The following is a 115343-nucleotide window of genomic DNA, read 5'->3' as shown; positions in this document are numbered from 1 at the left end:
TTGCCCGATTCCATACCCTGACCGTGCTTTTCCCAGAAATCCGCCGGTAGCTCACGCACGCCGGTGTACAGCAGGTCGGTGTCTTCCAGAACCTTGTCGTTGAAGTAATCCTCGGCCGCCAGACCCAGGGTGCGGGCCTTGATGCGCATGTTGATGTCTTTCGACACCAGGATCACCGAGCGCTTGGGATGGCGCCGCTGCAGGTGGAAGACGACAGCCAGGATCTGGTTGTCGTACTTGGCGGTGGGCAGGGCCTGGGGCAGTTCGGAACTGATGGCCTCGGTCTGCAGGAAGAGGTGGCCGGTGGCCAGCTTGCTTGACGGCGTTTCCAGGGCAATACCGGACTCGATCTCGTCGCCGGCATGGGCCAGGATGTCGTCCAGGGTGCGGCTCGCCTGGCGGGCGTTGCGGGCGATTTCCGACATGCCCTTCTTGTTGTTGTCCAGTTCCTCCAGCACCATCATGGGCAGGAAGACGTCGTGCTCCTCGAAACGGAACAGGCTGGTGGGGTCGTGCATGAGCACGTTGGTGTCGAGGACAAAAATCTTGCAGCGGGACGATGCGGAGGTGGAGGAAGCTACCGTTTTACTGCTCGCGGCGGGTTTGCGGGCCATGGGGGCGTCCTGTCTGGTTGAACGTCGTTTTAAAGGGACTGCACGAACTCGAGCACTTCCTGGGCATGGCCGGGGACCTTGATGCCGCGCCATTCCTTGCGCAGCACGCCGGCACTGTCGATGACAAAAGTACTGCGTTCGATACCACGCACTTCTTTGCCATACATTTTCTTCAGCTTCATGACAGCGAACATCTGGCACAGCACTTCCTCGCCATCGGAAATGAGGTCAAACGGGAGGTTCTGCTTGGTGCGGAAATTGTCGTGGGAGCGCAAGGAATCCCGGGAAACCCCCAGCACCCGCGTGCCAGCGGCCTGGAAAGACGGGTAGAGGTCGCGGAACTGCTGGGCCTCGGTGGTGCAGCCGGGCGTGCTGTCCTTGGGGTAGAAATACAGGACGATGTGCTGGCCACGTTGGGCCGAGAGGGTGAAGGGGGAGTCGCCGGTGGCCGGCAGGGTGAAATCGGCGACGGGGGTATCAAGAATGGCTTGGGGAAGGGGGCTGGGGCTCATGTTGTTCTCCATGATTGATGCCCCATTGTTGGGGGAAAGGCCGGCGGCGGTCAACAATCCGCCGGGCTTTCCGCGCCTGCCAGGTTGTGCCCGGGCGGCTCAGGCGGCGAGGAACTCCGGCCCCTGGATCATCTGTCCGGCCTGCTCCGGCAGATCGCTGCGCAGGACCTGGCAGCGGGGCAGGGCATCCTGGTCCAGGCCGGCGGCCAGCTGGCGGCAGGCCACCAGGGCATAGCCCTGTTCCTTCCATCCTTCCAGCAGTTTTTCGAAAACCGGCAGAAACTTCATGCCTTCCAGTTCCGCATGCAGGGTGAAGACGTGGCCGGCGGCCGGCGGGTTGCGGGTCTCCAGGAGCAGGCGGTCTGCCACGTTATCGGCGGTAATGTCGCCCTGGCCGATGAGTTCATCCAGGGGGGGCAGGGTGGTGGGCAACTGCGGGCAGGCCACCAGTTCGCCTTCCACTACCGGCAGGAAGGGGCCGGTGCCCCGGGTGTCGCTGCCGTAAGCCAGGCCGAGGCGTTGGGTCAGGCGCAGGGCGTGGCGGTTCATCAGCCAGCCGGTGGCGCCATGTACGGTGGGGCGCTGGCCGAGGATGTCTTCGTAGCGTTTGGCTGCCTTGGCCATTTCCACTTCCACCCAGGCATTGGCGGCGTCGCCGATGCGCAACTGCCAGTCGGCCCGGTCCCAGCTCTGGATGCCGGTTTCGAATCCGGCCTCATGAACGGCCTTGAGGATGTGGGCGCAGCGCCGGCCGATGTCCGGGGCCGGCAGGAAGGTGCCGTAGAGCAGGCTGGTAAAACCATAGCGCTCCCGCCGGGAGATGGGCTTGCTGGCGGATTTCCCTTTCTTCCGACTACCGGCCGGGCGCGGCTGCCGCGGCGTCTTGCCGGTATTGTCAGGGCCGAGGGAGAACAGGAAGGTGGCCTGGGCGCCGTGCTTTTGCAGCAGTTCCACCAGGCGGGGCACGCCGCTGCGGGTGCCGCGCAGGGTGTCGACGTTGATTTTCAGGGCGAGTTGAGGGCTGGACATGGCGAAAAGATGCCTGGATAGAGCGGAGAGGTGCGGATTGTAAAAGCAATCCGGCGTCTTGCGGGGGCCGTCTGGGGCTGGCCGGCAGGAATGGGAGAGAAGGGGAGTGCGGAGGGCGCGGGGAGGGGAAACGGGAGGGCGGGAGCAAAGCCGCGGGAAAAATAACGCGCTCCGACATTCGACCGGGCGAACACCCCCGAAAAACGCCGGCGCGCGTTCAAGGTACAACTGTCCTGCTTGGAGGAGAGGACAGCCTTCATTGTAAGGGATTCTCCTGACGCGCTACTGACTTGCAGGAGATCAGGCGGTACGGGTGATGACGTAAACGCCCAGGACGATCAGGCCGATGCCCGCCAGCTTCTCCAGGGAGAGGGCCTCGCCGAACCAGTGCCAGGCGATGAAGGCGTTGATGACGTAGCCAATGGAAAGCATGGGGTAGGCGATGGAGACCGGTACCCGGGAGAGGGCCATGATCCACACCACCAGGCTGACGCCATAGGCGGCCATGCCGCTGAGAATGTAGGGATTGAAGGCCAGCTTGAGGCCGATGGGCAGGACATTGTCCAGGTGGAATTCGAAATGGCCCACGGCATTGGTGCCGGCCTTGAGCAGCAACTGGCCGGCGGCGTTGAGAATGACCCCGGTGAGGATCAGGGCAAAGGCGATCGGGCTCACAGAGGGCTCACGGGGTGACCGAATCCTGCAACAGGGCGCAGCCGACACTGCGGCCTTCGGCGGCGAGGATATTGTAGGTGCGGCAGGCAGCCTGGGTATTCATCACCTCCAGGCCGATACCAGCCCGCATCAGGCCTTGCAGCAGTTGGGGATGAGGGAAGCGCTGCCTGGCGCCGGTGCCGAGAATCATGATCTCCACCCCCAACTCCGCCAGGGCATCGAAATCGGCCTGGCTCAGGGTTTCGAAGGTGGCCTGGGTCCAATCCCGGATCAGCCGCCGGGGCAGCACCACCAGATTGCCCTGCAGGCGGTTGCCGTTGATGGCCACGTAGTCGTCGCCATAGCCGGAAAAGGCGTAATGGCCGTCAGTATTGTCGCGATGGAGCTTCATGGTCGGCTGCGGTGCACAAACCGGGGAAGAAAGGGTAGGATTATAGCCTTTTTACGCGCCCGTCCGGCCCGGCCGGCGCGTTGCCGACAGCCGGATTTACCTGCCCCCATGAAAGACTTTCCCCGCATCAAGCGCCTGCCGCCTTACGTATTCAACATCACTGCTGAGTTGAAGATGGCCGCGCGTCGCCGCGGTGAAGACATCATCGACATGTCCATGGGCAACCCGGACGGCGCCACGCCGAAACACATTGTGGACAAGATGGTGGACGCCACCCAGCGCGGCGACACCCACGGCTATTCCGTTTCCAAGGGTATCCCCCGCCTGCGCAAGGCCATCTGCGACTGGTACCTGCGCCGCTACAACGTGGCCTTCGACCCGGACAGCGAAGCCGTGGTCACCATCGGCTCCAAGGAGGGCCTGGCCCACCTCATGCTGGCCACTCTGGACCGGGGCGACACGGTGCTGGTGCCCAATCCCAGCTACCCCATCCACATCTACGGCGCCATCATCGCCGGGGCCAACACCCGCTCGGTGCGCATGACCGACGATGTGGATTTCTTCGAAGAATTGCAGCGGGCCATCCGGGAATGCACGCCCAAGCCAAAAATGATGATCCTGGGCTTTCCCAGCAACCCCACGGCGCGCTGCGTCGAACTCGACTTCTTCGAGCGGGTGGTGGCCCTGGCCAAGGAACACGACATCCTGGTGGTGCATGACTTGGCCTACGCCGACATCGTCTTCGACGGCTACCGCGCCCCCTCCATCATGGAAGTGCCCGGCGCCCGGGACGTGGCGGTGGAATTCTTCACCATGTCCAAGAGCTACAACATGGCCGGCTGGCGCGTCGGCTACATGGTGGGCAACAAGGACCTGTGCGCCGCCCTGGCCCGCATCAAGAGCTACCACGACTACGGCACCTTCACGCCGATCCAGGTGGCCTCGGTGATCGCCCTGGACGGCCCCCAGGACTGTGTGGAAGAAGTGCGCCAGACCTACGAACTGCGCCGCAACGTGCTGGCCAAGGGGCTGCACGAGGCGGGCTGGATGGTGGAGGTGCCCAAGGCCTCCATGTACATCTGGGCCAAGATTCCCGAGCCCTACGCCCACCTGGGCTCCCTGGAATTCGCCAAGAAGCTACTGGCGGAGGCCAAGGTAGCCGTCTCCCCGGGCATCGGCTTCGGCGATTACGGCGACGACCATGTGCGTTTCGCCCTGATCGAGAACGAGGCCCGTACCCGCCAGGCTGTGCGCGGCATCAAGGACATGTTCCGTAAGGACGGCCTGCTCAAGTAAGAAGCCGGCGGCACAATAAAACTGAATTGATCTTCGTCCGGCTCCGCCGGCAACCCCGCAGGAAAACAAAGTGCGACCCATCAAGAAATCCGCCAAGCTCGACAACGTCTGCTACGACATCCGCGGCCCCGTGCTGGAAAAGGCCAAGCAGATGGAAGAGGACGGCCACAAGATCATCAAGCTCAACATCGGCAACCTGGCCTCCTTCGGCTTCGACGCGCCGGAAGAAATCCAGCAGGACATGATCCGCAACCTGCCCAATTCGGCGGGCTATTCCGACTCCAAGGGCATCTTCGCGGCACGCAAGGCCATCATGCACTACGCCCAGCAGAAGAAGGTCAAGGGCGTGGGCCTGGAAGACATCTACGTGGGCAACGGCGTTTCCGAACTGATCGTCATGGCCATGAACGCCCTGCTCAACCCGGGCGACGAAGTGCTGGTGCCGGCTCCCGACTACCCCCTGTGGACCGCCGCCGTCAGCCTTTCCGGTGGCACGCCGCGGCACTATATCTGCGACGAAGGTGCCGGCTGGCTGCCTGACCTGGACGACATCCGGGCCAAGATCACCGAGAACACCCGGGCCATCGTCATCATCAACCCCAACAACCCCACCGGCGCCCTCTACCCCGACGACCTGCTCAAGGAAATCGTCGAGATCGCCCGTCAGAACAATCTGATCATTTACGCCGACGAGGTGTACGACAAGGTGCTTTACGATGGCGTTGAACACACCGCCATCGGCTCCCTCTCGGAAGACGTGCTGACCATCAGCTTCAACGGCCTCTCCAAGAACTATCGCTCCTGTGGCTACCGGGCCGGCTGGATGATGGTTTCCGGCGACCGTCGCCCCGCCGCCGACTACATCGAAGGCCTCAACATGCTGGCCTCCATGCGTCTGTGCGCAAACGTGCCCGGCCAGTGGGCCATCCAGACCGCTCTGGGCGGCTACCAGAGCATCAATGACCTGGTTTCTGAAGGCGGTCGCATGCGCCGCCAGCGGGACATCGCCCACGAGCTGATCACCTCCATTCCCGGGGTCTCCTGCGTCAAGCCCAAGGCCACCCTGTACATGTTCCCCCGCCTGGATCCCAAGGTTTACCCGATCCAGGACGACCAGCAGTTCATTGCCGAACTGCTGCAAGAAGAAAAGGTGCTGCTGGTCCAGGGCACCGGCTTCAACTGGCCCGATCCGGATCACTTCCGCCTGGTCTTCCTGCCCCATGTGGACGACCTCAAGGATGCCGTCGGGCGTATCGACCGTTTCCTGGCCGGTTACCGCAAGCGCCATGGCACTTGATGGCAACTGACCACCCCCGATTTTTCCAACCACGATAATTAACTCAGCAACTAGGGATCTTGCATATGAAAGCGATCAACGTCGGCCTGCTCGGCATCGGTACCGTCGGTGGCGGCACCTTCACCGTCCTCAAACGTAATGCGGAAGAAATTACCCGCCGGGCCGGCCGTCCCATCGAAATTACCATGGTGGCCGATCGTAATCTGGACCTGGCCCGCCAGGTCACCGGCGGCGCCTGCAAGGTCACCGACGACGCCTTCGCCGTGGTCACCGATCCCAATGTGGACATCGTCGTCGAACTGATCGGCGGCTACGGCGTGGCCAAGGACCTGGTCATGAAGGCCATCGAGAATGGCAAGCACGTGGTCACCGCCAACAAGGCCCTGCTGGCCACCCACGGCAACGAAATCTTCGCCGCTGCCCAGAAGAAGGGCGTCATCGTCGCCTTCGAAGCCGCCGTGGCCGGTGGTATCCCCATCATCAAGGCCCTGCGCGAAGGCCTCTCCGCCAACCGCATCGAGTGGGTCGCCGGCATCATCAACGGCACCACCAACTTCATCCTCTCCGAGATGCGCGACAAGGGCCTGTCCTTTGCCGACGTGCTGAAGGAAGCCCAGCGTCTGGGCTATGCCGAAGCCGACCCCACCTTCGACGTGGAAGGCGTGGACGCAGCCCACAAGCTGACCATCATGTCCGCCATCGCCTTCGGCATCCCCATGAGCTTCGACAAGGCCCACGTGGAAGGCATCACCAAGCTGGATGCCATCGACATCAAGTACGCCGAGCAGCTGGGCTACCGCATCAAGTTGTTGGGCGTGACCAAGCGCACCCCAGAAGGAGTGGAACTGCGCGTGCATCCCACTCTGATCCCGGAAAAGCGCCTCATCGCCAACGTGGAAGGCGCCATGAACGCAGTGCTGGTGAAGGGCGACGCCGTCGGCGCCACCCTCTACTACGGCAAGGGTGCCGGTGCCGAGCCCACCGCTTCCGCCGTCATCGCCGACCTGGTGGATGTCACCCGCCTGCACACCTCCGATCCGGAACACCGGGTGCCCCACCTGGCCTTCCAGCCGGACGCCGTGGTGGACCTGCCGATCCTGCCCCTGGCCGAAGTGCAGACCGCCTACTACCTGCGCCTGCGGGTGGAAGACAAGCCCGGCGTGCTGGCCGACATCACCCGCATCCTGGCCGACCAGTCCATCTCCATCGACGCCATGATCCAGAAGGAGCCGGGCGAGGGCGAAGTGCAGACCGACATCATCCTGCTGACCCATGTCACCCGGGAAAAGAACGTCGACGCCGCCATCGCCAAGATTGAGGCCCTGGCTGCCGTGCAAGGCCAGGTCACCCGCCTGCGTCTGGAAGAGCTGCAGTAAGCCTGCCGCTATTTGCCCAGGTAGTCGTCTGCTACCCCTGCGAAACCCCTGCCCGGTGCAGGGGTTTCGCCTATCTGGATCAAAGACTTGCCTGCCTCGCAGGGTCAGAATCGCAACCTCGATTCACCCCACACGAGGACAAAAACCATGCATGCCTGCGACCACCCCACTCCCGAAGCCATCTATCCCTTTGACGCCCGCGGCGTCGCCAAGCGTTTCCGCCATGCCGCCATTTTCGGCGCCTTTGATTCCCTGATTCCTGGCGAAACCATGCGTTTCTGCAACGACCACGATCCCCTGCCGCTCCTCAACCAGCTGCTGACCCGCTACGGCGACGGCATTGCCATCGCCTATGTGCAGCGCGAACCGGGCGCCATCGTTATCGACTTCACCAAGCAGGGCTGAACGGCGGACGTCGAGCTTACCGTAGTAGGCGCAGCACGCCGGCGGCCGAGGCATTGGCCTGGCTAAGGGCGGCGATGCCGGCCTGCTGGATGATCTGGTTGCGGGTTCGGATGGCGAACTCGTTGGCGAAGTCCGTATCGGTAATGCGGCTGCGGGAAGCTCCGACGTTTTCCATGAAACTCTGCAGGCCCGCCACCACGCTGGTAAAGCGGTTTTGTACCGCTCCAAAGGTGGCGCGGACATTGGCTACCTTGGCAATGTCCATATCCACATCGCCAATGGCCGCGGCGGCAAAGGCCTGATTGGTGATATTGACGGTACCGGTCGCCGTAATGTCCTGGTAGTAGGCGTAGAGGCCGGAGCCGCTGCTGATCCAGCCATAGCCCGAAGCTGCACTGGCCGTGGCGCTGTTCATGGCCGCATAAGTGCCGGCCACGTTGCCGCCGTTGCCGTTGTAGGCATCCTCCGCTGCTTTGTAGATGGCCCAGGCCGCATCCTGGGCTGGTGTTCCGGAAGCGAAGCCGGTCACCGAGTAGGTATTGGGTCCCACATTTGTGACTAGGCCGTTGGGAATGAACTGGCGCAATGCCTGGTCGGCCGCCATCATGGCAGCCAGAGCGCTGCCGCCGCTCTGCACTGCACTTTGTACTGCGCCGGCAGCTTTGGCCCCAGGGCTTGGACTGCCCAGGGACTGGGCGAGATCGGTCGTCAGCAGGCCCACCTGATGGCCTGGGCCGCCGCTGTAGCCGATCTGATAGGTGAGGGTGGCGGTGCCGGAAAGCAGACGGGCACCGTTGTATTCCGTGGTCTGAACGGTACGGCTGATTTCCTGAGTGAGCTGGTCTACTTCCTTTTGCAGCTGGGAACGGTTGTTGTCCGTGATGGAGCCGTTGGCAGCTTGTACGGCAATTTCCCGGATGCGTTGCAAGTTGCCGCTGATCTGGCCAAGGGCCGTTTCGGCAATCTGGCCCATGGAGATACCGTCGTTGGCGTTGCGTATGGCCTGATCGGTCCCTTTCATCACTGAATTCAGACGTTCCGCCACGGCCATGCCGGCACTGTCGTCCCGGGCGCTGTTGATGCCCAGACCCGACGACAGCCGTTGTAGGGAAAGCCCCAGGGCCGACGACGAGCGCGCCAAGTTTCGCAGCACCTGGTGTGCGAGAACGTTGGTGTTGACGGTCAAAGGCATGGGGCGCTCGGTTCAGGGGCGGCGAGATGGTGAACAGAAAAAGGGCTTACCTTTAACGGATACGTACGGCGAAACTTGAATGACACGTACGGCCTATGCTGTCGCCACAGCTGGCGATAGGTGCCCTGGGGCAGCTACGGCAGGGGCCGGCCGTGGTATCCTCTCGCCCTTCCTTAAGTCCTTGAACCTCCCGGATTTTCCATGCGCTATCTGTCTACCCGCGGCGATGCTGCATCCTCCCCGAGCCAATCCTTCTGCGACATCCTCCTCGGCGGCCTGGCCCCCGATGGCGGCCTCTACCTGCCGGAGACCTATCCCCAGGTGAGCCGGGCCGAACTGGATGCCTGGCGTCAGCTGTCCTACGCCGAACTGGCTTTTGCCGTGTTGTCCAAGTTCATCACCGACATTCCGGCAGATGACCTCAAGGCCATCTGCGACAAGACCTATACCGCCGAGGTCTATTGCCATGCCCGTCCCGGCGACAACGCTGCCGACGTGACTCCCATCCACTGGCTGGAGAAGGGCAAGCTGGCCCTGCAGGAACTGTCCAATGGCCCCACCCTGGCCTTCAAGGACATGGCCATGCAACTCCTGGGCAACCTCTTCGAATACGTGCTGAAGCAGCGCGGCGAAGAGATCAACATCCTTGGCGCCACCTCTGGCGACACTGGCTCCGCCGCCGAATACGCCATGCGCGGCAAGCAGGGCGTGCGCGTCTTCATGCTCTCCCCGGACGGCAAGATGAGTGCCTTCCAGCGCGCCCAGATGTATTCCCTGCAGGATGAGAACATCCACAACATCGCCGTGCGCGGCATGTTCGACGACGCCCAGGACATCGTGAAGGCCGTCTCCAACGACGCCGCCTTCAAGGCCCAGTATAAGATCGGCGCCGTCAATTCCATCAACTGGGCCCGGGTCGCCGCCCAGATCGTCTATTACTTCAAGGGCTACTTCGGCGCCACCGAGAATAACGACCAGCAGGTGGCTTTCTGCGTACCTTCCGGCAACTTCGGCAATATCTGCGCCGGCCACATCGCCCGCATGATGGGGCTGCCCATCGGCAAGCTGATCCTGGCCACCAACGAAAACAACGTGCTGGACGAGTTCTTCAAGACCGGCGTCTATCGTCCCCGCAAGACCGCCGAGACCTTCGTCACCTCCAGCCCCTCCATGGACATTTCCAAGGCCTCCAATTTCGAGCGTTTCGTCTTCGATCTGGTGGGCCGTGATCCGGCCAAGGTGCGGGAGCTGTGGGCTAAGGTGGATGCGGGCCAGGCTTTCGATCTGCGCGGCACCCCCTACATGGACAAGCTGGCCGGCTTCGCCTTCGTTTCCGGCGCCAGCAGCCATGCCGACCGCCTGGCCACCATCCAGTCTTGTTGGCAGACCTACGGCGTGATGATCGACACCCACACCGCCGACGGCCTCAAGGTGGCCAAGGAAAATCCCGTTGCCGGCATGCCTACCGTGGTGCTGGAAACGGCCCTGCCGGCTAAGTTCGCCGAAACTATCCGCGAAGCCCTGGGCCGGGAGCCGGAAGTGCCCACCGACCTGCAAGGTCTGGAAAAGCTGCCCCAGCGCGTCGAGGTCATGGACCCCGATGTCAATGCGGTGAAGGCCTTCATCCAGGCCCGGGTGTAAGCCGGGCTGGAATCCCTCTCGGGGCGCCTGCGGGCGCCCCTTGTCTTTTCAGGAGCATGCCATGAGCCAGCACGAACAATTCTGGAGTGAACGCTTTCGCAATGCCGGTGACGATTATCTGTTCGGCACGGCGCCTTCCCGTTTCCTGGCCCTCCACGCTTTCCTCCTTGGGGAGGGCAGTACCGCCCTCTCGGTGGCGGATGGGGAGGGGCGTAACAGTGTCTGGCTGGCGGAACAGGGCCTGCAGGTCAGCGCGCTGGAAATTTCCCCGGTGGCGGTGGAAAAGGCCCGCAAGCTGGCGGCCGGCCGGGGGGTCTTCGTGGATTTTCAGGTGGCTGATCTGCTCACCTGGGATTGGCCAGCGTCTGCCTACGACCTTGTGCTGGGCGTGTTCATCCAGTTCACCGGTCCGGTGGAACGGGCGCACATCTTTGCCGGCATGGCCCGGGCTCTTAAGCCCGGCGGCCGCCTGTTGTTGCATGGCTACACGCCAAAACAACTGGAATACGGTACTGGTGGTCCCAAGGAAGTGGAAAACCTCTATACGCAGGAGCTGTTACGGCAGGCCTTTTCCGGGTTGGGGCTGGAGATCGAGGAGTTGCGGGAGTACGAGGTGGAACTGCAGGAGGGGGTGGCCCACCGCGGGCCGTCGGCCCTGATTGATCTGGTGGCGCGTAAGCCTCGTTGAGCGGGCGCCGGGCGCCCGCCGGGATTCGAGGGGGTCAGAGATAGATGACGGCCGGGAAGACGGCAACAGCCAGGGCCAGTACCAGCCATTCCAGATTGTGCCGGGCGAGAAAGCCCGTGAAGTGCAGCACCAGCACCGCAATCGCGATGACGTAGAAGAGCGCGAACAGCATGTTATTCCCCCGGGGTGACGGCCTGCTCGGGAGGGCCGCCCGTGCGGGCGGTCCGCAGGTCCTGCAATGATTATAGAGGCCTGCTTTGGCACTGCCGTGACATAGTTGGCAGCTGTACGGGCAAGGGGCGCCGGCTCGGGAAGCCGCCCTGGCGCGGCGGCACCCCTTGGGGAGACTCAGCCGGCCTTGAAGCGCATCGAGAGGTCCAGGGCCTGAACATCCTTGGTCAGGCCACCGATGGAGATGCGGTCCACTCCAGTTTCGGCGATGGCCCGGACGGTTTCCAGATTGACGCCGCCGGAGGCTTCCAGCACCGCTTTTCCGGCGCCGGACTGGGGCCCACGCTGGGCGGCAATGCGCGCAGCCTCCGTCATGTCGGCCAGGCTCATGTTGTCCAGTAGGACCATGGAGGCGCCAGCGTCCAGGGCCTGGCGCAGCTCGTCCAGATTTTCCACCTCCACCTGGATGAACTTGCAGGGCACGCTGGCGGTGGTAGCCACGGCCTGGGCGGCGGCCACGGCCTGGGCGATGCCGCCGGCCGCCAGGATGTGGTTTTCCTTGATGAGGATGGCGTCGTAGAGGCCGATGCGATGGTTGGCGCCGCCGCCGCAGGTGACGGCGTATTTCTGGGCCAGACGCAGGCCGGGCAGGGTTTTGCGGGTATCGACGATCTGGGCCCGGGTGCCGGCCACGGTGTCCACGAAGCGGCGGGTGCGGGTGGCGACGCCGGAAAGCAGCTGCAGGAAGTTGAGGCCGGTACGCTCGGCGGTGAGCAGGGCCCGGGCCGGGCCGGCGATTTCGCAGAGCAGCTGGTCGGGGCGCACTCGCTCGCCGTCCTGGGCATGCCAAGTGATGCGGCAGGCCGCATCCACCTTGCGGAAGGCAGCATCGAACCAGGCGGTGCCGCAGAGGGTGGCCTCTTCCCGAGAGATGACGGTGGCGGTGCCGGGCTGGCCGGCGGGAATCAGCTGGGCCGTCAGGTCGCCGGTGGCCACATCTTCGGCCAGGGCGGCATCCACATTGCGTTCAATTTCGGCGGCGGGGGGCAATTGCAGGGAAAGGCGGGACTCCACGGCGGGCTTTCGGGTTCGTGTTAGATTGAATGTCAGCAATTCTAACATCCGCAAGGAGAGCGCCATGGGCGGCGAAGCGTTGGGAATCCTGCACATCAGTCTGGGGGTGCTGCTGGCCCTGTTCCTGGCGGCCTGGCTGGTGTACTGGTACGTGCAGGACATCACCCAGAAGCGCCACACGGTGTTGCGCAATTACCCCATCGTTGGCCACCTGCGCTATTTCTTCGAGAAACTGGGGGAGTACTTCCGCCAGTACTTCTTCCTCAATGACCGGGAAGAGCGCCCCTTCGACCGGGCCACCCGGGGCTGGATCTACCGCCTGGCCAAGAACGAGGGCGGCATCCTGGGCTTTGGCTCCACCTACGACCTGCACCAGACCGGCGCCATCCTCTTCGTCAATGCGCCATTCCCCGTGCTCGACGAGGAGCGCCTGCCAACGCCGCCCCTGGTCATCGGCGAGGGGTGGTGCGAGCAGCCCTTCACCGGCCGCTCCCTCATCAACATCAGCGGCATGAGCTTTGGCGCCATCTCCAAGCCGGCGGTGCAGGCCCTTTCCCGGGGCGCCCATATGGCCGGCTGCTGGATGGATACCGGAGAGGGCGGACTGTCGCCCTACCACCTGGAAGGCGAGTGCGACGTCATTTTCCAGATCGGCACCGCCAAATACGGTTGTCGTGACGCCCAGGGCCAGCTATCCGACCAGAAACTGAGGGAGCTGGCGGCCCACGACAACGTCCGTGCCTTCGAAATCAAGCTGGCCCAGGGGGCCAAGCCGGGCAAGGGCGGGGTGCTGCTGGCGGCCAAGGTGACGCCGGAAATCGCCGCTATCCGCGGCATTCCGGTGGGCCAGGATTCCCTCTCGCCCAACCGTCACCGGGACATCGCCGACATGAACCAGCTGCTGGACATGGTGGAGCGGGTGCGGGATGTCACGGGTAAGCCGGTAGGCATCAAGACCGCCATCGGCGGCTGGGAATTCATGCACCTGCTCAACGAGGCCGTGTTGCGCCGTGGCTTGCACAGCGCCCCGGATTTTCTCGCCATCGATGGCGGGGAAGGGGGCTCCGGCGCAGCGCCCCAGGCCCTGGCCGACCATATGGCCCTGTCCATCAGCGAGGCCCTGCCCCGGGTGGTGGATGCCCTGCTGGAGGCCGATCTGAAGGGCCGGGTGCGGGTCATCGCCGCCGGCAAGCTGGTGACCCCGGCCAAGGCCGCCTGGGCCCTGGCCTGCGGTGCCGACTTCATCAACACCGCCCGGGGCTTCATGTTCTCCCTGGGCTGCATCCAGGCCCTGCGTTGCCACACCAACACCTGCCCCACCGGCATCACCACCCACAACGAGCGCCTGCAGCGGGGTCTGGATGTGGGGGACAAGGGGGAGCGGGTTGCCGCCTACTGCCGCAACATGGGCAAGGAGATGGACATGATTGCCCACTCCTGCGGCCTGCGCCACGCCCGGGAATTCCGCCGCGAGCATGTGCGCATCGTCCAGCCCAATGGCGACAGCGTCGCTCTCAACATGCTCTACCCCTACCCGCGGCGCACCTGAACGGGCATCAGGCCCTGCGACTTTCCCGCCGCTGGATCAGGGCCAGACCCAGGCCGCTGGCGGCGATGACGGCCATGCCCAGGGCCGCCATGGCATCCGGCAGATGGCCGAAGACCAGCCAGCCCAACAAGGTGGCCCAGAGTAGCTGCACATAAAGGAAGGGCGACAGGGTGGAGGCCGGCGCATGGCGGAAGGCGGCGATGAGCAGGAAATGGCCGGTGCCGCCGAACAGCCCCATGGCGCAGATGCGCAGCCAGTCCCAGCCCTGAATGGCAGGAATGGTGCCGAACCAGGGCGTCGCCAGGGTCATGCTCAGGGTGCCTACCAGGGCGGTGTAGAAGAGCATGGTCAGGGTGTTTTCCGTTGGCGAAAGCTGCCGGGTGAGCAGCTGGTACACCGTGTAGCAGGCGGCACAGGCCAGGGCCCAGGCAATACCTTCGCCGCTCAAACCGCCGCCGGGCCGGGCCACCAGCAGCACGCCGATGAAGCCGACGCCCACCGCCAGCCAGCGATTGAGACCGATCTTTTCCTTCAGCCAGGGGCCGGCCAGGATGGCCACCAGCAGCGGGGTGATGAAGACCACCGCTGTGGTTTCTGCCAGGGGCATGGCGCGCAGGGCTGCCATCATGCAGGCCGTGACGCCCACCAGGAGCAGGGCGCGCAGTATCTGCAGCCCCGGGCGACGGGTGGCGACCAGGCCCCGACCCAGGCGCGGGCCAAGAAACACCACCATCAGCAGGCAATGCACCAGATAGCGGGACCAGGCGAGAAAGGGCACCGGGTAGGTGGCCGCCAGCCCCTTCGAGGTGGCATCGAGCAGGGCGAAGAAGAAGACCGCGGCGAGCATCAGCAGAATGCCGCGCAACGGGTGATGGGCTGAAGTCATGGCGCTTTCAAGGACCGGGCCATCTGGCCCGGAAAAGTGTCGAGGGTGCTGAATGGGCGGTCGAGCCCTGTTCAGGTGGCAAGTTGGGCGCGTTCCGCGGTGGTTCGGCTGCGAAGTGATATCCGTGAGATGGCGGCATACCGGGCCGCTGCCCGCAGGCATCCGGCAATCAACCGGCGTGGTGCTGGGCAAGAACCGCAATCCTTGTCGGCAGCCGACAGCTCTCAAGCCGATAGGGCAGGGGGCTGGCTCCAGGCATTGAAAACGGTTCGGGCGGCTACGGCCGTTTCCGAGGCTGTCAGACCGGCGGGGCCGATGCCGGTTCCCGCCAGGTAATCAGCGGCGGTGCCATGCAGGTGGACGGCCCCGAGCAGGGCGGTGCCGGCCTCCCAACCCTGGGCCAGCAGGGCAGCGGTGATGCCGGTGAGGATGTCGCCCTGGCCGGCGGCGGCCTGGCCCGGGTTGCCGCTGGTGTTGATCCACCAGCGTCCATCCGGGGCGGCCACGACGGTGCCGGCCCCCTTCAGGGCAACCCAGGCGGCAAATTGCTGGGAGAGGGCCTGGGCCGCAGCGATGCGGTCGGCCTGCACAGCCGCTACCTCACAGCCCAGCAGGCGGGCAGCCTCGGCCGGGTGGGGGGTGAGCAGGGACGCCGCCTCCCGGGTGGCCAGGGCCTGGGCCAGGGTAGGGTCGGCGGCCAGCAGGTTGAGGGCGTCCGCATCCAGCACCAGGGGCAGGTCAGTGGCCAGGCTCCGGGCCAGCCAGAGGCGGGCCTGGGGGGATTGGCCGAGGCCAGGCCCGATGGCCAGGGCGGTGAGGGGGGCTTCGCACAGGCTGTCGGCAGGGCGCAGCATCAGTTCGGCTTGCAGCGGATCGAAAGTCGGGGCTCCCAGGCTGTCGTCGGCCAGGCCGACGAAGACCCGGCCGGTTCCCAGCAGCAGGGCTGCGCGGCCCGCCAGCAGGGCGGCACCGGTCATGCCCCGGGCGCCACCGAGAATGCCGGCGCTGCCGAAACTGCCCTTGTGGCTGTTGCGCAGGCGCGGAAGCAGATGGGCGGCCAGGGCTTCCCGGCCGATGCTGTGGCCCTCCGGCGGCACCAGCCGGGGGGCATCCAGCTCCAGGGGCGCCAGGTGCAGAATGCCGCTGTGGTCCGGGCCGTCCAGGGTCAGCAGGCCGGGCTTGTGGGCGATGAAGGCTAGGGTATGGCTGGCCTGGATAGCTGGCCCCAGCACACGGCCGGTATCGCCATCGAGGCCTGAGGGGCAGTCCAGGGCCAGCAGGGGGCAGCCCTGGGTTTTGGCCAGATGGTTGGCGGCTACGACCGCGCTGGCGTAAGCGCCTGTCAGCGGGCGTTGCAGGCCGATACCAAAAAGGCCGTCGATGATCAGGGCCCAGTGGGTCTGTGGGGCATGCTCGGGGATGGCGGTCAGTTCGCTGCCGCCGGCATCCAGAAAGGCTTGCCGCGCGGCACGGGCATCGGCCGGGGCCTGGCTCGGGTCCCCCAAGGCCACCAGATGCACCGGAAAAAAACGGGCTTGCAGGTGGCGGGCGGCGACATAAGCATCGCCCCCGTTATTGCCCGGCCCGGCCAGGATGAGGATGGGGCCTTCGCTGCGGGGGCCGGTGATGAGGTCGGCGGCCAGGTCGGCGGCGGCCAGACCGGCCCGCTCCATGAGGGGCTGGCCCCGGGCGGCTGCTTCCAATGCACGCAGGCCCGCCGCCCGGTAGAGGGGAAAGCCGGGAAGAAGGGGCGGGCAGGGCGGTAGCGGGGCAGGGGCGAGGGGGCTCATGGGCTGATTCTAACCGTGAACGGCAGGTGGAAAAGGGGATGAAATGGGCGGAAAAGGAATTCTGGATGGCAGGATTTCGGTAGATCAGGGCGTGCCCTCAAAAAGTCGGCGGGCGCAGGCCACCGTGGCTGCGTGGATGGCGACGGTGTCCTCGATCTGCCGCGCATAGCCGCCGGCCATGGCGATGGCTACGGGAATGCCCCGCTGGCGGCAGCTGTGCAGCACCTTCTCATCCCGGGCCTGCAGGCCGGCCATGGAGAGGCCGAGGCGCCCCAGACGGTCATCAATGTAGGGGTCGGCACCGGCCAGATAGATGGCCAGCTCGGGCGAGGTGCGGGCAAAGGCCGTGGCCAGGCCCTCCTCCAGGGCGGCCAGGTAGGCCGCATCACCAGTGCTGTCCTCCAGTTCGATGTCCAGGTCGCTGACCGCCTTGTCGAAGGGAAAGTTGCGGGCACCGTGGATGGAAAAGGTGAATACGCTGTCGTCCCCCGCCAGGATGCGGGCCGTGCCGTCGCCTTGGTGCACGTCGCAGTCGATGATCAACACCTGGCCGATGCCCTGTTCCACCTGCATCGCCCGGGCGGCGATGGCGGCATCGTTGAAGACGCAAAAGCCCGAACCCGAATCATAGCCGGCATGGTGGGTGCCGCCGGCAAGATTGATGCTGCAACCATATGTCAGAGCGCTGCGACAGGCGCCCAGGGTGGCCCCGGCGGAACGACGGGAGCGTTCCACCATCTGGGGCGACCAGGGAAAGCCGATACGGCGGATTTCCGCTTCTGTCAGCCGCCCTTCAATGACCCGATCCACGTACGTGGGGTCGTGGGCCCGAAGGAGTTCTTCCCGGGTGGCTGCATCGGGCAGCCGCAGGCGATCCGGCGATACGCCCTGGGCCAGGATGGCCTGGCGCAAGCCTGAATATTTCTCCATGGGAAAGCGGTGGCCGGGGGGCAGCGGCAGGACAAATGTGTCGGCGTAATAAAACTGCATGATTTATGCTCGATAACCTTGTTTCATGGCCTACATAAACGATAATGTACGGGCTTATAAAAACACTACATGTCGCTGTCTTCCGTGCCCTGCATTTCCCTGATAACTGAAAAGAACCTGCGGGTTCGTGCCATCTCCCTGTTGCTCTCCTGCGCCTTGGCCCAGGGGGCGGCAGCGTCTGTGGACGCCGACCTTTCCGAAAGTGACTTTTTGGCCGACGTGCCGGTGGTGCTGACGGCTTCCCGCCTGCGCCAGAACGTCTCCGACGCGCCGGCTGCCGTCACCATCATCGACCGCCAGATGATCCGGGATTCCGGCGCCTGGAGCATTCCTGATCTCTTCCGCCTGGTGCCGGGCATGTACGTCGGCGAGAGCGCCGACCGGGGCTTCCTGGTGCCGAATACGGCGGTCAGCTACCACGGCATGACCGATGGCTTCTCCCGCCGCATGCAGGTGCTGGTGGATGGTCGCTCCATCTACACCCCTCTGTTCGGTGGCGCCTTCTGGAGCACCCTGCCCCTGACCCTGGACGAGATCGAGCGCATCGAGGTCATCCGCGGCCCCAATTCGGCCGCCTATGGCGCCAACTCCTTCCTCGGCGTCATCAACATCATCAGCCGCCACGCGGCGGAAACCCAGGGCGGCCTGCTCTCCGTCACCGAGAGCCGGCGTGGCTCCGACGGTACGATGCGCTGGGGTGGTCGTAACGGTTCCTTCGACTACCGCGTCACCGCCAACCTGCGCCAGGATAACGGAATCATGGAGCAGGCCAAGCCGGAAGGGCAGAACATCTCCGTCGCCCGCCGCTTCGACAACAAGACCCTGCGCAATTTTTCCTTCCGCGGTGACTTGCAGATCGACCACCGGGATGTCCTCGAAGTGCAGGCCGGCCTGTCGGACAGCGATCAGCAATCCGGCCACATGCAGGCCAATACCTTCAGCCCCGAGCATGTGCGGCAGATGGAAAGCTACTACGGCATGTTGCGCTGGCAGCGCAGCCTCAGTGCCGATGAACAGGTGTCGGTCAAGGCTTACGCCAATCGGGATGTGCAGAACTTTGATCTCTCCGACCTGATCACCTTGCGGCCACCCCTGGTGGTGCCTTATCCCTATACCAAGCCCCTGCAGTTGGTGGGGGAGCGATACGACCTGGAAGCCCAGCACATCTTCGCCCCTAGCGCCACGACCCGGGTGGTTTGGGGGGGGGCTATGCGCCTTGATCGTTTCACCAGTCGCCTCTATTTCAACACCGATAATCCTGTTTCCTTCCGCCAGACCAATCTCTTCGGCAACCTGGAGTGGCGTCCTAGCAGCCGCTGGGTGGTCAATGGCGGTTTGATGATCGAGAACAACAGCTACACCGGTACCTACACCTCGCCCCGCCTGGCAGTGAACTACCATGTGGCGCCGGGGCATACCCTGCGCTTCTCCAGCAGCCGTGCCGTGCACACGCCGGTGATGCTGGAGGCCCGCGCTGATTCCCGCTGGACCTTCCCCCTCAACAAAGCCCTCTGCCTGCCCAGTTGTGTCTACCGTTACGCCTACCATCGTAATGATCTGCAGTCCGAGGTGATTCGCTCCCGGGAAATCGGTTATGTGATTGCCTTACCGGGTGGCAACCTGGATTTCAAGTATTCCGATGACAGCCTGACCCAACTCCTGGAAGCCCGACAGGTGATTTATCCCGGTAGCCTCTTCAACACGGCCGGCACCGAGTTCTTCAATGCCGGAGAGGCCCGGGTGAAGGCCCTGGAGGGCCAGTGGCAGCAGAAATTCGGCACTGCCACCCGCCTGCATTTGGGCTGGGCCATGACCCAAATCAGCGGTACTAGCCCCAATAGGAGTGCTAACTATGCTGCCGCTGCACCATTGCATAGCCGCAACATGCTGCTGGCCCATGACTTCAGCGCCGCCTGGACCGGCAGCGTCGCCTACTACCAGGTGGGCCGTCTGACCGTCCAGGGCGATGGGGATTACCAGAAACCCTATGAGCGCCTGGATGGCCGCCTGGCCTGGCGTTTCCGCGATGGCCGCTACCAGGGTGAAGTGGCGGTGGTGGTGCAGAACCTCCTGGATCGGCCCTACAAGGAGGTTTACTTCGAAAACCTCATCGGCCGCCGCTCCTACGTCAACCTGCGCCTGGAATTCTGATTTTCCATGGCCTATTTCCTCTCCACAGGACGCGCTTGCCTGGCAATTTTTTGTCATATTGTGATGGCATGGTCGCTGCTGGCTGCCTCGCCCGTGCAGGCCGGCGACGGCATTGCCGTGGTCCTGAGCGAGCGGGGCGGGGCTTATTCGGAATTTTTTGACGCCCTCAATACCAGCCTAGCCCAGATGCCGGGGCGCCGCTCCGTGCGTTTGGCCGGTGTGACGGCGCCGGGAGAAAAACTCGACGAGTCGGAAGTGGCGGACGCCGCCCTGGTCGTGGCCGTGGGCGCCGGGGCCACCCGGGCCATGGCCCGCCTGGACAATGGGCCGCCGGTGCTTAGTGTGCTGGTGCCGCGCCTGACCTTCGAGCGCATCGTCGGCGACAGTGGGCGGCGTCTGCGGCCTCCCAGTTTCTCGGCTCTCTATCTGGATCAACCCCTTTCCCGCCAGTTCAACCTGCTGCGCCATGCCCTGCCGGGCCGCAAGCGGGTGGCGGCCCTGCTGGGGCCCGAGTCGGCGGCGCTGCTGCCTCGGCTGCGCAGTGCCGGCAATAAGGGGGGCTTTGATCTGCAGGTGGAGCATGTTTCGGAGGAAGGGGAAATCGTCCCCGCCCTCAACCGCCTGCTGCCGGAAACTGACGTGCTGCTGGCCCTGCCCGACAGTCTGGCCTTCAACCGCAACACCGCCCGCCCCATTCTGCTCACCACCTACCGCCATCAGCGGCCCCTGGTGGGCTTTCCCCAAGCTTATGTCACCGCCGGGGCCCTGGTGGCCGTGTTCTCCACCCCGGCCCAGATGGCTCGCCAGGCGGCGGAATACCTGCGTGCCCTGCCGGCCGGCAAGGTCAGCCTGGGGGCGCCCCAGTACCCCAACCATTTCAGCGTGGTGGTCAATCGCAACGTGGCCCGTTCCCTCGGGCTCGACGTGCCGGACGAGAATTCCCTGCGGGAAGCCCTGGAGCGGGCCGGGGAGGCGGAATGATGCGGCCGATGATGAAACGCTTCTTCGCCTACTCCGGCAGCATCCGGCAGATCGCCATGCTCCTGGCTTTGCTGCCGGTGGCCCTCATCGCCTCCGTCCAGGCCCTGCATTATTCCCTTACCGGCATGGATTACCTGGATGCGGAACTGCGCCAGCAGGGCGGCACCATTGTTCTTTACCTGGCGCCGGCCAGCGAATACGGGGTCATTTCCGGCAACCGGGGCAGCCTGCAGTCGGTGGCCCAGGCCGCCATGCAACAGCCGGACATGCGGGCCGTCGTCATCACCGACGCCCAACGGCGGGTGCTGGCCATCAGCGGCCGCACCTCCCGTTACGAGAAGGTGCTGGCCGACGCCAAAGGGGAGGCCGGCTCCCAGCCCGTGGGTAAGGGCATTCTCGGCTTCTATGCCCCCATCTACCGCAGCCAGCTGGAAATCGACGACTTCCAGGGCATGGGCCTGGAGCCTTCGGCCATGACCCATACGCCGAATGCCCCCATCGGCTGGGTGTATGTCGAGCTTTCCAGCGAGGATTTCCAGGCCCGGAAGATGGATCTGCTGCTGCATACCGCCCTGATCCTGGCGGCCGGCCTGTTCCTTGGCGCCCTGGCTGCACGGCGCATTGCCGGCGCCTTGTCCCGCCGGGTCGGGCGGCTGGTGGAGGCGGTAGGGCGCATGGCCACCGGAGAACTGGGGGCCCGGGTGACGGAGAATTCCACCGGCGAACTGGGGGAGCTGGAGCGAGGCTTCAACCATATGGCCGGCCGCCTGCAAGACATGCACAACACCATGCAGGAGCGCATCGCCAGTGCCACCGCCCAGCTGGTGCACCAGGCCAGCCACGATGCCCTGACGGGCCTCATCAACCGCCGGGAATTCGAGCAGTGCCTGGAGCGGACCCTGGCCGGCCGTAGCGGTGAGGCGCCCCACCATATCCTCTGCTATATCGACCTGGACCGCTTCAAGATCGTCAACGACACCTGCGGTCACGCCGCCGGCGATGAACTGCTGCGCCAGATCACCCAGCTGCTGCGGCACCGGGTGCGGGGCCAGGATCTGCTGGCCCGCCTGGGCGGTGACGAGTTTGGCCTGCTGTTGGAACGCTGCCGCCTGGAAGACGGCCAGCGGGTCGTCGAATCCCTGCGCAAGCTGGTGGAAGACTTCCGCTTCGTCTGGAACGACCGGGCCTTCAGTGTCGGCGCCAGCATCGGCCTGGTGGAGCTGGACGAGCGCATCCGTACCCTGGAGGAAGCCATGTCCGCCGCCGACCAGGCCTGCTATGCGGCCAAGGATCTGGGGCGCAACCGCCTGCACGTCTTCCAGGCTGACGACCGGGCCGTGGTGCGGCACCAGGGGGAAATGGACTGGGCCGCTCGCCTCGGCCGTGCCCTGGAGGAAAACCGCCTGCTGCTCTATGCCCAGCCGGCGGTGCCGCTGGTGGCGGGCGCTTCGTCCGGCCTGCATTTCGAGGTCTTCCTGCGCCTGCTGGACGAGCAGGGCGACATCATCTTCCCCGAGGTCTTCCTGCCGGCGGCCGAGCGCTTCGACCTGATGTCCAGCCTGGACCGCTGGGTCATCGATGCGGCCTGCGCCGGGGTGCGTCGGCTGCAGGAACGCAGCGGCCAACCCACCGTGCTGTGCGGCATCAATCTTTCCATCCAGACCGTTGGCCGGGCGGACACCCTGGATTACATCCGCCAGTGCCTGGAAAAATATGGGGTGGCACCGGCCAGCCTCTGCTTCGAAGTTTCCGAAGCCGCCGCCAGCCGACAGTTCAGCGAGGTCCACGATTTCGTCGAAGGCCTGCGCAGCCTGGGTTGCGGCTTTGCCTTCGACAATTTCGGCCAGGGCCTCTCTTCCATCGCTTATCTGCGGGCCCTGCCGCCGGACTACGTGAAGATCGACGGCACCCTGATCCGGGAAATGACCGACGACCGGGTTTCCCAGATGCTGGTACGGGCCATTCATGACATCGCTTCCCAGCTGGGGGTGGTGGCGGTGGCAGAGCGGGTGGACGATGCCGCCATCTTTGCCCGGGTGCGGGAAGTGGGGATCGAAATGGGCCAGGGCAACTGGTTCGACCCGCCCCGCCTCTTCGAGGACTGGCTTGGCGGCTGCGAAGCCCGACTGGCCGGCGGGGACGCCGGTATCTATGCCCTGGGGGCCGCCCTCGGCGACTGAGGCGGCTTCCATCGCAGTGCCGAGCCGAAGGCCCCAAGGCAGGTATAATCCTGCCTTTAGCCGTACCCCTTTCGTTTCCTTTCAGCCTCTCCTTCCCGAATTCCCATGGCCGACATCCTCTTCCTGCGTGGCGCTTCCGCCTTTTCCGCTTTCCGTCTGCAACGTCTCCAGGCCCAGCTGACCGCTGCCGTGCCCGCGGTGGCGGGCGTGGCCGCCGACTACTGGCATTTCGTGCGTCTGGCCAAGCCCCTGACGGACGAAGCCCGTCGCCAGCTGGGCCGTCTCCTGGAAGAGCAGGCCGGCGCAGTGCCGACTGGCACCGACCTGTTCCTGGTGACGCCCCGCGTCGGCACCATTTCTCCCTGGTCTTCCAAGGCGACGGATATCGCCATCAATGCAGGCCTGGATGGGGTCGAGCGCATCGAGCGCGGCATCGCCTACCGGGTCAGCGCCCCGGCCGGCCGACAGTTCACCGCCGAGGAGCGGACTGCCGTGGCGGCCCTGCTGCATGACCGCATGACCGAATCGGTCATGGGCGATTTTGCCGAGACTGCCGAACTGTTCCGCCACTTCGAGGCCAAGCGCCTTAATCGCGTGGATCTCCTGGCCGGCGGCCGGCCCGCCCTGGTGGCCGCCAACACCGATCTGGGCCTGGCCCTGTCGGAGGACGAAATCGACTACCTGCTGGACATCTACCAGAAGGCGGGGCGCAACCCCACCGACGTGGAACTGATGATGTTCGCCCAGGCCAACTCCGAACACTGTCGCCACAAGATCTTCAACGCCGCCTGGGTGGTGGATGGGGAAGCCCGCGACGAGACCCTGTTCGGCATGATCAAGGCCACCCACAAGGCCAATCCCCAGGGCACGGTGATGGCCTATGCGGACAACGCCTCCATCATCGAGGGCGCCAAGGTGCCCCGTTTCTATCCCCAGGCAGACGGCTCCTACGCCTACAAGGAAGAGCTGACCCATATCCTGACCAAGGTGGAAACCCACAATCACCCCACCGCCATTTCTCCCTTCCCCGGCGCCTCCACCGGCTCCGGCGGCGAGATCCGTGACGAGGGCGCCACCGGCCGCGGCTCCAAGCCCAAGGCCGGCCTCTGCGGCTTCTCCGTTTCCAACCTGTTCGTGCCCGGTGCCGAACGGCCCTGGGAAACCACCATCGGCAAGCCTTCCCGCATCGCCTCGGCCCTTTCCATCATGCTGGAAGGCCCCATCGGTGCCGCTGCCTTCAATAACGAATTCGGCCGCCCCAACCTGACCGGCTACTTCCGCACCTATGAAGAGAACGTGGGTCCGGAAGTGCGCGGCTACCACAAGCCCATCATGATCGCCGGCGGCCTGGGCAACATTGAGGACGGCCAGTCCTTCAAGGCCGAAGTCTTCCCCGCCGGCACCCTGCTGGTGCAGCTGGGCGGCCCCGGCATGCTCATCGGCTTGGGCGGCGGCGCCGCTTCCTCCATGGCCACCGGCGCCAACAACGAGGACCTGGACTTCGCCTCCGTGCAGCGGGGCAACCCGGAAATCCAGCGTCGCGCCCAGGAAGTGATCGACCGCTGCTGGCAGATGGGTGTGCCCAAGAACGACATCGCCGCTCCTGGCGACGGCAACCCCATCCTCTCCATCCACGACGTGGGCGCCGGCGGCCTTTCCAACGCCTTCCCCGAACTGGCCCATTCCGGCCAGTGCGGCGCCAGCTTCGACCTGCGCGCCGTGCCCATCGAGGAACCGGGCATGAGCCCGGCGGAAATCTGGAGCAACGAATCCCAGGAACGCTACGTCCTGGCCCTGCCGCCTTCCCGCCTGGAAGAGTTCAAGGCCCTGTGCGAGCGGGAGCGCTGCCCCTTCGCCGTGGTCGGTGTCACCACCGCCGACGGCCGCCTCAAGGTGACCGATGCCAAGCTGGGCGAAGACCCGGTGGACATGGACATGGAAGCCCTGCTCGGCAAGCCGCCCCGCATGACCCGGGACGCCGTGCACCAGGCCCCTGCCGCCGTACCCTTCGCCGCCGACAGCGTGGACCTCAAGGATGCGGGCTATCGCGTGCTGCAGCTGCCTGCCGTGGCCGACAAAACCTTCCTCATCACCATCGGCGACCGTTCCGTCGGCGGCATGACTGCCCGGGACCAGATGGTTGGCCCCTGGCAGGTGCCCGTGGCCGACGTAGCCGTGACTCTGATGGGTTACCAAGGCTACGAGGGCGAAGCCTTTGCCATGGGCGAGCGCACCCCCCTGGCCGTGCTCGACGCCCCCGCCTCCGGCCGCATGGCCGTGGGCGAAGCGGTGACCAACCTGGCTGCTGCCCCCATCGCCAAGCTCTCCGACATCAAGCTCTCTGCCAACTGGATGGCCGCTGCCGGCTACCCGGGTGAGGACGCCCGCCTCTTCGATACCGTCAAGGCCACCTCCGAGGTGTGCCAGGCCCTGGGCCTGTCCATCCCCGTGGGCAAGGATTCCCTCTCCATGCGCACCGCCTGGGAAGAGGGCGGTGCAAAGAAGCAGGTGGTCTCCCCCCTGTCCCTCATCGTCACCGGCTTCGCCCACAGCCCCGACGTGCGCCGCACCCTGACCCCGGTGCTGCAACTGGACCAGGGCGAAACCGAACTGCTGCTGCTGGACCTCTCCGCCGGCCAGAACCGCCTGGGCGGCTCCGCCCTGGCCCAGGTCTACAACGCCACCGGTGAACAGGTACCCGACCTGGAAGAGCCCCAGCGCCTGGCCGCCTTCTTTGCCGTAGTGCAACAACTCAACCAGGACGGCCTGCTGCTGGCCTACCACGACCGTTCCGATGGTGGCCTCTTTGCTGCCGCCTGTGAAATGGCCTTTGCCTCCCGCTGCGGTATCACCCTCAACACCGACATCCTGGCCTACGACCCCCTGCAGGGCGACGTGGACGGCGCCGAGAAGCGCCCCGACCTGCTGCAAGGCCGTTCCATGGAGCTGCTGGTCAAGGCCCTGTTCAACGAGGAACTGGGCGCCCTGGTGCAGATCCGCCGGGCTGACCGGGAAAAGATTACCGCCGCCCTGCGCGCCGCCGGCCTGGGCCAGTGCTACGCCCTGGTGGGCTACCCCAACGACCGGGATCAGGTGCGCATCTTCCGCAACGCCAAGGCCCTGTTCTCCGAAAGCCGTGTTGACCTGCAACGAGCCTGGTCTGAGACCTCCTTCAAGCTGCAGGCCCTGCGCGACAACCCGGACTGCGCCCAGCAGGAATTCGACCGTATTCTGGACACCCAGGACCCGGGCCTCTCCGCCAGCCTCACTTTCGATATTGCCGAAGACGTGGCAGCCCCCTTCATCAACAGCGGCGCCAAGCCGAAGATGGCCATCCTCCGGGAGCAGGGCGTGAACAGCCATTACGAGATGGCCGCCGCCTTCGACCGGGCCGGCTTCCATTCCGTTGATGTGCATATGAGCGACATCCTGGCGGGTCGGGTTTCCCTCCAGGACTTCAAGGGCGCCGTGGCCTGCGGCGGCTTCTCCTACGGCGACGTGCTGGGCGCCGGCCAGGGCTGGGCCAAGAGCATTCTCTTCAACGGCAAGGCCCGGGATGAGTTCTCCGCCTTCTTCCAGCGCCCCGATACTTTTGCCCTGGGCGTCTGCAACGGCTGCCAGATGATGAGCGCCCTGAAGGAACTGGTCCCCGGTGCCGAGCACTGGCCCGCCCTAGTGCGCAACACCGTGGAGCAGTTCGAGGCCCGTTTCGTCATGGCCGAGGTAGCCGAGTCTCCCTCCCTGTTCTTCCAGGGTATGGCCGGTTCCCGCATGCCCATCGTGGTCTCCCACGGTGAAGGCCGGGCCCTCTTTGCCAACGGCGAAGACCAGGCCAAGGCCTTGGTGGCCCTGCGTTATGTGGACAACAAGGGGGGGGCCACCGAGGTCTATCCCTACAATCCGAACGGCTCTCCGGCTGGCGTTACCGGCTTCACCACCGCCGACGGCCGCTTCACCATCATGATGCCGCACCCCGAACGGGTCTTCCGTTCTGTGCAAATGTCATGGCATCCTAGCACCTGGGGCGAAGATAGCCCCTGGATGCGCATGTTCCGCAACGCCCGCCTCTGGGTGGGGTAGGACATCTCCGGGCCGGGAACGGCAGTCGGGCGCAAAGACCCGGCGCCGTTCCGATAAGACGGCTCCATAGACACGTTAGGGAGGAATGTATGGCGTTCATGCCATGGACCAGCGAGCTGGAGTTGGGGCTCGCAGAAATCGATAACCAGCACCGCTGGCTGGTGGATCAGACCAATGCCCTGCACGATGAACTTTCCCGCCCGGAACCGCGGCGGGAAGTGATCGGCCAGATTTTCGAGGGGCTGGTGGATTACACCCACAATCACTTCATCGTTGAGGAAGTGATGTTCCAGCAATACGAATACCCCGAAACGCCCGGCCACAAGGGCGAGCACGACAATTTCACCGGCAAGGCCATGGATTTGCTGATGCGCTTCGAAGACGGCGAGGAAGTGAACCTGGAAGCCCTGGAATTCCTCAAGGAATGGCTGGTGCACCACATCTGCAAGGTGGACCGGGCCTACGTTCCCTTCTTCAAGACCAAGGGGCTGGTCTAGACACCGCTCCGCCGCTTTCCCGCCGCCCCACCACAGGGGCGCACCCTGTGCCTATAATCATCGGGCACACCATAAGAAACTATGGGGGGAATAATGGAAGCAGCCGTCTCTACTGCGGATTCCGTTCTTGGGTCCGTGCTTGAACCCATCCTGGCCCGGCATCGCCGGGACCCGGTCCGGCTTCTGCAGATCCTGCGGGAAGTCCAGGAAACCATGGGGCATATCTCTCCGGCAGCCCTCACTGCCATCGCCCGGGCCTTGCAGCTTCCCCGGGCCCGGGTGGAAGGGGTGGCGGGGTTCTATTCCTTCCTCTATCTCGAACCGGTGGGCCAGTACCGGGTGCTCTTCTCGGACAACGCCACGGACCGCCTGCTGGGCAATCTGGAACTGATGGCTACCATGTGCCAGAAGCTCTGGGTGGAGCCGGGCAAGGTCTCCGAGGATGGCCTGGTTTCCATCGATACCACCTCCTGTACCGGCATGTGCGACCAGGGGCCGGCCCTGCTGGTCAATGGCTGGCCCATCACCCGGCTGACCCATCAACGGGTCAATGAAATCTGCGAACTGATCCGTGCCCGCAAGCCCCTGGCCCAGTGGCCCCGGGAGTACTTTGCGGTGGCGGACCATCTGCGTCGCAAGGATCTGCTGCTCAACAGCGTTCTGGAACCGGGGGCCGCCCTGCGGGCCGCCATTGCCCGGGGCGCGGAGGGCTGGTTGGCCGAGGTGCAGAAATCCAACCTGCGGGGCCGGGGCGGCGCCGGTTTTACCACCGGGGTGAAATGGGAAGCCTGCCGCAACGCACCGGGTACGGACCGGGTCATCGTCTGCAACGCCGATGAAGGCGAGCCCGGCACCTTCAAGGATCGGGTGCTGCTGACCTCCTATGCCGACCACGTCTTCGAGGGCATGACCCTGGCGGCCTACGCTGTGGGCGCGCGCCAGGGCTTCCTCTACCTGCGGGGCGAATACCGCTATCTGCTGGAGCCTTTGGAAGGCGTCCTGGCCCGCCGCCGGGCCGATGGTCTGCTGGGGGCCAATGTCTGCCAGGCCGGTTTCGATTTCGATATCGAGATCCATCTGGGGGCTGGGGCCTACGTCTGCGGCGAGGAATCGGCCCTGATCGAATCCCTGGAGGGTAAGCGGGGCACGCCCCGCATCCGCCCCCCCTTCCCCGTGGTGAAGGGCTATCTGGGCCGGCCCACGGTGGTCAACAATGTGGAAACCCTGGCCAAGACCGTGCTGGTAGCCCTGGAGGGCGGCGAGAATTTTTCCGCCTACGGCACCGCCCAATCCACCGGCACCAAGCTGCTGTCCATCTCCGGCGACTGTGCCTTTCCCGGCATCTACGAGTACCCCTTCGGCGTTTCCATCGCCCAGGTGCTGGAGGACTGCGGTGCCACTGATGCCCAGGCGGTGCAGGTGGGCGGGGCCTCCGGCATCTGTGTGGCCGCCTACGAGTTCCAGCGCCGTATTGCCTATGAAGATGTGCCGACGGCCGGGGCCTTCATGGTCTTCGATTCGAGCCGGGATTTGTTCGAGGTGGCCCGCAACTTTGTCCATTTCTTCGCCCACGAAAGCTGCGGCTTCTGCACGCCCTGCCGGGTCGGAACTTCCCTGTTGAAGAACTTCATGGACAAGCTGGCCGATGGTCACGGTGCCAAGTACGACCTGGCGGACATCGAGTGGATCAACCGCCTGCTGAAGAACGCCAGTCACTGCGGCCTGGGCACCAGTGCCGCAAATCCCGTGATCGACACACTGGTGAAGTTCCGCCCTGCCTACGAGCGGCGGCTCCAGTCCCTGGAGTTCGAACCGGCTTTCGATCTGGACAAATCCCTGGCCTGCGCCCGGCGCATGACCGGGCGGGACGATCCCCAGGCCCACCTATCGAGTGAATTCTCCAGCGAGGAGAGCCCGCGATGAGCGCCGAAAAGAAGTTCCTGCTGGACGGCAAACCCGTCACCTTCAACGACGGCCAGACCATCCTGGAAGCCGCCCGGGGGGCGGGGCACTACATTCCCCATCTGTGCTGGCATCCGGATTTCCCGGCTCATGGTTCCTGCAAACTGTGCATCGTCAAGGTGGGCGGTCGCCATGTTTCCTCCTGCGCCATGCCGGCCAAGGAGGGCATGGAGGTGGAAAGCAACACCCCGGAGATGAACGGTGAGCGCCGGGCTCTCCTGCAGATGCTGTTTGTGGAGGGCAACCACTTCTGTCCCTCCTGCGAGAAGAGTGGCAACTGCCAGTTGCAGGCCCTGGCCTACGATCTGGAAATGCTCTCGGCCCACTTCAACCACTTCTATCCGGACCGGCCGGTGGATGCCTCCCACCCCGATGTGCTGCTGGATTTCAACCGCTGCATTTTCTGCGAACTGTGCGTGCGGGCCAGCCGGGAAATGGATGGCAAAAATATCTTCGCCCTCACCAACCGGGGTATCAAGAAGCACCTGGTGGTCAATGCGGAGAGTGGCCGCCTGGGGGATACGGATTTTGCCGCCAGCGACCGGGCAGCCAATATTTGCCCGGTGGGGGTGATCCTGCACAAGCGCCAGGGCTTTGCCAAACCCATCGGCCAGCGCACCTACGACGAGAAGCCCATCAGCGTGGTAGCCATGGAATGCGTCAAGGCTACTGAGGGTGCAGAAGAGGTGAAATCATGAACGGGCCGAAGAAGAAACTGCGGGTGGCTACCACCTCCCTGGCCGGTTGCTTCGGCTGTCACATGTCCTTCCTGGACATTGACGAGCGCCTCCTGCAACTCGTGGAACTGGTGGAATTCGACCGCTCCCCCCTCACTGACATCAAGCATTGCGGCCCCTGCGACATCGGCATCATCGAGGGCGGCGTCTGCAATGCTGAAAACGTCCATGTGCTGCGGGAGTTCCGCCAGAACTGCAAGACTCTCGTCGCCCTGGGGGCCTGCGCCGTCACCGGCGGCCTGCCGGCCCAGCGCAACCATCTGGACCTGGGGCAATGTCTTCAGGAAGTTTATCGCTACAGCCTGGGGGTGGAAGGACTCTCGGCTGGCCGGGTGCCGGACGACCCTGAATTGCCCCTGTTGCTGGACAAGGTGCATCCTATCCATGAGGTGGTGCGGGTGGATTATTTCATTCCCGGTTGTCCGCCGTCGGGGGATGCGATCTGGAAGTTTCTTACCGACCTGATCGCCGGCCGCACGCCGCGGCTATCCCACCCCATGCTGCATTTCGACTGAGGTTGCCATGTTCGAACTGGAAACCGCCGCAAACGCTGACAACCTGCGCCGTGTCGCCATCGACCCCGTTTCCCGGGTGGAGGGCCATGGCAAGGTGACCCTGCTGCTGGACGACAACAACCAGGTGCAACAGGTACGCCTGCACATCGTCGAATTCCGCGGCTTCGAGAAATTCATCCAGGGCCGGCCCTACTGGGAAGTGCCGGTGATGGTGCAGCGCCTCTGCGGCATCTGCCCCGTCTCCCACCACCTGGCCGCTTCCAAGGCCCTGGACCTGATCGTCGGTGCCCGCCACCTTACCCCCACGGCAGAGAAGCTGCGCCGGCTCATGCACTACGGCCAGATGCTGCAGTCCCACGCCCTGCATTTCTTCCACCTCTCCTCCCCGGACCTGCTCTTCGGCTTCGATTCGGAAGTGGCCAAGCGCAACGTCGTCGGCATGGCGGCAGCCCATCCTGAAGTGGCCAAGCAGGGCGTGCTGCTGCGCAAGTTCGGCCAGGAGGTGATCCGCGCCACCGCCGGCAAGCGGGTGCACGGCACCGGCTCCATTCCGGGGGGTATGAACAAGGCCCTGGACCCGGCAGACCGTGCCGCCCTGCAGCAGGAGGCTTACCAGATGGTGGCCTGGAGCCGGGAAGCAGTGCATCTGGCCAAGAAACTGCATACCAGCAATCCGGCGCTTTACGACAACTTTGGCCTTTTCCGCTCCAAACTCATGAGCCTGGTCGGGCCCAACGGGGCCATGGATTTCTACCACGGCAGCCTGCGGGTGCGGGATGCGGATGGCCAAGTCCTGATCGACGGTGCCGACTACCAGGGTTACCACCAGTTGCTGACGGAGGAAGTGAAGCCCTGGAGCTATATGAAGTTCCCCTATCTCACTCGCATGGGTCGGGAGGAGGGCTGGTACAAGGTGGGGCCCCTGGCCCGGGTGCAGAACTGTGATTTCATTCCCACCCCCCTGGCCGAGGCCGAGCGCCGGGAATTCATGGATTATGGTCAGGGGGGGCTGATCCACGGGCCCCTGGCCTACCACTGGGCTCGCATGATCGAAATGCTGCATGCTGCCGAGACCATCAAGGACCTGCTGCACGATGATGATCTGGGCAAGGATGACCTGATGGCCGGCGGCCCCAGAACCCAGGAGGGCGTGGGGGTGATCGAGGCGCCCCGGGGTACCCTGATTCACCACTATCAGGTGGATGAGAACGACCTGGTGACCATGGCCAACCTCATCGTCTCCACCACTCACAACAACCAGGCCATGAACGAGGCGGTGCGCCAGGTGGCGCGCCAGTACCTGAACGGCCGGGAGATCACTGAGGGCCTGCTCAACCACATCGAGGTGGCCATTCGTGCCTTCGATCCCTGTCTTTCCTGCGCTACCCATGCGCTGGGCCAGATGCCCCTGGCGGTGGAATTGCAGGGCCCCGATGGCCAGGTGCTGGATCGGCGCTACAAGGATTAAGGCGGGGCGCCATGGATCAGGCCCTGGCCCGGGAAGTGGTGGTCTTCGGCATCGGCAACCCCAGCCGGGGTGACGATGCCCTGGGGCACCTGCTGCTGCAGCGGCTTGAAGAAGCCCGCTTGCCCGGCATCGCCACCGTGGAAGATTTTCAGTTGCAGATCGAGCACGCCATTGATCTGCAAGGACGCAGCCTAGCCCTGTTCATCGATGCGGGCCAAGGTACGCCGGCCCCGTTCAGCTTTGAGCCCGTTCGGCCTCGTTTCAATCCGGCCCATACCAGCCACGCCCTGTCCCCCGGTGATGTGCTGGCGGTCTACGCCCAGGCCTTGGGTCAGGTGCCGCCACCGGCCTATGTGCTATGCCTGCGGGGCCAGTGTTTCGAGTTGGGGGAGGGCCTGAGCCCGGCTGCCCTGGCTCACCTTGATGCAGCCTGGACGTTCCTGGCTGAGCTTTGCCGCTTGCCGGATGCCGAAGCCTGGGGCCGCCGGCGTACCCTGCCGGGCTTTCCCTTGCCCTCCTGAATCTCCGTCGTTTTTCCCCAATTGACCTTGGCTTGCGCGCGTCAGGCGCCTGCAAGACCCCCGGGGCGGCTTGACCTGCATCATGGTTTGCCATGCCGTACGTGGGAAGAATGGCAGGGCCGCGACAAAGCGGTATTTCGGGGGATTGACCATGGCCTTGGCCGTTGCATTGAAAAAACTGACGCCCTGGATGGGCGTGGTCCTGGCATTGGTGGGCAGCACCGCCCAGGGCCAGGCGACCGCCTGGCCAGACCCGGTCGCTTCCTATCGTGCGGTGGCCGCCGGTGAAGGCCGGGCCGAGAGCGTTCTGGTGGCCGCCGCTGCCGATTCCGGCCTGCAGGTCAGCTATGACGAAGCCAGTCGCCGTCTACACCTCCACTACCCCATGGCCTTCAATCAGCTCACCGAAGGCTGGAGCTGGCAGCCCCTGGCCAATCCAGAGCGGGAAGATTATTACCGCTTCAAATTCCTGCCCCTCGGCAGCGTCGCCGAAGACCGGGGCAGCTACCAGGGGGAGGACAAGATCGGCGAGCCGGAAACCATGGGCGTGCAATGGCGCTACGACTATTTCCTGGCCTTCGACAACCTCTACGACTTCATTCCCCGGGGCACCGACGACGATGCCGGCTTCGATGCCGAGGTCACCGTCTCTCCGGAGCAGGCTGCCCCCCTATTGGCTCCCGGCGGGGTACGTCTGCTCGCCCAGGTGGCCCTGCGGGCACCCTATGTCTCGGAAAGCACTACCTTCTGGAAGGCTATTCACGCCCGCCCCACGGATTTCACCCTGAAGAAGCGCTATCTCGTCGGCGTACTCCAGGAAGTACGCTTCGTGACGGCTGAAAACCGAGTCCTGGCAAGGCTGTCCGGGCATCCGGCAGAACAATAGCCGTAAGGGCACAGCGGCGGGGAGGGCGGCCGTGCTAAAATCTCGATCTGTCACAAAACCCACATAGAAAATTCATGTTCGGACGCCTGATGCCCCAAGAGGGCAAGTTTTTCGATCTGTTCAACGCTCACGCGGAGCAGATTATCCAGGGGGGGCAAGCCCTGGCCACTTTCATCAACCACCTGGGACGCAATCCCGAGGAGGCCAGCCAGGCCGCCGAAGCTGTCGATACCGCCGAAAGCCGGGCCGACAAGATCACCCATGAGACGGTCGCCCTGCTGCACAAGACCTTCATCACCCCCCTGGACCGGGACGAGATTCACTCTCTCATCACCGGCATGGACGACATCCTGGACCTGATCCAGGACGTGACCCAGACCGTTTCCCTCTACGACATCCGCAAGGGCACCCCGGAAGCCATCCAGCTGGCCGAAATCTGCGTCTCCTGTTGCGACCGTGTGCGCTGGGCCGTGTCCCTGCTGCCCAACGCCGACCAGGGTCCTGCCATCCTCAAGACCTGTGAGGAAATCGACCGCCTGGAATCGGATGCCGACCGCGTCATGCGTTCCGCCATGTCCCGCCTGTTCCGCGACGAGCCGGACGTGCGCCAGCTGATCAAGCTCAAGGCCATCTACGAACTGCTGGAAACCGTGACCGACCGCTGTGAGGATGTGGCCAACATCCTCGAAGGCATCGTTCTCGAAAACTCCTGAGACCCGGTCATGAGCGGTCTCGAAATCAGCCTGGGGGTAGTCGTTCTCCTGGTGGTGCTGGCCCTGGCCTTCGACTTCATGAACGGCTTCCACGACGCGGCGAACTCCATCGCCACCGTGGTCTCCACCGGCGTTCTGAAGCCCCACCAGGCGGTCGCCTTTGCCGCCTTCTTCAACATCGTCGCCATCTTCATCTTCCAGCTGAAGGTGGCTACCACCATCGGCAAGGGCACCATTGACCCGGCCATCGTCGATCACATCGTGATCTTCGGCGCCCTGGTCGGGGCCATCGCGTGGAACCTGATCACCTGGTATTACGGCATTCCGTCCTCCTCCTCCCATGCCCTGATTGGCGGCCTGGTGGGGGCGGCCTTGGCCAAGTCCGGTCCCGGTGCCCTGATCACCTCCGGTGTGCTGAAGACAGTGGCTTTCATTTTCGTTTCCCCGCTGCTCGGCTTCATCCTCGGTACCCTGCTCATGGTGGCGGTATCCTGGTTGTTTTTCCGCACCACGCCGCGCAAGGTGGATAAATGGTTCCGTCGCCTGCAACTGCTTTCCGCCGGCCTCTACAGTCTGGGTCACGGGGGTAACGACGCCCAGAAGACCATCGGTATCATCTGGATGCTGCTGATCGCCGCCGGCCTGTCCCAGTCCACCGATCCGATCCCCGTCTGGGTGGTGGTCTGCTGCTACGTGGCCATCGGCCTGGGCACCATGTTCGGTGGCTGGCGCATCGTCAAGACCATGGGCCAGAAGATCACCAAGCTGAAGCCGGTGGGCGGTTTCTGCGCCGAAACCGGTGGTGCCATGACCCTGTTCCTGGCCACTGCCCTGGGCATTCCTGTATCCACCACCCACACCATCACCGGCGCTATCGTCGGTGTCGGCTCCTCCCGCAAGTTCAGCGCCGTGCGCTGGGGGGTGGCTGGCGGTATCGTCTGGGCCTGGATCCTGACCATTCCCTGTAGCGCCCTGTTTGCCGCCGGTGCCTGGTATCTGGGTAGTTTCCTGCTGTAACACTGTAGTAGCCGTAAAGCTGCCGTAGTTTTCACTTAATTCCTGCCGTGATTCCTGCCTGCCCGCCCCGTCCGGGGCGGGCATAATGGGGCCTTCGTCCCTTTCCCGTATTTCCCATGGTCTGGCTCAAGCTTCTGGCTGTTGTCCTGGCTGCCGTGTTGCTGGTCTGGCATTTCCCCTTTCTCTGGGAGATCGGCCTGGCCGCGATTTTCGGCGCCTGTTTCTGGCTGTTTGCCCGTCCACCCCGGCCCCCTGCTTCCGGTGAGGGATCGGGCGAGAGATCGTGACCTCCGCTTCCAACCGCTTTTCCGGTTATTGCAGCGGCCGTCTACCCGGCGTGCTGTGGATCGTCGCTTCCGCCACCGGTTTTGGTGCCATGGCCATTTTTGCCAAGACCGCCTATGGCGATGGGGTCGGGCTGGAGGCCCTGCTATTCCTGTGCGTATTCCACCCAAAATCAGCCACTAATAACGACCGAAACCAGCCACCTATAACGATGCAAAGCCGGCCACCGATTCCAATCTCAAAAGCGCCACCCGTTACGATAAAAACCCGCCAGTCCAGCGGGTTTTGAAATGATGATCCTGAGTGCTGCAATCAGATCAAACTTGGTTTACTTCCTCTGCGTAACTTGCGCATTGACTCCCCCTTGAGCTCGATACGATGCGCGCCACTGACCAGCCGGTCCAAAATAGCATCCGCCATCGTCGGATTTCCCCCACTCAGATAGTCATGCCACCTATCCACAGGCAACTGGCTGGTAATCAACGTCGACCGATGTCCCGAGCGCTGTTCAATAACCTCCAACAGGTCATTTCGCCCGATTGCATTCAGCGCGGCTATCCCGAAGTCGTCCAAGATCAGCAAATCAACCTTGGCCAGTTGATTCAAGCGCTTTCGGAAACTCCCATCCCCATGGGAGACGGCCAGTTCTTCCAGCAATAAGGGCAAACGGTGGAACATCACCGTTAGCCCCTGCCGGCATGCCTGGTTTCCCAAGGCACAGCCTAGCCAAGTTTTTCCCCCACCTGTCGGCCCGGTGACGATCACATTGACGCCGTGTCGAATCCAGTTGCACAGCGATAACGATGCCATTTCGCTGCGATCCAGACCCCGACCAGGTCGATAGTCGATGTCTTCCATACAAGCGGTTTCCCGTAGTTTGGCGATTTGAAGCAACCGCTTCAGCCGGCGGTTCTCCCGGCAGGTCACTTCTTGATCGACCAAAAGACCAAAGCGCTCCTCAAAAGCGAGGTGGGTTGCGGCGGCACTGGATAATTGATCCCCGAAGCCCCGAGCCATGCCGAAGAGCTTCAATTCATTTAGTTTACGTAAAGTATCGTTGGTCAGCATATGGGTTCCTCAGATCAGTGGTAATACTCGGCGCCGCGCACATTCGGATGTTCAAAGCTCGCCTCCTGAACGTCATCCACGGCTGTCGGCTGCTGATCCAGGCTGTTACGCAGGATCGAGCGGACGCTGGACAGCGATTGGGCGCCGATTTCAATTGCACGGCAGCAGGCGGCATTAAGCCGTCGATTGGTAAAATCATTGGCCAGTTTTTTTAGGGCATTGTGGGCGCGGTAGCCTTGTTCCCTGGTTCGCATGGTTGCCAGCAAGGTTTGCAAGAAGTGATGAACATGAGGGCCGGTTTGCATGGCCCATGCCAAGGCGCCGCCAGCTTCCCAGAGGCCAAAATGCCGGTGCGCAGCTTCCATGTGCTGCGGATCAATGGCCGGTGCGGAGCCTGCACTCCTAACATGGCTTGCCACCCGCTGCCCACGATGAAGTACTTCGATGGTCGCGGCCGTCAGGCGTAACTCGACCTCTCGCCGGGCCAGCCGGAAAGGCACACTGTAAGGGCGTTCATCCACCTTGACGCAGTAATCCAGACCGACGCGAACTTTTCGGAATTCGGCATACTCGTAAGGCGAGGCGGACAACGGCAACATCGCCGGTCGGTCCAGCGTTTCAAAGGCGCTCTGCCGGGAACCCGGCAATTTCTGGAATGGCCGTGCATTGATTTCAGTCAGCAATTCCCGAATCGCTGTATTCAATTCCCCGAGGCTGGTAAACACCCGCTTTCGCAGCCGAAACAGAATCCAGCGCTCGACGATCAGCACACCATTCTCGGCTTTGGCCTTATCTTTCGGCTGGTAGGAGCGAGCGGGGAGAATCAGCGTGCCGTAGTGGTCCGCCATATCCTGGTAGGTGGCATTCACCACTGGTTCGGTCCGGCTGGCTTTGGTGACTGCCGCTTTCAGGTTGTCGCAGACGATGACAGCCGGCACGGCACCGAAGTGCTCAAGCATGCGAGTATGTGCGGCAATCCAGTCCGGCAGACTTTGCGACCAGTGCGCTTCGGCATAGATGTAGTTGGAGGCACCGAGTACCGCTACGAAGATTTGTGCAACCAGCATCTCGCCGGTCTGTCGGTCAGCAATGCCCATCGTCGGGCCGGCGTAATCAACGAACACCCGCTCACCGGCGACATAAGTCTGCCGCATGTAGCGCTTCAAGGTCTGCGCGAATTCCCGATGCCGCTGGCAGAACAGGCTGTAGGCCATTCCATCCGGGTGCACGGCGAGATATTCTTCATGCAGCACTTGCAGGGTAGCGCCCTTGCGTTTCAGTTCCTGGTGGATCTGAGCCCAATCGGGTTCAGGTTTGCGCGGTGCGGCGATTGCCACCACCGGTGGAAACAGTCGTTGTTCCAGCGCGGCATCATCGAGGTCAGGCGGCAGAGGCCACGTCAGTTTTGCGGCGGCCGCACGCGTCAGGTAGTCAGCGATGGCATCGCGCGACAGTCCTAGACTGCGAGCGATAGCTCGTCGGCTCTGTTGGTTTTCATAATGCAGGCGGAGCACCTGGCGGATTTTTCTCATTGGGATTCTCCGATTGGCCATGGAAGGCTGGGCTGGCGTGTACGCATCAGCCGATTCTCCAAGTGGTGCCGACGCGACTCGTCCTCGCGACGCGATCGGCGGGTTGTCATGGAAAATGAAGGAGGCCGCCCGTCCTTGACAGACGGGCATGGGAATCGCAGAATCTGACTAGAAGTCTCTACTTCAAGCAGTTCCGTGAGGCCCCCTGAGTCCTACCTCTGGGGGCTTTGCTTTTCCTGGCCCAGATCTTTTCGCGTTTATCAGCTCACGGGCTCTCTCCTTCCTGGCAGGTGATGTCGACGGCTAGGCGTAACCCGGCCAGCCAAGCTGCGGTGTCACGGCTCAGGGTGTAACACTCTGATCAATGGGGAATCCGGAATGCCGCAATGGGAATGAAGCGGCTATGGAGGACCTGACATCCTAGCTGCGTGCTTGCCGTCGTTCCCCGCCACCAAGTTTGCTTGACGCGCATCCGCTAACCATTGGGCCACATCCAGGCCTAGGGCAAAGACTCCTCGACGGTTGGGCAAGGTGAATAGGACAACTTCGACTTGACCGCGTCGGCGGGCCTGACGGAATGCGGCCAGGGAGCGATATCCCATGGCTTGAGCTAAATCGGCGCCGCCGAGGATTGGGCCATTGCGCGCTCGAAGGTCTTCATACAACTGCTCTACAAGCGGACGCGGCGGCGGCTCGTGTGCGTCGAAGGCCCCCAAGGGCAGGTGTGATTCAGGCGGTGGCGAAAGGGTCATAGCGGTCAATGTGCTCGTTGGTCACGCAGTGTTCGCCAGATCACACAGTCACTCCACCCGAACAGAAATTTTTAATTTCTGTACTCTATGTAGATGCCAAAATTCAATACCCCCCCAAAACCCGGCAGACCACCACGCAACCTGATTGATGTCTTGAGGACTCAGTTTTGGTTCCATGTGCTCAAGCTGCGCTCAGGTTTACCCAGTGCCTATGCGATCGAGAAAGCCTTAGAGCCCCACCTTGTCCGCATTTCTGCTGATGGGGTCAATCGTCCTAGGAAGTGGGACAGTTATGAACGTGGCACCCGGGTTCCCAAACGCAACCACGATCCGAAAGATTCGGTTGACCTCGCTGAGCGACACTTTCCTGGAACGGCGAGTTGGTTTGATAATCCCATTTGGGATGTTCTCAAAGGGGCTAATCTGGATCGCTGGGCATTGCAGCGCCAGTTACAAACCCTATCCCTGCCAGTCGTTGATGTTTTGATCACGACTGAAGGCTCGATCAAGGGGCAAGCAGATCTCGTCCAATTAACCGATGAGCACTTTGATCGCCTTGTGGCGCTGGGAAGTTTTGATGCGCTGGCAGCAATCGCCATCCTTGCCAAGCTCTCAGAGGAGACAGCTTCTCATGAGCTACGTGACATGGTGCTCGATTGCTATGCCCGGCTGCAACCCATCCTGGCAGACGCACCGGAAACTTGCGTGCACTACCCCGAACTTTTCACCTACGTCGATCAGGTTTGCCAATACTGGGTGGTACTTTCCCCAGGAAAGCGTATGAACATGCGTTTGTTCTGGCACGGGCAGAAATGGGCAAAAAATCGGATTGATTATTTTGGGCCCAGGCTTGCAGGGATGTACCGAGCCAACGATTGGGGAAATGGTTGGGAAAAGTGGCTTAAGTAATATACAACGGTCATGCAAGAGTATGGGGCAGCAGTTCGGCCAAAGCCAACCTTGGGTCTTTGGCCTGCATTCAGCGGCAATGAGCCGGTTAGCTGCCGTTTAGCCGCATATGGTGGTCAATCGCAGTATTTTCAGTTGTATGGGAATACAAATCTCGGGATGGACTTACGTCCACATAGAGACTGAGCTACAGGACAACGGCAATAGCTCGTACCCAGACTGGAATATAATCGCGAACTCATAAAAAATGACGTAAGCACGGACTGCTGCGTGATCGGAGGGGCAAGCATGCAATGGATCGACGAAAAAGCTCTTGAGGCCTGGGCTGGCCGATTGAATGCCCGAGAGATGCTGATGGCCATGCTCGCGGATCTCATTCGGATGACTATTGACGATGCGACACGGTTCCGCTTCCCGAGCGGCGAAGTCAGCCAGTTACGTGGCTGGGATGGCGATTTGGAGACGGATGAGGCCAAGGGATTCGTTCCGGAGGGCAAGTCTAAGTGGGAGTTTGGAACCGGCCCTGGAGAGAAAAAAGCGACATCTGATTACGTGAAGCGGACCAACCAGACGCCCGATGACGAGATGGCTGAGAACACCTTGGTTCTGGTCAATCTCGGGTGCTGGGATACGCCGACGAAAAAAATCCCTGAATGGGAAGATGACCGCCGCAAAGAGCGAAAGTGGAAAGACGTTAAATACCTTGATGGCGTATCGCTCGTTCAATGGCTAAAAGACCATCCTGCGATTGCTGCTCGATACGCCCGAAATGTGCTCGGGACGGCACCCAAAGACGGCGCCTTGAGTACAGACGAATACTGGGAGGAATTCAGTACGCAGTTCAAGCCGCCGCTCAGTGAGAAACTAGTCATTGCCGATCGGCAGCGAGAGGCCGAGGAGTTGCTCAGCAAGCTGTGCGGACAAGCCGAGTCCTTCATGATCGGCGCCGAAACTTCTGAGGAAGTCATCGCGTTCGCGGTAGCGACAATCCGAACTGCAACGCCTGCCGTGCGCCAATCACTTGAGTCCAGAACTTTGATTGTCCGCACAGAGGCGGCGGCTCGATTCTTTGCGATGCACACCGGCCTGGTCTTCATCACAGTTGGCGCCGCCGAAACCCTGGCCGGCACGCTTGGCAAAAAATGCCCCACGCTATCGGCCGCGACGGGTGCTCAGGCCAAGCGTGGTTCCTTGCTGAAGAGGCCAACAGCGTCAGGCATGGTGGACGGGTTCATTGAGATGGGACTTGACCACGGCCAAGGGTACGAGCTTGCGCATCGATGCGGGCGCAGCTTGACCATCCTAAAGCGATTGATCAACAACACGCCAGCTACTGACCCGCCTTGGTTGCAGCATGTGTCTGTGCTTAAGCCAGCCTTCCTCGCCGGGGGATGGTCGAGCGATCTGGAGACCGACTGCAACATTTTGAAGGAACTGGGGGGCTACCACGCCTATGGGATGTTGGAAGGCATCCTAATGCCAACGCTCAGTTTGGCTGATCGCCCAGTGGACAAGGAGGCTGATGTTTGGCAGGTGCGTGCACCGGTCGATGCTTTCTACTTCTATGGCAGTCAGCTGACCGACGCCGACCTCACGCGGCTGCGAGACGCCATCGTCAAGGTGTTTGGCAAACAGCCAGAGCAGCCGTCGCGAGATCAAAAGTTCAACCTGGCCAAGGTAGCGCACGCCGACTACAGTAGATGGCTGCGCGATGGGCTTGCGTTGACGCTCCTCATCATCGCGTCAATGCATGAGGTTGCCGGTCTGCATGTCAAAGGCAAGACGCCTCAGCAGTATGTCGACGACGTAATCAACGCACTGCCAGATTGGAGCAAATCGCATCACTCAATACTGCGCCTCGGCGATCAGACTGCACTGCTCGCGGAGGCCGCGCCCAACCCTTTTTTGAAGGCCCTCGAGTCTATGCTCGAGGGCGTTCCTGAACAGATTGCTCAGATCTTCGAGACGGAGCGCAACCGCTTCTTCGGCCCGTCGAGTCCACATGTGCATTTCCTTTGGGCGCTAGAGTCGATTGCGTGGGACCCGAGGTACCTCAACCGCGCTGCGGTCGTGCTTGCCAAGCTCGGCCAGCTGGATCCGGAGCCAGATTCGAACCACGTCAACCGGCCAATCAACAGCTTGCGCGACATCCTGTTAGGCTGGTCGCCCAACACCTATGCGTTGCAGCCGCAGCGGATTGCATGCCTCGATGCAGTCCTTAAGGCGTGTCCAGACGTCGGCTGGCAACTGCTCAAGAAGCTCCTTCCGTGCAGTCACGCTATCAGCTCGCCCACGCAACATCCAAAACTTCGTGACTTCGCTCCAGAAAAACCAGAAGAAATCACCTTTGGTTCGGTGTGGGATTTTGAGACCGCCGTCGTTGATCGAGCGCTTGTAGCGGCTGGCGATAACGAGGCACGCCTTGGCGTTTTCATCGAATCATTGGGGCAACTTCAAGCGCCTAATCGTGCAAAAGTACTCGCTCGCGTCGATAGCTACCTGGCCACTCATCAAGTGGACGAAGGATGCACAATCTGGCACAAGTTAAAAGATGAGTCGGCTCGCAACGAGTATTTTGGAGACTCAGACTGGGCACTGAGCAATAACGATCTGGCCGCAGTGAAAGAGGTGGTCGAACGTCATCGCCCTACCGACCCCCTCGTATCTGACCGCCATGCGTTTGATGACTGGACACCGCATATTGGCAAGTACAAGGGAGACTCCGAGGACTTTGAGGACCCAACTGACCTGCGCAAGGAAATCCTGCAGCGTGTCCTTGACCGCGATGGGGCGCCGGGCGTTCTGAGGCTTGCGAGGATGGTGAAATTGCCAGAGCTGCTGGGCCAAGTGCTGGGTCACAGCCACCTATCTATCACGCTTGAGCAAATGTTTGAGTTGATGCAAGGAGCACTCGATCCTGCCGCACCACCGAGTCTTTCGTATTACGTATCGGCAGCTGGTGTGGGCAAGTTCGGTGACCAATGGGAAGGCGCATTCAAGGGCCGGTTTTTGGCGCAAGTTACGGACGCCGCCGCAAAAGCCAAACTTTTGCTCGGTTGGCCAGCCACCCCTACCACTTGGTCTTATGTCGAAGGCCTTGGCAGCGAGGTACGGGACCAGTACTGGCGCCACGTGGGCTTGCTGCCGATACAGGCTTCGCTCGATGACCTGCTGTACGCAATTGACCAGTTCCGAACCGTTGGGAGGGACATCGACGTCCTAGGCTTGATGCACTCACGTGCCAAAGACTTGTCGTCGAGCCTGCTGGTGGACCTACTTACGAAAGGTGTCAGCCAAGTTGATAACGGCTTCAAGCGCTTTGGCAACATGCTTTCCTACTACGTAGCGAAGGCGCTCAAAGAAGTGCGCACGCGTAGCGATATCGACAAATTGGAGGTCGGGAGGTTGGAATACGCCTACCTGCCATTACTTCGTCATGAGAGTGAGCCGCTGACCATCTTCAACCTTTTGGCTTCCGATCCCGAGATGTTCATCGACGTGCTGTCACACGTATTCAGAGGCAAGAATACGCCGCCTGAACAAACCATCACAGCCGAGATGAAGACGCGGGCAAATATTTCATACGACTTGCTCTCGGCGTTCAAGACAGTGCCTGGCCTGCATGACGGAAAAATTGATGCTCAAATACTGTCCGAATGGGTTGCCACGGTTCGAACGCTAGCAGCTAAAAAGGGCCTCGATGATATCGGTGATCAGCGCATTGGCTACATTCTCGCTCATGCTCCGCAAGACGCCAGCGAGCCATTTTGGCCGCCATCAGCAGTGTGCCAAGTGATCGATGAGGTGGCTGCGGAGCATGTCGAACGCGGGTTCGCAATCGAGTGCTTTAACAAACGCGGCGTTTATAGCAAAGGCATCAACGAGGATGGAAGGCAAGAACGCGAGTTTGCGACTTGCTACAAGGACTGGGCAGATGCGACATGGATGTATCCGCGGACGTCGGCGATGTTGATGGCCATCTCTGATGACTGGATCCGCCGTGCAGATCACGAAGACGTCAGAGCTGAACAGGGGAAGATGAAGATGTAGCTCCCCGAAATCCATTGCTGCCTTGAATATCCCTCACCGGTGCAGTCTCAATCCTGTGTATTTATAAATGTTACGCCGCACCTGAAAATATCGAAGAGGTAAGAAAGTGCCTACTTTTTATCATGTTGACATGTTAGGCAGGCTGGCGCCTGGAATGACTATTGATTTAAGTCCTGAAGCACCATCCCTCTTCGGTCGGATCTATCTCCAGCAATTTAAGGCGGCCGGCGTTGTCGAGGCACTTGAAAAAGGGGAAGAATCACCAAAGAAGCTGATGCTACTCCGTGACTGTGCCTACAGGGAGTATTACCTTGAACTCTTTCGGAGGCACAACCCTCGACTCAAGGATTTACCAATCGTATCAAGACTCTCAGCATTTTTTGCAGTCAAGAGCATCGAAGATGCGCATCGCTACATCGAGCGATTTGGGTTCAAAGGGCATCCTGCAATTTACTCCGTCGATTGTGATGGCGAGCCTCCTTGTCTGGATATGACATGGCTTGATCAACAGTTTCCTAAGCGTGCTGATGCATTTATGTATTACTACGAGAGCTACTGGAAAGGCGCACTCATTGGTCAGGACCCGCATTTGTCTTCTCACGAAAAGCGGGGATCGCTGATCGAAGTTCTGATCACATCGAAAGTCACTATCGGTGCTCCAATGAATCACTACGCATCACCGTCCGAGGTCTAGTTGACTTGAACCTCTGCTTCGCAGCACTGCACTGCAAGTGCTGAACGGCAGTTAAGCGCAACGTTGCTGACTATTTCAGCACATCTGGCCATCGGCTGTTTTGGCCGATTAGCACTCAGTTAATCTGCGCCATGTACGGCCGCTTCGTCCAGTGCCCATCTGTCTTGATGAACCGATCTCAGCTTGGTACGAAGTGCGAAAGCTTACTTCTCTGGCGGCGATCATTGGAATGAGTGGAAGGTTTACGATCGGAACACGTGGCGGTTTTGGGATTGGAATCACTGGCGCTTTTCATCGGAATACACATCCTGCGTTTCGCCCTGGCCGGCAGCCTCATGGCGGCCTTCCTGTGCCTGATAGGCCGCCCATGGCCTGCACCGCGCCTTTGGCCGGGGCTGCTGGCCATGGGGGGAATCGCCTACGTCGGCCAGTCCTACTGCTATTTCGCGGCCCTGCATCATGCCTCCGCCGGGTTGACGGCCCTGTTGCTGTATCTCTATCCGGTTCTGGTGACGTTGCTGGCAGCGGTCTTGGGCCGTCAGGCCCTGAACCGGCGCAAGGTCCTGGCCGTCGTCATGGCCTGTTGTGGCACCTTGCTGACCATTGGTGGGCAACTCTCGGGCTCTCCCCTGGGCATTGCTCTGGGCCTGGGCTCCGCCCTCATCTATTCCTGCTACATCCTGGTTGGGGAACGACTGACTGCCCAGGCCGGGCCTCTGGCGGCTTCCACGGTCATCATGCTGGCGGCCGCGGTGGTCTACGGCGTGCTGGCGATAGGGCGGGATTCCCCGTGGCCAGCCTCCGCTACGGGGTGGGGGGCGGTATTCGGGATCGTGCTGCTATCCACCATACTCGGCATGGTGGGCTTCTTTGCCGGCATGGCGCGCCTGGGGGCGGCGGATGCAGCGACGCTTTCCACCCTGGAGCCGGTGGTGACGGTGCTGCTGGCAGCGATGTTCTTGGGGGAAGGTCTGGGGTTGTCGCAGGTGGCGGGGGGCGCCCTGATCCTCACGGCCGTGTTGCTGCTGGCTCGGGAGGGAGCGCCCCCGCAAGGGCGGAGGGATTCCGCCTAGAGCAGGAAAGCCCGCAGGGCGTCCAGCACCCGGTCCGGCTGTTCGGCCATCATGGCGTGGCCGGCACCGTCGATCTCGGCCTTGCGCACGTCTTTCAACGCTTTGGCCAGGTCCCCAGCGGCCCGGGGCGGGGTCATCAGGTCCCGCTTGGCGATCACCAGCAGGGCCGGGCATTGCACCTGGGCGGCGGCTTCCAGACCGGTCTGGTAGTCGTTGCAGTTGGACAGGTCGATGAACAGGGAGCCAGGCTTGGCACGGCGCATCAGGGCCAGGCTGGCCCCGGGCTGCCAGGCGCCGGGAACGGTGTTGCCGCCCAGGCCCAGGGCATTGGACCACTGGTTGATCATGCGGTAGGCCTTTTCCGGCTTGTCTTTGGCGGCGGCCAAGAGCTGGTCGGAGACGGCCATGGGGACGGCGCTGCCGAGCAGGGCGATCTTGACGATGCGGCTGGGATGGCGGGCGGCGGCTTCCAGGGCAGCCAGGGAGCCCATGGAGTGGCCGGCCAGAACGGCTTTTTCCACGCCGGCGGCATTCAGCAGATCGGCCACCCAGTCGGCCAGGGCACCGATGGAAGCCAGGGGCTCGCCGCCGGAGCGGCCGTGGCCGGGCAGGTCCACCGCCAGCACGCTGTAGCCGTGGTTGGCGAAATAGCGGCTCTGCAGGCCCCACACCGTGTGGTCGTTGGCGGCGCCGTGGAGGAAGACCAGGGCGGGCTTTTGCGGGTCGAAGGTCTTGCCGCCGGTGTAGGCGTAGATCTTGGTGTCGCGGACGATCAGTTCCATGGCCCCCTCCTTACGCCGCAGCCTTGACCGCAGCGGCCAGGCCCCGGGACAGGTCTTCGATGAGGTCGTCCGCATCTTCCAGGCCCACCGAGAGGCGGATGGTGCCGGCACCGATGCCGGCCGCCAGCAGGGCCTCGTCGGACATGCGGAAGTGGGTGGTGGAGGCCGGGTGGATCACCAGGGACTTGGCATCGCCCACGTTGGCCAGGTGGGAGAAGAGCTTCAGGGTCTCGATGAATTTCTTGCCGGCGGGGCGGCCGCCCTTGACGCTGAAACTGAAGACGGAGCCACAGCCCTTGGGCAGCAGCTTCTGGGCCAGGGCATGGTCCGGGTGGCTTTCCAGGCCCGGGTAGGCGACGCTTCCCACCGCCTCGTGGGCGGCGAGGAAATCCACCAGCTTGCGGGCGTTTTCCACATGGCGGGCCATGCGCAGGGGCAGGGTTTCCACGCCCTGGAGAATCTGGAAGGCATTCATCGGGCTCATGCAGGCGCCGAAGTCCCGCAGGCCCTCGCGTCGGGCCCGCAGCAGGAAGGCGGCGACGGTGGATTCCTCGGCGAAGTCCATGCCGTGGAAGCCGTCGTAGGGCTCGGTCAGGGTGGGGAATTTACCCGAGGCTTCCCAATCGAAATTGCCCGAATCCACCAGCACGCCGCCGACGGCGGTGCCATGGCCGCAGAGGAACTTGGTGGCGGAGTGGAAGACCAGGTCGGCGCCGTGCTCGAAGGGCTTCAACAGATAGGGGCTGGTGAAGGTGGAGTCCACCAGCAGGGGCAGGCCGTGTTCGTGGGCCAGGGCGGAAATGCGGGGAATGTCCAGCACATCCAGGCCCGGGTTGCCCAGGGTTTCGCCGAAGAGCAGGCGGGTGTTGGGGCGGATGGCGGCGCGCCAGGCGTCCACGTCCCGGGTGGGAACGAAGGTGGTCTCGATGCCGAAGCGGCGCAGGGTGTAGTCCAGCAGGTTGTGGCTGCCGCCGTAGAGGGCGCCGGAGGCAACGATATGGCTGCCGGCCCCCATCAGGGTGGCCACGGCCAGGTGCATGGCGGCCTGGCCGCTGGCGGTGGCGATGGCGCCGACGCCGCCTTCCAGGGCGGCAACGCGCTCCTCCAGCACCGATACGGTGGGGTTGGAGATGCGCGAATAGACGTGGCCGGCCCGTTCCATGTTGAAGAGGGCGGCGGCCTGGTCGGAATCCTTGAAGACGAAGGAGGTGGAAAGATAGATCGGGGTGGCGCGGGCGCCGTATTGCGGGTCGGGTACCTGGCCGGCGTGCAGGGCCAGGGTGTCGAGGGTGTAGCCGTCCTTACCGGCCATGGGCGTTCTCCTGAAAGTCTCTTTTTATGGGCTTAGGCCGGCATGTCCGGCACCAGCATGCCTTCGAGCAGCTTGATGCGGTCTTTGACCTGGAGTTTGCGCTTCTTCAGCCTGCGCACCAGCAGCTGGTCCGGTGGCGGGTTGGCGATGAGGTGTTCGATGACCAGGTCCAGATCCCGGTGTTCCACTTCCAGTTCATGGAGCCGGCCGCGGATGATGCCGGCTTCGTCGTCGGTAAGTGTCATGGAATTTCCACGGGTTCACGCGCGATTGCTGGCGCCGATTCAAGGTTCACCGCCGGCCTGGCCGACGGAAGCGAAGATGCATTGTGGACCATTCCACAGCGTACGGAAATGGGCATAGAATAGTGCGGACAATTCTAACCTTAACCCAATGGAGGAGATCCATGTCCCACACCGTCATTGTCGCTTTCGGCAAAGGCAAGGAGTACGAATTCAAGTTCACCCAGGGGGATCTGGGAGGCCAGACCGCCGAAGAGGCCCGTCGCTGGTTTGACAAGGAATTCGTCAGCCTGGAATGTGAGCCCTCCAACCCGGTGGGCAAGGTGTTGATCATCGACAAGGTGCTCAACGTCGCCAAGTATGGCGGCGAGGCCCGTTTCGCCGAAGCTGGCGGCTGGGCCAAGGATTTCACCCGCAATGCCGCCCTGGCCCTGGGCCGGGATACCATCCGCGTTGATCTGGCGGATTTCGTCATCGGCTATTGAGCCTGCAGGCGGGTTGGGGCGGTCCGGCACGACGCAACTAACCGCAAGAGCGAGCAGCAACGAACAACGGCGCACTACGGTGCGCCGTTTTTATTACGCCGAATCCGCGGGATGGCTGATGGCGACTTCTGCCGCCAGGGTTCGAGTCCATTCCAGGGGTGGCAGGGATTGGGCCACGGCCTGCCGGTGGACCTGGAGAAAATCGGCCAGGGCGGCAGGTCCGGCGGCCTGGGGCGTTTCACAACTGCGATAGGCCGCCAGCAGACCGCGATAGCACTGGCGGAAGCGGCGCAGCTGGGGCAGCCAGACAGCGACCTGTCGCAGCAATTGGGCCAGCAGGCGTGGATCATCCAGCAGGCGGCGGCCATCCCAGGCATTGGGCCGGTTGGCGGCGTGGCAGAGATACTTGAGGTCGATGAAGCGGAGGGGCTGGCCGCTGCGGAAGGCCAGCTGGGCCCGGGCGGAGCGGGGAGAGGCGGCCAGGGCGCCACTGTCGCCAAAGGCCAGGCGCAGGCGCTGCAGCGGGTTGCTCAAGGGGGTGTGGTGGCCGTTTCCTTCCACCAGGGCGGGCTGGGCGGCATGGCAGGCCAGTTGCCGCGCCAGTTCCTCCAGATCACTGCCGGTGGGCTTCATGGGGTATCCAGGGGACAGCGGCTGTCGTTTTCCTGGGGCCGTGGGGCTACGGTGTCAGGCCGTTCCCCCAGTTCGCGGAATTCCAGGCGCAGTTCAATGCGGCGACTTTCCTCCGGGCTGCTTTTCTGGAAATTGAAGGAGGAGCCGCCTACCAGGAAAAGCTCTCGCACTGCCCGCCGGTCGGCCTCGCTGAGGGCGTCCGCCTGGTCGGTCGGGCCGGCGAGGAGGGCGCAGAGCACCCGCTCCGAGCGTTGCAGGCTGAGGTGCAGGTTGTAGAGATAGCCGCCCCGGGCGTCGGCAAAGCCTTCCACCACGATCTGCTTCAGCCATTTTCCCGCCAGAGGGTCCCGGGTCAGTTCCAGGATGCGGGGCACCAGCTGGCGCAGCAGGCGCGCCTGCTCGGCGTTGAGCTTGTGGCTGTTGGTGTCGAAACGGGCCCGGTCGCCGAAATCCACCGACTGGCCCCGCAGGGTGACACCGGGAAATTCCCGGGTGAGTTGCCGTACCCGTTGCAACACGGCCTGGATGTCGGTTTCCCGCTGGCTCTTTTCTTCCTCTGCGGAAGAAATTTCGTGGGTCACCGTCAGCAGAGCCACGGTCATGGCCACCAGGAACAGCACCATGAGGCCCGACATGAGATCGGAAAATGAAATCCAGAAGGGCTTTTCCCCATCATCCCGCCGGGGGCGGCGTCTGGAGGGCAGGAGTCCGTTCATGGCGTGCTGCGTCCGTTACGCTTTGGCATCGGCCAGCACGTCCCCCAGGTGCTCGATGGCATCCTTGAGATAGGCCACGGCTTCGGCCACTTCCTGCTGGAACTGCCGGTTGCCTTCCTTGAGGGAGTGGGAGAGGTGCTCCGTGAAGGCGCCGTGGGCTTCACCCAGGACCCGGCTGACGCCCTGCAGATACGTGTCGGCGCGGTGCTCGGCCCGGGCCAGGGCCTGGGCGGCACTCTCCAGGCGGGTCACCACATCCACATTGAGGGCGGCCTCCTGCCGGGCCTGGGCGACAGTTTCCTGCAGCTGATGCAGCAGGGTCTGCAGGCTGCCGCCCAGGTGCTGCTGCTGTTGCAGCAGGGCTGCATTACCCGAACCGGCCTCGGCCAGTGCTCCAGCGGCCTGCTGGATGCTGCGGCCGGCCTCGAGGACGGATTGGGCCAGATGACCCAGATCCCGGCCCGTGGCGGCAAAGCCGCCACAAGCCAGTTGCACGGCTTCGGCGCTGGCGGTGAGCTGGCTGGCGGCCTGACCACCACTGCGGGCGAAGGTGGCGACGCAGCTTTCCAGGGTCGCCGCTGCCTGGCGCAATTCGCCGGTAACGCCCTGGAGTTGCCCGGCGACTTTGCCCATGAGCAGGTCCGTTTGGGCCCCCAGGCGTTCCTGTTGGAGTTGCTGGCCATCGGCCAGGTCGGCCATTTGCTGCTGCAATTGTTGGTTCAGCTGGCCAGAAAGTTGGCCGAGGGAGCGTTCAAGGCTGGCCTCCAGGCGCCGGCTGCCTTCCTGGAACCCCTGGGCTGCTGCTTCCAGTCCAGCCAGAAGGCGGGCCTGACGCCCTTCGGCTTCCTGCTCCTGGCGCTCGAAACGGCTGCCGAGTTGCTGGGTGGCCTGATCCAGTCGGGCGCCCAGGGCCTCGGCCACGGCATCTCCCTGGCGGGCCTCCAGCCGCTCCAGCGCCTGGGCCAGACGCTCCAGGGGGTCCCGGATGCTCTGGCCGACGGCATTGGCCAGGCTAGAGGACATGGCTTCCAGATGGCGCTGGCCCGCCTGCTGCTGCTGTTCGGCCATGGCTCCCAGGGCCTGGCGCAGTTCAGCCACCATGGCCTGGCGCAACTGTGCCGCTTGTTGGGCGGCCTGCTTGGCCGAGCCTTCGCCAGCCTCCACAAGGCGGGCCAGATATTCCTCGCCAATGCCGGTATCGAACAGGCTGTCGATGAGCTGGTTGAGCCGCTCGACCTGGCGGTAACGGGCCACCACCAGGGATTTCTCCACCCAGGTCAGGAGCATGGCCAGGCCGATGGCCACGGCGGAAATCTTGAAGGCGTGGCCGACGCCCTGGATCAGTTCCTTCAAACTGCCCCGTACCACGTCCGTGCTGGCTGATACCTCGAAGTGGGTAAGGCCGACGATGAGGCCGGAGAAGGTACCGAGAATGCCGATGCCGGTAAGGATGCCCGGCAGGTGCTTGTAGAACTCGGCCCGCATGGGGGTATCCACCAGGGCCTGCTCGGTGAGGAAATTCTCTGCCAGGGCCGTGGCGCGCCAGCGGGGGCCGGCCTCGGTGCGGGTGGGGTGCAGTGTCTGCGCATATTCCCGCCACAGGTGGGCCAGGGGCGGGGCGTTCATGATGTCCCGGCCGATGGCCTGGGGGTCGGCCATGCCGCCTTCGGCCCGCAGGGCCTCCAGGCGCAGGATGGTGCTGCGGAAGAGTCGCCCCAGGCGCCAGGCCGGGAAGACAAAACGCAGCAGGAAGCCGGCACAGATCGCCGCCAGCAGCACGGCAATGGCCAGGGTGTGCCCGGGCAATTCGGCGAACAGGGAAGGGGCGGACATCGGGCTCGGCGGCAGTCAGGGAGGGAAGGGCCGCATTCTAGCAGCCCGGGCGGAGGGTGCAGGGGCGTGCGGCGAAGCGCGTCCGTCACGCCCCCATATTGCACTGCAAAAACAATGGTCTGTTTGTGATAGAATGGCGGCCTTCAAAAAAGGGTCGTTCGTCAACGGCCCTCTTTTTTTCCCCGACATTCATCTTTTACAGCGAATTCCCATGTCCCGTCCCATCCGCAACATCGCCATCATCGCCCACGTGGACCACGGCAAGACCACCCTCGTGGACCAGCTCCTCCGCCAATCCGGCACCTTCCGTGACAACCAGCAGGTGGACGAGCGGGTGATGGACTCCAACGACCTGGAAAAGGAACGGGGCATCACCATTCTGGCCAAGAACACCGCCATTGATTACGAAGGCACCCACATCAACATCGTGGACACCCCGGGGCACGCCGACTTCGGCGGCGAAGTGGAACGGGTGCTGGGCATGGTGGATGGCGTGCTGCTGCTGGTGGATGCGGTGGAAGGCCCCATGCCGCAAACCCGCTTCGTGACCAAGAAAGCCCTGGCCCTGGGCCTGCGCCCCATCGTCGTGATCAACAAGGTGGACCGTCCCGGTGCCCGTCCTGACTGGGTGGTGGATCAGACCTTCGATCTGTTCGACAAGCTGGGTGCTACCGACGAGCAACTGGACTTCCCCATCATCTACGCTTCCGGCCTGAACGGTTTTGCCAAGCTGAAGCTGGAAGAAGAATCCAGCGACATGCGTCCCCTGTTCGAGACCGTGCTGTCTCACGTGCCGACTCCCTCCGGCAGCCCTGATGCTCCCCTGCAATTGCAGATCGCCGCTCTGGACTACTCCACCTACACCGGCCGCCTTGGCGTTGGTCGCGTGCTCAATGGTCGCATCAAGCCCGGCCAGGCCGTGGCGGTGATGAACCACGAAGACCAGGTGGCCTCCGGTCGCATCAACCAGGTGCTGGGCTTCCAGGGCCTGGATCGGGTGCCGGTGGAGCAGGCCGAAGCCGGCGACATCATCATCATCTCCGGCATCGAAGATATCGGCATCGGCCTGACCATCTCCGACAAGGACAACCCCATCGGCCTGCCCATGCTGACCGTGGATGAGCCCACCCTGACCATGGACTTCATGGTGAACTCTTCCCCCCTGGCCGGTACCGAAGGCAAGTTCGTCACCAGCCGCCAGATCCGTGACCGCCTGACCAAGGAACTGCTGACCAACGTCGCGCTGCGCGTTGAAGACACCGGCGACTCCGACGTCTTCCGCGTTTCTGGCCGTGGCGAACTGCACCTCACCATCCTGCTTGAAAACATGCGCCGCGAAGGCTTTGAGATCGCCGTGGCCAAGCCCCGTGTGGTGTTCAAGGACATCGACGGCGAGAAGTGCGAGCCCTACGAAAACCTGACCATCGACCTGGAAGACGAAAACCAGGGCGCCGTCATGGAAGAACTGGGCCGTCGTCGTGGCGAACTGACCAACATGGAATCCGATGGCAACGGCCGTACCCGCCTGGAGTACCACATCCCGGCCCGCGGCCTGATCGGCTTCCAGTCCGACTTCCTCACCATGACCCGCGGTTCCGGTCTGATGAGCCACATTTTCGACGACTACAAGCCCGTCAAGCCCGACCTGCCCGGCCGCCACAACGGCGTGCTGGTCTCCCAGGAAAACGGCGAAGCCGTGGCTTACGCCCTGTGGAACCTGGAAGACCGTGGCCGCATGTTCGTCAGCCCCGGCGACAAGCTGTACGAAGGCATGATCATCGGCATCCACAGCCGGGAAAACGACTTGGTGGTTAACCCCATCAAGGGCAAGAAGCTGACCAACGTGCGCGCTTCCGGTACCGACGAAGCCGTGCGTCTGACCACCCCGATCAAGCTGACCCTGGAATCCGCCGTCGAATTCATCGACGATGATGAACTGGTGGAAATTACCCCCAAGTCCATTCGTATCCGCAAACGTCACCTCTCCGAAAACGACCGCAAGCGCGCGGCCCGTACCGAAGTCTGAGTGTCATGCTGAATCGCTGCCTGCCCTGTCGTGCGTTCCTCGCCCGGCACCGGCGGGCGGTGCGCTGGGCGGCCTTCACGGCCGCCCTTTGTCTTTTCTTCTTCTGGCTCGGCACCGTCGCCAAGCCTGTCACCGCCAGCGGCTTCTGCCGCGTCTATTTCTAGCCCCTATCTGAGCCAAGTTTCGGCCTACTGGCCATGGCCATGGCCGTACGCCAAGCGACGCCTGCCTTGTCTGCTCCCACGCCCTGGCGCGCGGGCGTTTCCTCAGGAACAGTAGCGCCGCAGGAAGTCTTCCGGCGGCAGGGGCCGGCTTTCCAGATAGCCCTGCATGCTGTCGCAGCCCATTTCCTGCAATACCTGTAGTTGGGATTGCCGCTCCACGCCTTCGGCCACCACCCGCAGACCCAGATTGTGGGCCATGGCCAGGATGGCCCGGACGATGGTTTCTCCGTCGCCGTCGTTGCCATCCAGGGCGGCGATGAAGGATTTGTCGATCTTCAGGGTATCGATGGGCAGCAGACGCAGGTAGGAGAGGGAGGAGTAGCCGGTACCGAAGTCGTCCAGGGCCAGGGCCACGCCGGCATCGTGCAGATGCCGTAGCTCCTCCACTGCGTCCCCTTCCTGGCGCAGCAGCACCGATTCCGTAACTTCCAGTTCGATGGCTGATGGTGGCAAGCCTTCCCGTTCCAGGCGTTGCAGTACGTACTGGGCAATGCCCCCGCCCCAGAATTGGCGGGCCGAGAGGTTGATGGCGACGCGGGGTGGCTCGGCGCCGGCTCCCCGGTGGATCTGCCAGTGCAGCCGCCAGGCGGCGGCCCGGGCGATGGCCGTATCCAGCACCCACAACCCCATGGGCACGATCAGTCCGGTTTCCTCGGCCACGGGGATGAAGCGATCCGGCGGCACGATGTGGCCGCCGTCGTTCCAGCGCAGTAGGGCCTCGGCGCCTTCCAGGCGGCCGGTGGCCAGGTCGATCTGGGGCTGGTAGTGCAGTTGCAGTTCCTGCCGATCCAGGGCCCGGCGCAGGCCGCTTTCCACATTCACCCGGGTTTGCAGTCGCTCGTTCATGCGGCCGGTGTAGAAGCGCACCGTGTTGCCGCCGTTGGACTTGCCTTCGTACATGGCGGTATCGGCGTTGCGCAGCAAGGTGTCTTGATCTTCTCCATCGTCGGGGAAGAGGGCGATGCCGATGCTGGCAGTGAGGAAGAAGTCGTAGCCGTTTTCCTGGTAGGGCTGGGAGATGGCCTCCAGCAGCTTGGCCCCGATCTGGCCGGCCCGCTCGGGGCTGGGCAGGTCGCCGAGCACGACGATGAATTCGTCGCCGCCCTGGCGCACGATGGTGTCCGACTGGCGCAGGGCTTCTTGCAGACGGTGGGCCACTCGCTGCAACAGACGGTCACCCAGGGAGTGGCCGAGGGAATCGTTGATGTTCTTGAAGCGGTCCAGGTCGATGAACAGGATGGCCGCCCGGTCCTGGCGCCGCCGTGCGCGGACCAGGGCCTGGGGCAGGCGGTCAGCCAGCAGCAGGCGGTTGGGCAGGCCTGTCAGTTGGTCGTGATGGGCCAGATAGCGCATCCGCTCTTCGTGTTCCTTGCGCTCGGTGATATCGGTGACCGAGCCGGCCATCAGGTTGGCGATGCCCCGGGGGTCCCGCTCGGCGATGCCCCGGGAGGCGATCCAGCGATACTGGCCGCTCTTCGCCCGCACCCGGTATTCGCAGTAGAAATGGGGCGTCACCCCTTTCAGGTGTTCGGCTACGGCCCGGTTGTAGTGGGCCACGTCCTCCGGGTGCACCAGGGCCAGCCAGGCGTGGGTGTCGGGCAGGAAGTTTTCGTCGTAGCCGAGGATGGAAAGCAGGCGCTGGCCTACCTGCAGTTCCTTGCTGACCGGGTTCCAGGACCACATGCCGTCATGGGCGCCTTCCATGGCCAGGGCATGGGCCCGGTTGGTGCGGCGCAGGACCATGATCTCCCGCAGGCCTACGGCGGCGGCCAGACAGGTGGCGGCGATGGCGATGAAGGACAGCCAGGTTGGCTGACCACCGCGCAACAGGGCGGCAGCGATGCTGACCAAGGCCAGCAGCAGGGCCAGGAGGGACCAGGGAGGGGTGCTGCGCAGCGCGTTTGCCGGCTGGGGGGCGCCGTCCTCGGCAGCATGGGTGATAAGGGGAAGCGTCTGGGGCATTGCCGGGCCTGGAGGGGCGGACCTGAAGGGTGAAGGGCAAAGTTAGCATGGGCCTTGAACGGCGGCAACGCAGGAATTTTTCGCGGCGGACGTAACTTTTTTTTGCCCCTGCGGTTCTAACGGGCAAGAGGCTTATCACGCAGGAGGATGCCATGACCATCTTCAGCAACTATCAGGCCCGCTTCGACGCCGCTCGGGAAGAAGAAATGTCGGTCCAGGAATACCTGGAACTGTGCCGCTCCGATCCCTCCGCCTATGCCAGCGTGGCCGAGCGCATGCTGCTCGCCATCGGCGAGCCGGAACTGGTGGATACCCGCCTGGAGCCGCGTCTGTCGCGCATCTTTGCCAACAAGGTGATCAAGCTCTACCCGGCCTTTCGGGAGTTCTACGGCCTGGAAGAGGTAATTGAGCATATCGTCGCCTACTTCCGCCATGCGGCCCAGGGCCTGGAAGAAAAGAAGCAAATTCTCTACTTGCTGGGGCCGGTGGGGGGCGGCAAGTCTTCCCTGGCCGAGCGCCTCAAGGGGCTCATCGAGAAGGTGCCCTTCTATGCCATCAAGGGCAGCCCGGTGCATGAGTCGCCCCTGGGCCTATTCCGGGCCGAGGAGGATGGGCCGATCCTGGAAGAGGATTACGGCATTCCCCGCCGTTACCTGGGCAGCATCATGTCGCCTTGGGCGGTGAAGCGCCTGCATGAGTTCAACGGCGACATCACCCAGTTCCGCGTCGTCAAGCTGCGCCCCTCGGTGCTTTCCCAGATCGCCGTGGCCAAGACCGAGCCGGGGGACGAGAACAACCAGGACATTTCCTCCCTGGTGGGCAAGATCGACATCCGCAAGCTGGAGAGCTATTCCCAGGACGACCCGGATGCCTACAGCTACTCCGGCGGCCTGTGCCTGGCCAACCGGGGCATCCTTGAATTCGTGGAGATGTTCAAGGCCCCCATCAAGGTGCTGCATCCCCTGCTGACGGCCACCCAGGAAAGCAACTACAAGGGGACAGAAGGCTTCGGTGCCATTCCCTTCGATGGCCTGATCCTGGCCCACAGCAACGAGGCTGAATGGCAGGCCTTCAAGAACAACCGCAACAACGAGGCCTTTCTCGACCGTATCTACATCGTCAAGGTGCCCTACTGCCTGCGGGTTTCGGAAGAGATCAAGATCTACGAAAAGTTGCTCACCAACTCCTCCCTGGCCCACGCCCCCTGCGCACCGGATACCCTGCGCATGATGGCCCAGTTCTCGGCCCTGTCGCGCCTGAAGGAACCGGACAATTCCAGCCTCTACAGCAAGATGCGGGTGTACGACGGGGAGAACCTCAAGGATACGGACCCGAAGGCCAAGAGCTACCCCGAGTATCGCGACTACGCCGGGGTGGACGAGGGCATGACAGGGCTCTCCACCCGCTTCGCCTTCAAGATTCTTTCCAAGGTCTTCAACTTCGACCACCGGGAGGTGGCGGCCAATCCAGTGCATCTGATGTACGTGCTGGAGCAGCAGATCGAGCAGGAGCAATATCCGCCCGAGGTGGAGGAGCGCTACATGCGCTTCATCAAGGAATATCTGGCGCCCCGCTACGCCGAATTCATCGGCAAGGAGATCCAGACCGCCTACCTGGAAAGCTATAGCGAATACGGCCAGAACATCTTCGAGCGCTACGTCACCTACGCCGATTTCTGGATTCAGGACCAGGAGTTCCGCGACCCCAACACCGGGGAAATCCTCGACCGGGGCGCCCTCAACGACGAGCTGGAGAAAATCGAAAAGCCGGCAGGCATCAGCAATCCCAAGGACTTCCGCAACGAGGTGGTGAACTTCGTGCTGCGGGCCCGGGCCAAGAACGAAGGCAAGAGCCCGGCCTGGACCAGCTACGAGAAGCTGCGGGCGGTGATCGAGAAGAAGATGTTCTCGAACACGGAGGAACTGCTGCCGGTCATCTCCTTCAACGCCAAGGCCAGCGCCGACGAGCAGAAGAAGCACCAGGACTTCGTGAACCGCATGATGGCCAAGGGCTACACCGAAAAGCAGGTCCGCCTGCTGGCCGAGTGGTACCTGCGCGTGCGCAAGTCGTCCTAGACCGGCCCCGGGCGGGGCGCGCCCCAGTGCGCCGCCCCTCCGGGCCACCCGAGGGAGGCCTCCATGGTTCGGATCATCGACCGGCGCTTCGACAGCAAGAACAAGAGCGCCGCCAACCGCAGCCGCTTCCTGCGCCGCTTCAAGGGGCAGATTCGCAGGGCGGTGGCCGATGCCATCTCCCGCCGCTCCATCCAGGACATGGAGAGCGGCGAGAAAATCAGCATTCCCGCCCAGGACATCGCCGAGCCCCAGTTCGGCCTGGGGGATGGCGGCCGACAGCAGCGCGTCTTTCCCGGCAACGACCGCTACCACGGTGGCGACCGGGTCAGCCGCCCCCTGGGGGGCGAGGGCGGCGGCAGCGGTTCCTCTGCCAGCGAAGAAGGGGAGGGCCAGGACGACTTCGCCTTCACCCTGTCCCGGGAGGAGTTTCTCGATATCTTCTTCGACGACCTGGCCCTGCCGGACCTGATCAAGACCCAGCTGGCCCGCATCACCGAATACAAGCGCATCCGCTCCGGCTATACGGCCAGCGGCATTCCCGCCAACATCAGCATTGTCCGCTCCCTGCGCGGTGCCGCCGGGCGGCGTATCGCCGGGGCCGCGCCCTACCAGTCCCGGCTGCGGGAGCTGGAAGTGCGCCTGAAGGAGATGCTGGAGACGGAACACCGTACCGAACTGGATACGGAGGTGGTGGCCCTGCGCCAGGAGATGACCCGGCTGCGGGCCCGTATCGAGGCCATTCCCTTCATCGACACTTTCGACCTGCGCTACAACAACCGCATCAAGGTGCCCCAGCCCTCCACCCAGGCGGTGATGTTCTGCCTGATGGACGTTTCCGGTTCCATGGACGAGGCGAAGAAGCAGATCGCCAAGCGCTTCTTCATGCTGCTCTACCTCTTTCTCACCCGTAGCTACGAGCACATCGAACTGGTCTTTATCCGCCACCACACGGTGGCCACGGAGGTGGATGAAGAGGCCTTCTTCCATTCCCGGGAAACCGGCGGTACGGTGGTTTCCAGCGCCCTGGAACTGATGCGCCAGGTCATCACCCGCCGCTATTCCAGTGGCCTGTGGAACATCTATGGCGCCCAGGCCTCCGACGGCGACAACTGGGACAACGACTCCCCCCGTTGCCGGGAAATTCTCGGTGAACGCATCCTGCCCCTGGTGCAGTACTACGCCTATATCGAGATCGCCCCCGATCCCCAGAACCTGTGGCGGGAGTTCGAGAAACTCTGTGCCGGCCACCGCAATTTCGCCCTCCAGCGCATTGAGGGGCTGGAGGATATCTACCCGGTGTTCCGGGAGCTTTTCCGGAAGAAGCTCACATGAGCAAACGTAAAGCCAAAGCCCTGCCTGACGGCTCCGAGTGGAACATGGAGTTGCTCGGCCGCTACGATGCGGAGATCGGCCGCATCGCCCGCAACTACGGCCTGGAAGGCTACCCCCACCAGATCGAGATCATCACCGCCGAGCAGATGATGGATGCCTACGCCTCCATCGGCATGCCGGTGCTCTATCACCACTGGTCCTTCGGCAAGCACTTCCTGGCCACGGAGAAGGGCTATAAGCGGGGCCAGATGGGCCTGGCCTACGAGATCGTCATCAACTCCGACCCGTGCATCGCCTACCTCATGGAAGAGAACACCCTGACCATGCAGGCCCTGGTGATTGCCCACGCGGCTTACGGGCACAACTCCTTTTTCCGGAACAACTACCTGTTCAAGACCTGGACCTCGGCCGATGCCATCGTGGACTATCTGGTCTTTGCCCGGAACTACATCGCCGAGTGTGAGGAACGCTATGGCCTGGATGAGGTGGAACGCCTGGTGGATGCCTGCCACGCCCTGATGAACGTCGGCGTGGATCGCTACAAGCGCCCTCCCAAGCTTTCCCTGCTCAAGGAGCGGGAACGCCAGAAGGAAAGGGAGGCCTACCTGCAGAGCCAGGTGAACGACCTCTGGCGTACCCTGCCGCCCCGGGAGGCGGAAGCGGAAAAGGAAACCTCCCGCCGTTTTCCCGAGGAGCCCGAAGAAAACCTGCTCTATTTCGTGGAAAAGCACGCCCCCCTGCTGGAACCCTGGCAGCGGGAAGTGGTACGCATCGTGCGCAAGGTCGGGCAGTATTTCTACCCCCAGCGCCAGACCCAGGTGATGAACGAGGGTTGGGCCACCTTCTGGCACTACACCCTGCTCAACACCCTCTACGACGAAGGCCTGGTGGGGGATGGCTTCATGCTGGAGTTCCTGCAGAGCCACACCAACGTGGTCTATCAGCCGCCCTATAACCACAAGTGGTTCAGCGGCATCAATCCTTACGCCCTGGGCTTTGCCATGTGGCAGGACATCCGCCGCATCTGCGAGCACCCCACGGCGGAGGACCGGGAATGGTTCCCTGACATTGCCGGCAGCAACTGGCGGCAAACCTTTGATTTCGCCATGAGGAATTTCAAGGACGAAAGCTTCATCGCCCAGTACCTGTCACCCAAGCTGATGCGGGATTTCCGCCTCTTCGCCGTGGCTGACGATGACCAGGACGACAAGCTGTGCATTTCCGCCATCCACGACGAGCCGGGCTACCGCCAGTTGCGGCAGATGCTCTCGGAGCAATACAACCTGGGCAGCCGCGAGCCGGATTTACAGGTCTGGAATGTGGATATACGGGGTGACCGCTCCCTCACCCTGCGCCATTTCCAGCACGAACGCCGGCCCCTGGGGGCCGATACGGAGCGGGTCATGCAGCACCTCGCCTATCTGTGGGGCTTTGTCGTGCGCCTGGAAAGCCAGGCGGCGGACGGCAGCATCGAAGCCGTGGGGGAAGCGCGCTACGAGAAGCGGCGGGGCGACGAGGGGCGCTGAAGCGCTCCAGGCATCGCCCCGGGGGCGGGCGGGGTTGCGGGGCAAGGCAGGAGCGGGGGTGAGGGATGGTGCGAGGACGGGGGCCAGCAGCACCCCCCATGGCCTTGCCGGGGATGCCTCGATGCTACAGGCTGAGGTTTCCCCCCGCCAGGCTGCCGGCCGCCTGGAGCCGGGTCAGGGTGGGCAGCAGGTTGAGGCCCGTTTCCTTCTTGATGGTCTCGGCCCGCTCCTTCAGCTCCGCCTGGGTGACGCTGACCGGTTCGCCGACGGCGGCGAAGGCGATGGCATTGCCGCTGTCGCAGGAAGGAAAGACCAGGGAACGCCCTTCAAACGCCTGGCTGAGCCGTTCGGCGCTGGCGGCAAAGCCGCGGCTGCGGCCCAGCAGATTGATGGAAAGCAGGCCCTCCGCCGTCAGCCGCTCGCGGCAATGGCGGTAGAAGGGAAGCTTGTCCAGGCCGCCGGCCCGGGCATCCGGGTCGAAGCCGTCCACCAGGATGAGGTCGTATTGCCCCCCGTCTTCCGCCATGAAGGCGGCGCCGTCACCGATGTGAATATCAAGGCGCTCCGGGTCGTGGGGCAGCTTGAAGTGGAAGCGGGCCACCAGTTCCACTTCCGGGTTGATCTCCACCACCGTGATGTGGGTGCGGGGCAGGTTGCGGTAGATGAACTTGGTCAGGGAGCCGGCACCGAGACCGATGAGCAGGGCGTTGCGGGGCCAGTTGCCGGGGCTGCGCAAAAGCAGGCCGGCCATCATCTCCCGGGTGTAGGCCAGTTCCAGGTTCCAGGGCCGGGCAATGCGCATGGCGCCCTGGACCCAGTCAGAGCCGAAATGCAGGTAGCGGACGCCGGCTTCTTCGCTGACGTCGATATCGTGGGATGGAGGGGGCATGGGGAAAACAGGAGGGGCATGGAATGGGATGGGCCGACATCTTGGCCCCCCGGGCTGCAATTGGCTAGTCCCGTCCGCTTCCGCCGAATGCCGGCCAGGGCTGGCGCGGCCTTGCTTGTCGCGTAGCGGGCAAAAAAAACCGGGCCTGGGCCCGGTGTCGGGGGTGGTAGGTGCATCAGTCGATGTGGCTCCGTCCGGTGTTCTGGAGCAGCTCCGTCATGGCCGGAGATAGTCGGGAAAGGAAGTGGACCTGGATAACCAGTCCCTCCGCCGCCAGGCTCACCGCCTGCATGATGCTCAGGTAACGCGGCCCCTCGGGGCCGTTGAAACTGTTGTCGTCGCAAATGCAAAGGTCAATGCCCTGGCCCGCCATGAAATCGGCGGATACCTGGCTGAGGGGGCCGAATATGCGTGCTTTGACGCCCAGACGGGCCAGCAGAGTGACTGCCCGATTAGCGGCATCCACACAACGGCGGCGATACAGGCGATTGCGGTAGCGGCATAGTTTCTCCGCCAGGTTGAAGGGCTGCCTAAGGGGCAGCGGCAGGGCCGAGTCGAGGACGCTGGTCATGGTGCTTACCTCAGTTCAGGGCGGCGAAGGCGGAGATGGTGAGAAAGAGGCTGCCGAGGGCGCAGGCGGCATACCAGGTGCGGCGGTAGCTTTTCTGCAGGACGGCCTCGATTTCGCTCAGGTCGATGGGAAGCGGCGAGGGCTTTTGAGCGGAAGCGGGTGTTTTCATGATTTTCTCCTTTTTTTGAGTTTGCGAGGCTCAATGTAGGAGGGACACCCCAAGGGACTCAATACGCAGTAGGGAATATGATGTTTGTAAACAATATTTTAAATCATGGTGTTATCTCGTATTTGAATTATGTATGCGGGGTGGCGTATGGTTTATTCAAAGTTCATTGAATTTTTATTACATACTTCCAGTGCCTTGATTTCAGGCCGTTTGCTCCAGGGGAAAAAGGCGGTTGCAGTGGAAACATCAATTTTTTGTATGCCTACTTATGTCCTAGGACGGAAGTCAGCGATATCCCCCTGCTACGGCTGCCTCAGGTGATTTTCACCACGATGTCGTGCAGCGTATTGGCGCAATTGGCCATGCGGTCGGCTGCGTTGGAAAGGTGGCGGTAGATTTCCCGCCGCTTGAACATGGTGATGTAATCGTCCCCCTGGAAGAGGGCGGCAATGGCCCGCCGGTAGGATTTTTCCACCTTGCGCTCGGCCTTGCGCGCCGTGTCCGCATCGACGGCCGCCGCTTCGGGCTGGGTGGCCAGCCGGGTAAATCCACTGACCAGGGCATCCACGCCTTCCTTGAGGTGCAGGGCCATTTCCAGGTCGAACTTGTCCGGTATCACGTCCAGCACGCTCATTTCGCTGACCGTGGTCTTGCAGTAGTTCACCACCTCGTCCATGTCCACGATGGCCCGGTAGATGTCCTCCCGGTCGATGGGGGTGGAGAAGGCCTCGTTGAGGGTGTGCAGGTTGCGAATCTTGATGCGGTCCGCCTCGTGTTCGTCCTCACGGATCTGCTGGCCGATCGCCGCATCCCCGGTTTCCATGTATTCCACCAGCAGCCCGGCAGTGTGGTTCACCTGCACGGCCTGTTCCGCCAGCAGGCGGAAGAAGTCGGGCACCTTGGGGAAGACCCGGTCGAAGAGGCGGCGGAAGATGGGTTTTTGCTGCGCGTCGTTGCTGTCCATGGCGGAACTCCTCAGGCCGGCCCGAGAAACAGGCGCAGCACGGCGTAGATCAGAATGGCGACCAGGGCGGCGCCGGGAATGGTGATGATCCAGGTCGTGGCGATCTCCTGGGCCTTGCTCCAGCGCACCGCCCGGGGCCGTTCCGATGCGCCGATGCCCATGATGGAGGTGGCCACCACATGGGTGGTGGATACCGGCGCCCCCACCAGGGAGGCGGCGAAGATCACCCCGGCCGACGTGAGCTGGGAATTGAGGGCATGCAGGGGCCGCACCCGGTAGATGGCAAAGCCCAGGGTGCGGACGATGCGCCAGCCGCCGGAGAGGATGCCCAGGGTGATGGCGGTGGCGCAGGCGAACATGACCCAGAAGGGCACCTGGAAGGTGGGAATGAAGCCGCCGAGAAGCAGCACCAGGGTGAGGATGCCCATGCTTTTCTGGGCATCGTTGGCGCCGTGGGAAAAGGCCAGGCCGGCGGCGGTGATGAACTGAGCGCCCTTGAGGCCCCGGTTGGCGGCGGGCTTGGCTGCCAGGAGCAGGGCGTGCATCAGGCGCTGGACCAGAAAGCCGCACCAGAAGCCCACCAGGGGCGAGAGCAGCAGGGCCAGCAGCACCTTCATGACACCGGTGACATGCCCCTGCTGAAACAGCTCCTGCATGCCCCACACCACTTGGTCGGGGCCGGCGGAAACCACCACTACGCCGGCCAGCCCGCCCACCAGCGCATGGGAAGAAGAGGAGGGAATGCCGCGCCACCAGGTCAGCAGGTTCCAGGCAATGGCGCCCAGCAGGCCGCACAGCAGGATGGTCAGGGCCGAGGCCGGATCAATGCCGTCCAGGCGGACGAAGGAGCCGATGGTGTTGGCCACTGCCGTGCCGCCCAGAAGGGGGCCGAGGAATTCGAAAAAGCCGACGATGAGCACCGCCTGGGCCGGCGTCATGGCCCGGGAGGCAATGACGGTGGCGACGATGTTGGCGGCGTCGTGGAAACCGTTGGTGTAGTCGAAGAGCAGGACCACCACGACGGTGGCGAGGGCGAGCCAGAAAAGGATGTCCACGGCGATGTTGTTTTCGTTGTCAGTGGTATGACCGACATTACTCCAGCTACTCGGGCGTGGAAATGCCCTCCACCAGTTTTTATCACCCTAGCGGGAGGGCCGGGCCATTTGGTGCGCTGCAAGGTGCGTCAGCGGACGATGGAAAAGCCGATGCGCAATTGGGTATCCCGCTCCCGGTTGTAGTCCAGCAGGCTTTCCCCATAGCCGGAGAACAACTGGAAGTGGAGAAACCCGCCGGCCCGGGCGAAGAGCGTGTCCCGCAGGGGGTAGGAGAGATCCAGCTGCAAGTTGCCCTTGCCGGCCGTGCCGCGGCGCATCTGGGCCGCCAGCAGCCAGCCGTCATCCTTGCCGTAACGGGCGATCCAGTCTGCGTGGCCGCGGTAGCGGGCGATATCCGGGTTGTCCTCCCGGTCCAGATAGCCGTAGAGCTTGGGGGCCAAGGTGAGGGCGGTGCCGTTGTTGAAATCCCAGCGCCAGGCCGGCTGCACGAACAGCATGTCGATGGAGCGGGAACTGGTGCCGTCCTTGCCGTTGGATTCATGCTCGTAGCCGGCCCGCAGGCGATAAGGGCGCAGGCCGGCGCCGCCTTCCCCCAGGTTCCATTGCCAGAACAGGCTGGGTCGGTAGCTGGTGTCACGGAAGGGTTTGGATTCTTCCCCCAGGTCCCACAGGGAGGTCTGGGTGTAGCCGAAATGCAGGTTGCGCAACCAGGGCAGGGCCTGGCCCAGGGTGCCATCCGGCTCCACCAGGCGGTACTTGAAACTGAGCTGGAAGCGGGCATTGACGCCGCCCCGGTTGCCGAGAACGAAGTACATCGGTTCGTTGGCCGAGATCACCGGCTCATCCGGGTAGCTGGCGGCTTCCGGCCCGGGCTCGGCCGGCTCGGCCGTGGCCTGGGGCGCCATTTCCATTCCGGCTTCGGGAGTGGCTGCCAGCAGCGCCAGGCGGTTGGAATCCCGGTCTGCCAGTTCCACCCGCACCAGGCCGGAAATATCCGCCGGCAGGCGGCCCTGGTAAGGTCGGCGAGCGCCGTCGGGAGAAACGGCCCCGGCAGGAACGAGGGGCACGTTGACCAGGCGTTCGCCGACGATCAGGCGCAGGTTCATGGCGCTCGGCCAGGCGGCCAGGCTGGCCGGCTTGGCCACTTCCAGGCGCAGGGCCTGGCCGGCGGCGGCATTCTCGTCGGCGCTGGCAATGAGCCAGGCCGGAGCCGCCATTGCCGGGGGAGCCAGCAGCAGGGCGGCTGCGAGGGCCGCCAGTCCGGCGGTAACACGGAAAACACGGCGGGCGGAGGGGAGCGGGCGGGGGAGGGATGCCATGGTCAACGGAGCCGCAGGGAAGGGAACGGCCAGATCATGACAGAAGGCCTCGGCCCCTCTCAAGGTGGTGGCACACCCTCTTGCCTGGCAGGCCGGCCCGGTGCCGGAAGCAGTGAAAATTGGGGGTGAGGGGAGGGGGGCTGGAGGAGGCGTGCCGTGGCGAGCGGGAGGCGATGAGCTCTCCGGCAGAGCGGCCGAGGGGCTGGTCGAGGGGGGCAGCAAAGGCATCGGCATGGTCGCGGCCCATTTGGGACTTATACTTGCGGCCCCATGGTGCGCGCATTTTTCCACTTCCTCTGTCTTCTGCTCGGGCTGCTGCCGCTGCTGGCCGGGGCGGCGGATGGCCTGCCGATCCGCCTGGAGAGCGGCACGGCACCGCGCTATCTGGATCAGGGCGCCCTGTCCCTGCTGCGGGACCCGGGAGGGACGCTGGACATCCGCCAGGTGGCGGACCCGGCCCGGGCACAGGACTTTTTGGCCCTGCCCGGCAATCTGGGTGCCGGCTATTCCCGGGATGTTTTCTGGCTGCGCTTTTCCGTGCAGCGCAGCGGGGCAGTGGGAGAAAACTGGCATCTCGAAGTGCTGCCGCCCTACCTGGACGACGTGCGCCTTTACGAGGCCGATGGCCAGGGCGGTTTTACCGAACGGCGGGTGGGCGACCTGCAGCCATTTGCGGCGCGGGAGATTCCCTACCGGGGTTTCGTCTTCCGCCTCCAGGTGCCGGAGGCGCCGGTGACCTACTACCTGCGCCTGCAGTCCACCAGCGCCATCGCCGGCGTGCTTTCCTTCTGGCCGCCGGGTGTCCATGAAGCGGCCATGCAGCGCGAATACCTGATCTTCGGCCTGGAGAAGGGCCTGCTGCTGACGGCCGCCCTGTTCAGCCTCTGCGCCTGGGTGTATGTGCGGGAGCCGCTGCATCTTTATTTCAGCATCCTGGCCCTGTTTCAGCTGGCTGTAGGCCTGACGCTGCACGGCTTTACCGCCCAGTACCTGCTGCCCGAGGATTCCCTCTGGGCCAATGACCTGACCGGCATCCTGGTGGGCCTGGGCAGCGCCTTCGGCTATTTCTTTTTCATCGAACTGCTGGACCTGCGGCGCACCTTTCCCCGGCTCACCACCTTTTACCGCATCGGCATCGTCTTCGGCCTGGCCGCCGCCGCCAGCGTGCCCCTGGGCGGCTATCGGGGCGCGGCCATGGCGCTTTTCCTGTTCTCCCTGGTCAGCGGCGTCACCCTGTTCTGGCCCTGCCGGGAGCGCCTGCGCACCGGCACCCTGCGGGCCCGGGTGGAGTTTTTCGGTCTGTTGCTCTACGTAGTCTCCGCCACCATCAATCTCATCGGCCTGCTGGGCATCGGCCCGATGAAGCTGTGGCTGCTCAACGGTACCCAGGTGACCACCCTGGCCTACCTGCTGCTGCTCGAATTCGGGGTGCACCTGCGCATTACCGAAGCCAATCGTCGCCACGAAATAGCCACCCAGGAAATGGCTCGGGAAAAGCTCATCCGGGAGGATCAGGGCAAGTTCCTGGCCATGCTGGCCCACGAAATCCGTACCCCCCTTTCCATTGTTTCAGCCGCCCTGCAATCCCTCCAGGCCATGGACCCGACGCCGGAGCAGCAGCGGCTACGACGCTACCAGCGCATCGACAACGCGGTGCGGCGCATGGATGCCACCCTCTACGCCTGCCTGGCGGAGGAGCGCATGATGCAGGGCCACTGGCTGGCCCGGATCGATCCCATCAACCTGCCGGACCTGAGCCTGGCCGTCATGCACGACTTTAGCGAAGAGGTGCGGCAGCGCATCATCTTCGATACCGCTGCCGCCCTGCCGGCGGTGGAGGGGGACCGGGCCATGCTGCGGGTCGTCCTGCGCAATCTGATGGAAAATGCGGTCAAATACGCGCCGGGCAGCGAACCCATCGTCATCGACATCCGGCCGTGGAAAGACGGCGCCACTGCCGGTGTGCTGTGGCGCATCACTGATTCCGGCCCCGGCCTGGAGCCGGGCATGGCGGAGCGCATTTTCGAGAAATACGTGCGTGGCAGCGAGCATGGCGGCGCATCGGGCCTGGGCCTGGGGCTCTACCTGTCGCGCCGCATCGTCGATCATCACGGCGGCTGGCTGCGGGCCGACGAACACTGTACCCAGGGGGCCTCCTTCATGTGCTGGCTGCCCCTTTTGATTTCCTCCTCCCAGAAACTCGGAAGCCTATGAAGCGAATCGTCGTTGTTGAAGACAATGCGGACCTGCTGGACGAACTGCTCTTCCACCTGGGGCGCCGCCCCGACTATGCCGTCACCGGCGTGGCCGACGGCCGCGGGCTGGATGCCCACCTGCGCGAGCACGGCGTCGATATCCTGATCCTCGACCTCGGCCTGCCGGGGGAGGATGGCTTGCAGATCGCCGAGCGCCTGCGCCATCGGCCCGGCCTGGGCATCGTCATGCTGACTGCCCGGGGCGCCCTGGAGGAGCGGATCACCGGCCTGCAGACCGGTGCCGACGCCTACCTGGTGAAACCCGTCAACATGGGGGAATTGACCGCCGTGGTGGATAGCCTGATGCGGCGTCTGCCCGCCCCGCCGGCAGAGGAGGGCGGCTGGGTGTTCTATCCCGCCAACTGGCAGCTGCGAGCCCCTGGCGGCACCATGCTGACCCTGACCGCAGCGGAGATTCGGGTCATCCAGGCCCTCGCTGCTTCGGCCGGCGAGCCGGTCAGCCGGCAGGACCTGGTGGCGGTGGAGGGCAAGGCCACCCTGGATTTCGACTTCCGCCGCCTGGAATCCACCATGAGCCGCCTGCGGCGCAAGCTGGAATCCGCCATGCCGACCGGCGAATCCCCCCTGCGGGCTGCCCGGGGCGTGGGTTACGCCTTCGTCGAGCGGATCAGCGTCAAGTCCTGAAAGGCAGCGCCGGGCCAGTATTAGGGTGCTCCGTTCCTGGTCCGGTAAAAAAATTTAAATGGAATTTCTTGTTGTTTTGTGACATATTTGGCAACTTAAGCCGAAATATGCTTGAAATGACAGGTTTTGACAGCTTTCGCAAGCTTTGGTCAGCCTAGTTTTGCCCGATTTTCTTAACATACTCCAAGGTTCCCACTTCCCCTGGGAAGGTCAATTTTGGAGAAACAGAGAATGGCGAAACAGCCGTTTCGGGCATCCCGCAGTCTTCTTACCCCCCTCGCACTGGCAACCCTGTTCACCGGGTGCGCCGTCCTGCCCCAGCCCCTGGAAAACGGGGAGGTCAAGCAGCTTGCCAGCCAGGATCGCCAGGCCTCCCAGGTCGGTGTGGAGCCCCTGGGTCAGGCACTGGGCCTGACCGAGGCCATTGCCCGCGCCCTCAAGTACAACCTGGACCACCGCAGCCGCCTGATGGAACAGGCCGTGGCCATGGGTCAGGCCGATCTCAGCCAGTTCGACATGCTGCCCAAGCTGGTGGCTTCCGCCGGTTACACCGAGCGTGACAACGACAGCATCTCCCGGGCCAAGGATTCGGTCACCGGCCGGCCATCCCTCGCCAATCCCTACATTTCCTCCGATCGCGCCCACACCACCACGGATCTGGGCCTGACCTGGAATATTCTCGATTTCGGCGTCAGCTACTTCAACGCCCAGCAGAATGCCGACCGGGTGCTGATCGCCTCCGAGCGCCGCCGCAAGGCCATGCACAACCTCATCCAGGATGTGCGCAGCGCCTACTGGCGCGCTTCCTGCGCCCAGAAGCTGGAAGCCGAACTGCGTCAGACCATGGAAATGGCCGAAGCTGCCCTGGACGATTCCCGCAAGGCCGAATCCGAACAGCTGCGCAACCCCATGGATGCCCTGCGCTACCAGCGCACCGTGCTGGAAAACCTGCGCATCCTGGAAAGCATCCAGCAGGAGCTTTCTGCCGCCCGCATCGAGCTGGCCGCCCTCGTCAACCTGCCACCGGGCACTGCTTTCCGCCTCGCCGAGCCGGCTGCCGATGAACTCAATCCGCGCTTCCAGGACCTGCCCCTCGATCTCATGGAAGAGACCGCGGTGTCCAACAATGCCGACCTGCGGGAGCACTTCTACAACGTCCGCATCACCGTGGCGGAAACCAAGAAGTCCATGCTGCGGCTCTTCCCCGGTCTCAGCTTCAGCTATACCGGCAAGCGCGACACCAATAGCTACCTGATCAACCGCAGCTGGCAGGAAACCGGTGTGCAGCTGAGCTGGAATCTCTTCAACCTGTTCTCCGCCCCCGCCAACATGCGCCTCTCCGAGGCCAACGAGAAGCTGGCCGAGCAGCGTCGCATGGCGGTGCAGATGGCGGTGCTGGCCCAGGTACACCTGGCCCGCCAGCAATACAGTAACGCTTTCCGCCTGTTTGAACGCTCCGACAGCATCTGGAAGGTGGATCGCCGCATCCACGAACACAGCGCCCACCGGGAAGCTGTCCAGGCCCAGAGCAAGCTGGAGCGCATTTCCAACAACACCGCCGCCATCGTCAGCTTGCTGCGCCGCTACCAGGCCCTGGCCCAGGTCTATACCGCCAACGGCAAGCTGCAGGCCACCCTGGGCCTGGAACCCCAGGTGGGCGACCTGAACGCCATCAGCCTGGCCGAACTCATGCCCATCGTGGACCAGGCCACCCATGCCTGGAACCGCAGCGTGCTGGCCAGCCAGGCGGCTGCCCCGGCCGTAGCCGTGGCCGCCATGAAGGCCGAGAGCGCCGCTGCCGCCCGCCAGGCGGCGTCAGCTGCGGCCCCCGTTGCCCCTGCGGTTCCTGCTGCCGCCCCGGCACCCCTCGCCGTTGATGCCTCCCTGACCCCGGCTCCGGTTGCCGCCGCACCTGCGGCGGCGAAGGAAACTGCCGTGGTCGCTGCTGCTGCACCCGCGGCTGCCGTGGCGGTGGAAAAGCCTGCCGAAGCGGCTGCCGGCAACTCCGCCGATAAGCCTGCTGATAAGTCTGCTGAAGTGCGCCGTTACTTCCTCGGCAGTTTCGACTTGCCGGCCCGGGCGCCTGCTCTGAGCTGGAACAACGTGGCCCCTGGCAGCGTCCAGTGGGTGGCATCTGCCGGCGAAGCGGAAGTCATCGCCAACGGCCGCTTGATTCTCGGCCAACCGAGCCAGGGCAAGCGGGAGGCTACCATCCAGTGGCACGTCACCGATGCCACCGGCCGTCCCCTGGGCCGCGTCAGCCATACCGGCCAGCTTTCCAAGCCAGCCCGGGATGAGGAGTGGGCGGTTCTCAAGCAAGGTGCCCTGGCAGCCCTGGCCGGAGCCAGCTACCAGTGACCCGTCGGCATTCCCTGCCGGGGCGTATCCCCGGCGCCTTCCCGCGGCTTCTGTCGCTCCTGCTGCTGACCCTGGCGGGCACTGCCCTGGCCCAGGGCCAGGCAGCACCGGGCAATGCTCCTGCACCCGCCGCCGGCGGGCGCAATGCCCTGGAAAAGCAGGATATCCGCGCCCAGTTGTCGCCCCGCCGCTACACCACCCTGGGGGCGGAACTGGGGGCCAAGGTCAACCGCATCAGCGTCAAGGAAGGCGAGCACTTCAAGGCCGGCCAGGTGCTGGTATCCCTCGATTGCTCCCTGCAATCCGCCCAGCTGCAACGGGCCAAGGCGGCCCTGTCGGCCGCCGACAAGACCTGGGTGGCCAACAAGCGCCTGGCCGAACTCAACTCCGTCGGCAAGGTGGAGCTGGAAACCTCCGAGGCGGAAGTGATGAAGGCCAAGGCTGACATCAGCCTGATGGGCGCCACCCTGGCCAAATGCCAGCTGACGGCCCCGTTCTCCGGCCGTGTCGCCGAGCAGAAGGTGCGGGAGCAGCAGTTCGTGCAGCCCGGCCAGCCCCTGCTGGACATCCTGGACGACAGCGCCCTGGAGCTGGAATTCATCATTCCCTCCCGCTGGCTGGCCTGGCTCAAGTCCGGTACCGCCTTCAAGGTCCGCATCGATGAAACCGCCCGGGAATACCCGGCCAAGATCACGCGCATCGGCGCCCGGGTCGATCCGGTGAGCCAGTCCGTCAAGGCTGCCGCCGTCATTGACGGCACCTTCCCCGAACTGATTGCCGGCATGAGCGGCAAGGTCCTGCTCGTGCCGCCGGCCGGCACGCCCTGATCCGTTATTCCGTTGCCAGCCGCCCGATCCGCCTCCTCATTTGCCTCCACCTGACGTTTCCTTTTCGGAGATCGCCATGAAAAACCGCCAATCCACCCCCGCCCAATCCCGTCGCCTGAAGCGCCGTGCCCCCGCTCCCATGGCCCTGGAGCCCCGGGTGATGTTTGACGGTGCCGCCGTGGATGCGGCGGCAGCAGCTACCGCTGCTGCCGAGCGGGCCGCCCAGGAGGCAACGCGGGAAAGCAGTGCTGCTGCCGAGCGCCAGAACACTACGGCGGATCGGCCCCAGGCGCTGCTGGATGGCGGCCGCAGCGAGAACGTGACGGAGATCGTCTTCATCGACGGTAGCCTGCCCAATGCCCGCGAGCTGGCGGCCAAATCCTGGTCCGGCGCCAAGGTGGTGATCCTGGACCCGAGCAAGGATGCCTTCCAGCAGATGCGGGACGTGCTCTCCGGCTACCAGGGGCTGAAGGCCATCCACATTCTTTCCCACGGCAGCGAGGGCGTGCTCACCCTGGGGGGGCTGACCCTCAACAAGGACAGCCTCTCCCGCTTCTCCGCCGACCTGGATGCCCTGGGCGACAAGCTCAGCTCCGATGGCGACCTGCTGCTCTACGGCTGCGGCATCGGTGCCGGCAAGGGCGGCCAGTCCTTCATTGCCGAACTGGCCCGGCTGACCCAGGCCGACGTGGCGGCTTCCACCAATGCCACCGGCTCCGCCGCCAAGGGCGGCGACTGGGTTCTCGAAGCCGCCACCGGCGCCATCGAGAGCCGCGCCCTGGCTTTCATGGACGGCGAGCAGCCTTTCCTGCTGGGCAACCCCCTGGTAGCTTCGGTGGATGACACCACTTACGTGGAAGGCAGTGGCCCGGTGGTGGTGGACAACAACATCACCATCACCGGGGGCGATTCCTACGACGGCAAGTACATCCGCTTCAGCGTCACCAACGGCCAGACCACCGATATTCTGAGCCTGACCAATGCGGCCAACGTCAATGCTTCCGGCGCCATCTCCTTCAGCGGCAGCTCGGTGTATCTGGGGAATGGTTCCGGCCGGGACATCATCGGCACCATCGATGCCACCGAAAATGGCCAGGGCGGCAAGGCCCTGAAGATCAATTTCGTCTCCACCTTCACCAACTCTGGCTTCGAATCCGGCAGCCTGACCGGGTGGACCGCCATGAACCAGGTCATCAACCTGGGCACCACGGTGATTGCCGGTTTCACCTCGCCCAATGACGGCACCTACCCGTCCAATGCAGGGGACGACAACGCCTATCCGACGACCCCGGGCAGCTATTCCACCTCCATCGACAGCTCCCAGTACACCGAGGGCAGCAAGTCCCTGCGCCTGGTCAGTTCCGGCATCACCACCGCCAGCGGCTATGACGTGGTCCATGGCCCCGCCGTCTATAGCGACATCTTCCGCGGTGCTGCCGGCGACAAGATCTACTTCGACTGGCGCGCCATGTACGGCGACGATGCCTACGACGTCTACGGCTACATCCTCAACACCGATACCGGGGCCACCACCACGGTGCTCGACGCCACCGGCAACACCACCGCGTCCACCAACTGGGCTACCGCCAGCGCCACCATTCCCACCACCGGCAACTATCGCTTCGTCTTCGTTGCCGGTACCTACGACTTGTCCGGCGGTCGGGCGGCCGGTGCTTCCCTGTACATCGACAACGTGCGGGTCTACGGCTCCAAGGTCAATGATGCCGTGGTTACCGCCATTGCCCGCCAGGTGGCCTTCGAAGCCACTTCCGACAATCCGGTGACGTCCTCCACCCGGGTCTTCTCCGTCACGGCGGTGAGTGCCACCGGCGGTACCAGTACCGATACCGGCCTGATCAACATGACGGCGGTGAACGATGCGCCGGTGCTCGGTGGCGCCTCCCAGACCGTCACCTACACGGAAAACGGCGCCGCCCTGGCCATCGACACGGCCATCACCGTGACTGACCCGGACAGCCCGGCCAACTTCAACGGCGGCTGGGTCCAGGCCCAGATCACCAGCAACAGCGCCGCCGAAGACCAGCTTTCCGTGCTCAACCAGGGCAACGGCGCCGGCCAGATCGGCGTCAGCGGCAGCAACGTGTATTACGCCGGTACCCAGATCGGTACCATCGATGCCAGCCTCAATGGCAGCAACGGCGCGGCCCTGCGCATCAACCTGAATGGCAATGCTTCTGCCGTGGCGGTTCAGGCCCTGGCCCGCACCCTGGCTTATCGCAACGTTTCCGATACCCCCAGCACCGCCAGCCGCGGCGTTACCTTCACCGTCAATGACGGCGGCAATACGGGCACCGGCGGCGCCAAGCAGGCCACCCGGGCGGCCACCGTCATCGTCAAGGCCGTCGATGATCCGACGGTCCTCACCCTGTCGGGCAACAGCCGCACCTATCTGGAAAACGACACCAATTTCTTCGTTGATGCCGGCCTGACCATTTCCGACATAGACAACACCACCGTCAATGGCGCCAAGGTCACCATCAGCACCGGCTTCCAGAGCGGGGAAGACCGCCTGCGGGCCGCCGGCACCGGCGTTACCTGGAATGCCGTCAGCAACACCGGCACCTTCGTCAAGGGCGTTACCACCATCAGCTACAGCTACGACGTGGCCCGGGGCGTACTCACCCTGTCCGGCACCGGCACCCTGCAGGATTACCAGGATGCCCTGCGTGCCGTGCAGTACAACAACATCAGCGAGAACCCCAACGCGGCTGCCCGCACCATCGACATCGTCCTCGGCAACGCCATCGGCTTCCTGGCGCCGGACGGCAAGATGCACTACTACGAGTTCGTCTCCCAGCCCAATGTCAAGTGGACCGACGCCCGGGTCGCCGCCGACGGCATGACCTTCCAGGGCATGCAGGGCTACCTGGCCACCATCACTACGGCCACCGAGAACGACTTTGTGCTCAGCAAGGTGGCAGGCAATGCCTGGGTCGGCGCCTCCGATGCCTATGCCGAAATCAACCGGGTGAAGGGCACCAGCTACACCACCCAGAGCCAGACCGAAGGCCAGTGGTACTGGGTTACCGGCCCCGAGGCCGGCACCCTCATCTCCACCGGCAATGGCACCCCGGTGGCGGCCGCCGGCGCCTACACCAACTGGAACAGCGGCGAGCCCAACAATAGCGGCAGCAACGAGAACTACGCTCACGTCATGAGCTGGACGCCCGTGCCCGGACAGTGGAATGACCTGCCCGATGCCGGCGGCTCCGGCCAGTACGCCTCCACCGGCTACATCGTCGAATACAACGCCACCGGCTCCAGTGTCACCTTTGCCAAGAGTGTTGTCGTTACCCCGGTGCGCAAGAACGATGCGCCGGTGAATGACACTCCCGTTGCCGTGCCCGCCATCCAGGAAGACGGTGTGAACAACACCGGCAGCCTGGTCTCCAGCTTCCTGCGCGGCTCCGATGCCGACGGCAATGCCCTGGGCGTGGCCGTGACCGCCGTGGATAACGCCAACGGCAAGTGGCAGTACTCCACCAATGGCGGCGCTTCCTGGATGGACTTTGGTTCGCCCTCTGACAGCACCGCCCGCCTGCTGGCCGCTTCCGACTACGTGCGCTTTGTGCCCAACCAGGACTATTCCGGCACCGCCACGATTACCTACCGGGCCTGGGACCGCACCAGCGGCGTCGCCGGCAACACGGTGGACCTGAGCGGCGCCAATTCCTACGGTACCTACAAGCCCACGCCCACCGGCGATGAAACCGCCTATTCCGCCACCAAGCAGACCGCCACCCTGACGGTGACGGCGGTGAACGATGCCCCGGTGCTGACCCCGGCCAGCCCGGTGCTGGACCCAATCAACGAAGATGCGGTGAGCAACAGCGGCCAGACCGTGGCTAGCATCCTCGGTTCCTCTGTGGCCGATGTGGATGCCGGCGCCCTGCGTGGCATGGCCATCACTGGCCTCAACGCTGGCAACGGCAAGTGGCAGTACTCTCTGGACGGCACCACCTGGGTGGATGTGGGCTCGGTCTCCAGCACCGGCGCCCTGCTGCTGCGGGCCACCGATTCCCTGCGCTTCGTGCCTGACGGCAAGAACGGCACCAGCGCCAGCATCAGCTACAAGGCCTGGGATCAAAGCAGCGGCACCGCCGGCAGCAAGGCCTCCACCGCCAGCAGCGGCGGCAGCGCCGCCTTCTCCACCGCCGCCAATACCGCCTCCATCGTGGTCGGCTCGGTGAATGATGCCCCGGTCCTGGGGAACGTGAGCAATCCGGCCGGCATCAGCGAAGAAGCCATCAACAACGCGGGCCAGACCGTGGCCAGCCTCTACGGCGCCAACCTGACCGACGTCGATACCGGTTCCCTGCAGGGGGTCGCCATCACCGGCGCCAGCAATGGCGGGGCCACCGGCAAGTGGCAATACTCCACCGACGGCGGCACCAGCTGGTTCGACATCGGCTCCCCCAGCGCTGCCGCTGCCTTGCTGCTCAAGGCGGGCGACCGGGTGCGCTTCAATCCCGACGGCTTCAAGGGCGGCACTGCCACCCTCAGCCTGCGGGGCTGGGACCAGACCAGCGGCACCGCCAGCAATGGCGCGGTCCAGGGCACTGCCGACGTTTCCAGCAATGGCGGCAGTACCGCATTCTCCACCGCCGAGCGCACCATCAGCCTGGCCGTGGCCGAAGTGAACGATGCGCCCCAGATCACCCAGGGTGCCGGCAACACCGGCTTCACCGAAAACGGCGGCGCCGTCACCGTCGGCGGCGGTCTGCAGTTCCAGGACGACGGCGGTTACCTCAACCGGGCCACCGTCACCATCGGTGCCGGCTTCACCACCGGCGACACCCTGGCCGTGGGCAACCTGCCGGCGGGCCTTTCCGCCAGCTACAACGCCGCCACCGGCATCCTTACCCTGACCGGCAACGGCACCGTGGCGGACTACCTGACCGCCCTCAATTCCGTCACCTTCAACACCCTTTCCGAAGATCCGACGGTCAATAGCGCCACCCGCACCCTGGTTTGGCAGGTACGGGACGACACCGGCCTGAGCAGCGCCTCCTCGTCCAGCACCCTGACTCTCACTCCCCTGGCGGACAAGCCGGTGGTGGGCAATGTGCCCGCCAGCTGGTCCTATACCGAGGATGACGGCGCCCGTGTGCTGGCGCCCACCCTGACCCTGACGGACCCGGATGACACCCAGCTGAGTGGTGCCCGGGTCTTCCTAGGAGGAGCTGGCTACCTCAACGATGGCCGGGAACTACTGTCTGCCGTTACTACCGGCACCCAGATTACCGCCAGCTTCGATATGGCCACCGGCGTCCTCACCCTGAGCGGTGTGGATAGCGTGGCCAACTACCAGCGGGTGCTGCGCTCGGTCACCTACAAGAACACGGCTGACTACGACAACCCGAACAACCCGGTGGACAACATCACCCTGGACGCCGTCACCAGAACCCGCACGCTTAGCTGGGAAGTGACGGATGCCAACTCCGATGGCGCCGGTGCTGCCACCTCCGTGGTGCAGAACACCACCATTACCCTGGTGAACGCCAACGAACTTCCTCAGGTGGATAACATCCAGGGCAATACCGCGCCCCTGGATTACACCGAGGGCGGTGACCCGGCTACCCTGGAAGGAGTGCTCAACGTCGAGGACGACAGCGGCCAGCCTGGCGGCAGCGCCAACATTGCTGGCGGCATGGTGAAGATCACCAACGGCCTGGATGCCCAGGACCAGTTGGGCTTCTTCGATGCCACCACCCTGGGTGCTGCCGGCTGGACCCAGAGCGGGGATGCCGTCAGCGGCAGCCTTACCAAGGGCGGGGTAGAAATCCGCTACGCCTATGATGCCGCCACCGGTACCATCACCCTGACGACCCAGGCTGGCGCCGCCTCCAAGGCTGACTACACCGAAGTCATGCAGCGCATCGGCTTCGTCAGCACCGGTGATGATCCCACTGCCAGCAGCCCCACCCGCACCCTCATCTGGCGCGTGGTGGACAACCTGGGCGCGGAGAGCCAGGTCACCTCCGCCCAGACCACCCTGGTGCGCATCACCGCCGTCAATGACGCGCCCACCATCACCCCGGCCACCGGCGGCACCGTTACCTTCACCGAGGGCGGCTCCCCCGTGAAGGCGGCCCCCGTGCTCACCACCGACGATGCGGACGATAGCGCCGCCACCGGTGCCACCGTGGAAATCACCGGCAACGCCCATGGCGACGACCTGCTAGCCATTGCCGGCAGCGCCCTGGCCGGTACCGGCATCAGCCTCGATGCCAGCAGCACCGCCACCCGCCTGGTGCTGGTCGGCCAGGCCAGCCGGGCCACCTACGAGAACGTGCTGCGCCAGATCACCTTCAGCAACAGTAGCGCTGATCCGGCCGGCAGCGGCGGCACCCGCACCCTGAGCTGGACCATCACCGATGACTTCGGCAGCCGGGAGACCGACTTCCCTGCCGGCAATGATGCCGATCCCACCAAGCTGACCAGCACTACTGCCACCAGCACCATCACCATCGCCCCGCGCAATGACGCGCCGACGGTGAGCGGCCTGCCGGGTAGCGCCGCCAGCTACACCGAAGGCGGCAGCGCCGCGGTGCTGGCGGGCAGCATCGCCCTGGGCGATGTGGATGATGCCAATCTTTCCAGCGCCCGCATCTGGATCAGCGGTGGCTTCACCGCCGGCGACACCCTCAGCTACGGCACCCTGCCGGGCGGTGTCACCGCTGCCTACAATGCCGCCACCGGCCTGCTGACCTTCAACGGCACCGCCAGCCGTGCCGATTACGCGGCGCTGCTCAACAGCGTCAAGTTTTCTTCCTCCTCCGCAGACCCCACTGCCGCCTTTGCCAGCCGCGAAATTTCCTGGCAGGTGACCGATGCGGATGCCTCTACCGCCGGCGCCGACAAGCTGCCCAGCGCCACCGGCACCAGCCGGGTGGAGATCACCGCGGTGGATACCCCGGCCCAGCTTTCCGGCCTGCCCGCCAACACCGACGTCACCTTCACCGAGAAGGGCTCGGCCGTGGCCGTGGCCCCCAATGCCGTGCTCAGCGATGCCGATGACACCACCCTGGAAGGGCTGGTGGTCACCATCGGCGCCGGGCGCAGTCCCGGCGACGTCCTGGCGGTGACTGCGGACCTGGCGGACAGTGGCATCACCGCCAGCTTCAATGCCGCCACCGGCACCCTGACCCTGAGCGGTCATGCCAGCCTGGCCGATTACCAGGCCGTGCTGCGCTCCGTGGTCTTCTCCAACGCCACCGACAACCCCTCCGGCAACGGTGCCACCCGCACCCTCAACTGGAGCCTGGTGGGCAGCTTCGGCTCCCGCCTGGGCGACGCCGCCGGCACCAACGACGGCGATGCCGGCGTCACCACCGCCAATGCGGGCAGCAGCCAGATCAACATTGCCGCCCGCAACGATGCCCCGACCCTCTCTTTCGGCCACAACGCCAACCTGGATGCGGCGACCGTGGTCTTCGAGCAGGGCGGCAGCGAGGTCTTTGTCCTCGATGCCAGCAACCCCAACACCGTCGGTAGCGCCACCCTGGCCGATGTGGACGACAACTACATCAGCAGCGCCAGCGTGACCATCAGCGGCAACCGGGGCTCCGGCGATACCCTCTCCGTGGCCACCCCGGCCGGCTGGACCCGCAGTGGCAACGAACTGACCACCGGCAGCGGAGCCAAGGTCCAGGTGGCTTACAACAGCGCCACCGGCACCCTGACCCTGACCACCAGCAGCGGCCAGGTGAGCAAGGCCGAGTTCGAGAGCCTGCTGGAGCACGTGCAGTACAAGAACTCCACCACCTCGCCCACGGCTTCCGGCGCCAGCCGGCAACTGACCTGGACGGTGACCGACGCCAATGCCGCCGGCGACGGCGCCAAGAGCGTCAGCGCCACGTCCTTCCTGGTCATCCGGGACCGCAACGATGCGCCGGAAATCACCCCGGCCTCGACTTCCGTGACCTACACCGAAGGCGATATCGAGGTGGATCTGCCCAACCTGACGGTGGCCGACCCGGACCCGGATGAAATCGTCACCGCCACCCTGACCCTGTCCCATCCCGAAGCCGGGGTGCTGACGGTGGTGCCGGGGGCCCATTACGATGCCGGTACCGGGGTGTGGACCTTCAGCGGCTCGGTGGCCGACGTCAATGCCGCCCTGGCCCTGGTCAAGTTCATTCCCGAACCCAATAACGACGTCAATGTCACGGTCAGTCTGGCTGTCGCCGATGGCGGCGAAGACGGTGCCGCCGTGGCCCACGCCAGCATCGCCGTCAATGTGACGGCGGTGAACGACGCCCCGGAACTGACGCCGGCCAACCCCGTGCTGCCCGGCATCAACGAAGATGCCACCAGCAATAACGGGGCGACGGTGGGCAGCTTCCGCGGCACGGTGCACGACGTGGATACGGGCACCCAGCCCGGCATCGCCATCACCGGCCTGACCAGTGGCAACGGCCATTGGGAATACCAGGTGGCAGGCGGCGCCTGGACGGCCTTCCCGGCCGGCCTGGCCGAAACCCAGGCCGTGCTGCTGGCCGATACGGACCGGGTCCGCTTCGTGCCGAACGGCGAAAATGCCACCACCGCCACCTTCACCTATCGGGCCTGGGACGGTTCCACCGGTCACGCCGGCGATGTGGTGGATGCCAGCCATGGCGGCAACTCCGAAGCCTTCTCCAATGCCAGCGACCAGGCTTCCATCGTCGTCGCCGCGGTGAACGATGCACCGGAACTGGATACCACCACCCCGGTGCTGATCCCCCTGCCGGAAGACAATCAGAACAGCGACGGCCACGATGTTGCCGACCTGCTCGATGGCCAGATGAGCGACGTGGATGACGGTGCCCTCCAGGGCATCGCCATCACCGGGCTGGATTCGGGCAACGGCACCTGGGAATACTCCCTCGATGGCGGCAACACCTGGCATGCCGTGGGCACGGTTTCCGAAAACAATGCCCTGCTGCTGCGGGATACCGACAAGGTGCGTTTCGTGCCCAACGGCCAGAACGCCACCGATGGCACCCTGTCCTTCCGGGCCTGGGACCAGAGTGTCGGCCATGCCGGCGATCGCGGCGACGCCAGCCACAACGGCGGTACCACCGCCTTCTCCGCCGGCCAGAACACCGCCACCATTTCCATCTCGGCGGAGAACGACGCCCCGGTGCTGGCGCCCGATGCGCCCGAGCTGGCCACCCAGACGGAAAACGCCATCAACAACGAAGGCGCGGTCATCGCCAGCCTTCTCGGCAATGCCATCAGCGACGTGGATATCGGCGCCGTGGGTGGCATGGCCATCACCAGCCTGGATGCCGGCAACGGCGTTTGGGAATACTCCCTCGACGGCGGCACGACCTGGACTGCCATCACCGGGGTGGATGCCACCCATGCCCTGCTGCTGGCCGACAGCGACCGCATCCGTTTCGTCCCCGACGGCAAGAACGCCACCACCGCCAGCTTCACCTACCGGGCCTGGGACCAGACCTCCGGCACCGCCGGCAGCCTGGTGACCATCGGCGCCACCGGCGGCACGACGGCCTTCTCCGATGGCGAGAACACCGCCAGCATCACCATCACCGACGTCAACGACGCTCCGGTGCTGGCGCCTGCCAACCCGGTGCTGACCACCCTGGACGAAGACCAGATCGGCAACGGCGGCCAGACCCTGGCCAGCCTCCTCGGCACCTCCATCAGCGACGTGGATATCGGGGCCACCAGCGGCGTCGCCATCACCGGCCTGAGCAGCGGCAACGGCGCCTGGGAATACTCCCTCGACGGCGGCGCCACCTGGGTTTCCGTCGGCACGGTGAGCGAGAACCACGCTCTGCTGCTCAAGGACTCGGACAAGATCCGCTTCGTGCCGGACGGCAAGAACGAAACCACGGCCAACTTCACCTACCGTGCCTGGGACCGTTCCGCCGGCAATGCCGGGGCCTACGCCGATGCAAGCAGTAACGGCGGCGACACCGCCTTCTCGGCCGACAAGAACACCGCCCGTATCGTCATCACGGCGGTGAATGATGCCCCCATCAACGACGTGCTGCCGACCATCGGCGGCGACCACCGGGGTGACGGCACCCTGCGCCAGGACAGCGTGATCCGCGTCGATCCGGGCCAGTGGCACGATGTGGACCTGGGCGACCCGGCCACCACCTACCGCTACCAGTGGCAGATTGCCGACGATGCCGGCGGCACCGGCCTGCGCGACATTCCCGGGGCTACCGGGGAAGCCTTCAATCTGGGGGCCGAGCACATCGGCAAGTTCATCCGCCTCAAGGTGGTGGGCAGCGATGGCAAGGAAGACACCATTGCCTACAGCGGCTTCACCAAGGTCAGCAACCTCGACCCGGTGTCCACCAAGCCCCTGGCCGTCCGGGAAACCACGGAAAGCGTCCCCATCCGCTTCACCGTGCCGGCCGAATCCTTTGCCGATGGCGACCCGGAAGACACGCTGCACTTCAGCGCCACCCTGGCCAATGGCAAGCCCCTGCCGTCCTGGCTGACCTTCGACCCGGTGACCCGGACCTTCTCCGGTACCCCCAGCGGGGCCGACGTGGGCGAAATCCGCGTGCGGGTCATCGCTGATGACCGGGGCAATGCTCCGGCCCATGCCGACTTCACCCTGCGGGTGCTGAGCATTCCGGTCAAATCCGATCCTCCGGTCAAGCCCGAAACGGGCGGCGGCACGGGGGGCTCGCCCGCCCTGCCGGAAGGCACCGGCTTGCCCGGCGGCCTGCCCGGCATCCCCGGTACCGGCCCCGGCCTGCCCGGCATTCCCAGTGGCGGTCCCGGCCTGCCGGGTATGCCTGGCGGGGATGGCGGTGGCGGTCCCGGCACCGGTGGCGGCGGTGGTACTTCCGGCTGGCCCGGCGGTACGGGCGGCGGCACTGGCGGTGGCATGGGTGGCTGGCCCGGCGGTGGCGGCCTGCCTTCGGGCGGTGGCCTGCCCGGTTCCGGCTTGCCGGGTACCTCCCTGCCCGGCGGCACCGACGGCATTCCTTCCAGCATCGACGTGCCGGGTCGCCCGGGCTTCGATGGCCTCGGCGGCTCCGGGTCCCCCGGTTCCACTGGCACGACCGGCACCGCCGGCAGCCCAGGGACGGGCGGCACGGCTGGCGGCTCCGGCCTCAGCGGTGGTGCAAATGCCGGTTCCGGCCTGGCCGATGGCCGCGGTAGCGGTGGCTTCTTCGGCGGCTTCGCCACGGCCGGCAGCGGCACGGGTGATGGTCGGGAAACGGCCAATGCCGGTACCGGCGGCGCTGCCGGCCGGCCGGGCGCAGCGGTTGCCAACGGCAACAATGGCAGCAACGGCAACGCCCTGATCGGCAACGAAGGCTTGACCCGTCAGGAAGGTTTCCAGGTGCTGGTGCGTTCCAGCAACGATGACTCCCAGGCCCTGCGCCTCGGCCGCAATCTGGACGACCAGGACCTGCCGGTGGGCCGCCAGTTCAAGGTCACCGTGCCGGTGGATGCCTTCGTGCATACCAAGATCGATGCGGTGGTGATGCTCTCCGCCAACCTCAGCGATGGTGCAGCCTTGCCGCCCTGGGTGGAATTCGATGCTGCCAAGGGGATCTTCCGTGGCGTGCCGCCGGTGGACTACGAAGGCAGCCTGGAGATCGTCGTCACGGCTCGGGACGGTGCCGGCAATATCGTTTCCCAGCGCTTCCGCATCCGTATCGGTGAAGGGGTGGTGGGCAAGGTCTCCTTCAGTGAACAGCTGCGGTCGGCCGGCAGCCAGGGTCGCCATGCCGAGCGCATGGGGCTGCTCAAGCTGGCCCGGGCAGCCCAGGCCAAGCGGGCCGCCTGAGGAGACCCCGTCTAGATTTGCTCCTTGCTTTGCTTCGCCGGGAAGTTCGCTTCCCGGCATTTTTCTTTTTAGACGGGGGGCGCTGTGCCCCCCGTCGGCGTTTTTCCCGGATTTGCCGACGTCATGTCTTCCCCGACCCCGCTACCGCTGCACGAGGCACCCGCTGCCGAAACCCTGGCCCTGGCCACCCTGCTGCATCTGGTACGGCGGGTGCGCCATGCCCGTTCCCCGGCCGAACTGGGTTATATCGCCGTCAATGAAACCCATGCCCTGAGCGGCTACCGCCAGGCCGCCCTGTGGTTGGCCGATCGCGGCGTGACGGCCCTTTCCGGCATGGTTTCCCCCGAGGCCAATGCCCCCTACGTGCAGTGGATCGAACAGCTGGCCACGGAGCTGGCCAGCCGGGATAGCCAGACGGCCCTGGCGGTGGAAGCCCAGGACATATCGCCGGCTCTGGCTGAGGAATGGCAGGAATGGCTGCCGATACAGGCTCTGTGGGTGCCGATCCTGGCGCCGGGCAGCGGCGAAGGGCAGGGCGGCGCAGCTGCCGAGGCGCCAGCGGCCACCGTAGTGGGCGGCCTGCTATTGGCTCGGGAGCATCCCTGGAATGAAGGGGAGTTGGGCCTGCTGGCCGAGTGGATTGAAGTCTGGGGCGACGGCTGGCATCGCCTGCACCGTCCCACGCCGCGCAGCCACTGGCGGCGCTTTCAGTCCCGTTTGCGGGAAACGCTGCCGACACCCGCCGGCACCCGCCGCCTGGTGCGGCACCTGGGGCGCCGGCAGACCTGGGGCCAGTTCCTGAAGAAGGGCTGGCAGCGCCTCACCGGGCTACCCTGGCGCGGCTTCCTGCGCGGTCTGGTACGTCCTCGGCAATGGCGCCCGGCCTTCCGCCGCGGCGATGCCTGGTTGCTGGCCCAGGCCCGGCTGACCTGGACCCGGCCCCGTCGGCGCTATACCGCCCTGGCCCTGTTGTTCCTCCTGTTCCCGGTGCGCCTGACCCTGCTGGCCCCGGGCGAGTTGGTACCCGCCCACCCCGCCGTCATCCGGGCGCCCCTGGAAGGCACCGTGGATCGCTTTTTCGTTTCCCCCAACAGCCGGGTCAAGGCCGGTGATCCCCTGTTCCAGCTCGACTTGACCACTCTGGAATCCCGCCTCGAGGTGGCCCGTCAGGGCCTCGCCACGGCGGAGGCGGAATATCGCCAGTCGGCCCAGCAGGCGGTATTCGAGGCCAAGAGCAAGGCCTTGCTGGCCCAGTTGCAGGGGCGGGTGGCTGAACGCAAGGCCGAGGCGGATTACCTGGAATCCCAGTTGCTGCGGGCCCAGGTGACGGCGCCCCTGGCCGGGGTGGTGCTGATGGACGATCCCAGCGAATGGGTGGGCAAACCGGTGGTGACCGGGGAGCGCATCCTCACCGTGGCCGATGAGCACGATGCGGAAGTGGAGGCCTGGATTTCCCTCGGCGACGGCATCGACCTGCCGGAGGAGGCCGCCGTCACCCTCTACCTCAACGCCGCGCCCCTCTCGCCGGTGGCGGCCCGGGTGCGCTACTACGCCCACGAGGCGGTGGCCCGGCCTGACGGCTCCTACGCCTATCGCCTGCGGGCCCGCCTGGAGCCAGGCGAAACGGCGCCCCGGGTAGGCATGAAGGGCACGGCCAAGGTACGCGGCCCCTGGGTCACCGCGTCTTACTGGATTCTGCGTCGGCCTCTGGCCATCCTGCGCCAGGCGGTGGGGCTATGAGCGAGGCCCAGGCTGAAATCCTGCGGCCCCTGCGGGAGGAGCTGACCCTCCACCCCGGGCCGGTGGCGGCCGACGGTTCCCCCACCTGGAGCTTGCAGGACCCGGTGCGCAACACCTTCTTCCGCATCGACTGGCCCACCTTCGAGGTTCTTTCCCGCTGGTCCTGCCGCACGCCGGAGGCGGTGGTGGAGAGCCTCCAGGCGGAAACCACCCTGGACCTGGAGATCGACGACATCCTGGCGGTGCAGCGCTTCCTCATGGAAAACCAGCTCTGCCGCATTCCCGGCCCCGAAGGCACGGCCTGGCTGCTGGAGCGGGAAAAGGCCAGCCACAGCAGCATCACCCAATGGCTGCTGCACCATTACCTGTTCTTCCGCCTGCCCCTGGTGCGGCCCGATGCCTGGCTGCGGCGCATGTTGCCCCGGGTGGCGGTGTTCTATAGCCGGAACTTCTTCCGCCTCACCGGCCTGGCCCTGCTGGTGGGCCTGGTGGAGGTTTACCGGCAGTGGGACACCTTCTCCGCCACCCTGGTGGATACCCTGAGCTGGAAGGGGGCGGCGGGCTATGCCGTGGCCCTGGTCTGCGTCAAGGTGCTGCACGAGCTGGGCCATGGCTTCACCGCCCGCCGCCTGGGCTGCCGGGTGCCGGTCATGGGCGTGGCTTTCCTGGTGATGTGGCCGGTGGCCTACACGGATGTGAACGAGGCCTGGAAGCTGACCCGCCGGCGGGACCGCCTGGCGGTGGGGGCGGCGGGCATCGTCACCGAATCCCTGATCGCCGCCTGGGCCACCCTGGCCTGGGCCTTCCTGCCGGAGGGCACCCTGCGGGGCATCGCCTTCATGCTGGCGACGGTGACCTGGTTCTCCACCCTGGCCATCAACGCCAGCCCCTTCATGCGCTTCGACGGTTACTTCCTGCTGTCGGACTGGCTGGATTTCCCCAATCTTCATTCCCGGGCCTTCGCCCTGGCCCGCTGGGACATCCGGGAACGCCTCTTCGCCCTGGGGGAAGAAGCGCCCGAGCACTTCAGCCCGGCCAGGCAGCGCAGCCTGATCCTCTTCGCCTGGGGCGTCTGGATCTACCGCCTGGCCCTGTTCCTGGGTATCGCCGCCATGGTCTATACCTTGTTCTTCAAGGCCCTGGGGCTGTTCCTTTTCGCCGTCGAAATCGGCTGGTTCGTCATCAAGCCCCTGTGGAGCGAGGTCAAGGAATGGCAGCGCCGCTGGGAGGTCATCCGCAACCGGCCCCGGGCGCGGCGCACCGCCTGGATCGCCGCCGCCGTGGTGGTGATCGGCCTCATTCCCTGGAACTTCCAGGTAGCCGGCCAGGGCGTGCTGCGCACCGTGCGGCACTTCCCCCTGTTTCCCCCCGGCAGCGCCCAGGTGGTGGCCCTGCCCGTGCCGGAAGGCGGCCGGGTCAAGGCTGGCACGCCCCTGGCGGTGCTGGCCTCGCCGGATACGGATTATCGCCATTTCCAGGCCCGGCAGCGGGTGGAGCATCTCAGCTGGCAGGTGGATGTGGCCGGCTTCGACGACAGCCTGCGGGCGCGCCAGCTGGTGACCCAGGAGGAACTGTCCACCGCCGCCAGCGAAGAGAGCGGCACCTCCCGGGAGCGGGAGCGCTACGTCATCACCGCCCCCTTTGACGGGGTGCTGCGGGACCGCCTGCCGGATCTGCGCCCCGGCGACTGGGTGGGGCGCCAGGAGCCCCTGGCGGTGCTCACCGACCCCAGTGCCTGGCAGGTGGAAACCTATCTGTCGGAAAGCGAAGTGGCCCGGGTGGAAGCTGGCGACGGCGGCCGTTTCTTCCCCGAAACCCGGGGCCAGGCCAGCCTGCCCCTGACCGTGGTGCGGGTGGACCGGGATGCGACGCGCATCCTCCAGGACCCGATGCTGGCCAGCACCCACGGCGGCGAATTGCTGGTGCGGGAGCGCAAGGGGCAACTGGTGCCGGAGCAGGCGGTATATCGGGTGGTGCTGACGGTGGATGACCCCCAGGCCGCCCACCGGGCCCAGCGCGGCCATCTGGTGATCTACGGCAGCCCGAAAACCCTGCTGGGGGATTTTCTGCGTACCGCCCTGGCGGTCCTGGTGCGGGAGTCTGGCTGGTAAGCCAGTCGATAAGCCAGTCGGCAAGTCAGTCGATAAATCGGCTGGCAAGTCAGCCGGTGATGGGCAGATTTTCAGCCGCTTGGCCAGGCAGCCGGCACCGCTGGCCAAGCGGGTCAATGGGGCGGACTGCCGGGCTGATCGGCCCCGCTGGCGCCGGTAGCTTGAGGCGGGCTTAGGCCGGGCTTAGGTCAGGTTTAGGCCGGCCACCCCGATCAGGGGCAGGCGGATATCCACCCGCAGGCCGCCGGTGGGCTGGTTGGCGGCGGTGATGCTACCGCCGTGGGCTTCCACCGCCCGCCGCGCGATGGCCAGGCCCAGGCCGTAGCCGCGGGGGTCGCTGCTACCTTCGGTGCTGCGGAAAAAGGGCTGGAAAATCGCTTCCAGATCCGCCGTCGGGACGCCGGGGCCGGCATCGGCAACGACGATGTGCAGGGTGGCCGGACCGTCCTTTTGCGCCGTGACCGTGACTTGAGTGTTCGGCGCGGTGAACTTGATGCCGTTGCGGATGACGTTCTCCAGGGCCCGGCCCAGCAGTTCGGCCCGGCCGCGCACCAGCAGGGGTGCTGCCTCGTTCAAGGGCGAGCGATCGGTCTGATCCATGGCAAAAACGGCCCGGCGGCCCTGGGCTTCGCCTTCGAAACTGGCGTCGTCCACGATGCTGTGCAGCAGGGCCGCCACGTCGATGTCGTCGGCCAGGGGGCCGGAGGTACCTGAATCCAGGCGGGCCAGGGTCAGTAGCTCGTCCACCAGCTCGTCCAGGCGCTGGGTTTCCCGTTCGATGCGTTCCAGGGTGGCCGGCAGCTGGGCCAGTTGCTCCGGGGCCAGCGGTTCTGCCGCCTGCCGTTCCAGGTGCTGGTGGGCCAGGCCCACGGCGGCCTGGAGTCGGGCCAAGGGGGAGCGCAATTCATGGGAAACGTCGTGGAAAAGGTGGCGCTGGCTGGCCATGAGGCGCTCCAGCTGGCCGGCCATGGCGTCGAATTCCTGGCCCAGTTCGCCGATCTCGTCCTTACGCCGGGCAAAGTCCCGGCCCAGGCGGGTTTCCAGGCGGCCGGCCGCCACTTCCCGGAAGCCCTGGCGCAGGCGGCGGATGGGGCCGACGATGGTCCACGCCAGGAGGGCGCTGAAGATCAGGCTGGCGACCAGGACCGAGGTAATGAGCAGCCAGGGCAGGGGCGGGCGGCGGGGCGGCTGATCACCGGGGCCGCCAGGGTTGCCGGGGTGATTGGGGTCGGCCCCCGGCGGCGGCCCTTCGTGCAGGCCGGGGCCGAGGGGCCCCAGAGGAATCAGGCCCGGCACGCGGAAGGGCCGGTGTTCCGGCATGAACAACAGTAATGCGGCACCGTCGGGGGCTGCCGCCTGGCGCCAGGGGCCCGGCGTGCCGGCGGCCAGGCCGGCCCGGGCTTTTTCCAGCGTATCGGCGGCATCGGCGGGGAGCGGCCGTCCGAGCAGCTCGCGGCCCTGGGCGTCCACCGCGTAGAGCGGGTCCGGGCGGTAGCGTTGCCAGTCCTGCAGCAATTGCCTCAGGCGGGCTTCCCCTTCGTGCTGGAAGAGGCTGGCGGCGACATCCAGCATGAAGACGGGGTGGTGCTCGCGGTTACGCCCCCCCTCGCCGCCATTGTTGCCGTGCTGGCTGTTCTCTTCAGCCCGGTGCAGCCAGATGCCAACGCCCACGGCCAGGTTGGCAGCCAGCAGGGTCAGCCAGAAGGCGAGAAAAAACTTCCAGAAGAGACGGCTCATGGTCGGGGTTTTCTGCGGGGGGAGGGGTGCTGCCGGATCATTCCCGGGTGAGCTGGTAGCCGATGCCGCGTACCGTCTGGATCCAGCTCTGGCCGTCGTCCCGCAGGCCCAGCTTGTGGCGGATGCTGCTCATGTGGACGTCAATGCTGCGGTCAAAGCGGCTCAAGGGGCGGCCCATGGCCTGCTGGGAAAGGTCCGACTTGCTGACGGCCCGGCCGGCATTCTGGGCCAGGACCTGGAGCAGGTTGAATTCGGTGCTGGTCAGGGTCAGGGGCAGCTCGCCCCACTGGGCGGTGCGCTTGGCCGGCCACAGGGCAAGGGGGCCGGCCTTGATCTGGCTGTTCTCCCGGGCTTCCCCCTCGCCGGTCTTGGCCTGCAGGCGGCGCAGCACGGCGCGGATGCGGGCCACCAGCTCCCGGGGGGTGCAGGGCTTTTGCACATAGTCGTCGGCCCCCATTTCCAGGCCGATGATGCGGTCGATGTCATCCCCCTTGGCGGTCAGCATGATCACCGGCATGTCGCTCTGGGCACGAATCTTCCCCAGGGCATCCATGCCGCTGGCGCGGGGCATCATGACATCCAGCACGGCCAGGGCGTAGTCCCCGGAAAGGGCGGCCTCCGCCCCCGCCAGGCCATCGTGGGCCAGGGTCACCTTGAAGTCTTCACGCTCCAGATACTCCTTGAGCATCTGGGCCAATTCCATGTCGTCGTCCACCAGGAGCAGCTGGGTCATGCCGATTGCACCGTAATCAAAGGGTTACGGGCGCCATGATAGCCGCCCCGGGGCCTGCCGGCAGGTCGGGGAAGGGAAGTTTTACCCGTCTTTACAGAAGCCGAACCGTCATTTACCGGCAAGCCGGGGAACATGGGCCCCAGCTGTGAGAGAACGCCAGCCCCGGGCGGTACCGAGCCCCTCAGGCGGTGATGCCTGCGCTTGCCCGATCCTGCCCGAGTTTGCCCGCGTCGCCCGGAATGCCACCGGCTGCTGCCAGGGGATCGCGCTGACCTTGCCGCAGGCCGCCTCCCCGCAACCTGGCGCTGCGCGAGCCCGGCTTGCACGGTGGCCTGCCGGCGCAGGCTTGCTCTCACCTTCCAGTTCATCGATGGGCGTCCGAACGCCTGTTCCCCTCATTTTCAGCCCATGGAGTCCTGCCATGAAATTGCCCTTTCGTTTCGCCTTCCCCCTCACCGCCCTGATGGCCGGTGCCCTTTCCCTGCCTCTGGCCGGCCCTGCCCGGGCTCAGGCGGCCCATCCCGAAGGGGCGCCGCCGCCGGCGGGGGCACCCATGCCCTTTGCCCCTCCCGGCCATCCCATGCTGCACGGTATTGCCCTGAGCGACGCCCAGCAGGAGAAGCTGTTCGACCTGGCCCTAGGGCAGGCCCGGCCACTGCGGGACAAGTGGCAGGCCCTGGAAAAGGCGGAGGCGGCCCTGGCGGCCGGCCGTGCTGACGAGGCCCGCCTGCCCGCCCTGGTAGAAGCCCGGGCCCGGGCCTGGGCCGATTTCACCCTGCTGCGCTTGCGCAGCGAAGGCCAGATGCTGGCCTTGCTGACCCCCGAGCAGCGTCGCCAGGTGGAAAACCGCCGTCCCCCCGCTCCGCCTCGGGAACCGCCGGAGGAACGCCGCCCGGCCGAGGCGGGCCGTCCCCCGGCCTGCCGCTGACGGTTGCCGGCTACTTGCTGCCTCCCCAGCGACAGGAAGGGGGCAGGAAGGTGGCGGAAGGGTGGCGGAAGGGGGATGGAGCGGCAAGAAAATCATATAAACGGCGGCAAGAATTGCCTTGATCAAAATTAACCTTTGTAAAGCTGGGTTAAGTTGTAGCTATCGTCATGATTTCAAAGTATTTATACATTTTTGTTTTGCTATTCGTGGTGCCGGTCGCCATGGACTTTTATTTTGGATTTTTTGAGCTTTCATGGTGAGTTGGGTGGCAAGGCTGGTTTCTTAACGCTCCTTAACTTTCATTTACCCTTTTCGGCCTCAAATCCCCTGTTTTCAGGCCGATTCCTTGCATGAAGGGAACAGCGATGCCGGCGTGGCGGGCGGCAAGGCCTGCCGCCGCATCCCGTCCTGCATTCCCTTGTTGCCTCCATTCTGAAAGGAACCATCATGTCCAGTATCTCCAGTGTCGGCAGCAGCACCGCTGCCCAGTACGCCAGCGCCAGTACCCAGGTCGGTCATGGCCGGCGGCCTGATCCGTCGAAGATGGCGCAAGACATCTTTTCCCAGCTTGACACCAAGGGCCAGGGCTACCTGGAAAAGAGCGACCTGGCCTCGGCCCTCGGCGCCGTGGATTCCAGTACCTCCAGCGAGAGCAGCGCCAGTGTGGATGACGTCTTCGCCGCTCTGGATGGTGATGGCGACGGCAAAGTCACCCAGTCCGAACTCTCCACCAGTCTGCAAAAGCTGGCCGACGAGCTGGACAGCCAGTTCGACCAGAGCCGCATGGCCGGCGCCATGCCGCCGCCACCCCCGGGCGGCGGCCGTGGGCCGGGCCAGGGCGAGGAGGATGAAGGCCTGAGCAAGGACCAGCTCAGCGCCATCGCCGATTCCACCGACGACAGCCAGCTTTCCCAGTTGATGAGCAACCTGGCCGCCAACTTCGACAGCGCCGATGCCAATGGCGACGGCAAGGTCACCCGTGACGAAGCCATGGCTTACCAGGAATCTTCCCAGAGCCAGGGCGGTAGCTCAGCCGCCGGCGGCCCCGGCGGCATGCCACCGCCTCCGGGGGGCAGCGACGACCAGGGCATGACCCTGGACCAGATGAAGTCGGTGGCCAGCAGCACCACGGACAGCAAGCTCTCTGAACTGCTCAACACCATCTCCAGCAATTTCGACGCGGCGGACGCCAACGGCGATGGCAAGGTGACCCAGCAGGAGGCCATGGCCTACCAGCAGTCCCAGCAGAGCGACAGCGCCACGGCTGGCAGCAGCAACAGCAGCGGTGGTAGTGCCGACAGCAACAGCAGCTCCAGCGAGGCGGCGGTGATGAAGCGCATCATGGACCTGGTCCACGCCTACGGGGCCAGCGGCAACGGCAGCAGCAATACGGGCTTCTCCCAACTGCTCAGCGCCATCAGCACCTCGGCCTGAAACTGACCGGACCTGTGTTACGGGCTGCATTCAAGTCCGCATCTGAGCCCGAATCTACGTACCGAATCGGGTGCAAAAAAACACCCCGGATCACTCCGGGGTGTCGAACTCCCGTCCGGGGACGGCGAGGGGGAAAAGCGGGGGGGGCTGCTTGCAGCCGGTGCTGGCCTGTGATGTGCCGGCTTAGCGCCCCTGGGCCCGGCGCACGGTGACGCTTTCGCCGCCGATGCCCCAGTTGTCGGTGTCCACCTCGTCGATGGTGACCACGGTGGTTTCCGGGTTCTTGCCCAGGATGTCCCGTAGCAGCAGGGTGACGCCCCGGATCAGGGTGGCCTTCTGTTCGGCCGTGGCGCCTTCCCGGGTGATCTTGATGTTTACGTAGGGCATAGTTTGTTTCTCCTGACAAAAAAGCGGTTCTGGCTGCCCATCCAGGCTCCCAGGCTGACCAGGGCCAGGCCGCTCAGCAGCATCGGGGAGAGGGGCTCGCCGAGCAGGGGGGCTGCCGCAGTGCCAGCCACGGCGGGAATGAGGGCCATCAGGGTGCCTACCTTGGTGGGGCCGAGGAGGGCCACCGCCCGCATGAAGAACATCATCGCCACAATCACCGCCAGGACGCCCTGGTAGGCCGCCTGCAGGGCAATGTTGCCGAGGCTGGCGGCAGCCAGGTTCTTCGGCAGCCAGAGCAGGTAGATGGGCAGGTAGAGCAGGGCCGAGACCAGGCCGACGCCCAGGGTGGCATCCCAGGGGGCGACCTGCCAGCGCCGTACCAGTACCGTGTAGATGGCCCAGGAGAGGCTGGAAGCGAGGATCAGCAGATCGCCGCGCCAGTCGCCGGCACTGCCGCTGAAACTGTCCACGGCAAGACAGGCAATGCCGGCGGCGATGCCCGCCAGCCCGGCCCAGCGCTGGGCCGAAGGCCGTTCGCCGAGGACCAGCCAGGCCATCAGGGCTACCAGGAAAGGCAGCATGCCCGGCAGCAGCACCGCCCCGTGGGCGGCGGAGGTGAGCTTGAAGCCTGCATAGACCAGTACGCCATAGCCACAGCCGCCGGTAATGGCGAGGATCACCATGCGCCAGCTGAAGTTCAGCCGGGGCCGGCGCAGCAGCCACACCGGCAGCAGGATCAGGGCCGCCGTGCCAAAGCGCAGGGCGGTGACGTCCCAGCCCGTGAGGGGGCTCTTGCCGCCCAGGCGGGAGACCAGGATGAAGCCGGACCAGATGGCCACGGTGAGGGCGGCGTAAAAATAGCCGCGGCGCAGGGCGCCAGGCGTTTGGGCAGATTCCATGAGAGGCTCCGGGTTGGGGGCTTGCCAAACGCACTGTAGCGGCGCAATATCATCTTTAAAAATGAATTATTAAGATTGTCTTAATCTCATTTAAAGATAAAGGAGCCGCACCATGGAACTGGCGGACCTGCACATCTTCCGCACCGTGGTGCGGGAGGGCGGCGTGACCCGGGCCGCCTTGCGTCTCAACCGGGTGCAATCCAACGTTACCACCCGCATCCGCCAGCTCGAGGCGGATCTGGGCGTGGCCCTCTTCATGCGGGAGGGGCGGCGTCTCAATCTTTCCCCGGCCGGTTGTCAGTTGCTGACCTACGCCGACCGCCTGCTGGAACTGGCGGAAGAGGCCCGCCACGCGGTGCAGGACGCCACCCCCCGGGGCCGCCTGCGCCTGGGCTCCATGGAGAGTACGGCGGCGGTCCGTCTGCCTGGCCCCTTGGCGGACTTTCACCGTCATTACCCGGAAGTTCAGCTGGAGCTGGTCACCGGCGACACCCGCCGCCTGGTGGCCCAGGTGCTGGCGGGGGAGTTGGATGCCTGCCTGGTGGCCGAGCCGGTGGATGATCCCCGGCTGGAAAAGCGCCGCCTGTTTCGCGAAGAGCTGGTCATCGTCACCGAAGCCGGCCACCCGCCGGTGCGCTCGGCGCGGGACCTGGGCGATACCGCGGGCGGCACCATCATTACCTTTGCTGCCGGTTGCGCCTACCGCAAGCGCCTGGAAGACTGGTTCGCCGCCGATGGCGTGCTGCCCCAGCGGGTGGTGGAGGTGTCCTCCTACCACGCCATCCTCGGTTGCTTGGTGGCCGGCATGGGCGTTGCCCTGCTGCCCCGCCTGGTGCTGGAAAGCTATGCCGGGGCCGGCCTGCTGGCGGCCCACCCCCTGCCGGGGCGCAGCGGCGAGGTGCATACCATCGCCCTGTGGCGGCGCGGCGCGGCAACACCGGCCGTCAATGCCCTGGTGGAGCGGTTGGCCGCCGACCCCTCGGCCGCCCTGGAAGCGGCGGCCTGAACGAGTGAAGACGAAGGAAGAATGCCCATGAGCGGTTTCGAAAATTTTCAGGATGATGCCGATGCCCTGGAGCGGGAGATTGTCCGCCGCGGCATCGTGCTGGGCGTGGATTGGAACAACGAGGCCCAGGTGCGCCTGCTGGCCCGGGAGGCCCTGACCCATGCCCGGGAGGCCAGCCGGGCCGCAGCAAGCGGCAACCACGAGGAGCAGGCCCGGGCCGAGCTATTCGCCTTTGCCGCCCTGATGCTGCGCACCATGCAGGAGAGCGCCGAAGAAGGCGTGCTGACCCACGGCGGCCCGGTGTGGAAGGCCTTTGCCCGGGCATTGTGGGCTGAATCCGGCCTGGGCCGGGCGACGCCTCCCGCCGCTTCCTGATGCTGTCTTGAGTTGCCGTGTAGTTGTGTCGTGGTCGTGACGTTGCGGTGGCTTTGCCCTGAAGTTGCTTCCGGGCTGCTGCCGAAGGAACGGCTGGGAGCGACGGGCCAATAGCGGGTGATGAGCAGGCAATTCACAGATGAATGGCCGCGCCGATCATTCGCTACCGGCACCTTTTTCCCCCGGCTGTCCCTAGGCGAGGAGGGCCTGGGCCAGGCCGAAGCGCGCCTCGATGCGGCCGAACAGTACCGAACAGTCTCCCTGCAGGTCGAGCCCAAGGCAGGCGACCGCCCCATCGGCCAGATGGGTGACCTGGTTGCTCGCCGCTGCCGGCAGGTCCAGGCCATTGCTGATCACCTCCGCCACATGGATGGCGGCCAGCAGCTTGTTCTCCCAGCTTTCTTCCGCCGCCGCGTGGTGCCGGGCGATGGCCCGGCCGATGTCGGCCGGCAGTTCCCAGTAGTCCGCCAGCAGGCGTCCCACTTCCCCGTGGTCAATACCGAACACCCGCTGTTCCGCTACGCACACCGGCACGCCATGTTCTTCGACGAGCTGGCGGACAAGCTGGAATTCCTCCCCATGGAAATGGGAGAGCCAGAGCTGCCCCACGTCATGCAGCAGGCCGGCGACGAAGGCGTAATCGTTGCCCAGGCCCGCTGCGGCGCCCAGCTCCTGGGCGGCGACGCCGACCGCCAGGCTGTGCAGCCAGTAGTGCTTGGCGCCATGGCTGCGGCGGGTGAAATCCGCCAGGCTGGTAGCGAGCACGATGCTGCGGATTTTCTGCAGGCCGAGGAAGGAGGCCGCCGTGTAGATGCTGCGCACCTCGGAATGGCCGTGGCTGCGCAAGCCATGGCTGGCCATGGCAATGACCTTGCCGGTGATGACCGGGTCCCGCTGCAGATAGGCCACCAGATCGTTCATGCTGGCCCCGTCGTCGTCCAGAACGGCAAGGATGTGCTGGACGATGCGGGGAAAGGCCGGCAGCTTCTGGGCGCCCCGAATGATCTCGCCCTGGCCAATGTGCCCGTGGATGGCGCGCTGCTCCATCATTGCCTCCGGTAGCTTTCCAGGGCGGCCCGCAGGGCCTGGGTGGCGGCACCGTCATCGGCACCGCGGAAGATATGGGCCAGGCGCTCCAGCCGGGCGGCCACTTCTGCCTCGTATTCCTCCACCGGGCGGGTATCGTTTTCGACAATGCAGACGCATTCCGAATGATGGGCCAGCAGCTGGCTGATGCCGTCTTCCGTCAGCATGGAACCGGCCCCCAGGTTGAGGTAGAGGACGCCCCGGGCTGTGATCTGCACCGGTCGGGCGAGCACCATGCCGGGCTGCAGATTGACGCTGGCAATGTGGCGCTCCCGCAGCCGGCCGATGGGGATTTCCGGCACTTCGGGGGCCTCCGGCGTATGTTCCGGTGGTGCTTGGGGGGCGGCGGTTGGCAGTTCCATGGCGGTCTCCTGCGCCTCGGTCGGATTTTTCTCAGGCTGCGATGGCAGAATGCCACGGGCACGAAGGCAGCGGTACTGGGAGGATTCCCATCTATGCCCTAGTGCATACCCCAGTTACCTCCACGGGCAGCCTTGGGGAACACTGTGGTTTCTGAGAAATGGATGAGCGTTGCCCATGAGACAAGCATTGCAGACCTCCTGTTCCAATCCCCTGATGCTGCTGGAGCAGCTCAATGGGGACCGGGACGCTGCCCGGGACCTGGCCCAGGCCTTTCTCGATAATTTCCCCGTCATGCTGCAGCAACTCGATGAGGCGCTGGCCGAAGGGCCGGGCGAGGCCGCGGCAAGCGCGGGGGAAGAAGGGCCAGCGGGGCAGGCCGAAGCCTTGCGCAACGTCGTCCACCAGCTTAAGGGAGTGTGTGCCATCTTTGCCGCCGATGCCGTGGTGGCCCGGGCGCGGGAAATCGAGGCGCTGCTGGTGGCCGGGCAACTGGCGGCCGGCGTGGCAGAGATCGGGCCGTGGCGGGCGGAGCTGGATGAGCTGGCCGGCGACATCAGCCGCTTCAGCCAGTACCTTGCCGGGCTGGAGCCCTAGGCGCGTCGCGCCTTGGGCGGTAGCGGAAGATTCAGGAGACGAGACCGTGCTGCATGGCGTAACGGGTCATACCCGCCACGTCCCGCACCCCCAGCCGTTCCATCAGCTGGGCCCGGTGGAATTCCACGGTTTTCGGACTGATGTCCAGGTCCCGGGCGATTTCCTTGGTCGTACGGCCGGAGGCTACCAGGCGCAGGATCTGCTCCTGGCGCGGTGTCAGAGCCTGGTCGGCGAGGGCGTCGTCGTGGCCGGAACGGATCTGTTCAATGAGTTGCTGCTGAATTTTCGGGGAGAGATAGTTGCCGCCCTGCAGCACCGTGCCCAGGGCCAGTTGCAGTTCGGCCAGCACGAAGTCTTTCAGCAGATAGCCGTTGCAACCTGCCGCCAGTGCGGCTTCCACCACCTCCCGGCGGTCGATGCCGGAGAGCACCAGAATTTTCATTTCCGGCGCGAATTCACGAATCTGCCGCATGGTGTCGATACCCGACAGGCCGGGCATGTCGATGTCCAGCAAGGCCACGTCCGGCAGCAGTTCCCGGGCCCGGGTCAGGGCATCCTGGCCGTCGGCGCATTCGGCCACCACCAGGCAGTCCGGCAGGGTCTGGACCAGGGCGCGGATACCGGCGCGTACCAGCAGTTGATCGTCGGCAAGAAGAAGGCGGATGGCGGACATGGCTCTCGGGAAATGGGCCGGTGCCATGGGGCTGGCACCATCGGGGTGCGTAAGTTTAGCACTGGCGCCGCCCTTGCAGATGCTGCCCGGCGGCGGAACTTCTCCACAGCACATTGCTGCCCTTCTGCCGATAATGCCGAGTACCGGCCCCGAGCCGGTTCTTCTTCAAGGATCTCCCCGCCGTGGAACTGAACATCCTCATCATCGACGACGCCCCCGTCAATCTCACCCTTTTTCGCGCTCTGGCCGAACGGCTGGAGGGAGTGCGGGTGCATTGTTTCCTCTCCTCCGCCGAGGCCCTGGCGTGGTGCCGAGGCGGGGAGGCGGATGTGGTGGTGGTGGATTACATGATGCCGGCGCCGGACGGCATCGAATTTATCCGCTGCTTCCGTGAGTTGCCCGGCATGCTGGAGGTGCCGGTGGTCATGGTCACCGCCAACGACCAGAAGAGCGTGCGCTACGAGGCACTGGAGCAGGGGGCTTCCGATTTCCTCAACAAGCCCATCGACAAGAACGAATTCCTCGCCCGCATGCGCAACATGTGCGCCCTGCGCCGGGGCCAGCGGCAGCTCAACGACCGGGCCGCCTGGCTGGCGGAGGAGGTGGCCAAGGCCACCGGGGCATTGCTGGAGCGGGAGCGCGAAACCATTGTCTGCCTGGCCAAGGCCGCCGAATATCGGGACCCGGAAACCGGCGCCCATATCCTCCGCATGGCCCATTACTCGGCCCTCATCGCGGCACGGCTGGGGCTTTCCGAAGCCGACCAAGCGATGCTGCTGGAGGCTTCCCCCATGCATGACGTAGGCAAGGTGGGGGTGCCCGACATGATCCTGCTCAAGCCGGGAAAACTCACCGAGGCGGAATTCCTGATCATGAAGGAACACGCCATCCACGGTTACGAAATCCTGCGCAGTGCCCAGTCGCCGGTACTGCAGGTGGCGGCGGAAATCGCCCTGACCCATCATGAAAAATGGGATGGCCAGGGCTATCCCCGGGGCCTGAAAGGGGAGGACATCCCCCTGTTCGGCCGCATCGTCGCCGTGGCTGACGTATTCGATGCCCTGACCTCGCCCCGGCCCTACAAGAAGGCCTGGAGCGTGGAGGAGGCCCGCCAGTTTCTCGAGACGGGGGCGGGCAGCCATTTCGACCCGGGCTGCGTTACGGCTTTCCTCTCCGCCTGGCCGGAGATCATGGCCATCCGCGAACGCTTTCAGGACGAAGAACTCTAGAACCCCGGGAGGCCCACCATGAAGGTGCTACAGATTCGTCAGCGCAATGTTCCCGCCCCGGCCGATGCGGCGGCCCAGTGGTCCGACCTGGCCGCCCTGGAGCCCCAACTGGTGCTGGTCTTCGCCGCGGCAGAGCACATGGCCAATCCGGCCCTGGCGGCATCCCTGGCCGCAGCTTTTCCCGACAGCCTGCGCATCGGCTGCAGCACCGCCGGTGAAATTGCCGGCGATGACGTGGATGACCACAGCCTGGTGCTGACCGCCATCCGCTTCGCCCAGGCCCAGGTGCGGGAGGCCCGCACCGATCTGGCGGAGATGGTGGATTCCCGGGCGGCGGGCGCCCGGCTGGCCGCCCAGTTCCAGGGGCCCGGCTTGCAGGCGGTCCTGGTTTTCGGTCAGGGGGTGGCGATCAATGGCAGCGCCCTGGTGGAGGGCTTGAGTAGCGGCCTGCCACCGCAGGCGATCATTACCGGCGGGTTGGCCGGCGACGGCGGAGCCTTTCAGCGCACCTGGGTACTCAGTTCTGCCGGCGTTTCGGACCGCCAACTGGCGGCTGTCGGCCTCTACGGCGACGGCCTGCGGGTCGGCCACGGCTCCTTCGGCGGCTGGACGGCCTTCGGCCCGGCCCGCAAGGTCACCCGCTGCGAGAACAACGTGCTCTACGAGCTGGACGGCGAGCCAGCCCTGGAAATCTACAAGCGCTATTTGGGCGACTACGCCGCGAACCTGCCCGCCTCGGCCCTGCTTTTCCCCTTCTCCATGGTGGGCAAAGACCGCAGCAGCCTGGGCCTGATCCGCACCATCCTCGGGGTGGATGAAAGCAATGGCAGTCTCATCCTGGCGGGGGAGATCGATCCCCAGGGCTACCTCAAACTGATGCACGCCAACCCCAACGCCCTGGTGGATGGTGCCCAGCACGCGGCGGAGATGGCCCGGGCCATGGTCTCCGGCGAGGCGCTGGGGATTCTGGTCAGTTGTGTCGGCCGCAAGCTGGTGCTGGGCGGGCGGGTGGATGAGGAGCTGGAGGCGGTGGCCGACGTGTTCGGCCAGGGCTGCACCCTCACCGGCTTTTACTCCTACGGCGAAATCAGCCCCCTGGTACCGGCGCCGGGCAGCCTGCCGGGAGAGGCCTGCCGGCTGCACAACCAGACCATGACCATCACCCTGCTGGCGGAACGCTGATCCATGAATCGATTGCTGTCGCGCCAGCTCAAGCGTTGCCTGGGGGTGCAGGGCGAGGCTTCCCTCGCGTCCCTGCTAGATGAACTGCTGAAGGCCGCTGCCCACCCCGAGATGCCGCCGGCGGTGGCGGTGGCCCTGGCCGGTTTTCCTGCTTTGCTCCAGAGCGTGGGAGAGGCCTACGAGCAGTCCGAGCGCAACCTGGCCCTGAACACCCGCAGCCTGGAGATTTCCTCCGAAGAACTGGCCCAGGCCAATGACCAGCTGGGGCGCGAACTGGCGGCCCGGGAGCAGGCGATCGACGCCCTGCGGGAAGTGACCAACCGCCTGCTGCGCAATGCCGGCCTGCCGGAACTGGGCCTGGCCGACAGCAACCTGGATTCCCTGCCGCCCCTGATTGACGACCTGGTACGCCAGCGGGAAGCCAGCGACCTCTTGCTGCACCAGGCCAAATCCCGCCTGGAACAGCAGAAATTCGCCCTCGATCAGCACGCCATCGTCAGCATTACCGATGTGGATGGGGTGATCCTCGAAGCCAATGACCGCTTCTGCCAGATCAGCGGTTATTCCCGGGAGGAACTGATCGGCCGCAACCATCGCCTGGTCAAGTCCAGCCTCCATTCCCGGGCCTTTTACGCCGAGATGTGGGAGACCATTGCCCAGGGCCATGTCTGGCAGGGGGAAGTCTGCAACCGGGCGAAGGATGGCAGCCTCTACTGGGTCAACGCCAGCATCGTGCCCTTTCTCGACGACGTGGGCGTACCCTGCCAGTACATTGCCATTCGCACCGACATCACCGCCCGCAAGGCGGCGGAGCAGCGGCTGGACGAGCAGCTGCACTTCACCCGCCAGGTGCTGGAAACCATCCCCATCCCCCTTTATTTCAAGGATACGGCGGGGCGCTACCTGGGTTTCAATCAGGCCTTCCTGGATTTCTTCGGCATCGACAAGGCCGCCTGGCTCGGCCGCCACGTGCGGGACCTGCTGCCGCCGGAACTAGCGGAAAAGAATGTGCAGCTGGACGAGGAACTGTTCCGCAACGGCGGTGAGCAGAGTATCGAAATGCCCGTGGTGTCCCGCCGCGGCCAGGCCCACGACGTGCTTTACCACAAGGCCAGCCTGACCCGGGCCGACGGCAGCGTCAGCGGCCTGGTGGGCACGATGATCGACCTCTCCGAGCGCAAGCGGTGGGAGGCGGAGATTCTGCGGGCCAAGGAAGCCGCCGAGGCCGCCAATCGGGCGAAGAGTGATTTTCTGGCGAATATGAGCCATGAAATCCGCACCCCCATGAACGGCATCATCGGCATGACCGAGCTGACCCTGGACACGGCCCTCTCCCCGGAGCAGCGGGAATACCTGGAGGCGGTGCAGATGTCGGCCAATGCACTGCTTTCCATCATCGATGACATTCTCGATTTCTCGAAGATCGAGGCCGGGCGGATGGATGTGGAGGATATCCCCTTCAATCTCGAATCCGTCCTTGTCGATGCCCTGCGCACCCTGGCGGTACGGGCCGACCAGAAGGGGCTCAACCTGTTTTTCGAGCGCAGCCCGGCGGTGCCCCTGCACCTGATCGGCGACCCGGGGCGGCTGCGGCAGATTCTGCTCAACCTCCTGGGCAATGCCATCAAGTTCACGAGCGCGGGGGAAGTGGACGTCACGGTGGACCTGGAGACCCGGGAGGGCGACAGCCTGCTCCTGCATTTTGCAGTGCGGGACAGCGGTATCGGCATTGCCGCCGACCGGCTTGAACACGTCTTCGCCGCCTTTACCCAGGCCGATTCTTCCACCACCCGCCACTTCGGCGGCACCGGGCTGGGCCTGGCCATTTCCAGCCGGTTGGTGGAATTGATGGGCGGGCGCATCTGGGCGGAAAGCCAGGTGGGGCAGGGCAGTACCTTCCACTTCACCCTGAGCCTGCGCCAACAGGCCCGGGCGCCCGTGGAAGAGGAGCGCCGCCTGCCGCCCGTCCATGTCCTCCTGGTAGTCTCCCAAGCCCGCCAGCGCCGACGCTTGCAAACCCTGCTGGAGAGCTGGGGGGCCATCGTCATGGCGGCCGAGAGCCTGGCCGAAGGCGAGGAATACTTGGCTGCCGGCCAGTGGAAGCTGCTCGTCACCGATTGCCGCCTGGTGGATGGCGATGGCTTCGACCTGGCTGAGCGTGCTCGCGCCCTGGCCGAGCCGCCGGCCATCCTGATGATCCTCTGCCCCAGCATGATGCGGGCCGAAGTGGCCCGCTGCCGTGAGCTGGACATTTCTGCCTATCTGGCCAAACCAGCCTTTACCGCCGATCTCTGGCGCCAGGTCCAGGGCATTTTTGCCCCCGCTTCGGTGGCACCGGCTGCCACCCCTGAGTCGGTGAGCCGGGCCGGCCTGACGGTGCTGCTGGCGGAAGACCATCCGGTGAATCAGCAGCTGATGCTGGCCCTGCTGGAACGCCTGGGCTGCCGCGTCACCCTGGCCGGCAATGGCTGCGAGGCGGTGGAGGCAGCCCGGCTGCAGCGCTTCGACCTGATCCTGATGGATGTGCAGATGCCGGAAATGGGTGGCCTTGAGGCCACCCGGGAAATCCGTGCTATGGAAACCGCCCGGGGCCAGCCGCCCATGGTCATCCATGCCCTTTCGGCGGCGGCCTTGCCGGAAGACCGGCAGCAGGGCATGGCTGCCGGCCTTGATGGCTATCTGGTCAAGCCCCTGCAGCAGAAAGCGTTGCAGGCCCTGCTTGATAGCCTTGCACCGATACTGCCGGCGGTGGATTCAGGTTCGGGCGCGGCCGGTAATGGTCTGGGTGATGCGTTTGCTTCCACCGGGGAGGCTGCCGTCGATTTCGACGCCGTTTCTGATACTGCCTCCACGCTCGACCTCGCCGCTTTCGCCGCCTTCGACTATCCGGCCCTGGTGGCGGCGGCAGATAGCGACGTGGTGGATATCATCGGCGAGGTTTTCCTGCAGCAGGCCAAAGCGGAATGGGCTTGTTTGGAGGCGGCGGCAGCGAAGGGCGAATGGGTTGAATTGGGGCGGCTTGCCCACTCCCTGCGGGGAGCCGCGGCCAATTTCGGGCTTTCCCCCGTCGCCACCCTGGCCGCCGAGGTGGAGCGCCGGGCCGGGCTGGGCCTGCCATCGGAAGCATTGCTGGCCCATCTGGGTCAGGCCCTGGCGGGCCTGACCTCCGCTGTAGCCTCCCGCCTGGGAAGCCCGGCGGGCGAGGTCGGTGAGGCAGGTGAAGTGGGCGCCCCTTAGGGGCGAAGGCAAGCGCCGTCCAGTAATCTTGCGGAGAGTGCCCGGAATGGGCGATGGGTGGGTCAGGCTCGTGGTTCAGGCCTCGCTGGCGAGACCTTCAAAGTCATGGGGTGCCGGGGACGGTGCCATGCCTCCGGGTTACCCTTGCGCGTTTCAGCTCAGGCCCAGGGCCTGCAGCAGGGCGTCGCGGCTGATGGGCTTGATCAGCAGGTCATTGAAACCGGCGGCCATGATCTGGTCCTTCTCCGAGGCGAAGGCGTGGGCGGTATAAGCAACGATGTGCAGGTCCCGGGTTGCCGGGGCTTCCCGCAGGCGGCGACAGACTTCAAGGCCGGTCATGCCCGGCATGCTGACATCCAGCAGCACATGGTCCACACCGCCTTCCTTGTCCAGGCAGTCGAGAGCGGCTTCGCCACAATCGGCTTCCACCACCTCGACGCCCAGTTTGCCGAGGATGGCCCGGGGCAGCAGGCGATTGACTTGATGGTCGTCCACAATCAGTACTTTCATGGTGTTTCCTTGTCGGGCAGGGGGAGCACGAAGAAGAACTCGCTGCCCCGGCCGGTCTGGCTGCGCAGTTGCAGGTTGCCGCCCATGTGGTCCACCAGCTGGCGCGACAGGGCCAAGCCCAGGCCGCTGCCGCCCTGGCGGCGGGTGGCGAAGGTTTCGGCCTGGCGGAATTTCTCGAACACGGCTTCCTGGTCTTCCAGAGCGATGCCGGGTCCCGTATCCACCACGGCGAAGCGGATGCCGGCCCCTTCCCGGATGACCTCGATGAGAATGCTGCCGCGAACGGTGAATTTGACCGCATTGTGCACCAGATTGTTGAGCACCTGGGTCAGGCGCAGGGCATCGCACCAGAGGGTCTGGGGCAGGTTTTCCGCCGTGGCCAGGCTCAGGGTCAGGCCCTTGGCGACAGCCATCGGCTGGTGGCTGGCCAGGACCTGCTGCAGCAAGGGGCTAAGGGGGGTGGCCGCCGGATGCAGTGTCAGTTGGCCGGCCTCGATCTTGGCCAGGTCGAGGATGGAATTGACCAGCTCCAGCAGGTGGGTGCCACTCTGGCGGATGGTCTGGGCGTATTCCACCTGTTCCGGCCCGCCTTCGCCGTCCTGCAGCAGCTCTGCATAGCCGATGATGCCATTGAGGGGCGTGCGCAGTTCGTGGGACATGGAGGCGAGGAACTCGGACTTCAGCCGGTTCGATTCCTCGGCCCGGGCCCGGCTCTTTTCCAGGCGTAGCAGCAGCACCTGGATGGCCCAGGCGAAGGCCAGCACGATGAAGGTGACCAGGGTGCCGAACAGCAGGTAGCTGCGGGCCCGGCCATGCACCGCGGCCAGGGCCTGCTGCTTGCCCACCCCCACCACCACCATCAGGGGGTAGTCGGGCAGTACCCGGTAGGCGAGGAAGCGTTCCACGCCGTCGATGCTGCTGGTATGGGTCAGGGTGCCCCGGGGGTCCCGGGCGGCGGCGGTCAGCAGGGGGCTGTCCATCAGCTTCTGGCCGACCTGGCTGGTGACGTCCGAGCGGCGGGCCCGCACCACGCCGTCCAGCCCCACCAGGGTGATGACGCCGCCGGCCCCCAGGTCAACGTCGCCGTAGAGCTGGGTGAAATAAAGCGGGTCCAGGGATACCACGGCGACACCGCCAAAGCTGCCGTCCGGCTTGTTGATGCGCCGGGTCAGCTGCAACGACCATTTGCCCGTGGCCCGCCCCAGTACCGGCTGGCTGATGAATAGCTGGCTGCTGTCGGAGGCCTGGTGAACGCGGAAGTGCTCCCGGTCCGAAAGATCCATCACCTTGTGGTTGGGCAGGTTGGAGTGGATGTACATGCCCCGGGCGTCGATGATGCCCAGCTGGTTGAAGAGGTTGGCGAAGATCATGCCGTCCCGCACGTAGGCGGGGATGTCCAGCCGGTCGGGATGATGCTCGTACTGGTACTTGAGGAACATCACCGCCTGGTCCACGCTCTTCAGGGTGCGCAGGGTGTGTTCTTCCAGGGCCCGGGCCAGGTTGAGATTATTCTGATTGACGGCGGCAACTTCCAGCCGCTCTTCGCTGTCGATCTTGAAGAACACGGCGAACCAGTTGAGCAGCAGTACAGCCAGGGCGAAAGCCCAGACCAGGCGAAGGCCTTGGCGGGAGGTGGTGGGTGTGGATGAGGGCATGAATGGGGCAAGGACTGTCGTTGCTCCGGCAACGCGGGAGCGCATGGCAAAATGATATGTGCAGAAGCGGGTCTTGCTGTCCTGGGTTAAACCCTAGGAATCCGGCATTCCTCCTCATGCCGGATGCCCTTACGTGTTTTACAATGCGCCCAGCCTAATTCTTTGAACGACCATGCAGCGTCTCAGCGTCAACCGGCTTCAACCCGGCATCTTCATCTCCCTCGCCCATGTGGGCTGGGTGCGGCATCCTTTTTTGCTCAACGAATTCCGCATCTCCAGCGATCGCCAGATCCAGGTGCTGAAGGAAATGGGCATGGTCGAAATCCCCTGGGACCCGGAGCGCAGCACCGCCGTGCCCCTGCCGGAAAAGACGGTGGCCGAGCCGGCCGGCGAAGCCGATTTCGGCGCTGCGGCCCTGGCCGGCATGCTGGATGAAAAGAAGCAGCGCATCGAACGGGTGCGCCGCCAGCGGGAACGCCTGGCCCGGCGGGAGCGGGAATATGATGAAGAGATCAGCGCTGCCACCGACATCCTGAAGAATCTCGGGCCTAAGCCGGTGGAGGCCCACGGGGCTGCCCTGCAACTCGCTACCCGCATCGTCGATGGTCTGATGGGTGCCGAGAACGTGGTCATCCAGCTGATGAGCCAGAAGGTGCGGGAAGCCGGCCTGGCTTTCCATTCCGTCAATGTGATGGTGCTCTCCCTGCTCCTGGGCAAGGCGGCCGGTCTTTCCGCCGAGGAGATGAAATTTCTCGGCGTCGGTGCCCTGCTGCACGATGCGGGCAAGCAGGAGATTCCGCCCCGTATCCTGCGGGCACCCACCCGCACGCCGCCGGAGGAGGAGTTCTACCGTGCCCACGTGGGTTACGGCATCAAGGCTGTGGCCGGGGTGCGCAACATGGCGGTGCCAGCCCGCAACATCATTGCCTGCCACCACGAACGCTGGGATGGCAGCGGCTTTCCCAACAAGCTGGCCGGCGACAAGATTCCCCGTCTGGCCCGCATCGTCGCTCTGGCCAATCACTACGACAATCTGTGCAACCCGTTCCATCTGCAGGAAGCGCGAACGCCCTCCGAGGCGCTCTCCCACCTTTTCAAGAAGGAAGCGGCGGCATTCGACCCCGAATTGCTGCAGCGTTTCGTCAAGGTCCTGGGTATCTACCCGCCCGGCACCTTTGTCACCCTTTCCAACGGCGCCATCGGGCTGGTGGTGGAAACCCACCCCAGCCACCTGCTGCAGCCCCTGGTGATGCTCTACGATGCCGACATTCCTCGCCACGAGGCCCTCATGCTGGACCTCAAGGATGCGGAGCTGAGCGTCGAGAAGACCATGAATCCGGCCCAGTTGCCCCTGGCCGTGGTGGAATATCTGGCTCCCCGGGGCCGTATCGACTACAGCATTGAGGGCGCACCGTAAGGAGGTCGGGCGGATTTTTTTCCACCGGCCTTCCCTTTCCCATCTCCTGTGCTAGCCTGAAAGTGTGCCGTGAGTGGCGGCATCCACGGCAAGCTCGGTGCTTGTGCCGCGTTTCAAGGAGAGTCTATGGCAGCTGATAGGCAGGTCTTTTGAGATTACCGAGCAGTGACTTCCGCGGCGCAATGCCGAATACCCGTCCCGAGAGGACGGGCTGAAGCACCCAAAGCCCATGCCTTGTCCGCATGGGCTTTTTCTTGGCCGCGCCAAGGCGGGTAAGCGGCATGGGTGCTGTCTCGAAGTTGGGACGCTATCATTGTGATCGGCTCCCGATACCGGTCTACAACATGGCTGCCGGGCCGCCCGCCCTGCGGTGCCGGGCGTAGAATGGGGTGACCGCACAACCCCGGGGAGTTTCGCCATGAGCCATAAACATGCCCATCTGCTGCGCGCCATCTTTCAGGATTCTCCCAGCGCCAATACCCACTGGCGGGAAGTGGAATCCCTTCTCCATCACCTGGGTGCCACGGTGGAGCCCGCCCACGGTGCCCGCTTCCGGGTGGTGCTGAACGGGGTGGAAGGCTTCTTCCACCACCCCCACAACAGTTCTACCTGCACCAAGGGCGATATCAAGCAGCTGCGGGAATTCCTTGCCCACGCCGGCGTCAGCCTTTCCAGCTACGAGGCGGAGCGCCCCTGAGTCTGAACCGGCGTGCGGCTCCAGGCTTGGCCCCGCCGAGCTCTGGCGGCGCGCTGCCGGCTATCCCGGTAATTCGCGATCCTGTCGTTCCGGCCTGACGGGATGAGCAATGGCTCATTGGAAATCCGGAAAAAAAGAGCCCCCGGAAGGGGGATTCCGGGGGCTGCAAGAGGCCAGCGCGGGGGGGCACTGGCCTCGGGGGTGGGGTGCCGATTCCGGGAGTCACTTCCCGGCCGGCGCTTAGCGGGCCTCGGCCACCGGCGCCGGGGTGGCGCTGGTGCCACTGTTCTTCAGGGATTCGGCCTTGAAGTCGTCCTTCCAGCCGCCGCCCAGGGACTTGAACAGGTCCACCGCCGATGCCAGGCGCGCCTGGCGGGTGGCGATGTAGGCCAGTTGGGCTTCGTTGGCGCTGCGCTGGGCATCAAGCACTTCCAGGAAGGGGGAATAACCCGCCTCATAGCGCAGCTGGGACAGTTCCAGGGTCTTGGCTGCCGCCTTGGCGCGCCGTTCCTGGGCCTGCTCGCCTTCGCCGTTCTCGCGCAGGCTGACCAGAGCATCGTTCACTTCCTTGAAGGCGGTCTGCACCGTCTTCTGGTAGCTCACCAGCACCTGCTTCTGCTTGGCCGTGGCCTGGTCGATACGGGCGGCATTGCGGCCGAAATCGAAGATGGGCATGGTCATGGCGAGGCCCAGGGTCCAAGCGCCGGCAGCGGAACTGAACAGGTTGGACAAGGCGGCACTCTCGCTGCCCAGGCTGCCGGTGAGGGAGAGGCTGGGAAAGAGGGCGGCCTTGGCCACGCCGATGCGGGCGTTGGCGCCGATCAGGTCCTCTTCGGCCTGGCGCACGTCGGGGCGGCCTTCCAGGAGGGAGGAGGGCAGGCCTGCCGGGGGCACCGGCGGCAGGGGCAGCTGGCGCAGGTCGCCGGCAGCGATGGCCAGGCCGGGCTGCCCGGTGAGCAGGGCCAGCTGGTTTTCCGCCAGGGTGCGCTGGCGGCGCAGGTCGGCCAGTTGGGCCTGGGCGGCTGCCAGGGTGCTCTCCGCCTGATTCACGTCCAGGGGAGAAGCGGCGCCGCCTTCCTGGCGGCTCTTGGCGATGGCGAAGGCCTTTTCCCGGCTTTCCACGGTACTGCGGGTCAGGGCCAGGTTGGCGTCGGCGGCCCGCAGGCTGAGATAGCTGTTGGTCACCAGGCTGGCGACGGAAAGCTCCACCGTATCCCGGGTATAGCGGCTGGAGAGCAGCTGGGCCCGGGCGGCTTCGTTGGCGCGGCGCAGCTTGCCCCAGACGTCGATCTCAAAGGAGGTGGCCAGGGCTGCCTTGCGGTTGTCCCGGGTGCGCAGGGTGTTGGCCGCCGGGGGCGGCTCGGTGCGCAGGCTGATTTCGTTGCGGGAAGCTCCGGCATTCAGGTCGATCTGGGGGAAGAAGGCGGCGCCCGCTTCCCGGGATAAACCTTCGGCCTCCTCGACCCGGGCCACGGCGGCCTGCAGGTCGAAGTTCTGGCTCAGGGCCTTGGCCACCAGATCGTTGAGGATGGGGTCCTGGAACAGGGTCCACCATTCCTTCTGGATCGGTGCCGTGGCATCGGTCTGGGCCACGGTGGTGGCGTTGAAGTTATCCGGCAGGGCTGCGTCGGGGCGCTTGTAGTCAGGGCCCACGGCGCAGCCGGCCAGGGCGGCGAGCACCAGGCTGGCGGCCAGGGTGCGGGCCGGCAGGCGGGTCGCGGGGCGAGTGATGTCAGGGCGGCGCATTACTTGGCCTCCTCTTCTTTATGAACGTGGTGGTAGGCACCCTCGGGCAGGCTGGCGCGGCGGCCAGACAGCCAGCTGAAGAACATGGGGATGAAGATGGTGGCGATGAAGGTGGCTGCAAGCATGCCGCCGAACACCCCGGTACCCATGGATTTGCGGGCTGCAGCACCGGCGCCCGTGGCCTTGACCAGCGGGAATACGCCGAGGATGAAGGCCAGGGAAGTCATGACGATGGGGCGGAAGCGCAGGCGGGCGCCTTCCAGGGCCGCATCGAGTACGGCCAGGCCTTCGGCCCGCTTCTGGGCGGCGAATTCCACGATCAGGATGGCGTTTTTCGCCGCCAGACCGATCAGCACCACCAGGCCGATCTGGAAGTAGATGTCGTTGGGCATACCACGGATCATTACTGCCGCCAGGGCGCCGAAGAGGGCGAAGGGCACGGCCATGATCACCGCCAGGGGCAGGGACCACTTCTCGTACTGGGCTGCCAGGATCAGGAACACCATGATGATGCCGAAACCGAAGGCGATGGCCGAGGTGGTGCCGGTGCGTTTTTCCTGGAAGGCCTGACCGGTCCAGGCCAGCTCGTAGCCAGCGGGCAGGGTTTCCTTGGCTACTTCTTCGACGATGCGGATGGCGTCGCCGGTACTGACCTTGGGCAAGGAGTTGCCCATGACCTTGGCGGCGAGGAAGCCGTTGAAGCGCTCCAGCTGCTCCGGACCCACCAGGGACTTGACCTTGATCAGGGCGGAGACGGGCACCATGGCACCGCTGGCGGAGCGCACGTACACCCGGCCCAGATCCTCCGGCTTGCTGCGGTAGGCAGCGTCGGCCTGCAGCTGCACCCGGTAGGTGCGGCCGTTGAGGTTGAAGTCGTTGATGTACAGGGTGCCCATGGTGGCTTGCAGGGTCTGGTACACGTCGGCCACGGCGATGCCCATGGAGATGGCTTTGGCTTCATTGACCTCCACGTTCAGCTGGGGCGAGGTGGGGCGGAAGAAGGTGTTGATGCCCACCAGCTCCGGCCGCTTTTTCAGGCCGTCCATGAACTGCTGCACGACGCCGGCCAGCTTCTGTGGGCTAGCGTCGCCCCGGGCCTGCACGTAGGCCTCGAAGCCGCCGGCAGCGCCCAGACCGCGAATGGCGGGTGGGTTGAACACGATGCCCAGGCCGTCCGGCAGCATCATGCCCATGCCGGTGAATTTCTTGGCCAGATCGTCGGCCTTGCCCTGGCGCTCATCCCAATCCTTGAGGGGGATGAAGACCGTGCCGGCGTTAGGCTTCATGCCGCCGCCGATAATGTCGTTACCGGCGATGACGAAAACCTTGTCCACAGCCTCGTCCTGCTTGATCATGGTCTGGAACTGCTCGCCGGTGGCCCGGGTGCGCTGCAGGCTGGCGCCATCGGGCAGCATCAGGGCGCTGATCAGGTAACCCTGGTCTTCCGCCGGCACGAAGCCGCCGGGCACCATGCGGAACATGGCAATGGAGCCGCCCAGGATGATGACGCAGGCCACGGTACCGATGATGCGGTGGTGCAGGGTCTTGTTCACCATGTTGGTGTAAGACTTGGTGAAACGGTCGAAGAGGCGGTTGAAAGGCTTGAAGACGGCCGCTTCCTCGTGCTTTTCCTTGAGCAGCAGGGCGCACAGGGCGGGCGTCAGCGTCAGGGCGACGATGCCCGAGAGGGTGACGGAGATGGCCACGGTCACGGCGAACTGCTGGTACAGCTTACCGGCGATGCCACCCAGGAAGGCGACGGGGATGAACACCGCGCAGAGCACCAGGACGATGGCCACCACGGCGCTGGAAACCTCACGCATGGCTTCGATGGCCGCTTCCCGCGGCTTCATCTTCTCTTCCCACATCAGGCGCTCGACGTTCTCCAGCACCACGATGGCGTCATCCACCACGATACCGATGGCCAGCACCATGGCGAACAGGGTCAGGGTATTGATGGAGAAGCCGAACAGCCACAGGCCGGCGAAGGTGCCGATCAGGGAGACCGGCACGGCCACCAGGGGAATCAGGGTGGCGCGCCAGTTCTGCAGGAAGATGAAGACCACCAGGGCTACCAGGATCAGGGCTTCCACCAGGGTATGGACCACTTCCTTGATGGAGGCCTGGACGAACTTGGTGGTGTCGAAGGGGATGACGTAATCGACGCCGGTGGGGAACTTCTCCTTCAGTTCCTCCATGCGCTTCTTCACCTTGTCGGCTACTTCCAGGGCATTGGCGCCCGATTGCAGGAAGACGCCGACGCCGACCACGGGCTTGCCCAGCAGGGCGGTGGAAGCATCGTAGTTCTGCGCACCCAGCTCCACCCGGGCCACGTCCTTCAGGTAGAGGGCACCCTTGGGGCCATTGGCGCGGATGACGATATTGCCGAACTCTTCGGGGGAGCTCAGGCGGCCCTTGGCGGTCACCGTATAGACCAGTTGCTGGCCGTTGGGGGCCGGTTCCTGGCCGATCTTGCCGGCAGCGTTCTGCTTGTTCTGGGCTGCGATGGCGTTGGAGATTTCCGTCGTCGTCACGCCCAGCTGGGCCATGCGGTCCGGCTTCAGCCAGAGGCGCATGGAGTAATCCAGGGCGCCGAAGATCTGGGCATCGCCCACCCCGGGAATGCGCTTCAGGTCATCGAGGATGTTGACCAGGGCATAGTTGGAGAGGAAGAGGGGGGTGCGGCTGCTGTCCGGCGAGGTGATGGTGGCCACCATCAGGATGTCGTTGGAGCGCTTCTGCACGGTCACCCCGTACTGGCGCACTACATCCGGCAGGCGCGGCTCGGCGATCTTCACCCGGTTATTCACGTTCACCGTGGCCATGTCGATGTTGGTACCCACCTCGAAGTTGGCGGTGATGGTGAGGGTGCCGTTGGCAGCGGCGGTGGAGTTGAAATACATCAGGTTTTCAACACCGGAGAGCTGCTCTTCGATAGGGCCGGCCACGGTCTTGGCCAGGGTTTCGGCGGAGGCGCCGGGGTAGGTGGCGGAAATGATCACCGTCGGTGGTGCGATTTCCGGGTATTGGGCGATAGGCAGAACCCGCGCCGCCATGATCCCGGCGATGACGATGATGATGGAGATGACCGATGCGAAGATCGGTCGGCTGATGAAAAAGCGTGACATGTCGGTGTCCGGTTCCTTTTCTGGCGCGGCTTATTGCTTGCCTTGAGCGGCAGGCTGGGCGGGCGTCTTGGCTTCTTCTGCGGCCGGCTTGGCGGCGGGGGCGGCAGGGGTGTCGGCGGGCTTGGCGGCAGCCGGGGCCGGGGCGGCGCTGGGGGCAGCACTCGGGGCAGCACCCGGTGCACCTGGCGCAGCCTGGGGTCCATGGGGGGCAACGGGGGTGCCGGGGCGGGCCTTCATCAGGTTATCGACAATGACCTTGTCGCCGGCCTTCAGGCCGCCGGTGATGACCCAGTCCTTGCCGCGCCATTCGGCGGTCTGCACGGGGCGGGGAGCAACCTTGTTTTCCGCATCCACCACCATCACCAGACGGGCCTGCTCGGTCTGGACGACGGCGGCCTGGGGCACCAGGAAGACACCCTCCCGAACTGCGGTGAGCAGGCGCACACGGACGAACTGACCCGGCAGCAACTTGCCTTCCTTATTGTCAAATTCGGCCCGCAACTGCTGGGTGCCCAGGGTGGGGTCGATGGTGGAAGCGAGGAAGTTGATCTTGCCCGGCTTGTCGTAGACCGAGCCGTCCGGCAGGATCAGTTCGACGCCACTGACCATGTCGGCCTTCAACTGGCCGCCCGGCAGGCTGGCAGCATCGGATTCGGAGAGGCCGAAACGCACCCACATGGGGTTGGACTGGTACACGGAAGTGAGCAGGCTGGCGTCGGCAGTATTGATCAGGTTGCCCTCGGATTTGACGGCCCGGCCGGAGGTGCCGGCCACGGGGGCGGTGACGGTGGTCCAGGAAAGGTTCAGCTGGGCCTGGCGCAGGGCCGCCTGGGCCATGGCATTGTTGGAGGCCGCGTCGTCATATTCCTTCTGGCTCACTGCCTGGTGGGCCAGCAGGCCCTTCAGGCGGCCTTCCTCCCGGGCAGTCTGCTCGGCCTTGGCCTTGGCTTCAGCCAGGGCGATCTCATAGGGGGCCCGGTCGATCTGGAAGAGGGGCTGGCCCGCCTTCACCAGGGAGCCTTCCTCATAAAGACGCTTCACCAGAATGCCCCCGACCCGTGCCCGGACCTCGGTTTCCTTGGCGCCTTCCGTCTGGGCCATCAGTTCGACGGCGGCAGGGAGGCTCTGGGGCTGCATTTCCAGCACGGTCACCGGCAGGGCCTGGGGGCCGCCGGCCTGGGGCGGTGCGTTGTCGCCGGAGCAGGCGGTCAGGCCCAGGGTCAGCACCAGGGCGGCAACGGCCGCGGGGCGCAGGCGGAAGGGAGATTGGGAGGCTTGGGTGGACGACATGGAAACAACTCCGGACTTTGAATTATTGTCGAGATTATATACAATCAAGTTTGTATGTAAATACACCTACATGTAACGGAATGTATCGGTGAGGGGGAAAAGTGTTTGTTCCCAGTGCGCCGATTAGGTTCGCGCCAGCCGGCGCTACAACGCTGCCGGCAATGGCTCAATGAGGTATCCATGGTCAGAAAAACCAAGGCGGAAGCAGAGCAGACCCGCCAGGAAATCATCAACGCTGCCCGTACCGTGTTTCACGAGTGCGGTGTCAGTCGCACCTCCCTGGAGAAGGTGGCCCGGGTTGCCGGCGTTACCCGGGGTGCGGTGTATTGGCATTTTGCCAACAAGGCGGAGTTGTTCTACGCCATGCGGGAAGAGTCCCTCAAGGTGCTGGATCAGGTAGATGTCTATCTCCTGGCGGAAGATATTCCCAATCCGCTGGACGCCATCGAGCGTTCCTTGCTGACCTTTTTCGAGATTATCGAAAGCAGCCCCACGGTGCAGCAGACCTTCGAGATCATGTCCCTGCGTTGCGAATACGTGGATGAGTTCGCGCCGGTCCTGCTGGAGGTGAACAAGCCCTGCCTGGGCTTTCTTGCCAAGCTCAAGGACGTCTATACCCGGGCGGCGGAGCGGGGCTATCTGCGGGCTGGCCTGGATGCGGAAGCCCTGGCCTACGACACGGTGTCCTTCACTGCCGGGCTGTTCAACAACTGGCTGGCCTCTGCCCCCGGGGAGGAGTTGCGGACACGGGTGCCCGCCATGGTGCAGGGGCACGTGGCTCTGCGGCGCAAGGACTGAGTGGTCTAGAAAAATGACCTGACCCTGCTGTCCGCAGTGGATGCGGGCAGTGCCGGGTACAGCTTGGAAGGTAATGCCTGGTGCCTGAAGCCCCAGGAGCGGATGGCGCTCTTAGTCCTGCCGAGCGGAGCGGCAGTGATGTTGGGGGTGGTAGGCAAAAGCGGAGCAGGTGGCCAGCTTGTCTGCCGGAAAATACTCCAGATGGGCTGAGCAGGCGACGACGTCTGGCTCCTGGGGAACGCCCAGTGCGTGCTCACAATCAGCGCAGGTCGGGTGAGGCATGGCAGCGTTGGTGCGATAGGGCGTCATGGAGGGCGGGTGGCGAATCTGGCAATTAACAACCAGAGGCCAGTGTAGCCGAAATGTTCTATGACTTATGTAAGTAAAGTCACGGATTAAGTGGTTCCCGGATGCTCTCGGGGCTTCTTGGCTGCCCCATTACTCCGAAATATCCCCATCGACATATAGCCAGCGGCCCTCACGCCGCACGAAGCGGCTCAATTCTTCCAGCCGAAAGGCTCGCCCGCCAATCTTGCCGCGGGCGATGAAACGGACCGTGCCAGTATCGCCGGTCTGGGTCTCTTCCTTGACTTCCAGGCCCAGCCATTTGGGTTGCGGCGCTGTGTGGGCGTCCAGGTCCGGCGGACAGGTTTCCGGCGCCCAGGTGTCCATCAGGTAGGGGGTCAGTCCCAGGGTGTAAGCACTGTAACGGGAGCGCATCAGGGCCTGCGGTGTCGGCGCAGGCTG

The 115343-nt window shown here is 64.6% G+C and carries 89 protein-coding genes (2 of these 89 only partly in view); 50 read left to right on the top strand and 39 right to left on the bottom strand.

What is annotated here, in order from left to right; all coding sequences use genetic code 11:
• From AZSI13_RS11475 to AZSI13_RS11455, 5 genes are all read right to left on the bottom strand, one after another.
• Window positions 1-614, bottom strand: the beginning of a protein-coding gene (locus AZSI13_RS11475; RefSeq protein WP_109041294.1) for a PhoH family protein. 826 nt of this gene lie to the left of the window's left edge; 614 of the gene's 1440 nt are visible here — the first part of the coding sequence; the start codon lies at window positions 612-614; the stop codon falls past the left edge of the window.
• A gap of 29 nt (window positions 615-643) precedes the next feature.
• Window positions 644-1126, bottom strand: a complete 483-nt coding sequence (locus tag AZSI13_RS11470) for a peroxiredoxin (protein WP_109041293.1) — start codon at window positions 1124-1126, stop codon at window positions 644-646.
• 99 nt (window positions 1127-1225) lie between these two features.
• Entirely contained in the window at window positions 1226-2155 is a 930-nt protein-coding gene (locus AZSI13_RS11465; RefSeq protein ID WP_109041292.1) for a polysaccharide deacetylase family protein, read from the bottom strand.
• A 300-nt stretch (window positions 2156-2455) separates the two neighbouring features.
• On the bottom strand, window positions 2456-2830 hold the full coding sequence (locus tag AZSI13_RS11460; protein ID WP_109041291.1) for an SMR family transporter: 375 nt from the start codon (window positions 2828-2830) through the stop codon (window positions 2456-2458).
• A 7-nt stretch (window positions 2831-2837) separates the two neighbouring features.
• Complete coding sequence (locus AZSI13_RS11455) at window positions 2838-3221, bottom strand: Mth938-like domain-containing protein (protein WP_109041290.1); 384 nt, start codon at window positions 3219-3221, stop codon at window positions 2838-2840.
• 108 nt (window positions 3222-3329) lie between these two features.
• On the opposite strand from AZSI13_RS11455, the gene alaC reads away from it, so the two are divergent.
• The 4 genes from alaC to AZSI13_RS11435 all read left to right on the top strand — a co-directional run bounded on the left by alaC (window position 3330) and on the right by AZSI13_RS11435 (window position 7595).
• Window positions 3330-4517 carry an alanine transaminase gene (alaC, locus tag AZSI13_RS11450; protein ID WP_109041289.1) on the top strand — a complete coding sequence of 396 codons (1188 nt, stop codon included), beginning with the start codon at window positions 3330-3332 and terminating at the stop codon, window positions 4515-4517.
• A 70-nt stretch (window positions 4518-4587) separates the two neighbouring features.
• The gene (locus AZSI13_RS11445; RefSeq protein ID WP_109041288.1) at window positions 4588-5814 is read left to right on the top strand and encodes a pyridoxal phosphate-dependent aminotransferase; all 1227 of its coding nucleotides are present in this window, start codon (window positions 4588-4590) and stop codon (window positions 5812-5814) included.
• A 65-nt stretch (window positions 5815-5879) separates the two neighbouring features.
• On the top strand, window positions 5880-7190 hold the full coding sequence (locus AZSI13_RS11440) for a homoserine dehydrogenase (RefSeq protein ID WP_109041287.1): 1311 nt from the start codon (window positions 5880-5882) through the stop codon (window positions 7188-7190).
• Between the two features lie 147 nt (window positions 7191-7337).
• Complete coding sequence (locus AZSI13_RS11435) at window positions 7338-7595, top strand: DUF2249 domain-containing protein (protein ID WP_109041286.1); 258 nt, start codon at window positions 7338-7340, stop codon at window positions 7593-7595.
• Window positions 7596-7611: 16 nt separating this feature from the next.
• Here the strand turns inward: AZSI13_RS11435 and AZSI13_RS18030 are convergent, their stop codons facing one another.
• On the bottom strand, window positions 7612-8787 hold the full coding sequence (locus AZSI13_RS18030; protein ID WP_109041285.1) for a flagellin: 1176 nt from the start codon (window positions 8785-8787) through the stop codon (window positions 7612-7614).
• Window positions 8788-8988: 201 nt separating this feature from the next.
• Between AZSI13_RS18030 and thrC the strand changes: the two genes are divergently transcribed.
• Both thrC and AZSI13_RS11420 read left to right on the top strand, forming a co-directional pair.
• Complete coding sequence (gene thrC, locus AZSI13_RS11425; RefSeq protein ID WP_109041284.1) at window positions 8989-10428, top strand: threonine synthase; 1440 nt, start codon at window positions 8989-8991, stop codon at window positions 10426-10428.
• 61 nt (window positions 10429-10489) lie between these two features.
• On the top strand, window positions 10490-11116 hold the full coding sequence (locus AZSI13_RS11420) for a class I SAM-dependent methyltransferase (protein ID WP_109041283.1): 627 nt from the start codon (window positions 10490-10492) through the stop codon (window positions 11114-11116).
• Between the two features lie 34 nt (window positions 11117-11150).
• Here AZSI13_RS11420 and AZSI13_RS17600 read toward each other — a convergent pair whose 3' ends face one another.
• Both AZSI13_RS17600 and nadC read right to left on the bottom strand, forming a co-directional pair.
• Window positions 11151-11288: a hypothetical protein gene (locus tag AZSI13_RS17600; RefSeq protein ID WP_165833478.1), complete on the bottom strand. Its 138-nt coding sequence runs from the start codon at window positions 11286-11288 to the stop codon at window positions 11151-11153.
• 176 nt (window positions 11289-11464) lie between these two features.
• Complete coding sequence (gene nadC / locus AZSI13_RS11415; RefSeq protein WP_235609743.1) at window positions 11465-12361, bottom strand: carboxylating nicotinate-nucleotide diphosphorylase; 897 nt, start codon at window positions 12359-12361, stop codon at window positions 11465-11467.
• Window positions 12362-12425: 64 nt separating this feature from the next.
• Between nadC and AZSI13_RS11410 the strand changes: the two genes are divergently transcribed.
• The gene (locus tag AZSI13_RS11410; protein ID WP_109041281.1) at window positions 12426-13910 is read left to right on the top strand and encodes an FMN-binding glutamate synthase family protein; all 1485 of its coding nucleotides are present in this window, start codon (window positions 12426-12428) and stop codon (window positions 13908-13910) included.
• A 7-nt stretch (window positions 13911-13917) separates the two neighbouring features.
• Here AZSI13_RS11410 and AZSI13_RS11405 read toward each other — a convergent pair whose 3' ends face one another.
• The 3 genes from AZSI13_RS11405 to AZSI13_RS11395 all read right to left on the bottom strand — a co-directional run bounded on the left by AZSI13_RS11405 (window position 13918) and on the right by AZSI13_RS11395 (window position 17576).
• Window positions 13918-14796, bottom strand: coding sequence for a DMT family transporter (locus tag AZSI13_RS11405; RefSeq protein WP_109041280.1), 879 nt, complete (start codon window positions 14794-14796; stop codon window positions 13918-13920).
• 224 nt (window positions 14797-15020) lie between these two features.
• Window positions 15021-16586, bottom strand: a complete 1566-nt coding sequence (locus tag AZSI13_RS11400) for an NAD(P)H-hydrate dehydratase (protein ID WP_109041279.1) — start codon at window positions 16584-16586, stop codon at window positions 15021-15023.
• An 84-nt stretch (window positions 16587-16670) separates the two neighbouring features.
• The gene (locus AZSI13_RS11395; RefSeq protein ID WP_109041278.1) at window positions 16671-17576 is read right to left on the bottom strand and encodes a histone deacetylase; all 906 of its coding nucleotides are present in this window, start codon (window positions 17574-17576) and stop codon (window positions 16671-16673) included.
• A gap of 69 nt (window positions 17577-17645) precedes the next feature.
• Between AZSI13_RS11395 and AZSI13_RS11390 the strand changes: the two genes are divergently transcribed.
• From AZSI13_RS11390 to AZSI13_RS17720, 15 genes are all read left to right on the top strand, one after another.
• The gene (locus AZSI13_RS11390; RefSeq protein WP_109041277.1) at window positions 17646-19727 is read left to right on the top strand and encodes a TonB-dependent siderophore receptor; all 2082 of its coding nucleotides are present in this window, start codon (window positions 17646-17648) and stop codon (window positions 19725-19727) included.
• A gap of 63 nt (window positions 19728-19790) precedes the next feature.
• Complete coding sequence (locus tag AZSI13_RS11385; RefSeq protein ID WP_165833476.1) at window positions 19791-20708, top strand: ABC transporter substrate-binding protein; 918 nt, start codon at window positions 19791-19793, stop codon at window positions 20706-20708.
• Window positions 20705-22888 (top strand): EAL domain-containing protein, encoded by a 2184-nt coding sequence (locus AZSI13_RS11380; RefSeq protein ID WP_109041275.1) that lies wholly within the window; start codon window positions 20705-20707, stop codon window positions 22886-22888. The genes AZSI13_RS11385 and AZSI13_RS11380 overlap by 4 nt, the downstream gene beginning before the upstream one ends.
• A gap of 105 nt (window positions 22889-22993) precedes the next feature.
• Entirely contained in the window at window positions 22994-26968 is a 3975-nt protein-coding gene (gene purL, locus AZSI13_RS11375) for a phosphoribosylformylglycinamidine synthase (RefSeq protein ID WP_109041274.1), read from the top strand.
• A gap of 98 nt (window positions 26969-27066) precedes the next feature.
• A complete protein-coding gene (locus AZSI13_RS11370) occupies window positions 27067-27465 on the top strand; it encodes a bacteriohemerythrin (protein WP_235609742.1) in 399 nt (132 codons plus the stop codon).
• 93 nt (window positions 27466-27558) lie between these two features.
• Window positions 27559-29388 (top strand): NAD(P)H-dependent oxidoreductase subunit E, encoded by a 1830-nt coding sequence (locus AZSI13_RS11365; RefSeq protein WP_109041272.1) that lies wholly within the window; start codon window positions 27559-27561, stop codon window positions 29386-29388.
• Complete coding sequence (locus tag AZSI13_RS11360; protein ID WP_109041271.1) at window positions 29385-30125, top strand: 2Fe-2S iron-sulfur cluster-binding protein; 741 nt, start codon at window positions 29385-29387, stop codon at window positions 30123-30125. Before AZSI13_RS11365 ends, AZSI13_RS11360 begins: the two co-directional genes overlap by 4 nt.
• Complete coding sequence (locus AZSI13_RS11355; protein WP_109041270.1) at window positions 30122-30679, top strand: NADP oxidoreductase; 558 nt, start codon at window positions 30122-30124, stop codon at window positions 30677-30679. The genes AZSI13_RS11360 and AZSI13_RS11355 overlap by 4 nt, the downstream gene beginning before the upstream one ends.
• Before the next feature lie 7 nt (window positions 30680-30686).
• Window positions 30687-32147, top strand: a complete 1461-nt coding sequence (locus AZSI13_RS11350) for a Ni/Fe hydrogenase subunit alpha (RefSeq protein ID WP_109041269.1) — start codon at window positions 30687-30689, stop codon at window positions 32145-32147.
• Between the two features lie 11 nt (window positions 32148-32158).
• A complete protein-coding gene (locus tag AZSI13_RS11345) occupies window positions 32159-32668 on the top strand; it encodes a hydrogenase maturation protease (protein WP_235609741.1) in 510 nt (169 codons plus the stop codon).
• Window positions 32669-32819: 151 nt separating this feature from the next.
• Window positions 32820-33554: a hypothetical protein gene (locus AZSI13_RS11340; RefSeq protein ID WP_133247310.1), complete on the top strand. Its 735-nt coding sequence runs from the start codon at window positions 32820-32822 to the stop codon at window positions 33552-33554.
• Window positions 33555-33628: 74 nt separating this feature from the next.
• Window positions 33629-34267 (top strand): DUF47 domain-containing protein, encoded by a 639-nt coding sequence (locus tag AZSI13_RS11335; protein ID WP_109041267.1) that lies wholly within the window; start codon window positions 33629-33631, stop codon window positions 34265-34267.
• A gap of 9 nt (window positions 34268-34276) precedes the next feature.
• Window positions 34277-35284: an inorganic phosphate transporter gene (locus AZSI13_RS11330; RefSeq protein WP_109041266.1), complete on the top strand. Its 1008-nt coding sequence runs from the start codon at window positions 34277-34279 to the stop codon at window positions 35282-35284.
• Between the two features lie 116 nt (window positions 35285-35400).
• Window positions 35401-35571, top strand: coding sequence for a hypothetical protein (locus tag AZSI13_RS17595; RefSeq protein WP_165833474.1), 171 nt, complete (start codon window positions 35401-35403; stop codon window positions 35569-35571).
• Entirely contained in the window at window positions 35568-35858 is a 291-nt protein-coding gene (locus AZSI13_RS17720; protein WP_201262358.1) for a hypothetical protein, read from the top strand. The genes AZSI13_RS17595 and AZSI13_RS17720 overlap by 4 nt, the downstream gene beginning before the upstream one ends.
• Before the next feature lie 23 nt (window positions 35859-35881).
• Here AZSI13_RS17720 and istB read toward each other — a convergent pair whose 3' ends face one another.
• Both istB and istA read right to left on the bottom strand, forming a co-directional pair.
• On the bottom strand, window positions 35882-36637 hold the full coding sequence (istB, locus tag AZSI13_RS11320; RefSeq protein WP_109041265.1) for an IS21-like element helper ATPase IstB: 756 nt from the start codon (window positions 36635-36637) through the stop codon (window positions 35882-35884).
• A gap of 14 nt (window positions 36638-36651) precedes the next feature.
• The gene (istA, locus tag AZSI13_RS11315) at window positions 36652-38169 is read right to left on the bottom strand and encodes an IS21 family transposase (protein WP_109041264.1); all 1518 of its coding nucleotides are present in this window, start codon (window positions 38167-38169) and stop codon (window positions 36652-36654) included.
• Between the two features lie 929 nt (window positions 38170-39098).
• Here istA and AZSI13_RS17310 point away from each other — a divergent pair.
• The 4 genes from AZSI13_RS17310 to AZSI13_RS11295 all read left to right on the top strand — a co-directional run bounded on the left by AZSI13_RS17310 (window position 39099) and on the right by AZSI13_RS11295 (window position 45647).
• Window positions 39099-39830 (top strand): hypothetical protein, encoded by a 732-nt coding sequence (locus AZSI13_RS17310; protein ID WP_133247309.1) that lies wholly within the window; start codon window positions 39099-39101, stop codon window positions 39828-39830.
• 288 nt (window positions 39831-40118) lie between these two features.
• Window positions 40119-43880 carry a hypothetical protein gene (locus AZSI13_RS11300; protein ID WP_109041262.1) on the top strand — a complete coding sequence of 1254 codons (3762 nt, stop codon included), beginning with the start codon at window positions 40119-40121 and terminating at the stop codon, window positions 43878-43880.
• A gap of 154 nt (window positions 43881-44034) precedes the next feature.
• Window positions 44035-44574 (top strand): hypothetical protein, encoded by a 540-nt coding sequence (locus AZSI13_RS17305; RefSeq protein ID WP_133247308.1) that lies wholly within the window; start codon window positions 44035-44037, stop codon window positions 44572-44574.
• 272 nt (window positions 44575-44846) lie between these two features.
• Window positions 44847-45647 (top strand): DMT family transporter, encoded by an 801-nt coding sequence (locus tag AZSI13_RS11295; RefSeq protein ID WP_235609740.1) that lies wholly within the window; start codon window positions 44847-44849, stop codon window positions 45645-45647.
• On the opposite strand, the gene AZSI13_RS11290 is transcribed toward AZSI13_RS11295, so the two are convergent.
• From AZSI13_RS11290 to AZSI13_RS11280, 3 genes are read right to left on the bottom strand one after another with little or no spacing between them, the layout of a single operon-like run.
• The gene (locus AZSI13_RS11290; RefSeq protein ID WP_109041261.1) at window positions 45644-46429 is read right to left on the bottom strand and encodes an alpha/beta fold hydrolase; all 786 of its coding nucleotides are present in this window, start codon (window positions 46427-46429) and stop codon (window positions 45644-45646) included. The genes AZSI13_RS11295 and AZSI13_RS11290 overlap by 4 nt on opposite strands.
• A 10-nt stretch (window positions 46430-46439) precedes the next feature.
• Window positions 46440-47741, bottom strand: coding sequence for an O-acetylhomoserine aminocarboxypropyltransferase (locus tag AZSI13_RS11285; RefSeq protein WP_109041260.1), 1302 nt, complete (start codon window positions 47739-47741; stop codon window positions 46440-46442).
• A 32-nt stretch (window positions 47742-47773) separates the two neighbouring features.
• A complete protein-coding gene (locus AZSI13_RS11280; RefSeq protein WP_109041259.1) occupies window positions 47774-47986 on the bottom strand; it encodes a YdcH family protein in 213 nt (70 codons plus the stop codon).
• A 161-nt stretch (window positions 47987-48147) separates the two neighbouring features.
• Here AZSI13_RS11280 and AZSI13_RS11275 point away from each other — a divergent pair, with 161 nt between their 5' ends.
• Window positions 48148-48468 (top strand): hypothetical protein, encoded by a 321-nt coding sequence (locus tag AZSI13_RS11275; protein ID WP_109041258.1) that lies wholly within the window; start codon window positions 48148-48150, stop codon window positions 48466-48468.
• 93 nt (window positions 48469-48561) lie between these two features.
• On the opposite strand, the gene AZSI13_RS11270 is transcribed toward AZSI13_RS11275, so the two are convergent.
• Genes AZSI13_RS11270 through AZSI13_RS11260 form a run of 3 tightly spaced genes read right to left on the bottom strand, consistent with a single transcriptional unit; the run spans window position 48562 to window position 51650 of the window.
• Window positions 48562-49101: a hypothetical protein gene (locus tag AZSI13_RS11270; RefSeq protein WP_109041257.1), complete on the bottom strand. Its 540-nt coding sequence runs from the start codon at window positions 49099-49101 to the stop codon at window positions 48562-48564.
• Window positions 49098-49817, bottom strand: a complete 720-nt coding sequence (locus tag AZSI13_RS11265; RefSeq protein ID WP_109041256.1) for an OmpA family protein — start codon at window positions 49815-49817, stop codon at window positions 49098-49100. The genes AZSI13_RS11270 and AZSI13_RS11265 overlap by 4 nt, the downstream gene beginning before the upstream one ends.
• Window positions 49818-49832: 15 nt before the next feature.
• Window positions 49833-51650: a hypothetical protein gene (locus AZSI13_RS11260; protein WP_109041255.1), complete on the bottom strand. Its 1818-nt coding sequence runs from the start codon at window positions 51648-51650 to the stop codon at window positions 49833-49835.
• 211 nt (window positions 51651-51861) lie between these two features.
• Between AZSI13_RS11260 and typA the strand changes: the two genes are divergently transcribed.
• Window positions 51862-53676 carry a translational GTPase TypA gene (typA, locus tag AZSI13_RS11255; protein ID WP_109041254.1) on the top strand — a complete coding sequence of 605 codons (1815 nt, stop codon included), beginning with the start codon at window positions 51862-51864 and terminating at the stop codon, window positions 53674-53676.
• A gap of 5 nt (window positions 53677-53681) precedes the next feature.
• Window positions 53682-53840: a hypothetical protein gene (locus AZSI13_RS17590; RefSeq protein WP_165833472.1), complete on the top strand. Its 159-nt coding sequence runs from the start codon at window positions 53682-53684 to the stop codon at window positions 53838-53840.
• A 102-nt stretch (window positions 53841-53942) separates the two neighbouring features.
• Here the strand turns inward: AZSI13_RS17590 and AZSI13_RS11250 are convergent, their stop codons facing one another.
• The gene (locus AZSI13_RS11250; RefSeq protein WP_109041253.1) at window positions 53943-55862 is read right to left on the bottom strand and encodes a bifunctional diguanylate cyclase/phosphodiesterase; all 1920 of its coding nucleotides are present in this window, start codon (window positions 55860-55862) and stop codon (window positions 53943-53945) included.
• Between the two features lie 152 nt (window positions 55863-56014).
• On the opposite strand from AZSI13_RS11250, the gene AZSI13_RS11245 reads away from it, so the two are divergent.
• From AZSI13_RS11245 to AZSI13_RS11235, 3 genes are all read left to right on the top strand, one after another.
• Entirely contained in the window at window positions 56015-57937 is a 1923-nt protein-coding gene (locus AZSI13_RS11245; RefSeq protein ID WP_109041252.1) for a PrkA family serine protein kinase, read from the top strand.
• A gap of 63 nt (window positions 57938-58000) precedes the next feature.
• Entirely contained in the window at window positions 58001-59269 is a 1269-nt protein-coding gene (locus tag AZSI13_RS11240) for a YeaH/YhbH family protein (RefSeq protein ID WP_109041251.1), read from the top strand.
• The gene (locus AZSI13_RS11235; protein ID WP_109041250.1) at window positions 59266-60795 is read left to right on the top strand and encodes a SpoVR family protein; all 1530 of its coding nucleotides are present in this window, start codon (window positions 59266-59268) and stop codon (window positions 60793-60795) included. Before AZSI13_RS11240 ends, AZSI13_RS11235 begins: the two co-directional genes overlap by 4 nt.
• A 124-nt stretch (window positions 60796-60919) precedes the next feature.
• On the opposite strand, the gene AZSI13_RS11230 is transcribed toward AZSI13_RS11235, so the two are convergent.
• The 6 genes from AZSI13_RS11230 to AZSI13_RS11210 all read right to left on the bottom strand — a co-directional run bounded on the left by AZSI13_RS11230 (window position 60920) and on the right by AZSI13_RS11210 (window position 65762).
• A complete protein-coding gene (locus AZSI13_RS11230) occupies window positions 60920-61684 on the bottom strand; it encodes a fused MFS/spermidine synthase (RefSeq protein WP_109041249.1) in 765 nt (254 codons plus the stop codon).
• A 175-nt stretch (window positions 61685-61859) separates the two neighbouring features.
• A complete protein-coding gene (locus AZSI13_RS11225; RefSeq protein ID WP_109041248.1) occupies window positions 61860-62255 on the bottom strand; it encodes a hypothetical protein in 396 nt (131 codons plus the stop codon).
• Window positions 62256-62265: 10 nt separating this feature from the next.
• Window positions 62266-62424, bottom strand: a complete 159-nt coding sequence (locus tag AZSI13_RS17585) for a hypothetical protein (protein ID WP_165833470.1) — start codon at window positions 62422-62424, stop codon at window positions 62266-62268.
• Window positions 62425-62737: 313 nt separating this feature from the next.
• Window positions 62738-63388 (bottom strand): DUF47 domain-containing protein, encoded by a 651-nt coding sequence (locus AZSI13_RS11220; RefSeq protein WP_109041247.1) that lies wholly within the window; start codon window positions 63386-63388, stop codon window positions 62738-62740.
• A gap of 11 nt (window positions 63389-63399) precedes the next feature.
• On the bottom strand, window positions 63400-64443 hold the full coding sequence (locus AZSI13_RS11215) for an inorganic phosphate transporter (RefSeq protein WP_109041246.1): 1044 nt from the start codon (window positions 64441-64443) through the stop codon (window positions 63400-63402).
• Between the two features lie 128 nt (window positions 64444-64571).
• Window positions 64572-65762: a phospholipase A gene (locus AZSI13_RS11210; protein WP_165833468.1), complete on the bottom strand. Its 1191-nt coding sequence runs from the start codon at window positions 65760-65762 to the stop codon at window positions 64572-64574.
• A 270-nt stretch (window positions 65763-66032) separates the two neighbouring features.
• Between AZSI13_RS11210 and AZSI13_RS11205 the strand changes: the two genes are divergently transcribed.
• The 7 genes from AZSI13_RS11205 to AZSI13_RS11175 all read left to right on the top strand — a co-directional run bounded on the left by AZSI13_RS11205 (window position 66033) and on the right by AZSI13_RS11175 (window position 87492).
• Window positions 66033-67976 carry a sensor histidine kinase gene (locus AZSI13_RS11205; protein ID WP_109041244.1) on the top strand — a complete coding sequence of 648 codons (1944 nt, stop codon included), beginning with the start codon at window positions 66033-66035 and terminating at the stop codon, window positions 67974-67976.
• Window positions 67973-68662 carry a response regulator transcription factor gene (locus AZSI13_RS11200; protein ID WP_109041243.1) on the top strand — a complete coding sequence of 230 codons (690 nt, stop codon included), beginning with the start codon at window positions 67973-67975 and terminating at the stop codon, window positions 68660-68662. The genes AZSI13_RS11205 and AZSI13_RS11200 overlap by 4 nt, the downstream gene beginning before the upstream one ends.
• Before the next feature lie 231 nt (window positions 68663-68893).
• The gene (locus tag AZSI13_RS11195; protein WP_109041242.1) at window positions 68894-71020 is read left to right on the top strand and encodes a TolC family protein; all 2127 of its coding nucleotides are present in this window, start codon (window positions 68894-68896) and stop codon (window positions 71018-71020) included.
• The gene (locus tag AZSI13_RS11190) at window positions 71017-71847 is read left to right on the top strand and encodes an efflux RND transporter periplasmic adaptor subunit (protein ID WP_235609739.1); all 831 of its coding nucleotides are present in this window, start codon (window positions 71017-71019) and stop codon (window positions 71845-71847) included. Before AZSI13_RS11195 ends, AZSI13_RS11190 begins: the two co-directional genes overlap by 4 nt.
• A gap of 76 nt (window positions 71848-71923) precedes the next feature.
• The gene (locus AZSI13_RS11185) at window positions 71924-83641 is read left to right on the top strand and encodes a DUF4347 domain-containing protein (protein WP_109041241.1); all 11718 of its coding nucleotides are present in this window, start codon (window positions 71924-71926) and stop codon (window positions 83639-83641) included.
• 123 nt (window positions 83642-83764) lie between these two features.
• Window positions 83765-85381 (top strand): efflux RND transporter periplasmic adaptor subunit, encoded by a 1617-nt coding sequence (locus AZSI13_RS11180; RefSeq protein ID WP_235609738.1) that lies wholly within the window; start codon window positions 83765-83767, stop codon window positions 85379-85381.
• Window positions 85378-87492, top strand: coding sequence for an HlyD family efflux transporter periplasmic adaptor subunit (locus AZSI13_RS11175; RefSeq protein WP_109041240.1), 2115 nt, complete (start codon window positions 85378-85380; stop codon window positions 87490-87492). Before AZSI13_RS11180 ends, AZSI13_RS11175 begins: the two co-directional genes overlap by 4 nt.
• A gap of 183 nt (window positions 87493-87675) precedes the next feature.
• Here AZSI13_RS11175 and AZSI13_RS18210 read toward each other — a convergent pair whose 3' ends face one another.
• Both AZSI13_RS18210 and AZSI13_RS11165 read right to left on the bottom strand, forming a co-directional pair.
• A complete protein-coding gene (locus AZSI13_RS18210) occupies window positions 87676-89229 on the bottom strand; it encodes an ATP-binding protein (protein ID WP_109041239.1) in 1554 nt (517 codons plus the stop codon).
• 37 nt (window positions 89230-89266) lie between these two features.
• Window positions 89267-89962 (bottom strand): response regulator transcription factor, encoded by a 696-nt coding sequence (locus AZSI13_RS11165; protein ID WP_109041238.1) that lies wholly within the window; start codon window positions 89960-89962, stop codon window positions 89267-89269.
• 421 nt (window positions 89963-90383) lie between these two features.
• Between AZSI13_RS11165 and AZSI13_RS11160 the strand changes: the two genes are divergently transcribed.
• Window positions 90384-90890: a Spy/CpxP family protein refolding chaperone gene (locus tag AZSI13_RS11160; protein WP_165833466.1), complete on the top strand. Its 507-nt coding sequence runs from the start codon at window positions 90384-90386 to the stop codon at window positions 90888-90890.
• Between the two features lie 447 nt (window positions 90891-91337).
• Window positions 91338-92324 (top strand): EF-hand domain-containing protein, encoded by a 987-nt coding sequence (locus AZSI13_RS11155; RefSeq protein WP_109041236.1) that lies wholly within the window; start codon window positions 91338-91340, stop codon window positions 92322-92324.
• 183 nt (window positions 92325-92507) lie between these two features.
• Here the strand turns inward: AZSI13_RS11155 and AZSI13_RS11150 are convergent, their stop codons facing one another.
• Window positions 92508-92711: a 2-hydroxymuconate tautomerase family protein gene (locus AZSI13_RS11150; RefSeq protein WP_109041235.1), complete on the bottom strand. Its 204-nt coding sequence runs from the start codon at window positions 92709-92711 to the stop codon at window positions 92508-92510.
• A complete protein-coding gene (locus AZSI13_RS11145; RefSeq protein WP_109041234.1) occupies window positions 92699-93610 on the bottom strand; it encodes a DMT family transporter in 912 nt (303 codons plus the stop codon). Before AZSI13_RS11145 ends, AZSI13_RS11150 begins: the two co-directional genes overlap by 13 nt.
• A 112-nt stretch (window positions 93611-93722) precedes the next feature.
• Here AZSI13_RS11145 and AZSI13_RS11140 point away from each other — a divergent pair, with 112 nt between their 5' ends.
• Both AZSI13_RS11140 and AZSI13_RS11135 read left to right on the top strand, forming a co-directional pair.
• The gene (locus tag AZSI13_RS11140) at window positions 93723-94616 is read left to right on the top strand and encodes a LysR family transcriptional regulator (RefSeq protein ID WP_109041233.1); all 894 of its coding nucleotides are present in this window, start codon (window positions 93723-93725) and stop codon (window positions 94614-94616) included.
• Window positions 94617-94643: 27 nt separating this feature from the next.
• On the top strand, window positions 94644-94991 hold the full coding sequence (locus AZSI13_RS11135) for a hypothetical protein (RefSeq protein WP_109041232.1): 348 nt from the start codon (window positions 94644-94646) through the stop codon (window positions 94989-94991).
• A 192-nt stretch (window positions 94992-95183) separates the two neighbouring features.
• On the opposite strand, the gene AZSI13_RS11130 is transcribed toward AZSI13_RS11135, so the two are convergent.
• Both AZSI13_RS11130 and AZSI13_RS11125 read right to left on the bottom strand, forming a co-directional pair.
• On the bottom strand, window positions 95184-96041 hold the full coding sequence (locus AZSI13_RS11130; protein ID WP_109041231.1) for an HDOD domain-containing protein: 858 nt from the start codon (window positions 96039-96041) through the stop codon (window positions 95184-95186).
• A complete protein-coding gene (locus AZSI13_RS11125; protein ID WP_109041230.1) occupies window positions 96038-96439 on the bottom strand; it encodes a hypothetical protein in 402 nt (133 codons plus the stop codon). Before AZSI13_RS11125 ends, AZSI13_RS11130 begins: the two co-directional genes overlap by 4 nt.
• 175 nt (window positions 96440-96614) lie before the next feature.
• On the opposite strand from AZSI13_RS11125, the gene AZSI13_RS11120 reads away from it, so the two are divergent.
• Window positions 96615-97034 (top strand): Hpt domain-containing protein, encoded by a 420-nt coding sequence (locus tag AZSI13_RS11120; RefSeq protein ID WP_109041229.1) that lies wholly within the window; start codon window positions 96615-96617, stop codon window positions 97032-97034.
• Between the two features lie 31 nt (window positions 97035-97065).
• Here AZSI13_RS11120 and AZSI13_RS11115 read toward each other — a convergent pair whose 3' ends face one another.
• Window positions 97066-97707: a response regulator transcription factor gene (locus AZSI13_RS11115; protein WP_109041228.1), complete on the bottom strand. Its 642-nt coding sequence runs from the start codon at window positions 97705-97707 to the stop codon at window positions 97066-97068.
• Window positions 97708-97889: 182 nt separating this feature from the next.
• On the opposite strand from AZSI13_RS11115, the gene AZSI13_RS11110 reads away from it, so the two are divergent.
• Genes AZSI13_RS11110 through AZSI13_RS11100 form a run of 3 tightly spaced genes read left to right on the top strand, consistent with a single transcriptional unit; the run spans window position 97890 to window position 103355 of the window.
• Window positions 97890-98936 carry an HD domain-containing phosphohydrolase gene (locus AZSI13_RS11110; RefSeq protein WP_201262357.1) on the top strand — a complete coding sequence of 349 codons (1047 nt, stop codon included), beginning with the start codon at window positions 97890-97892 and terminating at the stop codon, window positions 98934-98936.
• Window positions 98937-98954: 18 nt separating this feature from the next.
• A complete protein-coding gene (locus AZSI13_RS11105) occupies window positions 98955-100118 on the top strand; it encodes an FIST signal transduction protein (RefSeq protein WP_109041227.1) in 1164 nt (387 codons plus the stop codon).
• A 3-nt stretch (window positions 100119-100121) separates the two neighbouring features.
• Window positions 100122-103355 carry a PAS domain S-box protein gene (locus tag AZSI13_RS11100; protein WP_109041226.1) on the top strand — a complete coding sequence of 1078 codons (3234 nt, stop codon included), beginning with the start codon at window positions 100122-100124 and terminating at the stop codon, window positions 103353-103355.
• 153 nt (window positions 103356-103508) lie between these two features.
• Here the strand turns inward: AZSI13_RS11100 and AZSI13_RS11095 are convergent, their stop codons facing one another.
• Together AZSI13_RS11095 and AZSI13_RS11090 are read right to left on the bottom strand one after the other, a co-directional pair.
• Complete coding sequence (locus AZSI13_RS11095) at window positions 103509-103865, bottom strand: response regulator (protein ID WP_109041225.1); 357 nt, start codon at window positions 103863-103865, stop codon at window positions 103509-103511.
• Window positions 103862-105520: an ATP-binding protein gene (locus tag AZSI13_RS11090; RefSeq protein ID WP_109041224.1), complete on the bottom strand. Its 1659-nt coding sequence runs from the start codon at window positions 105518-105520 to the stop codon at window positions 103862-103864. Before AZSI13_RS11090 ends, AZSI13_RS11095 begins: the two co-directional genes overlap by 4 nt.
• A 172-nt stretch (window positions 105521-105692) precedes the next feature.
• Here AZSI13_RS11090 and AZSI13_RS11085 point away from each other — a divergent pair, with 172 nt between their 5' ends.
• The gene (locus tag AZSI13_RS11085) at window positions 105693-106937 is read left to right on the top strand and encodes an HD-GYP domain-containing protein (RefSeq protein WP_109041223.1); all 1245 of its coding nucleotides are present in this window, start codon (window positions 105693-105695) and stop codon (window positions 106935-106937) included.
• A 418-nt stretch (window positions 106938-107355) separates the two neighbouring features.
• Window positions 107356-107634, top strand: a complete 279-nt coding sequence (locus tag AZSI13_RS11080; protein WP_109041222.1) for a type II toxin-antitoxin system HicA family toxin — start codon at window positions 107356-107358, stop codon at window positions 107632-107634.
• A gap of 240 nt (window positions 107635-107874) precedes the next feature.
• Here AZSI13_RS11080 and AZSI13_RS11075 read toward each other — a convergent pair whose 3' ends face one another.
• From AZSI13_RS11075 to AZSI13_RS11065, 3 genes are read right to left on the bottom strand one after another with little or no spacing between them, the layout of a single operon-like run.
• The gene (locus tag AZSI13_RS11075; protein ID WP_109041221.1) at window positions 107875-109380 is read right to left on the bottom strand and encodes an efflux transporter outer membrane subunit; all 1506 of its coding nucleotides are present in this window, start codon (window positions 109378-109380) and stop codon (window positions 107875-107877) included.
• On the bottom strand, window positions 109380-112508 hold the full coding sequence (locus tag AZSI13_RS11070; RefSeq protein WP_109041220.1) for an efflux RND transporter permease subunit: 3129 nt from the start codon (window positions 112506-112508) through the stop codon (window positions 109380-109382). The genes AZSI13_RS11075 and AZSI13_RS11070 overlap by 1 nt, the downstream gene beginning before the upstream one ends.
• 30 nt (window positions 112509-112538) lie before the next feature.
• The gene (locus AZSI13_RS11065; RefSeq protein ID WP_109041219.1) at window positions 112539-113798 is read right to left on the bottom strand and encodes an efflux RND transporter periplasmic adaptor subunit; all 1260 of its coding nucleotides are present in this window, start codon (window positions 113796-113798) and stop codon (window positions 112539-112541) included.
• A 180-nt stretch (window positions 113799-113978) separates the two neighbouring features.
• Here AZSI13_RS11065 and AZSI13_RS11060 point away from each other — a divergent pair, with 180 nt between their 5' ends.
• Entirely contained in the window at window positions 113979-114596 is a 618-nt protein-coding gene (locus tag AZSI13_RS11060) for a TetR family transcriptional regulator (RefSeq protein WP_109041218.1), read from the top strand.
• 438 nt (window positions 114597-115034) lie between these two features.
• Here the strand turns inward: AZSI13_RS11060 and AZSI13_RS11055 are convergent, their stop codons facing one another.
• A protein-coding gene (locus AZSI13_RS11055) for a YchJ family protein (protein ID WP_109041217.1) crosses the window boundary here: on the bottom strand, window positions 115035-115343 show its 3' portion. The gene runs 93 nt beyond the window's last position; the window shows 309 of its 402 coding nt (coding positions 94-402); the start codon falls outside the window, past its right edge; the stop codon is at window positions 115035-115037.

Origin of the sequence: Azospira sp. I13 (assembly GCF_003112695.1) — a bacterium.
Taxonomy (GTDB): Bacteria; Pseudomonadota; Gammaproteobacteria; order Burkholderiales; family Rhodocyclaceae; genus Azospira.
The sequence above is the reverse complement of the archived record's forward strand: the minus strand, read 5'-3'. Positions and strand labels throughout refer to the sequence as shown.

Coding starts and splice junctions, on each gene's coding strand:
- AZSI13_RS11185 (WP_109041241.1), top strand. CDS start 71,924: ATGAAAAACCGCCAATCCACCCCCGCCCAATCCCGTCGCCTGAAGCGC.
- AZSI13_RS11085 (WP_109041223.1), top strand. CDS start 105,693: ATGCAGCGTCTCAGCGTCAACCGGCTTCAACCCGGCATCTTCATCTCC.
- AZSI13_RS11465 (WP_109041292.1), bottom strand. CDS start 2,155: ATGTCCAGCCCTCAACTCGCCCTGAAAATCAACGTCGACACCCTGCGC.
- AZSI13_RS11340 (WP_133247310.1), top strand. CDS start 32,820: ATGGCCTTGGCCGTTGCATTGAAAAAACTGACGCCCTGGATGGGCGTG.
- AZSI13_RS11095 (WP_109041225.1), bottom strand. CDS start 103,865: ATGAAAGTACTGATTGTGGACGACCATCAAGTCAATCGCCTGCTGCCC.
- istB (WP_109041265.1), bottom strand. CDS start 36,637: ATGCTGACCAACGATACTTTACGTAAACTAAATGAATTGAAGCTCTTC.
- AZSI13_RS11250 (WP_109041253.1), bottom strand. CDS start 55,862: ATGCCCCAGACGCTTCCCCTTATCACCCATGCTGCCGAGGACGGCGCC.
- AZSI13_RS11070 (WP_109041220.1), bottom strand. CDS start 112,508: ATGTCACGCTTTTTCATCAGCCGACCGATCTTCGCATCGGTCATCTCC.
- AZSI13_RS11135 (WP_109041232.1), top strand. CDS start 94,644: ATGAGCGGTTTCGAAAATTTTCAGGATGATGCCGATGCCCTGGAGCGG.
- AZSI13_RS11385 (WP_165833476.1), top strand. CDS start 19,791: ATGGCATGGTCGCTGCTGGCTGCCTCGCCCGTGCAGGCCGGCGACGGC.
- thrC (WP_109041284.1), top strand. CDS start 8,989: ATGCGCTATCTGTCTACCCGCGGCGATGCTGCATCCTCCCCGAGCCAA.
- AZSI13_RS11130 (WP_109041231.1), bottom strand. CDS start 96,041: ATGATGGAGCAGCGCGCCATCCACGGGCACATTGGCCAGGGCGAGATC.
- AZSI13_RS11100 (WP_109041226.1), top strand. CDS start 100,122: ATGAATCGATTGCTGTCGCGCCAGCTCAAGCGTTGCCTGGGGGTGCAG.
- AZSI13_RS11200 (WP_109041243.1), top strand. CDS start 67,973: ATGAAGCGAATCGTCGTTGTTGAAGACAATGCGGACCTGCTGGACGAA.
- AZSI13_RS11400 (WP_109041279.1), bottom strand. CDS start 16,586: ATGAGCCCCCTCGCCCCTGCCCCGCTACCGCCCTGCCCGCCCCTTCTT.
- AZSI13_RS11065 (WP_109041219.1), bottom strand. CDS start 113,798: ATGTCGTCCACCCAAGCCTCCCAATCTCCCTTCCGCCTGCGCCCCGCG.
- AZSI13_RS11275 (WP_109041258.1), top strand. CDS start 48,148: ATGTCCCACACCGTCATTGTCGCTTTCGGCAAAGGCAAGGAGTACGAA.
- AZSI13_RS11220 (WP_109041247.1), bottom strand. CDS start 63,388: ATGGACAGCAACGACGCGCAGCAAAAACCCATCTTCCGCCGCCTCTTC.
- AZSI13_RS11455 (WP_109041290.1), bottom strand. CDS start 3,221: ATGAAGCTCCATCGCGACAATACTGACGGCCATTACGCCTTTTCCGGC.
- AZSI13_RS17585 (WP_165833470.1), bottom strand. CDS start 62,424: ATGAAAACACCCGCTTCCGCTCAAAAGCCCTCGCCGCTTCCCATCGAC.
- AZSI13_RS11235 (WP_109041250.1), top strand. CDS start 59,266: ATGAGCAAACGTAAAGCCAAAGCCCTGCCTGACGGCTCCGAGTGGAAC.
- AZSI13_RS11280 (WP_109041259.1), bottom strand. CDS start 47,986: ATGACACTTACCGACGACGAAGCCGGCATCATCCGCGGCCGGCTCCAT.
- AZSI13_RS11240 (WP_109041251.1), top strand. CDS start 58,001: ATGGTTCGGATCATCGACCGGCGCTTCGACAGCAAGAACAAGAGCGCC.
- AZSI13_RS11435 (WP_109041286.1), top strand. CDS start 7,338: ATGCATGCCTGCGACCACCCCACTCCCGAAGCCATCTATCCCTTTGAC.
- AZSI13_RS11350 (WP_109041269.1), top strand. CDS start 30,687: ATGTTCGAACTGGAAACCGCCGCAAACGCTGACAACCTGCGCCGTGTC.
- AZSI13_RS18030 (WP_109041285.1), bottom strand. CDS start 8,787: ATGCCTTTGACCGTCAACACCAACGTTCTCGCACACCAGGTGCTGCGA.
- AZSI13_RS11355 (WP_109041270.1), top strand. CDS start 30,122: ATGAACGGGCCGAAGAAGAAACTGCGGGTGGCTACCACCTCCCTGGCC.
- AZSI13_RS11225 (WP_109041248.1), bottom strand. CDS start 62,255: ATGACCAGCGTCCTCGACTCGGCCCTGCCGCTGCCCCTTAGGCAGCCC.
- AZSI13_RS11420 (WP_109041283.1), top strand. CDS start 10,490: ATGAGCCAGCACGAACAATTCTGGAGTGAACGCTTTCGCAATGCCGGT.
- AZSI13_RS11145 (WP_109041234.1), bottom strand. CDS start 93,610: ATGGAATCTGCCCAAACGCCTGGCGCCCTGCGCCGCGGCTATTTTTAC.
- AZSI13_RS11390 (WP_109041277.1), top strand. CDS start 17,646: ATGTCGCTGTCTTCCGTGCCCTGCATTTCCCTGATAACTGAAAAGAAC.
- AZSI13_RS11165 (WP_109041238.1), bottom strand. CDS start 89,962: ATGACCCAGCTGCTCCTGGTGGACGACGACATGGAATTGGCCCAGATG.
- AZSI13_RS11075 (WP_109041221.1), bottom strand. CDS start 109,380: ATGCGCCGCCCTGACATCACTCGCCCCGCGACCCGCCTGCCGGCCCGC.
- AZSI13_RS11270 (WP_109041257.1), bottom strand. CDS start 49,101: ATGAAGCCCACCGGCAGTGATCTGGAGGAACTGGCGCGGCAACTGGCC.
- AZSI13_RS11345 (WP_235609741.1), top strand. CDS start 32,159: ATGGATCAGGCCCTGGCCCGGGAAGTGGTGGTCTTCGGCATCGGCAAC.
- AZSI13_RS11155 (WP_109041236.1), top strand. CDS start 91,338: ATGTCCAGTATCTCCAGTGTCGGCAGCAGCACCGCTGCCCAGTACGCC.
- AZSI13_RS11470 (WP_109041293.1), bottom strand. CDS start 1,126: ATGAGCCCCAGCCCCCTTCCCCAAGCCATTCTTGATACCCCCGTCGCC.
- AZSI13_RS11125 (WP_109041230.1), bottom strand. CDS start 96,439: ATGGAACTGCCAACCGCCGCCCCCCAAGCACCACCGGAACATACGCCG.
- AZSI13_RS11175 (WP_109041240.1), top strand. CDS start 85,378: ATGAGCGAGGCCCAGGCTGAAATCCTGCGGCCCCTGCGGGAGGAGCTG.
- AZSI13_RS11205 (WP_109041244.1), top strand. CDS start 66,033: ATGGTGCGCGCATTTTTCCACTTCCTCTGTCTTCTGCTCGGGCTGCTG.
- AZSI13_RS11195 (WP_109041242.1), top strand. CDS start 68,894: ATGGCGAAACAGCCGTTTCGGGCATCCCGCAGTCTTCTTACCCCCCTC.
- AZSI13_RS11060 (WP_109041218.1), top strand. CDS start 113,979: ATGGTCAGAAAAACCAAGGCGGAAGCAGAGCAGACCCGCCAGGAAATC.
- AZSI13_RS18210 (WP_109041239.1), bottom strand. CDS start 89,229: ATGAGCCGTCTCTTCTGGAAGTTTTTTCTCGCCTTCTGGCTGACCCTG.
- AZSI13_RS11105 (WP_109041227.1), top strand. CDS start 98,955: ATGAAGGTGCTACAGATTCGTCAGCGCAATGTTCCCGCCCCGGCCGAT.
- typA (WP_109041254.1), top strand. CDS start 51,862: ATGTCCCGTCCCATCCGCAACATCGCCATCATCGCCCACGTGGACCAC.
- AZSI13_RS11440 (WP_109041287.1), top strand. CDS start 5,880: ATGAAAGCGATCAACGTCGGCCTGCTCGGCATCGGTACCGTCGGTGGC.
- AZSI13_RS17305 (WP_133247308.1), top strand. CDS start 44,035: ATGACTATTGATTTAAGTCCTGAAGCACCATCCCTCTTCGGTCGGATC.
- AZSI13_RS11080 (WP_109041222.1), top strand. CDS start 107,356: ATGAGCCATAAACATGCCCATCTGCTGCGCGCCATCTTTCAGGATTCT.
- AZSI13_RS11120 (WP_109041229.1), top strand. CDS start 96,615: ATGAGACAAGCATTGCAGACCTCCTGTTCCAATCCCCTGATGCTGCTG.
- AZSI13_RS17595 (WP_165833474.1), top strand. CDS start 35,401: ATGGTCTGGCTCAAGCTTCTGGCTGTTGTCCTGGCTGCCGTGTTGCTG.
- AZSI13_RS11370 (WP_235609742.1), top strand. CDS start 27,067: ATGCCATGGACCAGCGAGCTGGAGTTGGGGCTCGCAGAAATCGATAAC.
- AZSI13_RS17590 (WP_165833472.1), top strand. CDS start 53,682: ATGCTGAATCGCTGCCTGCCCTGTCGTGCGTTCCTCGCCCGGCACCGG.
- alaC (WP_109041289.1), top strand. CDS start 3,330: ATGAAAGACTTTCCCCGCATCAAGCGCCTGCCGCCTTACGTATTCAAC.
- AZSI13_RS11300 (WP_109041262.1), top strand. CDS start 40,119: ATGCAATGGATCGACGAAAAAGCTCTTGAGGCCTGGGCTGGCCGATTG.
- AZSI13_RS11230 (WP_109041249.1), bottom strand. CDS start 61,684: ATGCCCCCTCCATCCCACGATATCGACGTCAGCGAAGAAGCCGGCGTC.
- AZSI13_RS11290 (WP_109041261.1), bottom strand. CDS start 46,429: ATGGAACTGATCGTCCGCGACACCAAGATCTACGCCTACACCGGCGGC.
- AZSI13_RS11090 (WP_109041224.1), bottom strand. CDS start 105,520: ATGCCCTCATCCACACCCACCACCTCCCGCCAAGGCCTTCGCCTGGTC.
- AZSI13_RS11335 (WP_109041267.1), top strand. CDS start 33,629: ATGTTCGGACGCCTGATGCCCCAAGAGGGCAAGTTTTTCGATCTGTTC.
- AZSI13_RS11180 (WP_235609738.1), top strand. CDS start 83,765: ATGTCTTCCCCGACCCCGCTACCGCTGCACGAGGCACCCGCTGCCGAA.
- AZSI13_RS11380 (WP_109041275.1), top strand. CDS start 20,705: ATGATGCGGCCGATGATGAAACGCTTCTTCGCCTACTCCGGCAGCATC.
- AZSI13_RS11285 (WP_109041260.1), bottom strand. CDS start 47,741: ATGGCCGGTAAGGACGGCTACACCCTCGACACCCTGGCCCTGCACGCC.
- AZSI13_RS11395 (WP_109041278.1), bottom strand. CDS start 17,576: ATGCAGTTTTATTACGCCGACACATTTGTCCTGCCGCTGCCCCCCGGC.
- AZSI13_RS11365 (WP_109041272.1), top strand. CDS start 27,559: ATGGAAGCAGCCGTCTCTACTGCGGATTCCGTTCTTGGGTCCGTGCTT.
- AZSI13_RS11115 (WP_109041228.1), bottom strand. CDS start 97,707: ATGTCCGCCATCCGCCTTCTTCTTGCCGACGATCAACTGCTGGTACGC.
- AZSI13_RS11140 (WP_109041233.1), top strand. CDS start 93,723: ATGGAACTGGCGGACCTGCACATCTTCCGCACCGTGGTGCGGGAGGGC.
- AZSI13_RS11410 (WP_109041281.1), top strand. CDS start 12,426: ATGGGCGGCGAAGCGTTGGGAATCCTGCACATCAGTCTGGGGGTGCTG.
- purL (WP_109041274.1), top strand. CDS start 22,994: ATGGCCGACATCCTCTTCCTGCGTGGCGCTTCCGCCTTTTCCGCTTTC.
- AZSI13_RS11265 (WP_109041256.1), bottom strand. CDS start 49,817: ATGAACGGACTCCTGCCCTCCAGACGCCGCCCCCGGCGGGATGATGGG.
- AZSI13_RS11160 (WP_165833466.1), top strand. CDS start 90,384: ATGAAATTGCCCTTTCGTTTCGCCTTCCCCCTCACCGCCCTGATGGCC.
- AZSI13_RS11260 (WP_109041255.1), bottom strand. CDS start 51,650: ATGTCCGCCCCTTCCCTGTTCGCCGAATTGCCCGGGCACACCCTGGCC.
- AZSI13_RS17600 (WP_165833478.1), bottom strand. CDS start 11,288: ATGCTGTTCGCGCTCTTCTACGTCATCGCGATTGCGGTGCTGGTGCTG.
- AZSI13_RS11330 (WP_109041266.1), top strand. CDS start 34,277: ATGAGCGGTCTCGAAATCAGCCTGGGGGTAGTCGTTCTCCTGGTGGTG.
- AZSI13_RS11360 (WP_109041271.1), top strand. CDS start 29,385: ATGAGCGCCGAAAAGAAGTTCCTGCTGGACGGCAAACCCGTCACCTTC.
- AZSI13_RS11405 (WP_109041280.1), bottom strand. CDS start 14,796: ATGACTTCAGCCCATCACCCGTTGCGCGGCATTCTGCTGATGCTCGCC.
- AZSI13_RS11210 (WP_165833468.1), bottom strand. CDS start 65,762: ATGGCATCCCTCCCCCGCCCGCTCCCCTCCGCCCGCCGTGTTTTCCGT.
- AZSI13_RS11245 (WP_109041252.1), top strand. CDS start 56,015: ATGACCATCTTCAGCAACTATCAGGCCCGCTTCGACGCCGCTCGGGAA.
- AZSI13_RS11150 (WP_109041235.1), bottom strand. CDS start 92,711: ATGCCCTACGTAAACATCAAGATCACCCGGGAAGGCGCCACGGCCGAA.
- istA (WP_109041264.1), bottom strand. CDS start 38,169: ATGAGAAAAATCCGCCAGGTGCTCCGCCTGCATTATGAAAACCAACAG.